This is a genomic window from Echinicola arenosa (assembly GCF_014841125.1).
Classification (GTDB): domain Bacteria; phylum Bacteroidota; class Bacteroidia; order Cytophagales; family Cyclobacteriaceae; genus Echinicola; species Echinicola arenosa.
In genome coordinates this window covers 173,015-287,557 of record NZ_JACYTQ010000007.1, presented here as the reverse complement: position 1 = coordinate 287,557, position 114,543 = coordinate 173,015, and the positions used below count along the sequence as shown (strand labels likewise).

Sequence of the window (114,543 nt, the reverse complement as noted above, 5' to 3'; positions counted from 1 at the left end):
TTAAAAGCTACATTTAAGTCTTGTTTTTTCACACCTCAAAATATCCATTTTGAGTTAAACAGGAAAGGCTAGCCGAGAAATCAGCTAGCCTTTTAAACTATCTACTTTTGAGACAGCCTCTTTCCAAACACTTAATTAATAAATTTCTGATATTAAAAAGTACCCGCCGATAAATGCTTATCATTTACCGGCAGGGTGCTGTCAGTCAGATCAAAAAATTACAAACCTACTCTTTAATGATGCTTTGGGTAGCACATCTCCAGATGAAATTATAGGCCACGCCATAATGTTCCCCAGAAGTTTCTTCCGTATCAGTAGCCTCTATAATATATTGACCTTTCCATGGAGTCTCCACTGTCACATTACCTTCCTCATCTGTCTCATAGGTCTTGGCCCAACCAGTTGGACTCACTACAGAAACAGACACCCCTTCCTGAGGTTCACCTTTAAACAAAACCTTAAATTCCAATGGAGTTTTCAAACTTTTTTCCTTTGGAGCAGTAAGGATCAAGGCCAAGTCAGTGGCTGTTTCTTCCTTTACCGTTGGCCGCCCCTTACCTACCCATACTTGAGAAGCTGTATTGAATTGGTAAATATAATCCCCACCTAAGTCCTTTGCAGAATGACCAATCTGTAAGCGGTATACCCCGTCCATTTCCGGAGTAAAGTAAGCGGTAAAATGATCCTCTCCTTCAGTGGTTTTCAAAGCTGTCTTATTTCCAGCTGGATCAATAAGCCATAATTCAAAATCCTTGACATCAGAGTACCAATCTCCCACCTTCTCAATCACGCCTTCAGCGTACTCTCCATAGAAGATCTTTACTTCTTGTTGTTGGCCTTTCTTGCCTACAACCTCAGTTTCAATCCAAAGAGCATGCCCCATGGCACAACCTAAATTCACAAACAAGGCCAAAGCCAATAACAGACTGAATTTCATTTTCATTTTTTCTACATTTAATTTTTCAACAAATCATAAATTTGAAGCTGCATTTGTGCTTCCTGAAGACAGCCCTTGAGCCGATAAAACTCTTCCTCCGGCAAAGTAAATTGAATATCCATGTGATAAGTCTCAAGCACAATTCTATCCACACCATCATAAAAAGGGCTATAATCACCTTCAAAAGACAATTCGTCTATATATAGACAAAACCCTTTAAAATCCAGCCGACTAAAACTGACCATGCACTGACCATACATCATTCCGATTCTACCACAATGCTCGCATTGGGTCAAGATGAAATCTTCTTTCATCACAATGACTTCTGGTTTACAGTAATTCATATCAATTCACTTTTGGTAAAAAATTCAATTAGTGCCTGTGATGAATAAGGTTTTAATGAGCTTTTTCAACTCCGATCGCGCAATCCTTAACCATAGCACAGGGCTTAATATTTATACAACCTTTCAATAGTTCCTTAGCGAATAAATGATGCTTCTAACTTTTAACTTAAGTCGAGGAATAAGAACAGGCACAGTCTGCAATAACTTGATAAAATGAAATCATTATTGTTATCAACCTTTGCAGACTGTGCTTTTATATTAGAATTTAAACCCTAGACTTAGACGGGCATTTCTCGGTGCTTCTGCTTGGTAATAGTAATACGTCGCGTAAGCAGACCCAGAATAAAGGTATTTATCTAGGATATTAAACACGTTTGCTCTAATGGTCAAATTATTATTTTCCCATGACAGTCCACCATCCAATTTGAAGTAATTAGGCAGTTCCATTTGCCCATCTCCAGGCCAATTCCAGGTTGATCTGTCTCCTTGGAAAGTAAAGCCAGCTGATACACCAAAGCCCTTTAAAGTGCCTTCGTTAAGTTTATAGGTCAACCAAGCATTGGCCAAGTGCTTTGAAAATCCAGGCACTAAATTACCTACCTGATCTTCCCTAGTATCTTTTGTGATTTCAGAATCTGTGTAGGCATAATTAGCCACTAAAACCAAGCCAGGAGCTAACTCCCCTCTCGCATCAAATTCAACTCCCTGAGCTCTGGTTTGTCCCAACTGTAAAGAATACTGATTGTTTGGATCTTCAGGATCTGGAACAAGCTGATTGTTTTTCAATATTCTGTACACTGAAAGACCAGTGCTCCATTTTCCATTAAAGAAATCTCGCTTCATCCCAAATTCAATATTGTTTCCAGTAATAGGCTTTGGCTTCTCTCCTCCTCTAAGTACACCTGTTTGTGGCACAAATGACTGGTCAAACAAAGCATAAACTGAAGTCTGGCTATCAAAAGAATAGCTTAAACCAACTCTTGGCGTAACTTGACTTTCATCTACCGTTTCCCCATATGAGTTTTGGGACACATATGTGTACCTTCCTGCCAAAGTCAATCTCAAATCATTATCAAAGAATCCCAACTCATCCTGTGCATAGAAGCCTGTATAAGACTGTGTAATCGCAGAAGTATTGGCTCTTTGTTTTAAACTTTTACTTCTGTCAAATTGTGGTAGACCATTGGCTGGAAATCCATAAGAAGGATTATCGGTATCAAAAGGCATTTCCTCTGAATCTAATTGATGCGACTGGCTCCAGTCAGCCATGTACTCTTTGGTTCCCATATCCAAACCTGTCAGAATACGATGGTTTACTGATCCTGTTTTCACTTCACCGTTGAGGTATACTTGTCCATAAGTACTTTCATTCAAGGCATCCCAGATGGAAACATACCTCAATAAGTTCGTTCCTTCAATACCATTCAACCACATAGAGCTACCCTCCATACTGTAATTAAAATAGGCTAACTGGCCAGTAACTTTCCAATTTTTATTGATCTGGTGTTGCAAATTGGCCATCACACTGTGATCATCTACATTGGTTGGATCCAATCCAGGCTCAGCAATGGTAAAACTCTGGTCATAAATTCCGTAGCCTTCAGTAGAAAATACATAAGCAGAACCTACATTGGCCATTTTAGCATGCTGATAGGCATACTCCAAAGTTAGTTTTGTATCCTCATCCAACTGATAACTTAAGACAGGTGCTATGCTGTAGCGATTAGTGAAATTATAATCTTGGAAGGAGTTTTGGGTTTGCCCCATCACATTCAATCTATAAAGTAACTTTCCATTTTTGCTCAATTTACCATCCAAGTCCAAAGTCCCTCTGTAAAGGTCATAGCTTCCTACGGTAAAATTAACGGCTCCTTGGGTCTGACCAGTAGGCTTTTTAGTTACTACATTGTAGATACCACTTGGTTCGCCATTGGACATCATAAACCCAGCAGGTCCCTTTACAAATTCTATATGAGACACAAAACTCATGTCTTCATTTAAAGGCCCCCAATTGGAGGTAACATTCATTCCATTTCTGAAAGCTCCTGCTCTAGAGCCTCTCATATTCACTCTTGCATACATATTACCCCAGTGTTCCAACCTAGAGGCACCACTGACGTTTCTTAGTACACCATCACTCATATCAATCACTTGTTGATCATTCAAAAGCTCTCCCGTGATCACCTGGATGTTTTGTGGTGTTTCGATCAAAGGAGTATTCAAGCGTAAACTGTTTGATGGTTTATCCACCTTATATTCACTTCTTGCTCCAGTCACCGTCACTGTATTTAGCTCTTCTTCAGTTGCTTTCAATTCCACTAATGGAACATTGATAAGTTGCCCTCCCCTTACTGTTATTTGTCTATCAATAGCAGTAAAACCAACTGCAGAAATAGTCAAAGTATAGCTTCCTGAAGGAGCGCTGAATTGGTATTTTCCCTCTTCACCCGTAGCAGCGCCAAAGGAAGTGCCATTAAGGATTACTGAAGCAAAAGGTATTGGACTACCAGTCTCATCCTGTACAAAGCCAGAAATGGTACCGTTTGTCTGAGCCATTAACAGCTGACCCAAACCGACAAAAACCACTAAAAGTAGAATCTTTTTCATTTTTCTTATTTAGATTAATTTTAATTAAGAGCAAATGTATACCTGTTTGGTATAAATTCTAAATTATTTAGAATGATTTTAAATAATTTTTTTCTATTAAAATTATATCACGATAGATTTTCTGTAACAGCAAACAATTGCTTCCAAAACTGAACTTGCTTTATTCAAGTTGCCCTTAGTTTGAATAATTCAAGTTGACTACAAATCAGGCTTGGAAATGATACAGTCATAGAAATTTGAATTGACTTAGCGATTTTTAACCAAATAAATTGAAGTGTAACTATTGTTTAAATTAAAAGTAAAATATTACTTTACGAGGCTTACAGGTTTCATAAGCAATGAATAAAACAATACGACATTCCTTCTTTTATCCACATCCCCATGAAGTAGTTTGGACCTATTTAACAGAAAGTAAATTGCTGGCTAAATGGCTTATGGAAAACAACTTCAAAGCAGAGGTAGGACATCATTTTTATTTCAAAACCAAGCCCAAATTCAAATTGAATTTTGACGGACATATTGATTGTGAAGTATTAAAAGTGGTCAAGTATCGATTATTGTCTTATTCTTGGAAAGGTGGTGGAAACACTGAAAACCCTAAGCTAGATAGTGTTGTCACATGGACACTTCAAAATAAAAACCATGGGACAGTTTTAACGCTTGAACATAGAGGTTTTGAAGGATTGAAAAATTATCCAGCCTACTTTATCATGAATATGGGCTGGATAAAAATCGGTAAACGTTTTTTAGCAAACTTGAACCAAAACGACCGTGCCAATGCTTGATGCTTTATAGGTCATTACTAGTCCTTATAGAATGGAGATTTTGTTTTTACTTTCTAAGAAAAATGTACCCATCACTTCACACGTAAAAACCTTGATATCAGTACACCCGCAATTTCTAAAATATTAAAATATATGTATATGCGCAATTTTATCAGTAAAGATTAAAAGCGAGTAGAAACTACATTAAAAGCGAGTAGAAACTACCCTCTTGATTAAACTATTATGACCATTTTTGGACAAGCAAATTGAGACAGCTTGGAAACCTTATGGATAAAGATCAAAGAGAATGATCAGTTAATACAATTTCTACCCTATTTTAGTTCTATTAGTTTTGATTTCATCAATATTGTCGTTGGCCCATTTTACCAAATTTTGGAGATTGGGCAAAAGACTTCTCCCCAAATCAGTCAACTCATATTCGACTTTGGGAGGCACATGAGGGTAAATTGTCCTGTTTACCAATCCATCTGTTTCTAATTTCTTTAGGGTAACAGTCAACATCTTTTGAGAAATTGTTTGAATGCATTTGTTCAACTCATTAAACCTCAGTTTCTCTTTTTCTCCCAATACCAACAAAACCAGTGTGGACCACTTATCTCCAAACCGATCAAGTATATTTCTTACAGGACACGTGTCCACATCTCCATATTTCTTTAAAATTTCTTCATCCATAACCCTCTGAAATTCAACTTTAATTACCAATAAGTAAGTGACTCACAACCACGTAAGTTCTTGACTATTTATGAGTATCACCTTACATTTACTTACCAAAAGTAACTAAATAAAAAATAGTAATCAACTATCGTAAAGTATGAAAAAGACACTTATCACAGGGGCAACTGGTGAACTTGGAAGTCTAATTATTAATTTCCTGAGTAAAAAAGCTTCCACATCAGATATTGCTGTATTGGTCAGAGACACACAGTCTGAAAAGGCCCGGCAATATGCAACGCAAGGCTTTGATGTAAGACAAGGAGACTACAATGATCCTGACAGTCTCATTAAGGCATTTGAAGGAATTGAACAATTGTTTCTGGTATCTGGTAATGACATTGAAGCCAGGATCAAGCAACATGAAACTGTCATCAAATCAGCTATTGAAAACCAAGTTGAGCACATCCTTTACACAAGCACCGTTAGAAAGGTAGAGGATTCATCCGCTCCTTTATTTCCTGTGGTTAATAGCCACAGGCTTACAGAAGAAAGCATAATCGCATCGGGTATGAATTATACAATACTTCGACATAACCTATACGCTGAGGTTATTCCACTTTTTATCGGAGGAAGGGAGCAAATCTTACAAACCAAAAACATATTCCTCCCTTCAGAAAATGGTAAATGCAATTTTGTAGCCAGAAAGGACTTGGCTGAAGCAGAAGCCAATATCTTAGCTGAGCCAGAGCAACATAAAAATAAGATTTACGAATTTAATGGAAACGAAGCCTTAGATTTTGAAACAATTAGCGAACTACTCTCTGAAATCCTTAAAGCCAGAGTAACTTATCATTCCCCAGATATCAACACCTTTGAATCAACCATGGAAAATGCAGGTCTACCTTCTGAAATAATTGGGATGTTGGCCATGTTTAGTATGGGCATTGCCTCTGGCGAATTTGAGCAAGATAAATCGGACCTAGAAATTATTTTAGGCAGAAAGGCTCAAAGTATCAAAACCTTTATTCAGGGAACATATGATTAAATATTAAAGAGAATAAACACCTCTTAGATTTCAACAAGCAGACAGTATCCTTTAATCTAAACAAGTCCTGTCTGCTTATTTATAAAATTTTAATACCTTTAATATCATCACTATAGCTTCATAATATATGGAAACTTTTTTTGAAGAGCTCTTTGCATATACCAATCATTACAACCAAAAGATTATAAAGATTTTGGTCAAAAATGACTCAAAAGACCTAAGTAAATCCCTTAAACTATTTTCCCATATCCTCAATGCACACAGTCTTTGGAATGCAAAAATCAACCACCTCCCTCCTCCATGTAAACCATGGGATTTCCAAGAAACAAAGAACTTTAGGGATTTAAACAGGAGTAATTTCGAGAACTCACTTTCTATAATTAAAGAAAGACCAATGGATGAGCTTATACGGTATCGCCTTGGCAAAGGGCAAGAGCTGCAAAACAACGTGCAGGACATGCTTTTTCAAATCATCAATCACAGCACTTACCATAGAGCGCAAATTGCAACAGATTTCAGGGAAAACGGGCTAGATCCGATCATGGCCGAATATATTATTTATAAAATGCCTCATCCCCTTTAAATTAATATCCTTCTTCTTTCAAACTCTCTCGTTTTTTAAACATCGCAACTTTCGGGTGGCTTCTTATCAGCTTCCTTCCTACTTTTACAATATGCAAAGTCAGGAAGCCATTACTTACCAAAGGGTAGCAGAAGCCCTGCAATACCTACAAGAAAACTACAAAAAACAACCAAGTCTGGAAGAAGTTGCAGGAAAATCCAACCTAAGTCCATTCCATTTTCAACGTATTTTTACAGAGTGGGCAGGAGTAAGTCCTAAGAAATTCCTTCAATATATCAGCTTAGGACATGCAAAAAGAGTACTCAAAAACACTTCCTCAAACCTTATCGACGCCAGCATGGCAGCAGGACTCTCTGGTCCTGGCAGGCTCCATGATCTTTTTATCAAGATAGAAGGCATGACACCGGGTGAGTACAAAAATGGAGGTGCCAATTTGCAGATCAACTATAGCTTTGCCACAAGCCCTTTTGGAAAAGTTTTGCTTGCCTCGACTGCCAAGGGCATTTGTCATATTTCCTTTTTTGAAACGGAAGGGTTTGCCTTAAAAGACTTAACTGATCGATACCCTAATGCATCATTCCAAGAATCGATGGAACCTATTCATCAGAAAGCATTGGCTATCTTCGATAAAGACTGGTCAAAAGTAGACCAAATCAAGTTGCACCTAAAAGGCACTGATTTTCAACTTAAAGTTTGGGAAAGTCTTCTGCAAATCCCTATGGGCAAGCTTTCGACCTATGGTCAAATAGCACAACATATCCAAAAACCCAAAGCTTCAAGAGCCGTAGGAACAGCCATTGGCAGCAACCCAGTTGCCTATTTAATCCCCTGCCATCGTGTGATCCAGTCCAGTGGAATCTTTGGTGGATACATGTGGGACCCTAGACGGAAAACGGCCATTATAGGCTGGGAGGCAGCAATGACAGACAAAAAAGAATTTCCAAAAAAATCAGAATAAAGCTTCTACTCAATTCTTATTCAAAATACTATCTTTCCAATTCTTCCAACTTATTTATCGCCATGGACCTTTTTAACCAAGATGTGTCAACCAATCTTCTTCCCTATGACGGAACAGTCCATTATTATGGCAAAATCCTGAACGAACAAGAGGCCAATTATTATTTTGATAGATTGATGGAAAGCATTGAGTGGCGACATGATGAGGCTGTAATCTATGGAAAGCACTATACTACTAAAAGAAAAGTGGCTTGGTATGGAGATAAGCCCTATGAATACACTTATTCTAATACCACCAAAAAAGCTTTAGCCTGGACACAAGAATTAAAGCAATTGAAAACTTGGGTTGAGGAAAAAGCACAAACACAATTCAATTCCTGCTTACTCAATCTTTATCATGATGGATCGGAAGGAATGGCTTACCACAGCGACAGTGAAAAATCTTTGGGCACCAATTCAGTTATCACCTCTCTATCCCTAGGTGCTGATCGAAAATTCACTTTCAAACATAAAAGCAATAAACAAACGGTCTCAACCATTCTAGAAAATGGCAGTCTACTCGTTATGCGCGGCACTACCCAAAATCATTGGCTGCATCGCCTCCCTCCCACTAAAAAAGTTACCAGACCCAGAATTAGTTTGACCTTTAGGACAATTGTTTCTGAACAAATCAATTAACTCTTTTCCAAAAAACTGAGCGACCAAAAACCGGCATCCCTAAATACCCTCTTACTTCTAAAACACCTTTGTCATCAAGCTTTAACTGACAGGAATACGTTTCGCCACTTTCGGGGTCATATAATTCTCCATTTACCCATTTTCCATCTTTATAATGTAAGTCCTCAATGATTTTCAACCCTAAAATAGGACGTCGGCGAAGTGATCGGTCAGCGTTTTGATGATCCAATTTCGGCGCTCCGTTTTCATTTGGATTAGCTAACCAAACCACTCGGGCAAAAAAACCATCCTCTTCCTTCTCTATCTCAAGCTTGGCTGATCCATCAGACGTCACCCATTCACCCAATATTTCTTCCCCATCTTGAGCCATCATTGGCCAAATGAAAAACATGTTGATTGAAAATAATAGAAGCTTCACTTTTATCATCCTGCTATTATTGTTTTTGCAATTGGAAATTTAGTTTTTATTTATTTTAAAAGGAACTCCAAACGATGTTTCGTAGTTTTGCAGACTAAAATTGAAAGCATATGAAAAACTCGGAGATAAATTTCACCATCAACCTTGACGAAAAGAACCTTCCCAAAACCATCAAGTGGGACGCTACAGACAAAGAAAGCCAAGGAGCAGAAGATACCAAGTCAATCAGCCTAAATATTTGGGACAACTTAAACCATAGTACGCTTCGCATTGATCTTTGGACTGAAGATATGTCAGTAGTAGAAATGAAAAGATTCTACATCGATATTCTTGGAGGAATGGCACAGACTATCTTGAACAGTACGGGTGATGAATACATGTCTGAAGAGATGAAAGAATTGTGCGACAGACTAGTTACTCATGTAAACGAAGAAAACAAAAACGTTAAGTAAGTAACGTTTAACTGATATAAAACTTCCCAAAGACAGTAAGACCCTTAACTTACTGTCTTTCTTATTTTTACCCCCTTCCAATGTTAACAATCGCTATCCAGCGATGTATTTATCCCCTTTTTACTTTAATTAGTTAAGCTTTTTAAGCTATATTATATTATAATTAAGCGGTTAATTCCGCTAAAAGCAATTAGCAAAACTAACCCAAGTTGACATGAAGAAAGTTGATCCAAGAGCATGGCGCCTATTTTTCTACGCCTGTATCTTTTTATTGTCTTTTGGTAGTAGGCCCATTCTGGCACAGGAAAAGACTACCATATCGGGCATTGTAACCGACGCAGACACAGATGAAACCCTTATCGGGGTAAATGTATTGGTAAAAGGTAAAGTAATCGGAACAGTTACTGATCTAGATGGACGCTTTTCGCTAGAAGTGAACCAAGCTCCTCCCTTAACATTGGTTTTCTCAATGGTTGGCTATGCCTCTCAGGAAGTGTTGATCAGCAATGCAAATACCACTGGCCTCAGTGTTCAGCTGGAAGAACAAACTTTCCTGGGACAGGAAGTAGTGGTTTCCGCCTCAAGGGTAGAAGAAAGTATTTTAAGTTCCCCAGTGTCTATTGAAAAAATGGATATCCTGAGCATTAAGGAAACTGCGAGTGATAGCTATTACAAGGCCATTGCCAATTTGAAGGGGGTAGATGTAACCTCCTCCTCTATCAACTTCCAAATCATCAACGCTAGAGGATTCAATAGCACTGGAAACACCCGTTTTGTCCAGCTTACAGATGGAATGGACACCCAAGCACCTGCTTTGAACTTTCCAATTAGTAACCTCAACGGTCCTTCGGAACTAGATGTAGAAAGCGTGGAGTTTATCCCGGGAGCATCATCTGCCCTTTATGGCCCGAATGCATTTAACGGCATCCTTTTGGTCAATAGCAAGAGTCCCTTTGATTATCAGGGCTTAAGTGCCTATTACAAACAAGGTTTCAACCATATCAATGGCCGAGAGGGAGAACCCCAAAGCCCACAACCTATGTTTGAAGGCTCCATCCGCTATGCCAAAGCATTTAACAATAAGTGGGCTTTTAAAATCAACGCTTCATTTATGAAAGCAGAAGACTGGTATGGAACAGATATGACTGACCTCAATGCAAGAAGTCAAGGCAACCTACCTTTTAATCCTGGAGCGAACATTGTCCATGTATTTGGGGACGAGGTAGCTAATAACATTGGTCTACTGAGAAATGTCGGTGCTATTCAGCAACAAGCCTCCAATCTAGGGCTTGGGGGTTATTTGTCAAGCATCCCCGACCAAGTCGTATCCAGAACAGGCTACGAAGAGCGTTATTTGGTGGATTATGGCGCGGCCACCAATAAGGTCAACGCTGCTCTCCATTATAGGCTTAATGATCAGTTAGAGCTCTCTTACACCTTCAACTATGGTGCGGGAACCAGTGTTTATACAGGTGCCCAACGTTATTCCCTCTCAGACTTTGAAATTTCCCAACACAAATTGGAGCTTAAAGGAGACAATTTCTTTTTAAGAGCTTATACCACTCGTGAAAACTCTGGAGGATCTTTTATAGCTGACTTAACTGGGGTGCGCATCAATGACATGTGGAAGGACAATTCTACTTGGTTTGGAGAGTACACCCTTGCCTACATGGGCGCTTTAGCGCTACAAGGAGTTGCTCCTGGTCAACCAGGAACTACCGAACAACAAGCAACAGCACACCAATCTGCTAGAAACTTAGCAGACCAAGGAAGGTATTTACCAGGAACTACCGAGTTTGACAATGCTTCCAATACAGTTAAGAATGACTTCATTCCACAAGGTTCCCTTTTCAATGACCGCTCCAGAATGTACATGGGAGAAGGTCAGTACAATTTTAAAGATGAAATAGACTTCTTAGACCTTCAGGTAGGTGCCAGTTACCGATTATATTCCCTTAATTCAAACGGGACTATTTTTGCTGATGTAGAAGGAAATGAGATTACCATTGCGGAATACGGTGCCTTTGCCCAAGGATCCAAAAAATTCTGGGATGACCACCTAAAATTAATGGCTTCTATCAGGTATGATAAAAATGAAAACTTCAAAGGCCAGTTTAATCCAAGGATTTCTGCTGTAATCACCCAAGGCAATAATAACATCAGACTTTCTTATCAAACCGGCTTCAGGATGCCTACCACCCAAGGTCAACATATTGATCTTAATGTTGTTTCCGCAAGATTATTGGGCGGTTTACCTTATTACAGGGAAAAATACGAAATCTTTGACAATGCCTTTTCCTTGGCATCAGTCAACGCCTACACAGCTGAGGTAGGCAAGGGAACTAGCCCGGTCGATCCAGCTGCTACCAGCCTTTTAGTACCTGTAAACGACCTTCCTGATTTAAGGCCTGAGCAAGTGCAATCTTTTGAAATTGGCTATAAAAGCCTTTTGGCAGACAATAGATTACTTTTGGATTTTGCTTACTACTATAATATATACAATGATTTCATCACGCAGACTGCAGTGAGAAAGGCTCCTGGGCCAGTATACCCTACCCCTGCTAATGACGAGCAAGCTGCAATAAACGCAGTCAATGCCCCTTCCTTATTGACACCAATCACCACTCCAGGTGAAGAAAACACTTTCCAAACCTATACCAATTTGGTGGGGAACAGTGTCAAGGCAAATGGTGCAGCTTTGGGTATTACCTATAACCTCCCTAGTAATTTCACCATTGGTGGCAACTATAATTACAACAAGTTGCTTTCAGACATTGAAGAAGGCTTCTTGTCAGACTTCAATACTCCAGAGCACAAATTCAACTTATCTTTCTCCAATAGGAAATTAACAGAAAAATTAGGCTTCAATGTAACCTACCGTTACCAAACGGCATTCCACTGGGAGTCTTCCTTTGCAACTGGAGAAGTTCCGGAAGTAGGAACCATGGACGCCCAGGTTAGCTATAAGGTTAAAGATTGGAAGTCCATCATTAAGTTAGGAGGATCAAACGTATTCAACAATCGTTATTTCCTTAACTTCGGAGGACCTACAATCGGAGCGATCTATTATGTAAGCATCACCTTTGACGAACTCCTCAATTAAACCCAGAAAACATGAAAACGGTGAGAAAAACAAAATATATCTTTTTGCTGGCACTGCTTTTAGGCTCTTGTCAATATGAATTCCCTGAAATACCTAATACTGAACCAGATGCGGGAGGAGCGGATTTCAGTAAGTTCATTGCAGTAGGCAATTCCCTTACAGCTGGCTACATGGATGGTGCACTTTATAATCGTAGTCAGCAAAATTCATTCGCTGTAATTCTAGGCGAACAATTTAAGTTTGTCGGAGGAGCTGACTTTAATGTTCCAAATATAAATTCTCAAAATGGCTTTTTTACCATGGGGCCTAATGGACCTTTAGGAAGATTGGTTCTGACCATGGCCCCCGGCACAGGAAGTATCGGCCCTGCCCCTATTGGACCTGGTGATTTACCTTCAGCATATTCCGGTGACAAGACTGCCTTGAATAATTTCGGTGTTCCTGGAATTACGATAGGGCAAGCACTTACTCCACTTACAGGAGGCCCAAACAGTGAGTCCAACCCAGCGTTTTCTCCAATGTATGCTCGCTTTGCCAGTAATCCAGGGACATCCACCCTGATAGGAGATGCCGCAGCTGCTTTGGCTAATGGAGGAACTTTCTTCTCGTTCTGGCTAGGAGGAAATGATGTACTGGGATATGCCATTGAAGGTGCTTCTGATCCATCCATATTAACGTCTGATAGTGATTTCCAAGCTCGGCTGACAGCTGCCTTGGGTAGCTTGTTAAATGCCAACCCTACCGCTAATGGTATTATCATGAACCTGCCTACCCTAAACATCCTTCCTTATTTTAACTTGGTCCCATACAATGCGCTTCCTTTGAGCCAATCTGATGCAGACCAAGCCAATCAAGGTTACGCATTATATAATGGAGGACTTGCTCAAGCAGCTGGTCTAGGCCTGATTAGTGAAGATGAAAAACAATATAGAACTATCAGCTTCACAGCAGGGCAAAATGCTTTTGTAATTGAAGATGAAAGCCTAACAGACCTGAGTGCTTTGGGACTCCCTTCTATCAGACAAAGTAAACCAGAAGACAAAACCACTTTGCCCCTCTCCCAAGCATTGGGGCAACCGTCTGCAGCCCATCCCAATGGACAGAGAGGTGTTTCATTCCCTGTAGAAGACAACTTCATGCTAATCCCTAATGAACAAGAGGAGATCAGTGCTAAAATCCAGAGCTTTAATGCCATGATTACCGCGGCGGCAAATAGCAATGCTGAAAGAATGCTTTTGATTGATATAGCTGCCTATTTTGAACAAATAAGGAACGGAGAAGTCAGCGAAGGAGGTGTAGGCTTAAATATTAGTATTTCCCCTCCCAATGGTGCAATTTCTGTAGATGGCATCCACCCCAATGGAAGAGCCCATGCCTTTATTTCCAATTTTATAATTGATAAGATCAACTCAAAATGGCAGGCTACCATTCCTAAAGTTAACCCCAATGCATATGTGGGCAACGACCTGCCAAGATAAAAAAAAAGCCCTGCTACAATGTAACAGGGCTTTTCCATTCACTTTAACCACTAACAACCATAAAACAAAAATTCGTCATGCCATAAGCAATCGGAAATGATGAAAACATCACTTTGTCGTAGTCCGTACGGGAATCGAACCCGTGTTTCATCCGTGAAAGGGATGCGTCCTAACCCCTAGACGAACGGACCATAATTGAAAAGACAAGGATAAAATGGTAGTCCGTACGGGAATCGAACCCGTGTTTCATCCGTGAAAGGGATGCGTCCTAACCCCTAGACGAACGGACCATTTTACTTCTATTTCCTTGCCTTTTCTTTAAGGTGATGCAAATATAGAGGGTTAAATTAACAATGCAAAACCCAACCAAAAAATATTTGGTTTTTTCTTACAACACCTTGGGAATTAGGTTAAAAAAATTGCTGTAGTGTATCTAGCACATCTTTATTAACTTTGTTTTTCATTTTAAGACCTACCCAAATTAGATTAAAAGTATGGCAAAAACCAACATCGCCATCAATGGCTTTGGCAGAATAGGCCGCTATGTTTTCAAACTTTTGGAACAAAACCCAAATGTAGATGTCGTAGCCATTAATGACCTTATGGAAATCTCCAACCTCGCCCATTTATTGAAATATGACTCGATACATGGAAGGTTTCCAGGAGTAATCACTTCAACAGAAGATACCATACTGGTCAATGGCAAAACAGTCAAAATATTTGGAAAAAAATCTCCTGAAGAACTCCCTTGGGAATTGTTGAATGTAGACGTGGTCATAGAATGTACGGGGAGATTTGTGGCGAAGGAAAAGGCCGAAGGCCACTTAACCGCTGGGGCCAAAAGGGTGATTATCTCCGCTCCTGCCCTTGGAGATGTCCCCACAGTGGTGCTGGGAGTAAATGATAACATCCTGACTGGAAAGGAAAGAATAGTTTCCAACGCTTCCTGCACTACCAACTGCCTCGCCCCTATGATCAAAGTACTCGAAGAAAATTTTGGCATTGATAGAGGTTTTGTCTCCACTGTGCACTCCTACACCGCAGACCAAAACCTTCAGGATGCCCCTCACCGGGATCTTCGCCGCGCAAGAGCAGCAGCTTGTTCCATTATCCCTACCACTACCAATGCGGCAAAGGCAGTCGAACTTGTCATGCCCGAAATCAAAGGTAAACTACACGCCATGGCTTATCGGGTTCCCGTGCCTGATGGTTCCTTAACAGAACTCAATGTCATCCTTAACAGGGAAACCAATAGAGATGAAATAAATAAAGTAATGTCAGATGCTGCAAAAAACAGCATGAAGGGCTATATTGAATACGAAGAAGCCCCTCTGGTTTCTGCAGATATCATTGGCAATCCCTATTCTTGCATCTTTGATGCTGGACTTACAGAAGTAAATGGCAACCTAGTAAAGATCATCGGGTGGTATGACAATGAGTCAGGCTACGCTAATAGAGTGGTAGATCTGATTGGAAAATTGAGCCAATTCGACTAACTAAATTATCAAATGACTTCTCTCACGGTCACTTTAGAAAAATTTGACAATAACCTCTGGCAATATCACTTCCCCATTCCGGATGATATTGCCGAGAGTTTTATTGTAAATAAAAACAGAAGGGTCATTTGTGAAATAGCCACCATCAAATTCCAAGCGGCCTTAATGAAAAGCAAGGATTACTGGTTTGTCCTGATCAATCAAGCTTTAAAGGAAAAGTTGGCCCTTAATCAGGGAGAGCCAGCAATGCTGAGCTTGGTAAAAGACAAATCTGAATTTGGCCATGAAATGCCCGAAGAACTTCAGGTTCTTTTAGATCAAGATGACACAGGGAATAAATATTTCCGATCCCTGACCATGGGCAAACAAAGGAGTTTGGTGTATATTGTTACCAAAGTCAAAAACAGCAAAAGCCGTTTAAACAAGGCCTTGGCCATTGTGGAACACCTCAAGGATGTAAAAGGAGAATTGGACTTTAAAATGCTCAATGAAAAAATCAAACACTACAACAACTTAAATATATATTGATTCCGTTTACGATAGAAAGTATCTATTGGAATGACTTTCGCTTATTTTTTTATACCAAACACTACTTTGTCCTATGGCACACGAACATCATCATGGCCAACAAAATATCAAACTGGCATTTTTCCTCAACCTTGGCTTTACCATTCTAGAATTTTTCGGAGGGCTGTATGTCAACAGTATTGCCATTATTTCGGATGCTCTCCATGATTTAGGAGACAGTCTTTCTCTTGGACTCTCTTGGTATTTAGCCCGAAAATCCAATAAGAAAGCAACCAATACTTTTACATTTGGATACAAAAGGTTCTCTCTTTTAGGAGCTTTAATCAATAGTTTGATCTTATTGGGAGGGTCTATATTTGTCATAAGAGAAGCCATACTTCGCATCATCAACCCTGAATCCTCCAATGCGCAAGGCATGTTGATCTTTGCCATTATTGGTGTTTTGGTCAATGGATATGCCGCCTTTAAACTAAGTCATGGAAAAACCCTGAATGAAAAGGTCATCTCCTGGCATTTGATCGAAGATGTTTTGGGCTGGGCGGCAGTATTAATTGCTGCCATTGTGATGCTATTTGTGGATACACCTTATATAGATCCCACCCTATCCCTGTTGATTACACTTTTCATCCTTTGGAATGTTGGTAAAAGATTAAAGGAAACTTTAATGATCTTTCTACAAGCCAGCCCAAAAGAAATCAATAAAAAAGAGATTACAGGTAAAATATTAGGTTTTGATCATGTTGCCTCCTTGCACCATGTACATATTTGGTCCTTGGATGGAGAAAAACACGTATTTACCGCACATGTAAAATTAAAAGAGATAAAAGAGTTCGGTGAATTGTTAAAGCTTAAAAAGCAAATTGGAGCCTTGCTAAAAGAATATCCCTTTTCTCATCACACCATTGAAGTCGAACTCCCTGATGAACCTTGTGCCATGGAATCATCCCCCCTTCATCCAAAACAATAATTTACCTTTTGCCGATTTACTAACAATTTGATAACTGGCCGGCATCACATTAGGATCAGTACAATAAGTCACTATTTTGGTTTTTATAGGCATCTTTTCCAACTGTTCTTGGACATAATTGGTATACCTCGCATAAGCTCCTTCGTCCACCAGAGACTCCTTATCTATTGCATTTGTCAAATCTAAATTTTCAAAGAAAGGATTGTAAAAGTAAAAAGCATCAAACTGGCCAAAGTCAACCTCAAGAATATCTTGATGTATAAAAGTCACCCTTTCATTCAAAGCCAACTCTTTGGCCAATTTCCTCGACATATGAACCAAGTCAGACCGCTTCTCTATACCGCAATACTGATGTTTTGACAGCATCGCACCAACCAAGCAAAATTTACCGGAACCCGACCCAATATCTAAAACCCTTAAACTCTCATCATCCCCAAAATAATCAATACATTGCTTCACGATTGAAACAGGGGTCCAGTGCATCGATGACAAACTCCTGATTTTTGGAGGATACAGCAAGTCAAAATCCTTATCACTTGGGGTAACTTGAAACATCTACGTAAGTTTCTGATAAATGAAAAACTGTTTATAGTTTCTTTCGCCACTGCTTTTTCTCCGCATGCTTTTTCTTACTATCCAAACGCTTCATAACAGCTGATTTTTTCGGTTTAGTAGCTTTACGGACCTTCTTTCTGACAAAAACTCCTTGTATCAAAGTATGCAACTTAACAATGGCAATCTCTTTATTCTTCAACTGAGACCTAGTTTCCTGAACCGAAATTTGTAGCATGCCATCAGCATTAATATATGGAGATAGTTTATTCAATATGACTTGCTTCTCCTCTTCATAAAGTAATTCTGAATTTTGCACTTCAAAAAGCAAAAAAACTTTGGTGTTTACCTTATTTACGTTTTGACCGCCTGGCCCACTGCTTTTCACAGCTTTAAAATTTAGCTCTGTTGTAAAATCGATTAGTCCTATTTCATGGGAGCTCCTTATCATAAACTATCGGTGCTTTTTGTGTTTTTTCAGGTATTCCGAAGGGGATATATCCATGACGTTTTTAAACTGCCTATTGAAATTCGATAAATTATTAAACCCACATTCATACCCCACTTCCGAAATGTTGAGCTTTTCTTCAATGAGCAACTTGCAGGCATAGCCCACCCTAATTTCATTGAGGAACTTCGAGTAGGTTTTTTTAGTGGATTTTTTAAAGTACCTACAAAAAGCAGTAGGGTTAAGGTGAACCAACTCTGCTACCTCTTCCAAACTTATGTTTCGTTTGAAATTATTGAAGGTAAAAGAATAGACTTTATCTACTCGATCATCTCCAGTAATATGCAAGGGAAAACTAAAACCATCAGTACTTAACTCTTCCCATTCTTCCTCGGAAGACAACAGACTTAAGAAATCCAAAAGCTTAACCAACCTATTTGCTCCTTCTGCCCAAAAAAGCTCCTCAAAATACTCCAAAGCTAGTTTCTTGCTATTACCACCAAAGCAGATCCCACGATTGGCTTTCTCCAAAAGTGTTTTGATATCCTTCATTTCAGGTAATTTCAAAAAGGACTCACCAGCAAAGTTTTTGTTAAAATGGATACTAAAGGCTTCCGCTTGTCCTTCTTCTTTTCTGTCAAAATATTCAGGGTCATTTTGCCATAAATGCGGTAAGTTTTCCCCTATCAGAATTAGGTCCCCTTCTTTGAATTTCTCAATATTATCTCCAATAAACCTGGTACCGCTGCTTTTTAAAATATACACCAACTCTAATTCACTATGGTAATGCCAGACATCCAAAAAATAAGGATATGAATGTTTTGCAACCATAAACGAACGGTCAAATGGACTTTTCCTTTCTAGTAATTTGGCTTTCATGTTCTAAAATAAGTTGGGCAATGTAAGCTTTTGCTCACCCCAATAATACAAATATTATCGAACCAAATCAACAAAAAGAATTTTATAGCAAAAATAGTATTATATATAACTAAGATTAATGTAGTAGTTTTTAAGATAAAATTCCACCTTGCATTATCAATTGGACAAGAATGTCAACTAATACTTTAAAATATAGATGAGTATCAAAATTATCGACTATCTGGTAAAGGATATTAGATTTCCTACCAGTAGAGAAAAGCATGGGTCAGATGCGATGAACCCCGATCCGGATTACTCCGCAGCATATATCATTCTAAAAACCAATCAGGATGATTTGGAAGGTCACGGACTTACTTTTACCATCGGGCGGGGCAATGAAATTTGTTGTGCAGCCCTAGAGGCCATAGCTCATCATGTTGTTGGAAAAGATTTGGCTGATATCACTGCTGATATGGGGGCATTTTGGAGAGAAGTAAACAGTGATAGCCAAATCAGATGGTTGGGCCCAGAAAAAGGAGTTGTTCATTTGGCTACTGGTGCATTGGTTAATGCTGTTTGGGACCTTTATGCCAAAGCTGAGAAAAAGCCATTGTGGAAGCTCTTAGGTGAAATGTCCCCAGAGAAACTCCTGTCTTGCGTGGACTTCACCTATATTACCGATGTTTTGACCAAAGAAGAAGCATTGGAAATCTTAAAGGAAACAGCCAAAGGAAAAGAAGAGCGTATTCAATTCTTGGAGGAAAACGGTTATCCAGGATATACCACTTCAGCAGGTTGGTTGGGCTACTCTGATGAAAAAATCAGGAGATTATGCCGGGAAGCCAAACAAGAAGGCTGGAAGCACATCAAAATGAAGGTAGGTGCAAATCTTGAAGATGACATGCGTCGTGCGGCCATTATCCGTGAAGAAATCGGAAATGACATGTACTTGATGATGGATGCTAACCAACGCTGGGAAGTGAGTGAAGCCATTGAAAACATGAAACAATTGGCTAAATTTAACCCACTGTGGATTGAGGAGCCTACCAGCCCAGATGATATCCTAGGACATAAAGCCATTAGTGATGGTGTAAAACCTATTTTGGTGGCTACTGGTGAACACTGCCAAAACAGGGTGATCTTCAAGCAGCTGATGAAAGCTGGCGCTTTACAGATTTGCCAAATTGACAGCTGCCGCGTAGGTGGAGTCAATGAAAACTTGGCAATTATGTTAATTGCGAAGAAATTTGATATCCCTGTTTGTCCTCATGCAGGAGGGGTAGGGCTTTGTGAATACGTACAGCACCTTTCCATGTTGGATTATATTTCGATAAGTGGAACCATGGAGGGCAGGGTCATTGAATATGTGGACCACCTTCATGAACATTTTATTGACCCTGTAGTAATCAAAAACGGTCGCTATCAAACTCCATTATTGCCAGGGTACAGCATTGAAATGAAAGCTGATTCATTGGAAGAATATGATTTTACAAGCGGCCCTGTATGGAATGAAGAACCAGCGAAAGCCTAAATGTTCGGTATTCAACAGGATAGCTTTAAATAAAATATAAATTAGCTTTCCAATTGGATTTTGAAGTTAGAAATATTATGAAAAATAAAACCATTTTAATTACTGGGGGTGCCAGTGGTATTGGTCTGGCCATGACATCCCGCTTTGCCCAAGAAGGAGGAAACGTTTATTTCATTGATTTTGATCAACAATCAGGGAAAAAAGTGGCTCAGGACCTAACCGAAAAAGGTTATCAGGTTACTTTTTTACAAGGTGATGTTTCTAAAACCGATGCCATGAAAAGTACCATTGCATCTATCCCTGGAAATATCGATGTATTGATCAACAACGCTGGAGTTTCTCATGTGGGAAATTTAGAAAACACCAGTGAAGCAGATTTTGACAGATTGTATCAGGTAAATGTCAAAGGCATTTATAATTGTAGCGTCGCTGCACTACCCAAGATGAAAGAAAACGGTGGATCCATTATCAACATGGCCTCTGTTGCTTCGACCATTGGGATTCCTGATCGGTTTGCCTATTCCATGACCAAAGGGGCTGTCTTTGCGATGACCCTTTCCATGGCCAGGGATTATGTATCCTACAATATTCGCGTCAACAGCATTGCTCCAGGTCGTGTCCACACTCCTTTTGTGGATGGCTTTTTGGCAAAAAACTATCCAGGACAGGAAAAGGAAATGTTTGATAAATTGGCCGCTACCCAGCCTATCGGAAGAATGGGTACGCCAGAGGAAATTGCTGCTATGGCTCTTTACCTCTGCAAGGATGAATCTTCCTTCCTAACAGGTGGCAACTACCCTATTGACGGTGGATTTGTCAATCTAAAAATGTAATAATAGAGGCTATCTCAAAATCCACGTCATTGCGATTTTAGCGATAGCGAAGAGAAGCCCGCCTCCCGGAGGGCAGGCTATCTCCACATACGAACAATGTGAATAGAGAGAGATCACTTCGCTTAGCTCGTGATGATGTGTTTCAGACTTATTAGACAACCTCTATTTTCAATAATAATTTATAACAGGTAAGTCCTTTATATTTACCTCAAAAGAATAACCAAAAAATGAAATTATTAAGATTTGGAAATGCTGGCCAAGAAAAGCCAGGGATTGAAAAAGCAGACGGTACCCGCATCGATTGTAGTGGATTCGGACAAGACTGGACAGAAGAGTTCTTGGAAAATGACGGTTTGAACAAATTGGCAGCTTGGTTGGAAAGCAATGAAGCCGATTGCCCAGTAGTGAGCAATGAAACCCGTTTGGGCCCTCCTATCAAGCGTCCTTCCAAAATCATTTGCATTGGTCTTAACTATTCACTTCATGCCAAAGAAAGCGGCATGGAAGTACCTAAGCAACCAGTCATCTTTATGAAAGCAACTTCTTCCCTTTGTGGACCAAATGACAATATCATTATCCCGAGGAACTCTGAAAAGACGGATTGGGAAGTGGAACTGGCTGTAATGATCGGTAAAAAAGCCAGTTATGTGGCCAAGGAAGATGCCATGGATTATATAGCAGGTTATTGCTTGCTAAATGACGTTTCTGAGCGTGACTTCCAATTAAGCCATGGTGGACAGTGGGTAAAAGGAAAAAGTAATGACAACTTCTCTCCTCTAGGACCCTACTTAGTCACCAAAGATGAGATCCAAGATCCTCATAACTTGAACCTATGGTTGAAAGTGAATGGGAAAATGCTGCAGAACAGTAACACTTCTGATTTGGTATTTGATATTCCTACCTTGATCAGCCACTTAAGTAACTATATGACCTTATTGCCAGGTGATATTATTTCCACAGGTACTCCTGCAGGTGTTGGTTTGGGATTGAATCCTCCTACCTACCTCAAGGAAGGTGATGTAGTGGAACTTGGCATTAACGGACTGGGAACTTCTAGCCAAACTGCAGTAAATTATAAGGGATAATTTAATCCTTTAACTATATTTCAACCTGCCGGTCTTAGGATTGGCGGGTTTTATTTGTCTTACCCAAAATTACTAATTAATGAAAATTGATGCCCACCAACATTTTTGGAAATACCATCCTGAAAAACATGCCTGGATTGATGAAAGCATGTCTGTGATCCGTAAGGATTTTCTTCCTGAGGACCTGAGGCCCTTATTGGACCAAGAAGGATTTGATGGTACCATAGCGGTTCAGGCTGATGAATCTTTAGAGGAAAATGAATTTTTATTGGGACTGAGCAAAGCAAACCCTTGGATAAAAAAAGTAGTGGGTTGGGTAGACTTGTGTTCAGCAACTGTCCTAGCTGATTTGGAGCAATATAGCGATAATCCGACAATGTGCGGTTTCAGAATGATCCTTCAAGGTCGGCCACCGGAATTAATGGCGGATGCTGCCTTTATAAAAGGTATGGCACACTTGGAAAAATTCGGATATACTTATGATATTCTGATCTTCCCACACCATCTAGAAGAAGCCATTAATCTGGTAAAAAGCTTCCCGAACCAGCCTTTTGTGATAGACCACCTGGCCAAACCGTATATCAAAGATGGCAAAATCAACGAGTGGGCTAAAAACATGAAGCACATTGCAGGCTTTGAAAATGTTAGCTGCAAGGTGTCTGGGATGGTGACCGAAGCAGATTGGAAAAACTGGAACAAAGCAGAATTGACGCCCTATATGGATGTGGTCTTTGAAGCTTTTGGTACCAAAAGATTGATGTTTGGTTCGGATTGGCCAGTGGCACTTTTGGCAGCTGATTACCCAAAAAATGTATCCATTGTAAAGGATTACATTTTATCTTTAAGTACAAACGAAAGAGCCGATGTAATGGGCTTGACCGCCGCTAAATTTTATGGCATTTCTTAATTTATCAAAATGAGCAAGATATATACCATGGCCTTGGATCTAAAAAACGATCTCCAATTGATCAAAGAGTATGAAGATTACCATCAAGAGGTGTGGCCAGAAATCAAAAAAAGTATTAAGGATGCAGGAATCAGCCGTATGGACATTTACCGATGGGAAAACCGACTATTTATGGTGATGGAGGCAGATGATGATTTTACATTCGAGAAAAAAGCTAAAATGGATGCTGCCAATCCTAAAGTAAAAGAATGGGAGGACCTGATGTGGACTTACCAGCAAGGTCTTCCAGGGGTTCCTGAAGGGGAAAAATGGCAAATAATGAAACAGGTATTTGAATTATAGTAGTTTATTAAGTTAAATGAAAAAAGTAATGGGCCTTAAGTATTGAAAAAAGGTATTTAAGGCCTCCTCCCAATTTGCTTTAGACCGATACTTTTTAGCTAATTTTCCTTATTGACTTTTGTAGAGCGTTGCTAAACAATTTTTTATAGAGTTCTAAAACTAAAATATCCGAATTTCTTAATATCAAATCTGCTTGGGCAATTCCCTTTCAGATAGCCTTATCTCAAAAGTCTATTAAATAGCTATTTGTGATAAAATTTATTCGAACTATTTTTTTAATTAAATTTTTATTCTACATTTATAGAACAACATCTAATACTGTAGAAATGAAACTTGCTCCAAGCGAAGAACAATTGATGAATTACCTATGGAAAATGGAAAAGGCTTTTATGAAGGACCTGCTGGAAGCCTATCCAGAACCCAAACCCGCAGCGACCACCGTGGCCACGCTACTCAAGAGGATGACAGACAAAAAATTCGTGGCCTTCAGGACTTTTGGTAATTCCAGGGAATACTACCCCTTGGTCCAGAAGAGCAGCTATTTTGGAAAACAGGTAAAAGGAATGATTAAAAATTTCTTTGATAATAGTCCCTCCCAGTTTGCCTCTTTCTTCACCTCAGAAACTGACTTGAGCCAGGAGGAATTGGAGGACCTCAAACAGTTGATAGATCGTCAAATCGAAAATAAAAAGCAATGATTGTCTATTTGATCAAATCCACTATAAGCCTGTTAATTTTATACTTGGCTTACCACTTTCTCCTATCCAAAGAAAAAGCCTACCAATTCAATCGGTATTTTCTTTTGGGAAGTCTCATCTTTTCATTGTGTGTTCCTTTCATACCATCTCCTCTAAAACCTTATACGAAAGTAGTTAAGGTCACTCCTACTTTCACCCATTTTGCAGTTGAAGAAATTCTTCCTTCGGAGCAGATGGAGACCAACTCGACCCCCGTCATTTTGGAAACAAAAAGCAAGGTGGCCCCCCTTCAAATCCCACCTTTGGAGACCATTTTAATGGCAATTTCCTTCTTGGTATCACTTGTTCTTATTATTCGATTGTTGATCCATCTGCGCAAACTGTACTCGAAGATTAAAATGTGTGAGATAATCGATAAAGGCTCATTTAAGATTGTACTAAGTTCAGGAAAAGATCTTCCCTTCACCTTCTTAAGGTTTATTTTTCTGGACAAGTCTCAGTTCCAAAAAGGGGTCGTTCATCACCAATTACTTCATCATGAAGCTGTCCATGCCCATCAATGGCACAGCTTGGACATTTTATTCATTGAAGTACTGAAGGTCATTTTCTGGTTCAATCCGATATTGCAACGCTATAAAAAAGCCATCCAATCTAACCATGAGTTTATTGCAGATGAGGAGGTAATCATTAAGTACCAAGACAAAAAAAGCTATCAATACCTGCTACTATCCTATGCCCAGCAACATCAGCAAAACCACTTGGTAAGCTATTCAAAATATTCATTGACCAAAAACCGAATAACCATGATGAACAAAACCAAAAACTGGCAAAAGACAGCAATCAAAGTGCTGCTGACCCTTCCCATTGCTATTGGAATTGTATCATTGCTAGCAATGAGGCCTCAGGAAAGCTCACAGGTTCAAAAAAATAACTTAAATACATCAGGCCTACAAGATGATGAATATTTGAAAGAATATGAAATGCTATATAAAGATTACAAGAGAATAATGAATGAAGCCCGGTTAGAAAAGCGAGGAGTAAGGTACGATGAAACTGAAGTAGAGAGAATGAGACAACTCTGGGCACTTATGTCAAAAAAAAGCAGGGAAAAAGCTTCAAAACTTTCAATGGTTCCTGCACCTCCTATATTGAACAAAAAACGTCCCTCAAACTATCAAATGAAAGAGTGGCAAAAAAATACTGATTATAAAATTTATTTGGATAGAAAAGAAATACCAAATAGAGAGCTAAAATCCTATAACCAAGAAGACATTGCATTTTGGTCCTATCATAGAAACTATACCTCTGAAAACAACGGGAAATTCAATTATGAAACTGAAGTTTATTTGCAAACGAATAACGACTTCTATTGGACCTATTTCATGAATAGAACTGGTTATGATCATATTTCTGCATATGAGAAAGCCATTGAAATTTATTTTGAACACCAAAAGCACCCAAAGAAATATGAAGGTCAACTGGGAGGAACACTGAATGACTTACAAAAAGTATTCGATCAGATTCCAGAATGGAAAAAGGAAATGTACAAAGTAAAAACTCCAACAGAAGCCATAAAAGGAGAAAGCAAAAATAAAGGGATCAGCTTCAGTTATATCCCCTATTTCAAACCTCAAAAAAATGATGGTTGTTAAATTAAGTTTTTAAATCCTATTTAAAAGCTGTCCCTGACCGTATCCTTTGACTTTAATTCAGGACAGGCATCAGGAACAGCTTTCTCAATTTATGGGCTCGACTCCACCTGTCTTGCGACAAAGACAAGCTCGACCTGACAGAATCATTCCGAATAAATCATCAGAAGCCTGCCCTTACAATTTTTCATCTTCTTACTCAATATTCCCAACTTCGCACTTCCCTCTTCCTACTTCCCTCTTCCTTCCTCCTACATTATACTTCGTACTTCATTCTAAATCCTCGCCTGATAAGTATACAAATCATAATATCTCCCTTGACTTTCCATCAGTTCTTCATGCCTTCCACGCTCTACAATTTGCCCCTTCTCCACCACCAAAATCTGATTGGCCTGTCTGATGGTACTTAACCGGTGGGCAATCACAAAAGTGGTTCGACCTTTCATCAGTTCTTTCAAACTGGCCTGAATCAATGTTTCACTTTCCGTATCCAAATTGGAAGTGGCCTCATCCAAGATCAAAATCCTTGGATCTGCCAAAATGGCTCTGGCTATGGCAATCCGTTGCTTTTGACCTCCGGAAAGTTTGACTCCGCGCTCTCCTATCAAAGTATCCAATCCATCTTCAAACCGATCTGTAAACTCATGAACATGGGCTGCAAATACCGCTTGTGTCAACTGTTCTTGGCTTGCATCAGGCCTTGGGAAAAGTATATTTTCGCGGATAGTCCCTTCAAAGAGAAAATCATCCTGCAGCACTACTCCCAATTGGCTCCTGAAACTGGAAAGACTTACTTGCTGTAAGTCCTGACCATCCACCTTGATGGTCCCACTGGCCGGGTTGAGAAAGGAAGCTACCAAGCCAGCGATGGTGGTCTTTCCTGAGCCAGATGTTCCCACCAAAGCCGTCATGGTTCCTGCCTTGGCTTCAAAGTTTACCTCTTTGACAACTGGTTTACCCTCTTCATAGGCAAAACTCACCCGATCAAACTCAACATCACCATTGATCCTTGGGAGCTGTATATTTCTGGTTTTCTCATCCTCCTCCAATGGTATATTCATAATTTCCTCCGTTCTGTCCAAGCCGGCAAAAGCTTCTGTCAACTGGCTACCGATATTACTCATCTGGACAATTGGAGCAATCATAAAGCCTAAATACAAGGTAAACGCCAGAAAATCCCCAAAGGTCATGTTTCCCTCCATGATCATATAACCACCAATCCCCATAATTCCAGCCGAAGCAAGCCCCAACAAAAGGGTGGCTGAACTGGTCACCATACTGGTGGTGGTCAAGCTGGACTTGATATTCAAAAACAACCTGAGAACTCCTTCTTCAAAAGTTTTTACTTCTTGGGATTCCGCATTAAAACCTTTGATCACTCGGATACCACCTAAAGTTTCTGTCAGTCTTCCAGTCACCTGAGCATTGATTTTTCCTCTTTCCCTGAAAATGGGACGGATTTTACTAAAAGCCTTTAAAGAGATCAATCCAAAAACGACCACTGGAACCAAAACATATAACGTCATCAATGGGCTAATGTAAATCAACAGCCCTAAGCAAATGATCGATGTCAGTATCCCTCCGATCATCTGTGCCAAACCTGTTCCCACCAAATTCCGCACCCCTTCCACATCGGTCATAATCCTTGACACTAGTTCTCCTGTTTTGGCATTATCGAAAAAGCGAATGGGCAAATGAATAATGTGACGCTGCACCTTCGCCCTAAGTTTGGCGATCAAATGCTGGGCTTCCACGCTCAATATTTGGGTTAAAGCAAATGAAGTTACAGCCTGGATGACCACAGCAGCACCCACTGCAATAACCAACCATTTAAGAAGCTGCATATTGGAATTGGGAATCACTTCATCCATCAGGTACTTACTTGCACCAGGCAGGACAAGTCCCGCCAACCTACTGATGATGATCAAAAACAAGCCTAAAAAGAGATGCTTTCTTCTGGGCCAGATAATTGTTTTAAAAACGTGACCCATGGTCACTTTTCTTTCTTTACTAGGAGTTGACATATTTACAAAATAAAAGAGGCAATTTTCAACGAAAACTGCCTCCAATAAGTTCTTTATCTTTTTGTTAATTCAGGTGCGCTGTCTGCTTTATTTTTGACCGACTTGAAATCACACCAAACACCAAAGCGTTAATCAAGATTCCCAGTACAATTAAAATCACTGTTTCAAATTTGGTCAAAATTGCACTACCTGCCATGATTCTTTTAGAGTCATCATTCAATTGCTTCCCAACTGTCAATTGAACCTCAGATAACTGATTAAGATTATTGGAAGCTAAAGAGATCAACTGATCTGATTTTTGTTTTGCTTGTTGAAAATCTTCCGGTAAAACAGCATACTGACCTAATCTAGCCTCTACATGATAAAGTTCATTGACATTTTTCTTTAGATCAGTAAGGTATATTTCCTCATCTTTTGTCAAGTAAGTAGCCTCAAAGTCGCTTAAAATAGAATCGATCTTTGAATTATAATGTATGTTTTTATCTGAAATATTTGCATAATCAAGCTGTGTCTGACAAGCGTCAATCATCATTTGCTTTTTATACAAATACTCCGAAAGGTGATAAATATAACTCTCCGGCAGCAGTCTATCTTCATAAATCGTAGCACATGAACTGCTTAGATCAGAAACATGTTCTTCATCCAAGATATTCTTAACAAATACAGAAACAAAGACCACCATCAACAAAATAGCAATGGTCATCCTGTTTTTAATGCTATAAGCCCATTTCATAGTACTCCTCTCTTCTTAGTTATATTTGATCAGAAACATACAGTTAGTTTCCTTTTCTATAACATAAATTAATCAGCTAACACCTGATTAACAATTTATTAACAAACATATTATGTTTTACGGAAATGACCTATTAAGTGTCTGAAATAAATTGTATTATTTAAATATTTACAGCTTTCTTAAATTCCACTAACTACTTTTTGCAATTTATTTTGATTGAAAAAAATATTAATCGTAATATTGCAATATAATAATTCAATTATGGGGATTACCAAAACAGATTTATTCAGTGCTGAGCAAAACGAATTAGCCAATGTAGCTAAGGCCCTCGCACACCCTGCAAGGATCGCCATCATCCAACACTTACTCAAAGCCAATGCTTGCGTAAACGGAGATTTGGTCAAGGAATTAGGTTTGGCCCAAGCCACCATTAGCCAGCACCTCAGGGAATTAAAAACCCTGGGAATTATCCAAGGAACCATTGAAGGCGTATCGATCAGTTATTGTATCAACCCTAGCCAATGGGCAAGAATACAATCCTTGTTCAACAAGCTATTCGATCAATTTGACTCAGAGAAATTTAAAAAAAATTGCTGTTAAAAAAATTTGACACTATTAATCGTAATATTGCAATAATATAATTATGAAAACTCAAGAATTTATCAATACCCTCAGAAGCTATCCAAACCATGGATTAGTATTTGAATATGCAGAAGGAAAATATGTTAGAAATGATTTTCATATCACGGAAATCAAAAATGTAAATTTCGACACAGTGGACTGTGGCGGCCAAAGAAACCAGTGGAGTGAAACTCACATCCAACTTTGGGAAAATGGTACCTTGGAGCCTGATCACAATTTAAATGCACAAAAGGCACTCAAAATATTTGATCTCGTCCATCAAGTAAGACCTACATTAACTGATACAGACATAAAATTTGAATATGGCAACAAAAGTTTTCATACAGCGATACTAAATATCAGCGGAATCTTAGTTGAAAAAGATCAATTGCATATTAAGCTTTTTGAATCAACAACAACCTGCAAGGCCAAAGACAGGGCTTCCACAGAAGAGGAAAAAGCAGCAGCCTGCTGTGGGCCAGAGGCACTGCCTAAACCAAAGGTAAAACTGTCTCTCAAATCTTTGAAGAAACAATCTGAAAACTGCTGCGAACCCTCATCTGACTGTTGTTAAACCGGAGATATGAAAACCAAGAAGAACCTCTTTCCAAAGTTGCAGTCTAAAATTGACGCTTTAAATTTTGATACCATTTCTCCTACACGCAAAAAGGAGCTTCAACCCTTGATCAATTATGTTGCAGAACATCATGACAAGACTGCCCAAATCAACTTTATATGTACCCACAATTCTAGACGGAGCCAATTTGGACAAGTATGGGCACAAGTCGCTGCAGATTACTATGATGTGAAAGCGGCATGCTTTTCCAGTGGAACTGAAGTAACCGCTTGCAATGAAAGGACTATTGCATCATTGATTCGTTTCGGTTTTGAAATAGAAAAAGAAGGCATAGAAAACCCATTGTACAAGTTAAAATACGGGTTTGAACCAACACTGATATCGGTATTTTCAAAGCGCTTTGACCACCCTAAAAATCCTAAAACTAATTTTGCAGCTGTAATGACCTGTGCTCACGCAGATGAAAACTGTCCCTATATCCCCGGCGCAGAATTAAGAATCCCCATTCGATATATGGATCCCAAGCTTTTTGATGACAGCCTCGAAGAAGAAGCTCGCTACGACGAGCGTTCTCTTCAAATAGCAACTGAAATGTTTTATGTCTTTTCCAACATTTGAACCAATGGCTTCTACCACTAAAAAACTAAACTTCCTAGATCAGTACCTCACCTTATGGATTTTTACTGCGATGTGCGTGGGCATATTGTTAGGTTATTTTTTTCCACAGCTTGCGGAAAGTATTAATACTTACAGTTATGGAACTACCAATTTGCCCATAGCCATTGGATTGATCCTAATGATGTACCCACCCTTGGCCAAGGCCAACTATGCTTTATTACCAAAGGTTTTCCAAAACACCAAAATACTTTCCATTTCACTGCTATTGAATTGGGTCATAGGGCCAATATTGATGTTTGTTTTAGCAATGCTCTTTTTAAATGACCATCCTGAATACATGGTTGGTTTGATTTTAATTGGGCTAGCCAGGTGCATCGCCATGGTTTTAGTTTGGAATGACTTGGGTGAAGGGAGCAAAGAGTACGGTGCCGCTTTGGTGGCCTTGAACAGTATTTTCCAAGTTTTTGTATATGGCTTTTATGCTTGGTTATTTATCACCGTTTTGCCTCCATACTTTGGGTTTGATGGTGTGAATGTAGATATTTCTATTGCTACTATTGCTGAAAGTGTTGGCATCTACTTGGGGATTCCTTTTCTTTTAGGTTTTTTCAGCAGGGTCATTCTAGTAAAACTAAAGGGAGAGTCATGGTATAATGAAAAATTCATCCCAAGTATCTCCCCAATAACCTTGGTAGCCTTATTATCCACCATTATTATCATGTTCAGCCTGAAAGGGGAATTGATAGTCCAAATCCCCGGTGACATACTTTTGATAGCTATTCCTTTAATACTCTATTTCATCATAATGTTTTTGGTGGGATTTGTTACGTGCAAACTTTCAGGAGCACCATACGATCAAAATGCTGCCGTTTCATTTACAGCTGCCGGCAACAACTTCGAGTTGGCCATTGCTGTTGCTATCGGTGTTTTTGGCATTCATAGCGGTCAAGCATTTGTTGGTGTCATAGGACCACTTATCGAAGTACCAGCTTTGATTTTATTGGTAAAAGTTAGCCTTTGGTTAAGAAAAAAATTCTATATCTGATCCAAATGGAGCCTACTCCAAAACACTTCAAGATCAAATATTTACCGCTTGGAATATTTTTTTATATTTTCTTGTGACAATCATGAAAGACTCTTATATGTATTTTTTACACGTTATTCGTTTTTTTTAGACATAAAAAACATTTTATAAAATACAAAACATCAAATCATTTCAATTCCTTATAATTTTGCTTATAAACCGTATTATTATTCCAATTTTTCGATTAAAAAAAAATCATTATTTTGATGATCTTTGTGGCTAATTAATTAAAAAATACGTATCCTAGATTAAGAATTGAAGTAATAAGATATGCGAACGATAGATTTTATTCAGCTTCTGGAGCTGACACCTAAGATGCCTATATTGGTGGAACACTTACCAGGTTTATTTATCCCCAAAGGATTTTCCATAACACAAATCACTCAAGAAGATTCAAACGCTGGCCATACTAAAATACAAATTCATCTTTCTGATGAGAAGTTAGGAATGAACAGCATATCAACTGATGAATTCCATACCTATTTGATGGATTTCCTCACCGAAATTCCAGATTTCAGAAGTTCTCAAATCACTGTTGTCTATGGTAATCAGGAGTTCCGAGAAACTGAACTTGATGTAACAGAAATAGAGGTTTACCAGAGAACTTTTACTATAAAACTCTTTTCAACCAACAACCTCAAAAAAGCCAAGGAAAGAAGGGAAAATGCTTCTCATAAAGATTTTGAACCTAAGCGTAAAAAGAATTTCACTGCTATATTTAATGGCTTTACATTTCCTGTTACTTTAGGATTGAATTGGAATATTTCCTGGCTTCAAATCTCTAAATAAATAATAAATGTCAAATACAGACCTTATCATTCCTGAAAGAAGTCGTGACATAGGCGACTTTATGTTGGGGAGGTTACTTCCCTTCCGCAACAAGAGAATGGTAGGCCCATTTGTCTTTATTGATCATATGGGGCCGTCAACAGTTGGCCCAACCAAATATATGGATATAGGCCAACATCCGCATATCGGCTTATCCACTCTAACTTTTCTCTTGGAAGGTGAAATGATCCATGAGGATAGCCTTGGTACCAAGCAGCGTATCTCACCCGGATCTGTTAATTGGATGACCGCTGGAAAAGGCGTCACCCATACAGAAAGAACTCCTCCTGAACAAAGAGATGGGAAGACCTATCCTATTCATGGGTACCAGATTTGGGTAGCCCTGCCCAAAGAAAAAGAGAACATGGCCCCTCAGTTTCATCATATTGATGCAAAGGACCTGCCCACCTGGAAAGATCAATCTGCCCAGTTTACACTTGTTGCAGGCACAGGTTATGGGAAGATATCTCCTGTTCCAGTACACTCAGACTTGTTCATGGTCGATATAAAAACCAATGGTGAATATAGCCTTGAAATTGCTGGACAGCTTGAAGGAGAAATTGGCATTTGCGTAGTAGAAGGAGAAGTCAAAGCCTGTGAAAACCTTGTAGAAAAAGGTAACCTACTGGTCTCTAAAATTGATAACCAATGTGCTTTGGAGATCAAAGCTGAAAGTCATATCATCCTATTTGGTGGCCCTGCTTTTGAAGAAGAAAGGTTTATAGAATGGAATTTTGTCTCCAGTGAAAAGTCAACCATAGCTACCGCTAAAAAAAGGTGGAAAGCAAAAGACTGGCCCATGGTCAAAGGGGATAATTCATATATTCCACTCCCTGAATTAAAATAACACCTATTTTTAGGGCTAACGCCTGTAAATTAAGCCGAAGAAACATTTTCTTAATCCATGCTTATTAAGTTTCTTTGTGAAAACTTAGAAAAACCTATAATCCGATTTTTCATGAAAATCATCGCCATTGGCCGAAATTACGTAGAGCATATTGAAGAGCTCCAAAATGAAAGACCCGAAAACCCTGTTGTTTTTTTGAAGCCTGATACTGCGCTGCTGAAAAACAACCTTCCTTTCTATTTACCAGATTTCTCCAATGACATCCATCATGAAGTAGAACTTGTCCTAAAAATAAACAGGGAAGGGAAATTTATCAAAAGGGAATTTGCTCACCGCTACTTTGATGAAATTGGTATCGGGATTGATTTTACAGCAAGGGACATTCAGAAAACCTGTAAAGAAAAAGGATTACCATGGGAAATTGCCAAGGGTTTCAATGGTTCTGCGCCTGTTGGAAGCTTTCTTTCCAAGGAAAGTTTTAAGGATCTATCCGACATCAATTTCCATCTGAATATTAACGGTGTACAAATACAAAAGGGTAATACCGCTATGATGCTTTTTGATTTTGGTGTGATTCTAGAATATATCTCAAAGTTTTTTACGTTAAAAAAAGGAGATCTCATATTTACCGGCACACCAGCTGGAGTTGGTAAAGTAAATGTAGGAGATCGTTTGGAAGCATACATAGAAGAAGAAAAATTACTTGATTTTGAGATTAAATAAATTCCTGTTCCTTTTTCTTTTCTGGGCTTTGTCATCCGTTGGTTTTTCGCAGGTAGATAAAAATTATTATCAATTCCCCATTAAGCCAGGAGAGCGAAATTACCTTTCCGGAAATATGAGTGAAATTCGCCCTAACCACTTTCACAGTGGAATCGACATCAAAACCGATGGTAGACAGGGTTTGCCGGTCTACGCTGCCGCAGATGGATATGTTTACCGGATGAAGATATCTACTTATGGTTATGGGAATGTGATTTATTTAAAACATACGAATGGGCAATACACACTTTATGGTCACCTTAGAGATTTTAACGCCAAAATCGCAAAATACATGTGGCAAAAGATGGCTGACGCTGAGGAAAATTCCTTAGAAGTTTACCCTGAAGCCTCGGCACTACCTGTAAAAAAAGGGGAAATCATCGCCTACTCTGGAAATACGGGAAGCTCAGGAGGCCCCCACCTTCATTTTGAAATCCGAGACAGCTTGGACAGGGCATTGGATCCGCTAAAGTTTGGCTTTAGTGAAATCAAGGATACTACCCCTCCTACATTCAGGACCATTGCCATTACACCCCTTACTTTAGAAAGCAGGGTAAACGGACAATTCCAAAGAACTGTGCTTCGCTTAAACTTTAGAGGAAATGAGTTTGTTATTGACAAACCGATCGAAATTACTGGAAAAGTAGGAATCGAAGTAAGGGCATATGATAAATTAGACGGTGCATATAACCAAAACGGTTTTCCACATTTTGAAATCTATGAAAGTGGAATCAAGACTTTTGACCTCAATGTTGATAAAATAGATTTCAATCTTGGTAGGTTTTTATTGAGCCATACCCACCAAAACAGTTACACGAAACTTTATACCACACCCTATAATCAATTCGATTATTATAGCCCTGACAGCCTTTTCAGTGGGGCCATTGAAGTCAGTCCTGATAGTATTAAGGATGTTGACGTGGTTTTAGAAGATGTGTTTGGCAATAGACGCAATCTATCTTTAAAATTTAAAGGCGAAAAAGAAAACCATGCAATAAGTACTTATTCTGCTTCAAGAAGCAAAGTAGATTTTGAGCATAATTGGATGATTGTCAGAGCGGATAAGCAGGAGACCAACAAAATGGCTACCTTCTATGTGAGCGGACTGATGATGGACGTAATGCTTTCCTATGAAGACCCAAGGTATAGGACCTATATATGGGATATGGAGTATGGTATTCCGGATTCAATAGACGTGTGCACTGAAATCATTTACCCTAAGGTTCAAGCAAAAATCCCTTTCAACAAAGAATATTATTACAATGATGGCCACACCATTGTCCAAACGGAAGAGAATAGTTTGTTAGAAACACTATTTCTTTACACAGAAAGTGGAAGCTACAACGGACGTCCCTCCATTAAAATCAACGATGACCGGGATGGCTACCTAAGAGAGGAAATAACCGTTAGTATGGATGTTTCCTCCTATAATAGACCCAAAGAGTATGTAGATGTTTATCAACTTTATGCCAACGGTTATAAGCGTTTTGTAGGGGGAGAATGGACCAATGACCATATTATCTTCAAAACCAAAAATTTTGGTACTTTTGTACTCGCTGAGGATGATATAGCGCCTACTATTCGCCCCATTAGGATTAATTCATCCCAACTTAGATTTTCCATTAGGGACAATCTTTCAGGGATTCATAGTTTTGAGGCCAGAATTGATGGAAAATGGGTTATTTTGCGATTTGAACATAAAAGCGGTGTCATTTGGACAGAAAAGATTGACAAAGCCCCTTTCAAAGGGCAGTTTGAATTGAAAGTAACCGATAATGCAGGAAATTCTGTTGTTTTTAGCAGGAAGCTCTAGATTTTTAGAAAATAATTATCAAATTTAAATGTCAAAAAAACACTTAACTCATAAACTAAAATAACATGTCATTAGAAGTAGGAAATAAGGCACCTGATTTCGAAGCAAAAGACCAAGATGGCAACACTATCAAATTGTCCGATTATCTCGGCAAAAAGGTAGTTTTATATTTTTATCCCAAAGACAATACGCCAGGCTGTACTGCTCAAGCATGCGATTTGAGAGACAATTATGATTCGCTTCTTAAAGCTGGGTATATTGTTTTGGGGATCAGTACTGATTCTGAAAAATCCCATAAGAAGTTCATCGAAAAATTTGAACTTCTTTTCCCACTCATTGCAGATGAAGACAAGACTGTTCATGAGCTTTACAATACTTGGAGAGAAAAGAAAAACTATGGCAGGACTTATATGGGGACTGTTAGAACTACTTTTGTTATCGATGAAAAAGGCAAAATTGCCGAAATCATCGAAAAAGTAAAAACCAAAGAACATTCAAATCAAATACTTAAATAATTCCTTTAAAATGGAAAAGCTATCAACCGAACAACTAAAAAAGACCGCCTCACAAGTGAGACGTGACATTTTGCGTATGGTTCACGAAGTACAGTCCGGACACCCAGGTGCCTCATTAGGATGTACCGAATTTTTCGTGGCACTTTACTTCAACCAATTGAACCATAACAATGACTTCAAAATCGAAGGAAAAGGCGAAGACTTATTCTTCCTATCCAACGGACACATCTCTCCGGTTTGGTACAGTGTGCTTGCCAGAAGCGGATATTTTGATACAGCTGAGCTTAAAACATTCAGAAAAATAAACAGCAGACTTCAAGGCCACCCTGCCACTGAGGAAGGTCTTCCAGGCATTAGAATCGCCTCTGGATCGTTGGGACAAGGACTATCTGTTGCTATCGGAGCGGCACAAGCCAAAAAAATAGATGGAGATGAAGGCGTTGTTTACGCCCTTATGGGAGATGGAGAACAGCAAGAAGGTCAAATCTGGGAGGCGGCCATGTATGCCCCTCACCACAAAGTAGATAATTTGATCGCTACCATTGACTTTAATGGACAGCAGATCGACGGCCCTACCAACGTTGTTATGAACTTAAATGACTTAAAAGCCAAGTGGGAAGCCTTTGGTTGGGAAGTGATTGATACCCTTAAAGGCAATGATATGGAATCTGTACTGGCTGGTTTGGAATACGCCAGAACACTCTTGGGTAAAGGTAAGCCGGTATTGAACCTGCTTCATACTGAAATGGGCTATGGTGTAGACTTTATGGTTGGTACACACAAATGGCATGGTATTGCTCCAAGTGATGAGCAATTGGAAAATGCTTTGGGCCAATTGGAAGAAACCCTTGGTGACTACTAATCAACAAAACCGTTAACCAACCACAGCCAAATGGTTATTATTAGACTGTGGCTTAACAGATCAAAAAATGGAAAAGACTTTAGATACTAAATTCACCTATACAGAAAAAAGCGACACCCGTTCCGGTTTCGGTGATGGGCTTTTGGAAGCTGGACGTAAAAACCCAAATGTTGTCGGGCTATGTGCTGACTTGATCGGTTCCCTTAAAATGGGTGCTTTCCAAAAAGAATTTCCAGAGAGGTTCTTCCAAGTAGGCATTGCTGAGGCCAATATGATGGGCCTCGCTGCTGGTATGAGCATCAATGGAAAAATTCCTTTTACAGGTACTTTCGCCAACTTCTCCACTGGTCGGGTTTATGACCAAATCCGCCAATCCATCGCCTATTCTGAAAAGAATGTTAAAATATGTGCTTCACACGCAGGTTTGACTTTGGGAGAAGATGGCGCTACCCACCAGATTTTGGAAGACTTGGGTATGATGAAAATGTTGCCTAACATGACAGTAATCAACCCTTGTGATTACAATCAAACCAAAGCAGCCACCATGGCAATTGCGGAACACCATGGCCCTGTTTACTTGAGATTTGGTCGTCCTAAATGGCCTATCTTCACTCCTTCTGATCAAAAATTTGAGATTGGCAAGGCATGGAAAATGATCGAAGGTACTGATGTAACCATCTTTGCTACAGGTCATTTGGTATGGGAAGCAGTTGTGGCCGAAGCCAAACTGAGAGAAGAAGGCATCAGTGCAGAGGTGATCAATATCCACACGATCAAGCCATTGGATACTGAAGCAATCTTGCAATCAGTAGCCAAGACTGGTTGCTGTGTAACCGCCGAAGAACACCAGTACAATGGTGGTCTTGGTGATAGTGTTGCTCAGACTTTGGTAAGGAACAATCCCGCTCCACAGGAATTCGTGGGAGTAGATGATTCTTTCGGTGAATCCGGTACTCCTACCGATCTGCTCGAGAAATATGGCTTGAATGCTGACAATATTGTCAAAGCAGCTAAAAAAGCTATTGGAAGAAAGTAATCCTTAATTCCTAAATTTATTTAAGCAGCAAATTGGGGAATCCGGTTTGCTGCTTTTATTTTTAGATATTGCATCAAATTTACACTAAACCCAACCATGAAAACCAAACTTCTCTTTATCTTCCTTTCCAGCTTTTTGGTTCATATTAATTCAGTTGCCCAGGAGTTGGCTTTTGAAAAGACTTCTGAAGGGATACTTTTGAAAGAAAACAACCAGCCAAGATATTTTTACCAAACAGCCACAAAAACACTAAATGGTAAATACCCAAGAGCCAATTATGTCCATCCCCTTTATGGACTAAACGGAGAAGTGTTAACGGAGGACTTTCCTGAGGACCATTTCCACCATAGGGGAATTTTTTGGACCTGGCATCAACTCTATGTTAACGGAAAACGCATTGCCGATCCTTGGTTCTGTGAAGGCATTTCTTGGAAAGTCACCAATACCAACATGAATATCAATGATGGTGTTGGTGAATTAGAGGCTGAAGTCGCTTGGGTTTCGGATAGTTTGGGACAAAGTGAAGTGTTAAGAGAAAATGTGAAAATCACTTATGAACGATTGGAAAAGGGTGCTTATGCTCTCACCTTTGAGATAAAACTTAATGCTTTGGTGGACAACCTGGAATTAGGAGGTTCAGAAGATCAAAAAGGTTATGGTGGCTTTTCCCCAAGAGTCAAGCTCCCTGAGGATATTCAATTTTCCTCTGAAGGTATAAAAATAGAACCGCAAACCTTACCTGTTCAAGCAGGTCCCTGGATGAACCTAATTGGAAGTTTTGACAATCACTCTACATCTGGCATTGTCATCATGGGTGAGCCCCAAATGCTTACTCATTACCAAGGTTGGATTCTAAGAAGTGCCAAAAGCATGCAAAACATGGCTTTTCCTGGTAGAAATCCTATAAGAATACCTAAAGGTGAGCCATTACAATTTAGAAACCAGATCATTATCCATCAAGGATTAAAAAGTGCTGAAATTTCACATTATTACAAAAAATTTACACAAACTGAATAGTTTTATGAGAGTTTGACAAGGTATTGAATTCAGAAAATAAAGGAGTCAAAAGCCCGAATTACCATTTATAAAAGAAAACTATCAATTTGAAAATTTGATTGTAATTTCGAAGTATAAATCGATTCTAACCTAAGCCTCATTTCCTATCCCATGGATTTCAATTTTAAGAAAAAGCTCGATGATGAACTGGTTTTGAAAATATCCAGAATGAAGCCAGTGATCAAACCTACAAAGCCTCACAAGCATGCAGGTTATCATGAGCTTATTTTTCTTTCCAAAGGTTCCGGTCAACACACCATAGGAGATGAAACGTTTGATGTGGTGCCGCCTACAGGTTTCTACTTGGGACCTGGACAGGTTCACTGCTGGGACTTTTCTAAAGTTCCTGATGGTTTTGTGGTTTTGTTCAAAGAAGAAGTACTCAGCCATTATCCCAAGGCGTTAAACTGCCTTTTCCAATTTCCAAAACATTTTAAAATTCAAGACGAAGGTGCTTTTTTCAAAATTCTCGAAGACTTCTACCATGCCTTTAAAAACAAAGGGGATGATGACTTATTGACAGCTTTTCTCAACTTAGTAGTTATCAAGAGCCATTCCCTCTCCCAGAAAAGCAAGCCCAATAATCCAAGTGTTACCAGTGACTTTGCACATTTCAAGCAACTGCTGAATGAGCATTTTATGGAAGCCAATCACGCAGAAGAATATGCCAAAATGATGAACATGTCCCTTAAGCGTTTGAATAAGGTTTGCAAAATGTCTGTAAATGCCACAGCGAGGGAAGTAATCAAAGAAAGATTACTGATAGAGGCTAAAAACCTTCTGACACATACGAGTAGCAATGTTACTGAAATAGCCTATAAGCTTAACTTTACAGATTCATCAAATTTTGTAAAATTCTTCAAATCATTAACCACGCTGACTCCTCTGGAATACAGATCTAAGGCAATTGCCCGATAATACCATAATGGGATAGTTTTTACCGTAAATTCAGTAGCTATCCCTGTTGCTTTGTAGGAAATAATTATTTCCATGAGTAAAACAATACTATCCTCATTACTATTTTTATTAAGCGGGCTTTGCATGGCCCAGACAGGCATCAAAGGCACTTTAAAAGACGCCCAAGAAGCTCTTCCTCTTGAATATGCCAACATCGCCTTATACGCCACCAAAGACAGTAGTCTCGTTGCTGGAACGGTAACCAATGCAGAAGGACAATTTGAAATCTTAGATCAGCAAAAAGGCGACTATTACTTGATTGCCCAGTTTATGGGTTATGACAAAACAGTTGTTGAAAATATAACGATTGCAAAATCTGAGATCTTGGATTTGAAAACTATCTTACTCTCTCCCAACCAACAACTATTAGAGGAAGTAGAAATCACAGGCAAGGCTTTTACCACCATGCACAAAATAGACCGACAGGTCTATGAGGCCAATAGCTTCCAATCCAGTCAGGGCGGCACAGCCAATGACGTTCTGCGAAACCTCCCTTCTTTGACTATCGATGCCAGTGGAAATATTTCTGTAAGGGGCACCACAGGCTTTGTGGTAATGATCAATGGCAAGCCTGTTCAGACTGACCCAGCTTTAATCTTAGGCCAGATTCCCGCCAACAGCATTCAAAATGTGGAATTGGTGACTGCCCCATCGGCAAAATATGATCCAGAGGGAAAAGCAGGGATTATCAACATCATCACATCCATAGGAGCAACTGACGGCACCTTTGTTCAAGCCAATACCAAAATTGGCCTGCCCAGCGTTCAGGATTATGACAATAAGCAAAATGCAGTCAGATATGGTGCTGACTTCACCATCAATCACCGGAAAAACGATTGGGACATTTCTTTTGGGGCCAGCTATCTAAGAAATGATCTTGCAGGAAGAAGAGAAGGAAATGTCTACACCATCGATGGAGATACCACTACTTATTTCCCTTCAGATGGGGAAAGAAGTTTTGATGAGAAAAGTTATTCAGGAAGATTTACGGTGGGATACACTCCCAATGAGTCTAATACTTTTAGCCTTGGTTTCTATGGCGGTAAAAGAAGCAAAGATAGAACTGCTGACATTATTTATTATGACAATCACGCAGAAGTAAATGGGGAAACCATTTACTCTATGCAATACTATAATGAGAACCTTCGAATCCGCAGAGGAGATTTTGTCTTAGGAAGTTTTGACTATAGCCACACATTTAAAAATAAGGCCAACTTAAGCTCTTCCTTTTTATATGAATATACCATGTTGGGTGGTCCAACAACCAACCTAAACCTAGGCTATCCAGATACTGACATTGTATACCAGGACGAATACAATACTAATGACAACCCCCTTCACGGAGTGAGGTTTCAAACAGATTATAAGGCAGCACCTTGGAGCATAGGTACTTTCGAAACAGGCTATCAGTTTAGAAACCTTAACCATACCGGTGATTTTGTCTATGAAAGAAAGAATAATGAAACAGGTGAATATGAATTGGTGCCGGAATTTTCAAGCAACGTGGACCTCACCAGACAAATCCATTCTGGCTATGGGCAGCTCTCTGGTGAAAAAGACAAATGGAGCTACTCCGCAGGACTTAGGCTAGAATATATGGATAGGGAATTGGATCTTAAAGACAAAGCTGGAACAGTGGACACTACGTATTACTATGACTTTGTCAAACTTTACCCTTCAGCCACTTTACAGTATGCCTTCAATGAGGACCTAACATTAAAAGCAGCCTACAGTAAAAGAGTTCAAAGGACAACCACTTTTAAAATGAACCCCTTTCCTGAAAGAGAACACTCCGAAACATTGGAGCAAGGTGACCCAACCCTCTTGCCTGAATTTGTAGACTTAACTGAATTGGGGTTGGTCAAAGACTTTGGGAAAAACTCATTCTTTGCTACCACTTACTACAGCCATATCCAAAACCTGGTAAATAGAGTCAATACAGTTTATAATGACACTATCCTCAACAGGATTTACTCCAATGTAGGCACTGGAAAATCACTGGGACTTGAAGCAGGAATAGAGCTCAACCCGACCAAATGGTGGAACATTTTTGCCAGCGGCAACATCTATCAGTATATCATCAAAGGAACATTTGATGATAGGCCTATTGACACTTCAAGCTGGGTTTACTCCATCAATGCCAACACAAGTTTTGACCTTTCCTCTTCCTTAAAATTACAGTGGACCTTAAATTATCTTTCTGATAGAAATACTGCCCAAGGTGAGGATTCAAGGTTCTTTTCCCCTAACCTTACCTTAAAAAAGACATTTTTGGATGGCAGGCTGAGTACTACCTTGCAGTGGTTAAATATGGACCTTGGCCTTTTGGATACCAATGAGCAGCGAATCACTACATGGAGGGAAAATGAATTCTACACCACTACCAATTATGTCTACGAAGTGGATATGATCATGATCAATATTAGCTTTACCTTCAATGAGTTAAAAAATAAATCACGCTTCATCAAGAGCGAATTCGGAGAAAAGGAATTTTAACAAAACATAGAGCGGTTCAAATCCGGGTTTGGATCGCTCTATTTATCTTTAAGCATTTCAACTCTAGCATTTTTAGCTATATTTTTGTAATTTAATACTTAATACACTTATTTTATTACCTAAAGGAATAACTATTAGATGATCTGATATTTTCTTTTTGATGCACCAAGGTTCTATTCAACCAAACTGAATAGAAAACAAAGCAGCCTATATTCCAAGCCCCTAAATAACTATAAACCCAAAGTCATGAAATCCTACATAGCAAACCTCGTAACAGTACTTCTGCTGTTTTCGTGCGAAGGAGGAAACCAAAGAGAGCAAAGTAATATCACTATTTCTGAAGAAACGCTCGTCAACCATGTTCCTGTTTCGGAACCAGGAACGGCCTTGAAAAATTTACCGGCCAACTTCACGCCCTTATTTATCATGGGAGACATCAATGAAGATATGAAGGTAGATACCGACGACATCAACACTATCAATAATATGCTCAATTCTGGAAGTATTGATCAAATCCCCTGTGCTATCGCTGCGGACATCAATGCCAATGGAGAAATCAATGATGAAGACCGCTCCCTGCTAGCAAGCTTCCTGGAAAAAAGTCAAGGTGATGAGTTTACTTTATATAGTCAACCTTACTTTTCCTGTTCCTTTTCCAACTTCTGGATAGCAGCCAATTATCTTGATTTACAAAATGGGCATTTTCAGTTTTTTATCCCAAACTATGAGGAATTGGACATCTCTATTTATTCAACTTATAAAGAATACCCCATTGAGGTTGGCCAAAGCGAAGCGGTATTTGACATCCATCTCCCACCTGACTTAGATATGGAATATTTTGATTTAAGACTGAAAGTCGGCTTAAAAAACAATTATCATCTCTATCTGCCCATAGGTTATTTAGATAAAGAAACTGAAGCCGTCGAAGACAGCAGTATAGTAATCACTCCTCCTACACCACCATCACCCCTGGAATGTCCACAAAGAGGGGGAGGCTGTGAAGCACTGGTCATAGATTATTCCAAAAAAGTTTGGTTTGAATTTGATGCAGATCCTATGGCAGATGAACTGCCTACCTTGGGCTGTAACCTCACGCACATTACACCCTATATGAAAGAAATCCCCACGCCTACGGTTGTAAGAGGCTTTACCATTTATTCTCCAAGTCAAGCATCCATAACTGCTGCAAGGACTCATAACAGAAACGAACATACTGCTGTAAACAATGCCATCAACACTCACAGGCTTGCCATTGGAGCTGGTAAGGAACTGGTGATGGAAATCGTAAGGGGCCATGGTAGCCCTTGTCCAGGAGTGTTTGGAGCCCAAGCTGGTCCAGGAGTTCTTCGCAATGGATTTCATACAGGAAATTACAATGCACTTAAAAGAAAAACATGTGCTTGGTTTACTACTGAAATCACCTGCTACTCTGGCTGTACGCCGAGAATTATAGACGGTCTTGAAAACTTGGGCAGAGCAGCCAGAGCAACGGTAACCACAAAAAACATAGCCTTCCATGCACCTTATGAATGCACCACAAGCTTTGCTGCTTCAGATGCAAATAGTACTATTTCAAATGGGGCCTGCGGAACGTTCGCCAGTAGCATTGGAACTATTCTCCACAATGAAGTTTTACTCAGAAATCAAGATATTCAAAACGGTACCCCTCCTGCTGATTATACCCGATTGATCAATGTACTTCGAAACCCATTAACCACTAACCCTCCTGGTCGTTATATTGATCATGGATACATGTTTTGCCAACCCAACCACAGCCATTTCAAAACAGGAATATAAACATATCCTTAAAAACCCAATCCCGGAAAATTCCGGGATTTTTCTTTGTCCCTTCGAGATAAGGTATTGGATATTAAAAGATCAAAAGCTATGTTTAAGTAACACTACGCTCTACCAAAATATCCTGCGAATGAAATTTCTTTTGGGAATAATATGCTTCTTACTAAGTTTTCATCTTGCATTTTCTCAGCATCTTTCTAAAAACGATGCCATTGCGGACCTCACTTTTTTGAGAGACAACATTGAAAAATATAACCCAGCTCTCAAGATTTACAAACCTGATTTCCATGTAGCAAGTACAAGAATCATTGATGCGATTTATCAAGATGAAATATCCTTGAATGCTTATTTCACTTATATCAGCCAGATTTGTGCATTAAGCGATGAAGGTCACTTTGCTTTGGGGAATTGGTCTGACACTGTACATAATGGGATTCCCCAAAATAAATTCAAGTATTTGCCTATAGCTATAAAGGTTATAGATAATGACCTCTATGTTTGGCGTGATTACTCCCTAAAACCTATTATGAACCAAGGAGACAAAATCATTTCGATCAATGGATTGAACGCTGAAGATATTCTTAACCGACTACGCCTTGCCACCCCTTCTGATGGAGAAATCATCACCTATGCTGACCAAATTATCAATCTTAGCTTTCCCTGGATATACTATTTTTACATTGATCAGAAGGATCACTTTCAGATCAAGTACCAAAGCAGTCCCAAAGAGCCGATCCTTGAGACAAAAATCAAAGCATTGACCAGAGAAGAGCAGGTCAGCAGTTATAAAGCGTTGAATTTGCCTTCCAAACCTCAAGAAGAAAGTATTAAAGATTTTTATGAGCTGCATTTCAAGAAAGGCCATGCCTTACTCAAGCTAAAATCATTTGATATCCAACTGATCAAAAAATATGGTATTCACTCAAGGGATTTCTACCAAGAGATTTTTACCTCTTTAGAAAATCATCATATCAACTCACTGATAATAGACCTGAGGGATAATACTGGAGGACGGAACGAATTTGCAGATGATATGGTGCCCTATATTATGAAGGGAACTACCAATGATCCTTTTTTGAAGAAAAGCATTTCTTGGAGTGGTAAAGAGCGCGTTTATAAAATCCCGAAAAAGTCCAGCCATGCTTTTACAGGAATTATTTATGTCTTGGTCAATGGCAGAACATTCTCTGCCGGATCAACCTTGGCCAGGTATCTAAAAGAATATGGAGATGCCATTGTCATTGGTACAGAAACGGGGACGAGGTACGAAGGTTTTGCCGCAGGATCCAAAGAATACATCAGCTTACCTCACTCCTCCATCAATATCGGAATACCTCGCTTTCACCTGCTTTTTCCAGTTTCGCAAAAGCAAACCACTTCCAACAGGGGACTTTTACCAGACTACCCTATTAAAGCTTCCATTCAGGATTTAATAGATGAAAAAGACCTCGATTATGAGCAGGCCTTAGAATTGATTTCGCAGGAGTAAATGAACCAATTACATTTTCTTAATCTCAAGGAAAGGGTAAGTTGAAAAAGAAAATGCCCATAAGGGATAAATAGTTAACGTCTAGCAGCTTCCGTATTCAGGTTTTAAAGTCGATGCTCTTCCGCTTAAAATGGTAGGTATCTCAGCAGTATCCTAAAGACTAGTGGTAACAGTAGAAGGATAGAATAAAGGTCAATGCGACACAGAAGTTACGCATTGACCCAGGTCTGTTACTTTATTACTTTTCAAAGCCTTTTTGAAGAACTGCCTTTATTCCTTCTAGATTTTCGCTAAAAGCCATCATTTGAGAAAGCACTTGGGCCATCTCATTTTTATTCCCAAAGCCTTTTAACTTGTTGTTTTTTGCAAAGGTAGTTTTGATGGATTTCCACCTTTCTTCTTCCTCTGAGCTAAGCATTCCTCTCAGTTCTTTGTATTTTAGTAGATTGGCTTCTGCTGCCGCTGTCAAGGTCTGAGACTCATTTTCATAGTGTGAAAGCAACAATCCATCTAGCTCTGCTTCATTCATAATCGGCACCACTTTGGCCACCAGCTTATTCATATCCCGGTAAGAGCCCTGCAACTTAAATGATGGTTCTGTACGGTACTCATCTTCCATACCTGCAGACTTGATATAAGTCTCATTTACTTTCAAAACTGTGTTCCTGATATTCAACACCTTTCTAAGTACAGCTTCATAATCCTGAACTTCTTGTGTCGTATGATTACCTTTAAGCTCTCCATTTTCCGCATTGTTCTCCACTCTATTGATTAAAGTATAGACATCTTCAAAGTTTTTGCTGCTTAGCTGATGCAAAACAGCATTGGATGTAAGTGCATTCTCAATCAAACTTAGCTTAAACAAACTGGCTGTATCCCCAATGATATCCCCCAAGTTGTAGATATCAGCCCTATTTGCCAGCATGTCAGGAATCTTGAATTTCTCACCGCTTTCCGTGTAAGGATTTCCAGCCATGATCACGCAGAACTTCTTCCCTCTAAGATCATAGGTCTTGGGCTTTCCGTTAAAAACCCCTTCAATCTTCCGAGTACCATCGGACAAGGAGATGAATTTTTGTAAAAACTCAGGATTACAGTGCTGGATATCATCCAAATAAAGCATCACATTATTGCCCATCTCAAAAGCCAGATTGAGTTTTTTCAACTCTTCCCTCGCGGCAGAATTGGTGGCTGAAGCAGGGTCTACTGAGGTAACTTCATGCCCGATTGCCGGACCATTGATTTTCATAAAAACCAATCCCAACCGATTGGATATATATTCCATTAGAGTAGTCTTGCCATAACCGGGAGGCGAGATTAAGAGCAACATCCCCATTCTATCCGTTCTTTTATTATCCCCCACACTACCTAATTGTTTGGCCAAATTTTCTCCAAACAATGGAAAGTAAACTTGATCGATAAGTTTATTTCTAACAAATGAGGTCAATACTCTAGGCTTAAACTCCTCCAATTTCAGCTGATCTTTAAGCTCCTCTGTTACTTGATGCTTGGCCTTTCGATAAGCATTAAATGCCACCACTTCCTGATTGACAAAATGATCCAAAAGTGCACTGAAATCATGGTAATTGAAATTCATCTCTCCATGATTGATAGTGTTATGCTCCCCTTTTAGGCCTTGGATTTTTGCAAACGGGCTAGCCGAAATCAGGTTTCTTTTGCCTTCCTGCAAGAGCAAAACACAAACGGCTTCATCAATATACTCTAAGTCATCCGTACCTTGACTTACCTTTACGAAAGCCTTTAACCACTGCCTGTAAAGCTTCACTTTTGACGAAAGGCTAACCAGTTTTTCCAAATTATGGTGAAATTGATCCTGGGCTTTTTCCTTAACCAGCATCTGCTTGAATCCCTCTACAATTTTCGCAGCGCTGCTACTAAGAGCAAAATGATCATCGCTTTGGAGTTCATCAAACAAATAATGCGCAATGGCATTGGCTTTAAAGCTTGTAAATAGACCTGAAGCTTCACCATATTTTGCAATGGACTCTTCTAACTCTTCGATCAAAAAGTCATATTCCTTCGATGAAGGAAAAAACTTCAGGACTAAACCAGAAGCTTTAATGGAATGATTTAAAGCCTCTTGCTCATTCTTTTCCAAGCTAAACCAGAAAAATTGGGCATAGGCCCGGACGGTGGATGGATAAGTCAATATCTTCAACTCTTCATGCTTTTGTACAAGCATCTTCAGAATTGCAGCGGCATCTTCATCATGAACCCCTTTTACATAACCTTCCGAATAGTTGCTACTGCTCTCCTCTTGAATTACTTTCAATAATTCGGCTACATCCAATCGGGCTAGTTCCAAAGGATCTTTATCCATATATACCTTATAAGCTAAATAGGAACTCCTATAAACTTCTTCATTTTCTGATACGAACTCCTGGCTCCAGTACTTTTGGCTCTTATCCAAAACTTCATGATGAAGTTCGTGGTAGAAATCAGTCCCACTGAGATGATAGCAAAGATTTTTATCTTTGGTAACTATCGTTAAATCCAGCTCTTGACGGTTCACTCCAAACTTATGCTTGCCTAACTTGATAATATTTTCCCCATCTTCATAGAGATCAAGTTTATCTTTTAACTTTCTAAGCGCATCCTCTTTACTGGTCTTCAGAGATGTTTCTATTTCCTCCGCATTTCCGCTGTCATCTAGCTCTCTAAGTTGCTCAATAATGTCCCTTAATTTGGACACCATTATATCTGCGGCAAAATACCCGTTGATTTCATCCGCAGACTTTAAGCTTTCTGCTTTTTTTCCAATGCTCTTAAGGATCCGCTCTGAGGCTGATTTAAGAGCTATGGCCTTTTTATGTCTCTTTTCGGTAATCGCTCCCTTTTTGCTTTCAAAAGCATTGTATACCTCTTCCCTCTTTTCAATAATATCCGAAACAAAATCCTCGTAATCAGCAAATTTCCCTTCGATCTCTTCCAGCTGAACGCCTACTTTTGTCAAGAATTCATCACACTTTTCAGGAGTAGCAGCAATATCCAAGTAATTGATAATGCTCTGGTCAATCAGCTTTAACTGAGCGGCAAAATCAGCCTTTGCCTCTTTGCTGCCCAGAAGCTTTCCCTTATTCTTAATCGCAGCCTTTAACTGGTTAATAGTGGCAAAAATCAGTGAAATATTATCAATGATTTTAGTAGAATGTGAAGTATCTTCAATCTCCAAGTTAGAGACAATATCAATCAACATTTCCAAGTCTTTCGCCACCTGATTGACCTCTTCTTCCAGCTGTTTCGCCTCAACAACCTTGGTGACCTGCTCAAGATGTTGTTGCTTCTCAGTGACTTTGCCATGATAAGGCAGAAGCGCTTTTTCATCCAATAAAAACGCCACACACCTTCTTGAAATTTTATTGGTATGATGGGCTATTTCTTCCTCCAAGGATCTAAGCAATGACTCATCTATATACCTTATCTCATAAAGACTTATCACCTCTCCCCTTATGGATCTCAGTTGACCAAGCAAATCCACAAATTCATCAATGCTCCTAAATGAAGTACCCTTAATTTTATTAAAAAGTGTCTGGGATTTATCTTGGATTTCTTTGGTACTGCCTGCAGCATTCTTTTTGAGTTGGACTACCTTTTGGAATTCATCGATAGCTGCATTGGCCGCTTCATTAATAGCCTTTAAAGGCTTACTCAATTGTCCCGCTTCAACTTCATGAAGCCAATAGTAAGCATCTAAAATATCCTTTGAAAGCTTGGCCACATCTGTATAAAGGCCATCATAGTTATCTTCTTTATTGAGGAGAATGATCAGCTCATGAGATTCGGCCATGGCTTTAACGATGTCCTTGTTACCGATTTTATACAAAAGAGTATCTTGATGTTCCGACGGCAAAATATCTCCTTCCAGGTAGGAAGTTTGCCATATCTGCATCATATGGTGCTTTGTCTGCTCGTCCTCTGCTTTGAAGTAACACAATTCCCCATTGGGAAGGATGGTAAAACCACCACAAACAATAGGTGTTTTTATTTCCTGTTCTATGACATTGTAATCCATAAGAACATAAGTTCCCTTTTCGGAAGCATAAAACTTATATAGATAATCCTCCCCATTTGGAGAAGCCACAGCCCCAACAAACTTAAGTTGGTCGACATCATTATTAAAAACATGATATTCCCCCGTTTGCAAATAATATCCATTGGGAAATATGATTCCCTGATCATCTGGCAATAATACGGCTGCGTCTTTTATAGAGTCAATTTTTTGGACTTCCTGCATTTTATGGTTGTACACAAAATAGCGTGCCCTTTCCTGAAATGGTTTGATCTCCAAAACAATCAAATTGCCCAAATCCGCAAACCTGATTTGTCCATCATCCAAAGTTTGATCTCTGTAGTCAACTGGCTCGGAATAAATTCCCATACCATCATCGGTATTGTCCTCGATTTTGATGGTCAAATCCCCTCCAATGGTCTCCACAAAAACCTTATCCATAATGGAAACATGAGAGTGCTTCCCATACCGCTGCATATCCCTTGTGGCTTCTTGCCAACTGAATTGATGCTGCTTGGGAAACTTATACTCATGATCACTCCGGTTATCGATATACTTTAATTTCTTATCAGCAATCAACCACTTAAAAGTTTTGATATCTGTGACGCTCTCACTAAGCTGAAAAACCATATAAAGGTAATTGCCTATTATGGTAAACTTGGAAAAAATAGTATTCCGATAGTACTTGTAGAGGTTGGAAAAGTCATTTACAAAGGCATCCTCTTCAATCAAACCGAGCGATACTTGCTCAAACCTATTCTCATCAAACTGGTAAATACTAAATACATCAGATAGCTTAATATCAGTTCGTAAGCCAAAGTGGACATTATAACCAAAAATACAAGTATTGCCCAAAGAAATAATATCTCTGGCCACACAGTTATTTTCTGTACTGACCCTATTATTAGCTATTAACTTGGTCTCCAGGGAGCCAAATACCCCTTTTCGAGATTCATTTAACTGATGTAATCTCATCTGTAAATCATCCTTATGACCTTCCAGCCTTTTACGGATAATTTCATAGGTTCCACCATCCAATGCATCTTTATTTACCGTGCTTTGATCGTCTTGCTTCATTTCTTAATCAATCTTGATTATTATTTGGGAATGTGACTTGTGTATAGCACTCCCCCTGCAAAAAAAAAATAAGGCTGCCGAAAGGTGGCAGCCTTAAGCATTACACCATTTTATTATTCAAACCAGAAATTTTCTGATCAGAAAGCCCTAAGCTCTTGGCTATATTGAATAGGTTGCCAAGCATACTTTGCTCATCCTTATCCTTTGACCGCTCCTGGAGTTCGATCAATAGATTGGCAATAGTGAAGTTTTTCAAGTCTTCGGAAGAAATACCATACTTCTTGGAGAAATTCCTTACTTTTTCCAAAAGGTTTCCTTTGGCATAATCATCCCCTAAGATAGACTCTTTGATTTCTTGGATATTACTACTGTTCTGGACAAGCCTATCAAAACCTTTTCCTCTGGTAATCTGTCCAATTATCTGGTCAAAGAACATGGTTTCTCCACCCACAATATCAATTTTGGCTGCTTTAAGGGCATCACTGATCACCTGCGCTTGGGCATCGGCGATATCTCTTTGAATATTGATATTGGCAAGGTCTACCTGCAATTCCTTATCCAGACGAAGCTTGAATTCCTCATGCTCCTTACCTACCCCATCCAGCTTCTTCATCGCTGCCGCTTTTTCTTCGATTCCAGCAGCATCAGCTAAGGCTTTCTTCTTGATCACCTCTGCTTCAGACTCCCCTTCTTTAAGGTTTGCATTTGCTTTGGCTTCTATTCCAGCCGCTTCAGCCCTGGCTTTCTTCTCTATGATCAACGCTTCTACGACACCTTGTCTTTCACTGGCATCAGCCTTCGCATGCATTACTTGGGCTTCTGACATACCAATAATTGCTTCTTCCTTCGCTTTGGCATCGGCAATGGTCTTCCTAGCTTCTGCTTCTTTTTCACTGGCTTCTTTCTTAGCTTGCGCCTCAATATTGATTTCTTCCGCTTTGGATTTTGCTGCTTCTTTTTGAGCCTCTGCTGCTTTGATCGTTTTGATCAATTCTTCTTGCGCATTGGCCTCAGCAATAGTAATTCTCACTTGCTTCTCACGCTCGGCAGTCTTGAATTCCTGAATATCTTTCATGTTCTCCTGCTCTTCAACCACTCCTTTTTCTAGCATCACGCGATCCCTGATCACATCTTGGATATTCTTTTTCTCTACTTCTACTACTTTCTCTTTCTCAATTTGTGCAAGAGTTACAATACGCTCTCTCTCTGTGGCTTCAAGCATTCTGTCTTTTTCCACTCTTTCTGTCTCCACAGCATCTGTACGCTCCTTGTTTTTGGCCGCTACAATCACCTGACGGGCCATATTCTCTTCAGCCACCCTCACTTTTTCTTCCGTAGCAATTCGTGCCGATTCAGACTTTAATCTTTCTTCTTCTGCGACTTTACTGATCTCAGCAGATTCACGGGCTTTGATATTCGCAATCTCTCGTCTTTGTTGTTCCTCTTTTTCAGCAAGTTGCTTATCCAATTCCAAAATCGCCTCTCTAGCTTCCACATCCTGCTTTCTTATGGTTTTTTGCTCATCCCGTTTAATCAGGTTGGCTTTCATATTTTGAACAGCTGTAAGCTCAGTGATTTTCTTGATCCCCTCTGCATCCAGAATGTTGTCTGGTTTTAAATGGCTAATAGGCGTTTGTTCCAAAAAGTCAATGGCACAATCCTCCAAGGTATAACCATTCAAATCTGTACCTATGATGTCCACAATTTCATCCCTAAACTCCCTTCTCGCCTCATAAAGCTCTATAAACTGGAACTTCTTACCAACAGTCTTGAGTGCTTCAGAAAACTTCGCTTCGAATAGGTCTTCCAAAGTTTCAATCCTGGAAGCCCTGTCTACCCCAATTGTTTGGGCCACTCTTTTGATAAAGGCCACATCATTGTTTACCCGAACAAAGAAAGCTACCTTGATATCTGCCCGCATATTGTCCTTACAGATCAATCCCTCATGGGCCAAACGCTCAATTTGGATCTTTTTGACTGAAATATCCATGATCTCCACCTTATGGAAAACAGGTATCACATAGAGCCCCTTGTCAGTGGCCACCTTAGTCCCGCCAAAACCAGTTCTAATAATTGCCCGGCCTTGTGGAACCTTCCGATAAAACATCGCTATAATGATGAAATATACTACGATTAGGAACAATACTCCCCCTAATCCAATCCCGATAATTGGTATTAAATGATTCATTTTGATAAAATAGTTTAGTCGTTATATGATTGAACTAAAAAATAGTTTTTGTCAGCAGATTGCTTGATAATTAGTATTCTGTCTTGATAATTCAATGCATCTCCATTCAATGATTTGACATAAATGGACATCGAATCTCCATTGATATGAACTTCTGCATTTCCCATTTTATTTCCTGATATGGAAGAAAGCAATATTCCTTGTCTTCCTATAAAGTCATTGGCCTTGTCCCCATCCTTGTTCAAGTGTTTAAAGAATCCTTTGAATGGAGTCGTAAAGATTTTGGTAAGGATCAATGAAGCAAAAAAGGTCACGATCAGAATCCCAAAACCAAATACATTCTCATAAGATACTGTGACTGCAGTAAGCAGGACGGTACTGAACCACCAGATAAACACAAAACAGGTAAGGGTAAACATAAAAGGCAAACCCACAAAATTGAAGTAAATCAAAAAGATCTGCCACCATTTTAGTGGTTGTATCCGTTTGCCTACCACCTCGTCTTTATGGATTTCTGCATTGGATATATCCTGAAACTCAGTGCCTCCTCCATCTACATCCACTCCAGTATCAACATCCACATCGATCTCTACGTCCAGTTCAAAGTCAATTCCACTGATCATGGTCAATAACCAATACACTACCAGTAAAATAAGGAAAATGGTCAAGGTTATGTTGACCTGAGAAAAGATGATGTTAATTAAACTATCCAAGATCAGGTATTTTTATCTTCGTTAAACCCCAATTGATTTTTAAGTTTGCTCAAGTCATCCTCTGCTTTGACTTCTGAAGAACTTGCGGCTTTTTCCAATTCATCATCGATCGTTTTAGAAGCTCCAGCAATTTCACCATAAGCTTCAGCCAGCGCTTCTTCTTGGGCAACCTTTTCCTTCATTCTTTCAAGCATGGAAACAGTGCTGCTGCTATCAATTTCGGCCATTTGCTTATTCAGACTTTTGGTGGCCTTACTGACCTTTACCCTTGCCTTCAAAGTACTGAGCTCATTCTCCCAATTGCCAATACTGGATTTGATAGTTTGAATGTTTTTTTCAAGTTGAGCCACATTGTCATTGAATTTGTTCGCCTCCCCTTCAGTCCTGGCAACATGCTGCTGCATCTCCTCTTTCTTCAACAACGCTTCTTTAGCAAGTCTGTCTCCCTCTGTCGCATCCATACTTCCCTGTTGAACCTTTTTCAGGATCAGCACCGCCTTATTATGATAATCCTCTTTCTTTTCTATATAGCCCTCTTGGTCATTCTTTGCTCTAATGGCCAAAGCTTTTACTTGGGCAAGGGCTTCCATATTTTTGTTGAGGTCCTCTCTAAGATCACGGATTCCTTGCTCCGTCAACTTGATAGGGTCTTCCATTTTATCAATGGCTGCATTGGCTTCAGCCTCTCCTATTTTGAATAATCGTTTAAAAATGTTCATGTCATTAATATTTAATATTTAGAAAACTCAATTATTTGTTCTGAATACTCACTCATTAATAAACTCAGGCTATTCAGTGACCCTTCAAGTTCATTTAGGTCCATATTTTCAATCTGCAATGTATCCCTGAAAATCACCTTTTTACCTGACTCATCTAAAACAAAAGCACCATGAATGATATCCCTGTTCTTTTGGAGTAGGTTCTTATATATCTTATCAGATTGATTATTGATCTTAAAAAGAAACTGCTCCATTATTAAAATTGGTGGGGCTACACCGAGGATTAAATTCTTTATACCAAAATTCTCCTTATGAACCATCAATATTCCTTCATCCTTATTTTCGAAGACAACATCAAAATTAAGTTCAAGTAAAAAGTCTTTTGTTATCTGAAAGTGATCTTTCATTTCAAAATGATTTAAGTTGATAAAATTATTCGCGTATAATAATACGAAAATCTGGCTATTTTAAGTCCTTTTCAAGTACTCTATAACTAACAAATTAAATCTAACCCCATTACGCTATCTAATTTTGTTAGCACAAATACAAAAAACTGGCTCAAAATTCATTTTACTGTTAAACACATTAGTATTTACCGATACAATTCGCTAATATTGTTAGATAAATATACGCAATAGATTTTTATATGCAAATTATTTTAGCAATAAATGTCAAATTTTGGTAAAAATATTAGGAAAATCAGAAATGTTAAAAAGCTTAGCCAACAAGCTTTCGCTGAGCTTTTCGAATTAAAAAGAGGCACTTTGGGTGCATATGAAGAAGGTAGAAGCGAACCAAAATTAGAAACAATCATCAAAATTGCTAATTACTTTAGCATATCTATTGATGATCTATTGACTACTGAGCTTACCGTCAACAAACTACTGAAATTCAAAGGGGACCTCACCTTGCACGGAATCAATCAAAAGGACAGCTTCCCAAAAATCCCTTGCATCACCTCCAACAATGAAGTAGATTATATCAAATTCCATGACAAACCGCACTTCATCGAAGATTTGCCTGTCATCCAAGTTCCCATTACTGATACCAAAAGATATCGAGGGTATATTATTTCCAATCTTGAGATGACCAACCATGATAAAGGTTTGCTACCAAAAGACATGGTCCTAGGTGAGTTCGTTGATCATGAAGATTATCATAAAATAGAAAATGGCGAATTGGTTCTGATTGTCACTAGTAGTCAATTGGTCTTAAGGAAATTTTTTCTTTCTGGCAACACAGTTACTTTAAGGGCAGCCAATAGAAATATAGATGATTTATACCTCAACTTATCTGAGATTAAAGAACTGTGGCTCATCAAATTCACCTTTGCCAAAAAAGCCCTTGAAAGTAATGTAGAAATCGAAGAAAAGTTAGCTTTTTTGGAACAGGAGTTTATGAAGTTAAAAAAGAAGTTGTAGCAACAACTCCTAACCTACTATCCCCTTTCTGATCATCCTTTTTCAAAAAAGAACAGCTTATTCGCCCCCTTTTTACTTTTTTGTGTAAGATTAACGAATTATCCATTTTGTTTTCTACCATTTTTCCACAGTTACACATTTCCTTAGTTCCCAAATTAGGATTATCTTAATAGTATTAACCTAGTACTACTAATACTATATCCATTAAACTTTTAATATTTTATGAAGCTCACCCCCAGAGAAACTGAAAAACTCATGCTCTTCCTTGCCGGTGAATTGGCTGAAAAAAGAAAAGCCAGAGGTGTAAAATTAAACTATCCTGAGTCCATTGCGCTCATAAGTGCACGATTGCACGAAATGGCTCGAGATGGAAAGTCTGTTGCAGAACTCATGCAGATTGGAGCCACCTTTCTCACGAAGGAAGATGTAATGGAAGGGGTAGCAGAAATGATCCATGATGTACAAATTGAAGCTACCTTCCCAGATGGAACTAAACTGGTGACCGTACACAATCCTATCCGCTAAAAACCACACAAATCACAACACCATGATACCAGGAGAATATATCTTAAAAGATGAACCTATAGTCTGTAATGCCCAGCATACAAGCATTTCAATAGAAGTCACCAACACTGGTGATCGCCCCATCCAGGTTGGCTCGCACTTTCATTTCTTTGAAGTCAACAAAGCCATTTCATTTGATCGTTCAAAAGCATTTGGAAAACGCATGGATATCCTGGCAGGAACAGCAAGACGGTTTGAGCCAGGTGAAAGCACTGAAGTAAGCTTAATCCCACTTAGCGGTGCTCAAAAGGCCTATGGTGCCAATAACCTTACCCAAGGAGACACCCAATCTTCCAATAGCCTTGACAAAGCCATGCAAAAAATCAAATCAAAAAATTTTAAAACTGAAAATGTATGAGCTTTAAAGTCAAGAGGATTAAATATGCCAATATCTATGGCCCAACGGCAGGTGACAAAATAAGACTAGGGGATACAGAATTATTTATTGAAATCGAAAAAGACTTCAACAGCGAACATTATGGTGAAGAAAGTATGTTTGGAGGAGGAAAAACCGTACGTGACGGAATGTCTCAAGCCTCTACCAATATTCGAAATGAAGGCGTATTGGATTTTGTCATTCTTAATGTCATCATCATTGACCATTGGGGAATAGTAAAAGGAGATGTAGGGATCAAGGATGGTAAAATAGTCGGTGTAGGAAAAGCTGGTAACCCAGACACCATGTCCGGAGTGCATTCTGACTTGATCATAGGAGCTTCAACCGAGGTTCACTCCGGAGCAGGACATATCCTGACTCCAGGAGGAATAGATGCTCATATCCATTTTATTTGTCCCCAACAAATAGAACATGCACTGTTTAGCGGCATCACTACCATGATCGGCGGAGGTACTGGCCCTGCCGATGGCACCAATGCCACCACCGTCACACCTGGAGCATGGAATATCCAAAAAATGCTGGAAGCAGCCGACCATTACCCTATGAATTTGGGATTTTTTGGAAAAGGAAATTGCAGTACCCTAGCCCCACTCAAAGAGCAGGTAGAAGCCGGAGCTCTCGGACTTAAAATCCATGAAGATTGGGGCGCGACGCCTGCTGTGATAGATGCTTCACTGAAAGTAGCAGATGAATTCGATGTGCAAATTGCTATCCATACAGACACCCTTAATGAAGCTGGTTTTCTTGAGGATACTGTAAATGCCATTAAAGGAAGAACCATCCATACCTTCCATACTGAAGGGGCCGGTGGGGGGCATGCTCCGGACATCATTAAAATATCTTCATTTCCCAATGTATTACCCAGCTCGACCAACCCTACCCGTCCGTACACCAAAAACACCATTGATGAGCATTTAGACATGTTGATGGTCTGTCATCATTTGAGCAAATCTATCCCGGAAGATGTTGCCTTTGCAGACTCAAGAATTCGAAAGGAGACCATCGCAGCGGAGGACATCCTCCATGATATGGGCGTATTCAGTATGATGAGTTCTGATTCTCAGGCCATGGGCAGAGTGGGTGAAGTCATTACCAGAACCTGGCAAACTGCACATAAAAACAAAATTCAACAAGGTTTCCTTCCTGAAGACCGAGAGCTTCAAGCGGACAACTTCAGGGTCAAAAGATACATTGCCAAATACACCATCAACCCCGCTATTTCTCATGGAATCGCTAAACATGTCGGTTCCATAGAATCGGGAAAGATAGCTGACCTGGTACTGTGGAAGCCTGCTTTCTTTGGGGCAAAACCAGAAATGGTAATTAAGGGTGGAATGATCACCGCCAGCAAAATGGGAGACCCCAACGCCTCCATCCCTACCCCTCAACCTGTAATCATGCGGAATATGTTTGGAGCCCATGGCAGCGCCCTTGAAAAAACCTCTGTCACTTTCATCTCTAAAGCAGGATTGGAAAACAACATCAAAGAAAAATATGGGTTAAAAAAAGAGGTTGTGCCCGTAGAGGGTTGTAGAAACATTGGAAAAAAAGACCTGATCCATAACGACAAGACCCCGGTTATAGAAGTCAATCCAGAAAACTATGAAGTTTCCGTTGAGGGTAAGGTAATTACTTGTGAACCTTTAGAAGTACTCCCTCTGGCACAACGTTATTTCCTATTTTGATATCATATCACCCAATCCCTAAATATGATCTGCAAACAAGTCTTAGGCAATCTTTCCTCATATCCCATTGACAACAAAAAGGTCGAAGAATTAAAATTGGAATGGTTTGAAGCCCCAAAACGTATTTTGCGCAAAACAACTGACACAGGCACTGAGGTGGCTATAAAATTCCTCAGAGAAGGCAGCCGACTTTTGGAAGGTGACATTCTTTTTGAGGATGAGACCAAATTGATCGTAGTTAGTATTTCACCTTGTGATGCCATTGAGATCACCCCGAGGTCAATGTATGAAATGGGTACCATTTGCTATGAAATAGGCAATAAGCATTTACCACTCTTTATTCAGGATGATAAAGTATTGGTTCCGTACGAAAAACCACTTGAGAGATTGCTGATTGCCACAGGATATCAAGTTACTAAAACCCATTGCAAACTATTGAACATGCTAAAAGCCAATGTGGATCATTCCCATGGCAAGCAAGGAGGATCCCTTTTCTCCAAGATTCTGGAATTGACCACTAAAGAATAACCTAATGGGCATCAAGAAAAATAAAAATTTAACTTATACCCATTCGGGTGGTCAATTGCTTCATATTCTGCATATCGCGGATCCAACGCTGCCTGTTGGTGGCTTTTCTCACTCCAATGGACTGGAGACTTACGTGCAGCAAGGTCTGGTCAAAGATGTCCAAAGCACCATAAAGTTCATCAAAGCCATGCTAGAAAACAACTACAAATACAATGATGGCTTCTTGGTAAGTCTAGCCCATGCATATACTTCTGCCAAAGACATTGAGAAACTGGTCGCTTTGGATATTGAAAGTCATGCACTGAAATCCCCTATGGAAATCAGAGAGGCAAGTGTAAAGATGGGGACAAGGCTATTAAAAATCTATATTGAATTTATTGACTCCTCCCTTCTTGAGGAGTTCCAGCACCAAGTCAAAGAAAAGTCCGCATATGGGTATTTTCCTGTGGTATATGGGCTGATCACTGCTCTGTTAGAAATTCCAATGCAAGATGCCATAGCTTCATTCCTTTACAATGCCACAGTAGCCATGATGACCAATGCGGTTAAGCTGGTTCCTTTAGGACAAATGGATGGACAAAGAATTCTTTTCGGTACCCACACCATGATCCAGGAAGTTACCAAGGATATTCTGAACCTTGATCTTGAAATGCTGGGTCTTTGTAACCCTGCTTTTGATATCAGAAGTATGCAGCATGAAAACCTATATTCAAGGCTTTACATGTCTTAATCATTTAGCTATGAAAGAAGAAAGAAAATACATTAAAATTGGTATAGCAGGCCCAGTTGGGTCTGGAAAGACTGCTTTAATCGAAAGGCTGTCCAGAAGAATGGCCAAAGGTTACAGCATAGGTGTCATCACCAATGATATTTACACCAAAGAAGACGCCCTTTATTTGACCACAAACTCCCTGTTACCAGAAGACCGAATCATTGGTGTAGAAACTGGAGGCTGTCCTCATACAGCTATACGAGAAGACGCTAGCATGAACTTGGAAGCAGTAGATGAAATGGTTAGCAGACATCCTGATGTAGAAATAATATTTATTGAAAGCGGAGGAGACAACCTATCTGCTACTTTCAGCCCAGATTTGGCTGATGTCACCATCTTTGTCATCTCAGTGGCTGAAGGGGAAAAAATCCCGAGAAAAGGAGGGCCGGGCATTACCCGATCAGACCTCTTGGTCATCAATAAAATTGATTTGGCGGCTATGGTTCATGCCAATTTGGAAGTAATGGAAAATGACTCCCGCAAAATGAGAAATGGACAGCCTTTCGTTTTTACCAACCTCATGAATGACACAGGTTTGGACAGTATTATTCAATGGATCCAGCGTTATGCTTTGATCGAGGAAAATGCTGTGGAACCAGAACTATGGCGCTAATGGAAAAATATCATCTCAAAACTGGACTTCGTCAGCATACAATACTTAAAGACGTTTACTTTACGCCTCCTTTTAACCTGGTGGAAGTAAGGGAGAATAAGAAAGATTTACTGCTTGAGGTGATGGTCATGAGTTCTTCCCCAGGCATGCTCAATGATGATCATTACGATATCAATATCGAGGTAATCGACCATTCCGCCCTTAACCTTCAAACACAGTCCTATCAAAGAATTTATGTTTCTAAAAAGGGTACTACTCAAAAAATGAATGTAAAAGTGGGAAAAGAAGCCTATTTTAGCTATGTCCCCCACCCCACTGTACCCCACAAGGGAGCCAATTACAAAACTGAAAACACCATTTATCTGAAACCTAGCAGTACCTTGGTCTGGGGAGAAATTCTTACCTGTGGCCGAAAATTCATGGATCAAAATGAAGAATTTACTTTCACCAAATATCACGCCATCACACAAGTGTATGTTGATGGAAGGTTAATATTCAAAGACAACCTTTACCTAATGCCTGAAAAAATAAACGTTCAAGATATGGGGCTATATGAAGGCTTCACCCATCAAGGTTGTCTACTCTATATAACACCAAATGCAGATGTAAACCTTAAAAAGGCCAGTTTTGCTCAAATTTTGGAAGGAGTTAAAGAAATTGAATTTGGGATCTCTGTTCTCAATCAATCCGCATTGGTCATCAGGTTATTGGGAAATAGTGGTGAATTGCTTTATCAAATCCTCAGTAAAATCCGAATTGGTGAAGACGAAATCATTAACAAATCAATAAAAGAATTATGGGAACAGAACTGAGCATTTTGTTAGGAACTGCTATCTCTATAAGCATCCTGCATACCGTTTCAGGACCGGATCATTACATCCCTTTTATAGCCATAGGTAAATCAAAAGGATGGAAACTTCCAAAAATCCTGTTTTGGACAGTCATTTGTGGCATTGCCCACGTGCTCGCTTCGGTTCTCTTGGCTTTAATTGGTGCTGGATTGGGATTTTCATTGGGTAAAATTGACGTTCTGAATGAACTGAGAGGCGGTCTTGCCAGCTGGGTACTGTTTGGCTTTGGGCTACTCTATTTTCTTTATGGAATGTATGGTGTTTATCGAGAAAAAAGACACAAGCATTTCGATGTGTACGACGATGGATCTGTTTATGTATACGAGCATGACCATAGTAATATGATATATCCGACAAATCGCCAAAAGGTCACCCCTTGGATCTTATTCATTATCTTTCTGCTAGGTCCTTGCGAATCGTTATTTCCATTGTTGACCTACCCCGCTGTCCAACAGTCCTCTTTTAATTTCATGGTTTTGATTTCTGTATTCTTAATCTTTACGGTTTTGACCATGGTCCTCATAGTCATATTAATATATTCAGGTTATCAATTTGTAAAAACATCCTGGTTAGAAAAATACATGACACCTATTGCCGGTGCTTCCATTGCCATCTGTGGAGCTGGAATGATTTTCTTGGGATGGTAAGTTTTAATCATGTTTTTTCATTGACATGAAAAGGCCACTTTAAATTTAATCAAAGTGGCCTTTTTGGGGTATAGCTATCGCTTATACCTTAGGTAATTCCCAGCCATTATGGTAATTGGCATTTACAAGTTGGTTTGCCTCAGGGTCAGTAAACAATCCCTTTTCAGCATCCCAGTATATCTTCTTACCAGTCTTATAAGCAATGTTCCCCATATGTGCATTGATAGCAGCAACACTACCTGTTTGGACTGCACAATTAAGCTTCGAAGCATCATTAGCTTTGATTGCCTCTACAAAATTGGTTGTATGCCGATCTAAGGCATTTCCCTCTGGCTTTACTCTGGCCATTCCTTCAATCAAAGGCTTTCCATTTTTTTGCTCGGCAATAATCTCCCATCCCCCTCTGTTCACCACCAATGTGGCATTATTTCCTATGAAAGCAATGCCTTCAGTGTAACCATAATTTCCTCCATCAATACCCGTCGCATGCTCCCACAGCATGTTGAATCCATCGTATTCATATACTGTCTGAAGGGTATCAGGTGTCTCTGAAGCGTCATCTGGATAAGCTAGCTTTCCTCCAGATGCCATAACGGACTTCGGTGCGCTAACTCCCATAGCATACAAGGCAATATCAATTTCATGTACCCCCCAATCAGTCATCAACCCACCGGCATAATCCCAAAACCAACGGAAATTAAAATGGAAACGGTTTTCGTTAAAGGCTCGATCTGGTGCCGGGCCCAGCCACATTTTATAATCCACTCCTGCTGGAGGTGTACTATTGGGTTTTACCGGAACAGGGTTCATCCAACCTTGATAAGCCCAACATTTTACCAAGCGGATATTTCCAAGTTGTCCAGATTTCACAAATTCAATGGCTTCGTCATATTGACTGCCACTTCGCTGCCACTGGCCGACCTGCACTAACTTGCCATAACGCTCAGCCGCCTTGACCATCAGGTTACATTCTTGGATTGAATTGGCCAATGGCTTCTCTACATAAGCATGCTTTCCGGCAGCAAGGCTATCTATTAAAGTCAAACAATGCCAATGATCAGGCGTACCGATGATGACCACATCGATATCCTTATCTTCCAGCATTTTTCTATAATCCTTATAAAGTTTTGGCTTCTTACCCCTTTGCTTTTCAACATCAGCAGCCCTCCTGTCCAATACGCTTTGGTCAATATCCGCGATGGCCACACAATTGACCTGTGGCATTTTTAAAAACGAATTCATATTGGACCAGCCCATCCCATTGGCACCGATAAGGCCGACATTCACTTGGTCATTGGCTCCAATTTTCCGTGTAAACTGCCCAAAGTCTTTAGCGGATAAAACAGTTGGAATAGAAAGTGCTGCCGTTGCCAGCAGGGAGTTTTGCAAAAATTTTCTTCTTGAAGACATCTTTGTTTTTTTGGGTTAGTGGTTAAATATTGTCCGAGATCAAAGTTTCCTGACCCAGATATTTCTAAAATTCACCGGATTGCCATGGTCCTGTAACTTGATTGGCAACTCCGCTTCATGGGGTTCATATTGGTGAACCCCGATATACGCAGTTGAGCCTTTTACTTCATAATGATTTTGTACCAAAATACCATTATGGATGACCGTTACATAAGCAGGTCTGATCAACATGCCATCCTCATTGAACCTAGGTGCTGTAAAGAACACATCATAAGTATTCCATTCTGTGTGAGGTCGCGTAGCATTTACTAAAGGTATACCTTCTTTGTATAAAGAAGCTGCTTGACCATTAGAATAAGTGCGATTATCATAGGAATCTAAAATCTGTACTTCATAGCGATCCATAAAGAATAGCCCACTATTTCCTCTTCCTTGCCCGTCTCCTTTCACCACATCTGGTGCTTTCCATTCGATATGTACCTGCACATCCCCAAAAGACTCTTTAGTGGCAATATCACCTTTGCCAGCCGCCACTGTAAAGATACCATCATGCACACTCCATTCAGCATCACCTCCGGTTTTATAACTTTTCCATGCACTCAAATCACTGCCATCAAAAAGAACAATAGCATCAGAAGGCGGTAGATGATTTTCTTCCCCAGGAGTAACTTTCCTAGGTTCTGGTTCCCATACTTCTGTTGCTTCTGGAGGTAATTGAATTTGCTTGTGCTGAGCCAGAGCTGGAATGCTCAATAGACTTCCCGCAACAATCGGGATTAATAGGTTTAATTTCATTGTAAATTGGGTTTCTAATAAATACAAGGTTGGAAGTTAATTGATTTGAGCTAAAATGAAAAGTGAAATTATTATTCTTATTCCATCATTTGACCAATGGTCTATAATTCCTAAATCGATTTATTTTGATTCCATTGAAACAATCGAGTAGGAAGCAAAGATAGGGAGCTACCCTAACTTTGCTGTCCTCTCACACCACCCAGCGTACGTTTGTCGTACTGGGCGGTTTCTTTAAATATTTAACGTAGTTCTCTTTTAGGCTGTACAAGCCTATGGAGCGGAACCATTTTAGGTTCATTCCTTCGTGGGCGGCATGGGTTATAGACAGCCTGTACCACCCCTTGGAGCTTCCTGCCGTTGTCCAGCTCCTGTTCCAAGGTACACCAAGACCGTGTAGGAACTTGGCCAATGATAACGCCCGTTTGCATTGCTTTAGCCGAAAACAACGGATCCTACGGTTGAGCCAGCCCTCTAATACCTTTAGCTTTGTGAGCATTTGGGCCTTTTTAAAGTAGTTGAGCCATCCCCGCAGAACGGGGTTGAGTTCCCTGACCAACTGTTCGAGGCTGATGCCCCGATTGCGTTGGCTCAGTTGCTTTAGCTTTGCTTTTAAGCGATTTTCACTCACTTTGCTAAGTCCAAGCCGTCCATCACTTAGGAGCCTGTGACCTAGAAAGTTCAGTTCATGTGGCCTGCTTATCTTGCTCTTTGCTCTGTTCACTTTCAGCAACATGCGCTGTTCTATGAACACTGTCAGGCTCGATAATACCCGATTGGCTGAGGCTTCGCTTTTGACCATTACAATTAAGTCGTCTGCGTAGCGTGCAAAGCGGTGGCCACGGACTTCCAGTTCCTTGTCCAGTTCATCCAGTACGATGTTCGACAGCAAGGGTGATAACGGACTGCCTTGGGGCGTGCCTTTTATCCGTTGGCCAACCAGTCCTTCTTTGAGCAGTCCTGCCCGTAAGAATTTGCCGATTAGCTTCAGTAGGCGTTTGTCTCCGACCCGTGTACCTAACAGCCACAAAAGCCTGTCGTGGTTCACTTTGTCGAAAAACTTCTCCAAGTCTATATCCACTATCCAGCCCCGGCCTTCCGATACGTCTTGGGTGGCCTGCTGCAGGGTATCATGTGCCCCACGGTCTGGCCTAAAGCCGTAGCTTCTTTCCGAAAATGTGGGATCGTAGTGTTGGCTTAGCACCTGACTGATGGCCTGTTGTACCAACCTGTCTTTTACCGTGGGAATCCCCAGGATCCGTACTCCGCCATTGGGTTTGGGAATTTGTACTTCATGTACTGCCTGTACCTGGTAGTTGCCCGTGATAATTTGGTGTTGGAGCTGTTGGTAGTGGCTCCCAAACCATTCCTGCAACTCCTTCGTTGTCATCCCGTCAACTCCCGAACTGCCCTTGTTGGAAACTACTTGCCGCAATGCGGCAACAAGGTTCGATGGCGACACTACCTTTGCCATCAAGTCCTTGGTCAAGGCTCGTTCTTCCGAACATCTTGACAACCACTCCCGCTTAACCTTGCCGCCCGACTTGTAGAATACGTCTGCGCCTCTGACCGCATGGCCACACGGCCATGCGTCCAGTCCTGCTAGACTCATCTGACCACTGTTGTGTTTTCCTGCTTTCATTGTGGTTGTTGCAATTTGTCCGGTAACTGCTCCTTGTTTAAAGATTTGGCCCTTCACTCCAGCCCCATTACAGGGCCTTCTTCACTACTATGGCCGCTGCTGACTCCCCGATCTCCTCTCGGATACGGGGCCTCCCGCGTTAAGCTAAACTTCATCCACTTTACCTTACTGCATTTACCACCTTGCTTACGTTTGGCGTTTGGAGTTCGGTGTCTATTGCCACCTCGTCCCACAAGTAGGCCTTATATGCAGTTCTTGTTCATTAAGGCAAAGTTTTGTCTTAGGCTTCTTTCAGATTTCGGGTCGCCCCGAACACCCTTGCCCTCAACTAATGGTTCGTGTCAACTCGCCCATAAGGGACTTAAACCCTCTTGGAGTTTAGCATGCACGGCAAACAAAAATCCGAGAACTTTAAAGAAGTCTCGGATTTATAAAATTTCATCAATTATAAACAGCTTTTAAACCAATTCCTTGATTTTTCGCTTTAAACTCTTCATCAAATCCCTTGGATAACTCCTGTCACCAATAAATACATCCGTCATGGCTGAGATAAAATAATCACCGTACTTCTTCATCAAGAAGTTCCTGATCATCCGCTGACTATAAAACCACTTCGAAACACTTACGCCAGTAATGACTTCCGGGAGCAAGTCTTCCTCTAATTTACTTTGGTAAAGTTCTCCTGCCTTTTGAGGATTCAGCTCTGCTTCGGCAATAGCTTCCACGACTAGCTGTCCACTCAAAATGGCATTGGAAATTCCTTCTGCGGTCACTGGATCTGCAAAACCCGCCGCATCTCCTATCAAAAACACATTGTTTCTGTAAAAGCCATCCGTCCTTGGAGCAACTGGAATTTGGAATCCATGCGCTTTTTCACTGATCACTTCTTTGATGCCCAATTTCTCCACATACTTTCTATAATGGGCTTTGAGGTCAATCCTCACCTTTCTGGCTGAAGCGACGCCTAAAGACAAATGATTCTTTTTGGGGAAGCTCCAGGCATAGCCATGTGGAATGGTATCCACGTCAAACCTTACTTCCTGCGACAAACGCTCAAAATCTTCAGGGCTTACCTCCACTTCATACTCCAATGCCGGAATCAACTTTCTGGTCTCTTTCCATCCTGCCATCTTGGCTGTTGGACTAAGTGCTCCATCTGCAGCTATGATCATCTTGGCCTGAATATCTCCTTGGCTGGTGTGTAAAGTAGGCATTTCACCAAAAGTAATCCCATTAAGCTTATGTCCTTCTTTCACATCTACACCAAGTTCCTTGGCCTTTTTGATGATAAAATGATCAAAATCATCACGCATCACCATACTAATTACAGGCACATCCCGCTTGGTGGTCAGCATCATCTCCTCATTTTCAAAATAAAGATTGATCTGATAAAATTCTCTTTCAACCACAGGTGAAATATCAAAAGGCATGTTTCTCCTACCTCGAAACACAAAACCACCACCACAAGTCTTGTACCTTGGCAAGGTTTCCTTCTCAATCAATACAGTAGATATTCCTTTTTTTGCTAAACTATAAGCTGCCGAAGCTCCCGCAGGCCCGCTGCCAATGACAGCCACATCATATTGACTCATTCTCGTGATTGGAAATTTGAATTAAAAACTATTTCAAATAAAACATATTACGCAGATAAAACCTCATAAATCGTAAATTTTGTAATGTCAAACGATTTTACTTGTAATGCTTGAAAACACTTCTCCATTAAGGACATCAATCAAACCTGTTTAATAAAAGGGCATTACAAAAAGGTGTTTGACCTATTCCAGATAAAACCCTTAATTTTGACTATCCAAAATCAAAAAGATCTATAGGGCAATTTATCATGAACAATCGACAACTCTTTTTATCCCATCTGGCACAAACAACTGACTTTCCCTTACTGATAGAAATAGAAAAGGCAGAAGGTGTCTATATGTATGGACCTAAGGGAGAAAAATACATGGACTTGATTTCAGGTATTGGAGTCAGTAATGTGGGACACCGACACCCAAAAGTCGTCAAAGCTATTCAAGATCAATTGGATAAATACATGCATCTGATGGTTTATGGAGAATATGTACAGTCTCCCCAAGCCCAACTGGCCAAGGCTTTGGTTAGCACATTGCCTGAAAGATTGGACAATGTCTATCTTGTTAATAGTGGCAGTGAGGCTGTAGAAGGTGCGTTGAAACTGGCCAAAAGATACACAGGTAGAAGAGAAATCATAAGCTGTGTCAATGCTTATCACGGATCTTCCCATGGAGCATTATCTGTTGGTGGAAATGAAATTTTCAAAAGAGGCTACAGGCCATTATTACCTGGTATTACCAATGTACCTTTCGGGGAAATGGAAGCTTTGGAGCAAATCACTGAAGAAACGGCAGCATTTATCATTGAAACTGTCCAAGGAGAAGGAGGAATTAGGGTTGCGTCCAAAGAGTTTTTTCAGGCACTCCGCCATAAATGCGACGAAACGGGTACTTTACTGATTCTGGATGAGATTCAAGCTGGATTTGGCAGGACGGGCAAATTCTGGGCTTTTGAACACTACGGTATTGAACCTGATATATTGGTCTGTGCCAAAGGAATGGGAGGTGGAATGCCCATAGGAGCCTTTATTGCGGCCCAACCGGTGATGGCTGTATTTAAAAATAATCCACTACTGGGTCATATCACTACCTTTGGAGGTCACCCGGTAAGTTCAGCTGCATCTTTGGCAACCATCCAAGTACTAAAAGAAGAAAAACTGATCGAACAAGTAGCCGCAAAAGCAGAGCTGTTTAAAAAGTTACTGAAACATGATAAAATCAAAGGCATCCGCAACAAAGGCCTGATGATGGCTGTGGAGTTCGAATCATTTGAGGTGTTAAAACCGATTATCGATAGGGCAATTGAATTGGGAATCATCACCGATTGGTTTTTATTCTGCGAGGACAGCATGCGCATTGCCCCTCCCCTGACCATTACCGAAGAAGAAATCCAAAAAGCCTGTATGGTGATTCTTCAGGCCATTGAGGAAAATAGTTAATCAGTTGATTTAAAGGAACGGCAATCGCCCTATTTGATCTGATACTTATCAAATAGGGCGTTTTTGTAATATTTCTTCATTCAAAATTTAAGCCTCAAAAGACAAATCACCAAGAGCCAAAGCAGTAAATAGTCCCCATTACTGAACATATGCTAGGAATGTATCAAAAACAACTCTTTTTCAAAACCTAGCAGAAATTATTTTCCGTAAATTTTGCGTAGCTAAATAACTACATATATATTTGTAGTTAAATGACTACATAATGAAATTAAGAAGAGATGTATTCCAAGCCATTGCAGATCCAACCAGACGGGCAATTCTGCTCCTGGTAGCTTCTCAATCGATGACAGCAGGTGCCATTGCGAACAACTTTGATACAGCAAGACCCACTGTGTCCAAGCATCTTCAGATACTTACTGCCTGTGAATTATTGGCTCAAGAACAACAGGGCCGGGAAATCATCTATCATTTTAATCCCAACAAAATGAAAGAGGTAGCTGACTTTATAGAACCTTTCAGAAAAATGTGGGATGACCGCTTTAATAAACTAGAGGAAATAATGAAAAAACACCAACCTAATCAATAGCCCCAAATGGAACTAAAAACAAAGGTAAATACCGAAGAAGGTAAACAGGAGATTTTTATTACCAGAGAATTTGACTTGCCAGTAGACCTGCTCTTTAAAGCCTACATTGAGCCCCAAATCGTGGAACAATGGATGGGAACCAAGGTACTTAAACTAGAAAGTAAAAAACATGGCAGCTTCCAATTTGAAACCACTGACCCCAAAGGAAACAAACATTGTTTCAACGGTGTAATCCACGAGTTTACTCCTAATGAGAAAATCATCAGAACTTTTGAGATGGAAGGTGCATCGTTCGGTGTACAGTTAGAAGTACTGGAATTCCTTAAGCTTACTTCCAACCAAAGTAAGCTCCAAAAGCAAGTGATTTACCAATCAGTAGCCTATAGAGATGAAAACTTAAAACTTCCCTTCAGACAAGGTATCAATTGGGCGCATAATCGTTTGGAAGAAATTGTAAAATCACTCAAATAAAAAACTATGACAAAGAGCAATAGGATCATCTATTGGGTAGCTACCATTTGGCTAGCTTTAGGCATGACCTCCACTGGCATTGTACAACTGATTAAAATGGAAGAAGAAGTGTCAAATTTTTCATCATTGGGCTATCCGCTTTACCTAATGACCATTATTGGTATTTGGAAAATCCTAGGTGTTGTTACAGTGCTCATCCCAAAATATCCATTATTGAAAGAGTGGGCTTATGCTGGCTTCTTCTTCACTATGACCGGAGCCATTATCAGCCACTTGGCCATTGGAGATCATCCAACCACTTTATTTGGCCCTTCCCTACTACTTGTACTTACCATAGTATCATGGTATTTTAGCCCTGATCTAAACCATTGTAAACCCAAAACTGAATAGCATGAACACCAAAGTTGACCTGTTTTTGGAAAAGGCCCAAAAGTGGCAGAATGAAATGAAGTTGATGAGAAAAATTGCCTTGGATTGTGGACTCACCGAAGATTTCAAGTGGATGCACCCTTGTTACACGCTAAAAGGCAATAATGTGGTTTTGATCCATGAATTCAAAGAATACTGTGCGTTCCTCTTCCATAAAGGAGCTTTGCTAAAAGACCCGGAAAACATCCTGATCCAACAAACTAAAAATGTCCAATCAGCACGTCAAATCCGATTCACTCACATCGATGACATTGTCAAGCAGCAGACCACCATCAAAGCTTATATTTATGAAGCTATTGAAATAGAAAAAGCGGGTTTGGTGGTGGAAATGAAAAAAACCACGGAATTTGATGTACCTGAGGAATTGGAAGATAAATTCAAGGAAACGCCTTCGTTCAAAACCGCTTTTGAAGCCTTGACCCCAGGAAGGCAAAGAGGCTATCTGCTCCATTTTTCTCAAGCAAAACAAGCCAAAACCCGTATCTCGAGGATTGAAAAAGCCATGCCTGATATCTTTGAGGGAAAAGGACTAAATGATAGATAGATTAAAAAAAAGATGGAGCCAAGAGCCCCATCTTTTCTGCGAAAACATATGTCAAATCAAGTTAACCTTAGAAATTCATTGTTCCATTGGACTGGAGGGTATATCTGAATGTTTGATAACCTCCAGCAAAAGGGTCTATATCCTCATGAGCAGGATTCCCTTCGTAATAGCTGATCATTTCCAACTTGGCATAATTACCTGCATTGGTTTTAACCAAAATCACTACTCCTGCTAGAGGTGTAACAATATGGGTTGGTTGATCATATAAGTACCATCCATTTCCACTTCCTGTTGGAATGGCATTTCCCTCCTCAGTATCTATCGCAAATTCCGCTGTGGTGGGGACCGATTCCAATTCATCGAAAATTACTCCGTTTAATACGGTAGCTTCTGCATTTCCGTCACCATTCACGCCATTATTTACAATAATGGTGGTTCCGAAAAATCCCAGATCCCAATCGCCATCTTCAGAATCTACAACTGCGTTGTTTTCTAAGCTGTAATAAACAAATTCAGTTCCTCCTGACTGGGCACCTGGAGCATATAAATCCTCCACCAAAACCGCTTCCAATTCCACTTCTGGTTCGGTTTCGTCGTTATCAGTGCATGCGGTAAATAAAGGCAATGCCAACATTGCCAAAATGAAATAGTTTACTTTTTTCATGTTATTGATGATCATTTAAATAATTGATTTAGTGAGGTATTGATTCCTATAAAATAGGTTCTTCCGGGATTGGTGGCATCATATTGATTCAAGGCGTCTGTGATGTTTTTCACGCCTGTCTCCACTTCAATCCCATTGTCAAATTGTTTGTTTAAAGTCAGGTGAATTTGAAATACACCATCTGCATATTCTGATTCATCGTCCAGAATTTGATTGCCATTAATATCTCCAAAGCCATACTTGCCTCTATAGATTCCTCTTAGCGCCATATTGACTCCTGTATGCTTTTCCCAAAAGTTTACCTTCACATTTCCACTGTGACGACTGCGGTTAAACAATCCACCATAGTCTGCCTTTGTTACTCTTGTCGTTTGGTTCTGTTCATTTCTCTTGAAGTATTCACCATTTTCGATTCCGTCAAGTACTTCCTGATCCCTGCTATCCAAATAAGCGTATCCCAAAGAAAAACGCCACTGAGTGCCCACTCGGTAGTTGACATCTACTTCTGCTCCTTGTGTAATCACTTCGCTAAGGTTAAGGTAGCTGTAAACGTGCTGGCTATTGGTCAGCCTCGCCACCGCAGCGGTCTCAATCAGGTTATAAATCTGGTTTCTGTAAAAGTTCGTCCTGACAAGAAGATCTTCGCTGACCCGCCATCTAAAGCCCGTATTAAACGCCCAGCTATGCTCTGCATCCAAATCTCCAAATAAGCTTGGATCCATTAATATTTGCTGTACCTGACCTTGCTCCTGCAATCGGGCAACACCATCTTCCACCAAATTGGCCCCATAGACATAATAGCCTACAGCAGCATTATTGAAGTTGAGCAATAGCTGCCTGAAATCCGGGGACTTGAAACCTGCCCCAATGGAAGCCTGCCAGCTAAATTGATCAGAGAATTTGTACATGGCAGAAATTTTAGGGCTCACACGTCCACCATATTGACTGTGATGATCTCCTCTGGCTCCTGTCACCACATTCCATTTATCGGAAGGGGCCCACTGATGCTGCAGGTAAAGGTAGCTGGCATCAAACCGGTTGACATCATCATAGCGAGTTGCCTCTACAGTCTCTATCTGATGTCCCACCCCCACTGTCAGCAATTGCTTGTCGCCCAGTGTATGATCTGTTTGAAGCTCAGTACGGTGATAGTTTTGGGAAAAATCTTCCTTATCCAGAAATGCCCCATCTTCGCGATAAACAGTAGAAGAATGTGTATCAAAAATGGTTGTGGTATGTCGCAGCGTAAAGTTCCAGTCTTTCGAAGGCTTAAAGGCTACTGAAGGGTTGATATTGATATCCCTCCGGCTGCCTTCCATGTCAGCAATCACAGATTCATTTCCTCTGGTCGTTTCCATGATATCCTGGTATTTTTCATCATAGAACCTGCTGCTAAGATTGATTTTCCATTTCTCTCCCAAGTCTTTTCCCAATTTCAATTGGGCAGTTTGGGCATCATAAGGGGATTTGGTATTGCCCAAACTTTCTGGGCTCAAATCATAGCCATCTGTACTGTAATGATTGTAGTAGCCATAAAGCTGCCAACCATTTTCCTGCCAGCCTACCTCCCCTCCCAAGTCTAGGGATTTAAAAGAACCATACCTGCCCATTACCTTAGCGGTCAATTTTTCTTCTTGTTTTTTAGTAATGATATTCACTACACCGGCCATTGCCTCACTGCCATAAATCGCACTGGAAGGCCCTCTAAGAATTTCTATTCGCTCGATATTGCTGACACTGATCCTATCCAGATCAAAAGTTCCTCCTGTCCTACCAATCAAAGGTTCTCCATCCAACAAAATCAGGATGTAATCTGAATCCAAGCCCTGCATTTGTAAACCTGTTCCATGATCGGCCACAAGCTGTAAACCTGTCTGTTCACTCAACACATCTGATAACCTGAATGCTCCGGTTTCCTGTATTTTCTCAGTTGTCAATACCTTTACAGGCATGGGTAAATCCTCTACACTTCTGTTGGTCCGCGTAGCAGAAAGAACGTATTCATCCATCTGGCCAAGCGATTCTTTGAGGATTACTTTGGGGTTTTGTTGTAATTCCCCTACTGTGATTTCAACTTTCTCATACCCCATGGCATAGATTTGCAAAACCGTGGATGCTTCATATGCGGCCAGGTTGATTTGCACCATACCGTCCTCATCGACTGTGAGCAACTGCTGCTCACCCATGCGGACAATGCCATGCCGAATAGGGCTTCCTTTGGCATCCTGAACTTGAACCTGCAAGGCTTGCCCATAAGCAAAAACCAACTCACAGATTAAGTTGAGTAATAGGGTATAAATAATCTTTTTCATCATATTTAAATACTACTGACTTCAAGAGTTAAATGAACCCCGGACCGAAGCCCGAGGATTCAAAACAACTCAAAAAGTAAAGAGACAATTATAAAAAATTGAGTTCGTCTTAAATGCGCGGTAAGTTGTCTATCAAATTTTTCCAACTTACATTTTGAGGAATTCCAGGCTTCCTCAATCCGAAATATTGTGCGATCAGTTCACCAGCTTGATCATAAAGTTCCACAGAAGACACCAATCCATCCGTAGTGTTTTTATGCACCACCCAAGCACTGTCTATGGTGTCCTCATTGAGGTGCATCACAAAATCCGGGTCCATGACATTGAACCAATTGTCCAGCTGTCTGGTAGTTCTCACTTTCCCTTGATGGATTTGGATGTTTCCTCTATTTCCAGCAAAGATCATGATGGGTAATTTCTTTGCAGAAGCCGTTTCCAGTATATTTCTAACTACTAGTTTTTCAACAGGGTAGGCCCATTTTTCGCCTATCAATTTTAAAGCCTCCAAACGATGTATTTTGTATTTCTTGAGCATCCCAAAAAAGTCATGGGTATCCTTCATATTTTCCCAATCCTCTCTAAATGCAGCCGCGTTTACCTCTTTGGCATATTCAGGGCCAGGAATGGTCTCCATGTCCAAAACAGCGGATTGATCCAAAGCTTTATACGCTTGCGTCAGTTGCTCAAAGACCTCCAGGTTGCTTTCTTTTTGCATATAAATCTTCAAAATGGCATCTCCAGCTTTGTCAAAAAACTGAAAGCTTTTCATTGGCCCTCTTGCTCCCTGAATTTCAGCGGAGAAACCAAACTTCCAATTGCTAAAAAATATCCTTTGCTCAATGGGGCCAATCACCGTGGCTATTTGATTTGGAGAGGTACCATGAATACTGATTTTCTGAAAAGTACCTTTATGTTCCAAAACACATCCCTCGGAACGTGTCAAAGCCAAAACCCTCCCTAAATCTCTGCATTGTAAGATGAAATCCGCCCAATTCCCTTTCAATAGCACTACACCTTCTCCTATAGATGTCGCTAAAAGCTCAGCTTCCGAAACACCCAATTGCTTGGCCGCTTCCCTGATTCTGATACCTGGATTTTTTGCTTTGAAGTTTTTATATTTTTCTTTTAACTCGTTGTCTTTAACAATTGTATTCATATTCAAGCTGTTTTAAATGAGATGTATTGTTTGTTGTTGACCAGTGCTTCAGAACTGATCAATAAAGCATTTTCTATAGAAGGGTGAGGCAAAACTGAAATGGGATGCCCATAAATTTCAGTCAGTTTTTCTTCCTGCATTGTTTCCTGAACACTACCGGAATAACGAATATTGCCTTCCTTCATCAACAGGATCTTATCGGCATATTGAGCAGCCAAATTGAGATCATGTAAAATGGCAAAAACACCAATGTTTCGCTTTTTTAGCTGTTGCACAATACTTAGCACCAAATGCTGTTGGGCGATATCCATACTCGAGGTAGGTTCATCCAAAAACAAGTACCTAGGAAAGGGCTTGTCTTCCCAAATTTGGAGAAGAACACGGGCCAAGTGCACCCTTTGTCTTTCACCGCCTGAGAGTTCATTGATCATTCTATGCCTAAAAGCTTCAACCTGCGTGAGCTTCATCACTTCTTCCAAAAGTTGGGAAGAACGCGTCTGCTTATCATGGGATAAAGCGCCTAGTCCCACTATTTCCTCTACAGAGAAAGGAAAATTAACAACCGAATGCTGTGGCATCACTGCCCGATATTTTGCCAGCTCGTTGGTTTTGAGGCTTTCGATCGCTTCACCGTTAATAGTTATTTTGCCATTCGAACAAACTTGTTCTCCAGTCAGTAACTTAAGCAAAGTGGATTTCCCTGCTCCATTAGGGCCCAGTACCACAGCCAGCTCACCCGAAGAAATTGAAACATCAATTTCTTCCAAAATCGGTCTATTTTTTAAACAAAAATGAATTCCATTGGCTGTGATCATACGGTTATTCTTTTTTGCTTAAAATTCATCAGTATATAGATAAAGAACGGTGCACCTAAAATGGCCGTAATGATTCCTATGGAGAGTTCTGCGGGGGCCACTATTATCCTCGAAAGGACATCAGAAACCAACAACAAAATCCCTCCTGTCAGAAATGAAACTGGCAAAAGCGTATGATGGTCAGATCCCAAAACCATTCGGACCAAATGAGGCACTACCAGTCCTACAAAACCAATGGCTCCTGTCACAGACACCCCTGCACCTACGGCCAAGGCACTAAAGAACAGTACCACATACTTTACTTTTTGTACATTTACACCCATATGGAAAGCTTCTGATTCTCCGATTGCAAGGGCATTCAATGACCTTGGAAATGACATGATGATTACAGAACTAAGCAAGACCAATGTTCCAGCTATATAAAGCTTTGTCCAACTGGCGCCTCCCAAACTTCCCAAACTCCAAAATGTAAAGTTTCGAATGGCATTATCATCTCCATAATAAATTACCAAACTTATCAAAGCTGCTGAGAGTGCATTGATGGCCACTCCAGCCAATATCAAAATGGAAATATCAGTTTTGCCTCCTTTACTGGCCAATCTGTAAGCCAGGAAAGTATTCAGCAAGCCTCCTATAAAGGCAGCAAATGGCAAAGCAAAGACTCCCATGATGGATTGCAATTGCCAACCAATCGTTCCTGAAAAAACGATCATGATTACCGCAAACAAAGCACTTCCCGAACTGACACCTATGATGGCAGGCTCTACCAATGGATTTCTAAAAAGCCCCTGTAAAGAGGCCCCTGCAACAGCCAAGGCACCCCCAACCAAAATCGCCAACAATACTCTTGGTAACCTTATGGTCCACAATACAGCCATTTTTTCATCAGGAACTTCGATTAAATTTAAGCCAAACTTGCTCAGAATGATATTCACTACTTCTGACAGCGATATGGGGTAAGCTCCTGTCAGCAAGGCTAATAGTGCCGAAGCTAAAAGCAACACAAAGCATATCCCCAGAATTAATGGGCGTTTGGATCGGACAGTATGATAATTTAAAGACAGTAACATGGCTTTAAACTTAAGGGTGGGTCTTTTCGAATAACTCAATGGCTGCCTTACCCAGTCTGGGCCCAAATCCAGAGAGATAATGACCATCCATTGCTATCAGTTGATCTTTTTTCCAAGCTTCAGTTTCAGTGATTCCTTGAATGGCCTTCAAACCATCTTTTCCTCCTGATGCTTTCCAACCCGATTCAAACAGTAAGATGTATTCAGGATTGATAGCAGCCAAAGCTTCTGGAGTAAGTGGTTTCATTCCTTCAAAGTCCACTGGGGATTTCTTGCCTCCTGCCAATTGGATGATGGCATCTGCAAAAGTTTCCTTTCCAGCCAAAAAGACTGTTTCAGGGCCTCTAGACATGATAAAAATCACTTCAGGGTTTCGCTTATCCTTAGTCTTCAATGTCTCCAACCTACTAAAATCTTGTTCGAGATTACCCACTAATTTTTTGGAATTTTCTTCTTCTTTAAAAAGCTGTCCAACAGACTCTATCAAACTTATTGAGCTGGATTTATCAAGTGGTTTTTCAAAAACATGAACCTCCTTGCCGCTATTTTGAAGTTGGAAAAGGACGTCATCATTAAGGTAACCTTCTTCCACCAAAATCATATCCGGACCAAGCGAAAGTATCCCTTCCGCTTGAATCTGATTTCTATATCCAATAGAAGGCAATGATTGCATGCTGGCAGGGTAAGTACTTGTTCTGTCCGTTGCAATGATCTCATCTCCATGCCCCAATGCAAAGACTATTTCAGTAATAGTCCCCCCTGCTGTGATGATTTTTTTGGACGAATATATTTCTTCTTGCTGAGTACTTTTAGAAGACTTTGAGCCACATGAAAGCATCAAAGCAGATATTAAAAACAGCGTTATAAACCTTTTCATTATTTAGATTAATTATAGATAATTTCACAAAAGTATATCTATTTAGATTTAATCCAAATTAATTATAATTGATAATAACTATCACTTTAGAAATGCAATCAACCTTAAATGATTTTTGAAAAATGATTAAAAAAATTTATCAAGAAACTGATTTTGAATGGTGTATTACTAGCAGAGAATCTAACAATGCAGAAAGGAATGAGTCTGACTTATTTTGATTATTCGAATTCAAAATCCAACATTCCTCCTATTAATCTTTACTATCAAAATGAACATATAAATCCAAGGAAAAACTATTGGTTACTGGGAATAAAACTTAGTCACCCAATTCTTCACAAAAAAAACCAGATGCGGAGATTGCTGTTGCAATTTCTTCTACTTGATCTACTTCGGTAACAACCCTTAAAATCCTATCACAATCTTCCAAGTCAAAATTCCACGCCCCGTTTCCCAAAATCCTGTTTAAAACTGGAGCTACATGATTGACTTCAGTTTCATTATCAATAGATGTTTTAAATACCAAAATCATAACAAAATAGATTTATTTTATCTTAAGGTCATCTCTATATCATTCGACCACTTTTCCGTCTCAAGAAGTGACACAAATATAATCATCTGAAAACCGAACTCTAGAATCATAAAGTTTACTTTCCTAAAATTCAAATCACTCTGTTTTGAATTTTGGGAATTGTGTAATTCATATTTTACTTTCTAGACATAGATAAAGAAAGTACGCGGAAGCAACTCTTTATGTTTTGTTGGTTTTCTTTAGGACAAATTAAAGCTTTAGTAGTGACAACCCTATGTCAGTAGGCTAGTGCATTTCTTTAACCGTTCCCACTTTTTGTGCATTTTTTGAATGATCTTATCCTTCAAATGATCTGGAGACTGAATGTCAGCATATTCTGCAAACATAAAGTACCACCTAATAAAGTCATCCTCATAAGGCAACATAAATGTCATCTCCACTTTATCCGCTACATCTGTTTCGTACACCAAACCGTATTCATATTTAGATTGGTTTAGATACGGTGCCACCGATTTATCCACTTCAACCACAATCTTGGTCAATTCCTTTTTGTTCTCCAACTCCTTTAAATAGGCCTGTAAACTTGGATGTTTGTTTTCAAATTTCTCATCCAATTCCTTCATTGAAATTATTCTATCTATTCGGAAAGTTCTGTAGGCTTTTCTGAGGCGACAATAAGCAATCATATACCATTGATCATAAAAATAATAAATACCCACTGGCTCTATTTCTCTCTCTGACGCAGCATCTTTGCCGATTGCTTTATACTCCATAATCAAAACCACTTTGTTAACTACACCTGAAAGAATCATAGGGATGGTCTTAGGTCTATCGGCTTGTTGAAGAGTATTGGCTTTCTTTCTAATTTCAATATGGGTTTCTGCCTGTTCATATATTTCCTTCTCCCCACTGCGAAGTACAGACCGGATTTTATACATGGCCGATTTAAAATGGGCTGCACTTTCTTTATCCGTTAGTTTCTCAACCATTTTTTCTGCAACTACAAAAGCCATTGCCTCATCTTCTGTGAACATAACAGGGGGTAACCTGTATCCCTCAACCAACGAGTACCCTGAACCTGCTTCGCCGATGATGGGTACACCAGCTTCTTCAAGTGCTTTTACATCTCGATAAACCGTCCGCAAACTAATATCAAAACGATCAGCAATCTGCTGTGCTTTGACCAATCTTTTGGATTGTAAATGGGTCAATATTGCGGTTAAACGGTCTATTCGATTCATATTGTCACCTAGAATTCAAGCTTTAATAATGTAATAAATGTAACATTTTTTCAACTATATGACATTATTGACTTTAGGCAGAATCAAAAGACAGACACATGTTGTCACATTTTAAAATTCATACCCTTTAGATTATATCCTCCATTTATCCTAAAGGGCAGAACTCGTAAACCAAATCCCTTGCGAATGGATAGATAACTATTTATATTGAACAGCTTTTGAAAATATTGTATTTCTCAAAATAACCTTAATAATCACTGCAATTAACAACAATATTAAAATGAAAAACCACATCAACCCTAGAAGGAATTTTTTAAAAAATGCTGCCCTAGGAAGTGCTTTGGCTACATTCACCAGCGGAGTATCACTGGCAAGCACTTCAGAAAAAGCCAAAGCAAGAAGGGAATTCAATATGAACTACGCTCCGCACTTTGGCATGTTTAAAAACCACGCCGGAGATGATTATATAGATCAAATCAATTTCATGGCCGAACAAGGTTTTACTGCTTTTGAGGACAATGGGCTAATGAATCGCTCTCTGGAAGATCAAAAACGCATCGGTGCAGCACTGGAGAAGAACAACATGACCATGGGGGTTTTTGTGATTGACCCAGGCTTCAATTGGAAAACCGGACTAACTACAGGCAAACAGGAATTCAAAGAAGCTTTTATAAAGGAATGTGAAAAAGCAGTAGAAGTAGCCAAAATAGTCAATGCCAAATGGATGACAGTGGTACCAGGATATTTTGAGCGGAGATTACCTTTGGACCAACAAACAGCCAACGTAATCGAAGCCTATAAATTGGCATCCGATGTTTTTGAACCCCACAATTTAACCATGGTCATGGAGCCTTTAAGTGATAACCCTGACCTATTTTTGAGGCATTCCAATCAGGGGTACCTGATCTGCAAATCAGTGGACAGCCCTGCTTGCAAGATTCTTTACGACATTTATCACATGCAAAGAAATGAAGGAGACCTGATCAAAAACATGCAGCTTTGCTGGGAGGAAATCGACTATATTCAAATTGGAGATAACCCTGGCCGAAAAGAACCTGGAACAGGTGAGATCAACTATCAAAATGTATTCAAATGGATTGATAACCAAGGATTCAAAGGAGTATGTGGCATGGAACATGGAAATGCCATGCCAGGTAAAGAAGGTGAGCAAGCCCTGATTGACGCCTATCACAAAGCCGATGCCTTCAAGTAAAAAATCATCACTAAGCCTAAGAATCCCGATACTCTCGGGATTTTTTGTTTCATCTTTTCTTTGACCAATATCGGTCACTAAGAAATAAGTTGTATCTATCTACTTTCTTGTAGAAGAAGCCCTAATATGTAAGGTGGAGGGAAGAACAATTACTTCATCGGCAAAGTCAGGCGTATTCTTTTTGTTCAGCTTTTTCATCAGCAAACTGGCAGCTTGTCTTCCAAATTCATGGGTGGGCTGGGCAATTGTGGTCAAACTTGGATTTAGCAAATCAGCAATTTTCATATTGGAAAAACTGACCACTTTCAAATCATCAGGAATAGAAATTTCAAGTTCCTTGGCTACATAATAAGTGCTGATGGCTAATTTTTCTACCGCTGCCAAAACAGCATCTGGTTTGTTTGATTGATTTAAAAAATTTTTGATTATGTCATGATATTCTCCTTCTTGGTTATCACATCTAAGGATCAGCTTTTCGTCCAATTCCAAGCCATGATGATCAAGAGCATCCACATAGCCCTTTAATCGCTGTTGGCTAATGGAAATCTCTCTGGACAACAACAAGAATGCAATCCTTTTGCAACCCTGCTCCACCAAATGAGAAGTTGCTTCAAAACCACTTTGATAACCATTGGTAACAAACTTGGTTGTTGGAATGGATTCACAAATCCTATCGAAGAAAATTATCGGAATCCCCTTTTGGTGTATTCGATTTAAATGGTCAATTTCCTTGGTTTGGTGGGATACCGACATCATGATCCCATCTACCCGCCCATTAAGCAAATGGGATACGATTTCCTTCTCCTTTTCGAGGTTCTCATGGGTATGGTAAACCAGCAAGTGATAACCAAACTGCTGGGTAATCTCCTCAACTCCTTCAATGACTTGTGAAAAAAAGTTATTGACCAGATCAGGAATAATCATGGCAATGGTCTTGCTTCTGTGCTCTCGGAGGCTCCTTGCAAATGGATTAGGCTGATAATTCATCTTATCAGCCATCTGTAAGACCCTTTTTTTGGTCTTCTCACTGATCTCATGGCTGTCATTGAGTGCCCGCGAAACTGTAGAAGGGGCCAAACCAAGTGCTTCGGCTAATTTCTTGATGTTAATTCCACTCATAAACTATTCTCAGCAACTATTATGGACATCAAATTTAAAACTATTTTACCTATTGATACTGGATAATTCAGAATAATACTTGTGTCCTTGAAGGTACGAAAACGATTCCGTTATTAAAGTGTTCTTTTTACTTAAAAAAACAACAAACATTCCCTAATATTACTTATTGTAAACTATAGATACATTCGTTCTTTTTTTGCAGTTTAAGTATTCTCTCAACTTCAAAAGGCAAAAACAACACACACATTTGTATGTATGTATTGGTACTTAAACCTCGCAAAAAATCAAAAATTAAGTATAATTTTCATAGTAATGGCTCTCAGCCTTTTTATGTGAAAATCAGATTAAATGACTTATGAGTAATCCCACAACTGACATTAAATCCACTTTCATCCAAGATGATTTTTTGCTTCAATCTAAGATGGCCAATGTCCTTTACCATGATTATGCAAAGGAAATGCCCATCATTGATTACCACTGCCACTTATCATCCAAAGATCTTGCAGAAAACAGAAAATTCGATAACATCTCTCAAATATGGCTTGCTGGAGATCACTATAAGTGGCGGGCCATGCGTACTTTGGGAGTAAATGAAAAATATATAACGGGTAATGCAAGTGATGAAGAAAAGTTTGCCAAATGGGCTTATACTGTTCCTTATACCATGCGAAACCCTCTTTATCATTGGACTCATTTAGAGCTTTTGAGGTACTTTGGAATTGAAAGCCTACTCTCTCAGGATAATGCCCATGAGGTGTATCAAGATGCCACGGCACAGCTTCAGCAAGATTCTCACAGTACTCAGGCACTGCTTACAGGCATGAAGGTAGAAACTGTTTGTACTACAGACGATCCCATCGACAGCCTTGAACACCATCAAAAAGCCCATATGAATGGAATACCCATAGGCCTTTTCCCTACTTTCAGGCCTGACAAATCTTTTGCTGTGGAAGACCCTAAGGCTTATCAAGCTTATTTGGAAAAACTTTCTGCTACCAGTAATATTCAGATTAACAGCCATGAGAAATTAATGGCAGCGCTGGAAAACCGTATCTCCTTCTTCCATGAAAATGGTGGCAGACTAGCTGATCATGGCTTGGAACAACTTTACTTTTTTCCTTTAGGCACCTATGATATTGAAGATTTATTTAATAAGGTGATTTCAGGTGGTAAACTGAACACGCAGGAAACAGCCTATTTCAAGTTTGTAACCTTGATTGAACTTTGTAAACTTTATCATGCCAAAGGATGGACCCAGCAATTTCACTTGGGAGCCTTGAGAAACACCAATGAAAGGATGTTGGCTACTTTAGGTCCTGACACCGGATTTGACTCTATTGGGGACTTTAGTCAAGCCAAGGCCCTTTCTCTGTTTTTAAATGAGCTTGACAAAAATGATCAGCTTTGTAAAACCATACTATACAACCTTAACCCTAGAGACAATGAAGTCATGGCCACCATGGCAGGCAACTTCAATGATGGATCAGTTCGGGGAAAGGTACAATTTGGTTCAGGCTGGTGGTTCATGGATCAAAAAGATGGGATGGAAAAACAGATGAATGCACTTTCTAATATGGGGTTGCTCAGCTGTTTTGTAGGGATGCTTACTGATTCAAGAAGCTTCCTGTCCTTTCCTCGCCACGAGTACTTTAGAAGAACGCTTTGTAACCTCATAGGAAATGATGTAGCCAATGGCGAATTACCTCCTGATGAAAAATGGCTGGGGAAATTGGTACAGGATATTTGCTATAACAATGCTAAAGGATTCTTTAACTTCCAGTAATTTATTTTCGCTAATCGCTAATCATTAATAAGTCTATCATACATTATGTCTGATCTATTTTCTGTAAAAGACAAAATTATATTAATCAGTGGCTCCACAGGAGTTCTTGGCAGTCAAATCACCACTTACCTAGCAGAAGAAGGTGCCAAAGTCATTGTTTTGGGAAGAAATCCAAATAAGGTAAAAGACCTGGTTACCCATATCAATGAAAATGGAGGACAAGCTTCTCCTTTGGTGTCAGATGTAACCAATGAGGAAGCGCTTATGAAAGCCAGGGAACAGGTGGAGAGAGATTTTGGAAAAATTGATGTGCTCATCAACGCCGCTGGGGGAAATATGCCCGGAGCTATTGTCGCCCCGGATCAAAAAATCACAGACTTGCACATTGATGAGGTCAAAAAAGTAATGGAGCTCAACTATATGGGTACTCTAATGCCCATACAGGTGTTTACTCCACTCCTACTCAAAAATCCTGAAGCAAGTATCATCAATATTTCTTCTATGGCTGCCTCTCGGCCTCTTACACGAGTAATAGGCTATGCTTCTGCCAAAGCTGCCATTGACAATCTTACCAAATGGCTATCAGTAGAATTTTGTCAAAAATATGGCACCTCTTACCGCGTCAATGCTATCGCTCCAGGCTTCTTTTTGACGGAGCAAAACAGGGCCCTTTTGACCAATGAGGACGGTAGCATGACCGCGAGAGGAAGCCAAATTCTCAACAACACCCCAATGGATCGTTTTGGAGATCCCAAAGACCTTTTTGGTGCTGTCGGATTCCTCTGTAGCGATGCTTCCAAATTCGTAACAGGAACCATCATTCCGGTAGATGGAGGATTCAGTGCGTTTGGAGGTGTGTAATTGAGATTCTAATTGAAAAGTCAAACCCAAGCATGAAAGCATTAAAGAAAATGGAGCAAACCATGAGATGGTATGGCCCCAATGACCCGGTAACCTTAGCCGACATCGCACAAGCTGGTGCTACAGGCATAGTATCTGCACTACACCATCTTCCCAATGGCGTAGTTTGGAGCAGGGAAGAAATCAAGAAAAGAAAAGACACCATCGAGGCCGCTGGATTGACATGGTCCGTAGTAGAGAGCATTCCGGTACATGAAAACATCAAAACAAGAAGTGGAAATTTTGAAGAGTACATCTCCAATTACAAAACCTCCATTGAAAACCTTGCAGCAGAAGGGATACATACGGTATGTTATAACTTTATGCCTGTCCTCGACTGGACACGTACAGACTTGGCCTATGAGCTTCCAAATGGTTCCAAAGCCCTTCGTTTTGAACTAAAGGCCTTGGCTGCCTTTGACCTGTTTATCCTCAAGCGCCCTAATGCAATGGCATCTTATTCCAAAGAAGTCATTCAAAAAGCAGAAGGACACTTTCAAAGCATGAGTGATGATGCCAAACAGTTGCTCACAAAAAATATTATTGCTGGCTTACCAGGAGCTGAGGAAGGCTACACGGTAGAAGATTTCCAAAAAGTACTGGACACCTATCAGGATATCGATGAAAAGGTATTGGCAGAAAACTTGAGGCTTTTCTTGGATGAGATCATTCCTGTTGCGGAAAAGAACAGGGTATTTATGGCCATCCATCCAGATGACCCTCCTTTCCCTATGTTTGGTCTACCAAGAGTGGTCAGCACCATAGATGATGTAGAAAGGCTACTTACAGACAATTCCAGTGAATACAACGGCATCACTTTCTGCACTGGATCCTTTGGAGTTAGAGCGGACAATAACCTTCCCCAAATCATCAGGGATTGGGGAAATCATATTCACTTTATCCACCTCAGAAGTACCCAGAGAAATGAAGAAGGCAATTTTCATGAAGCCAATCACCTTGAGGGTGATGTCCCGATGATCGAAGTGATCAAGGAGCTCATCTTGATTCAGTCAAAAAGAGAGAAGTCACTTCCTATGCGTCCGGACCATGGGCACCAAATGCTCGATGATTTAAGAAAAACCACTAACCCTGGCTATACTGGGATCGGCAGGCTAAAAGGCCTGGCCGAGCTCAGAGGCCTTGAAATGGGTTTGTTATATAGCATGAAAAATCATTAAAAAAGAGGGCCTTGAGCCCTTTTTTGGTTTATGAAAGTAATTATTTTCAAACCTTAACTTTAATTCCTTTTTTCGAACTTTCATAAATCCCTCTAATCACCGCCAAGGATTTACAGGCTTTTTCTCCAGAAACCAATGGTTCCTTATTTTCTAATATAGCTGAAATCATATCTTCAATTTGTAACAAATGTAAACGATGCCCAATAGCCATAGGGTCTGCGGCTCCACTCGATTCTTTGCTTTCCTCTTTAACAGCTTTTTGCTCTTGCCCTTTAACATTCCAAGCTACTACCTTCCCTGCTTCCAAAATCACACTACCCTCCGTTCCATATACCTCCAATCGTTCAGGATAACCTGGGTATAATGAAGTTCCCGCTGTAATATTCCCCATGGCTCCATTTTTGAAATTGATCAAAGCATTTCCTAAATCCTCTCCTTCAATGTCATAGAGGGCTGTCTTTACCTGGCCATATACATCCTTAACCTCTCCCATAATGTCCAATAAAAGATCGATTGTATGGATGCCCTGATTGATAAAAGCTCCGCCTCCATCACCTTTCAAAGTCCCCTTCCAATGACTACTTTGGTAATAAGCCTCATCCCTAAACCATTTTATATAAGCATTGCCCATTAGCAGTTTTCCCATTTCACCCTTTTCTACTGCAGCTTTGAGTTTCAAATACCCCTCGTTAAAACGATTTTGGAAAACAACCCCTAGTTTAACCTTATTTTCATGGCAAGCCTTAATCATCTCTTCTGCTCTGGAAAGGTTGATTTCAATGGGCTTTTCGACCAATACATGCTTGCCGGCCTGAGCAGCTTTTATAACCACTTCCATATGATGTCCACTGGCTGTACAAATACAAACCACATCCAATTCAGGATAAGCTAAAAATTGATCTACATCAAAATACGTACTTACTCCAAATTTATGTTTGGCTTGCTCAGCCCTAACGGGAGTAGAACTACATACAGCCACCAATTCACTATTTTTTGATTCCCTAATCGCTGCTGCATGTTGTCCAGCAATTGCCCCCGTGCCAATTATTCCAAATTTTAAAGTATGAGCCATTTTTAATTTTAAGCTTAATTGAACTTAACCTTCCAATCAAAAAGAAAGATAAGAAAGCTTTTAAAAAGTACCTGAGTCAATATGCTTGAAAATAATTTGTTTGTCCAGAAATAATATTAATGATCATATAAAAACTAATTTAAGAGTACTTATCCCATAAACCATATATCGCAAAGGCCCTGTGATTTTCACTCACAGGGCCCTACATATTTTATTAGATAAATCAATTTAAGCCTTTTCAGGAGACAGGTATTTGTAAACCCAACCTGCCAAAACAGCCCCTACAATCGGTGCTACCCAAAAGAGCCATAATTGACCCAAGGCCCAATCCCCGACAAAAATAGCTTGACTGGTACTTCTTGCCGGATTAACGGAAGTATTGGTCACTGGTATACTGATCAAATGAATCAGGGTAAGACAAAGACCAATCGCTACCCCTGCCAGAGCCTGTGGAGCTTTGGAGTGAGTGGCACCCAAGATCACAATCAAGAATGTAAAAGTCATGACAATTTCCGTAATCAATGCGGCAAGCATTCCAAACCCTCCAGGTGAGTGCTCCCCAAAGCCATTTGCTGCAAAACCTCCCAACTCAAATGCGGAATTGTCAGAAGCAATCAAATAAAGTATAGTCGCTCCAGCTAATCCACCCAAAACCTGGGCAATGATATATGGCAACAGCTCTTTTGAATCAAATCTACCTCCAGCCCAAAGTCCAATAGACACTGCTGGGTTCAAATGACAACCTGAAATATGGCCAATAGCATAGGCCATTGTCAGCACTGTAAGACCAAAAGCAAGTGCAACACCTGCAAAGCCAATCCCCAGCTCAGGAAATCCGGCAGCTAAAACAGCACTACCACAGCCGCCAAGCACCAACCAAAAAGTTCCGATAAATTCAGCAATTAGTTTTTTCATCTTATTTTGTAGTTTATGGTTTTTGTTAATTGCAACGATAGACACTTAAATCGCCAAAATCACTCAACCACAACCACAAAATAAAGTGAGCGCTATCTCCCCTATTGGCTAAAAAAATTATGTTAATTAAGTTTGAGAACTAATCCTCCCCCAAGGCTAAACTGATAAATAGAAGAATAGCTGTTCACGCCTGCTCCTGCTCCTCCAGTTCCAAAATAAAACCCTCCCCCCATGGATTGAACGGCTGACAGCAATTGGGCCTGTAGCTTAATTCCAACTTTCTCAGCTCCCCAATAAATCATTCCTCCCTTTACCCCAACTCCTAATTTGGTAGCAGTATCTTCCCTGTTATTATCTGGATTTGTCAAGCTGGCAACCATCACACCCACCATCAAACTTCCAAACCCTTCTATGGGACTACCAGTTGCCCTAAAATACCTTGTGGGCGCTACCATGATATAGTTTATACCCAAGTCAAAATTAGTAAACTGGTCTGGTCCAGCCACTCTTCTGTACCAAGTTGGGCTATTGGTATCCTGTCTTAAATAAAGCAATTCCACTCCTAACAATTCATTTACCTTATACTCCAAGCCACCACCCCATTGTAACCCATCTTCAATTTTCCCACTGTAATAATAGTTGTTTCCTACATCCCAGTAGGAATCAAACTTATCAGCGAAAGTATAAAGGGCATAGGCATTCAATCTTACGTCCTGAGAAAAGCCTTCTAGAGAACAGAAAATCATTAGAGCAAGGAAGAAAATTAACTTTTTCATATTCTGAAGTTTAATACTGATTAAAAATAATCTTTTCTCTAGTTAATAAAATCAAAGTTCAAGGCTGTCAACAAACCACTTATTTGCTCCAAAAATTATAATTTTTTGCAGATAAACTCTCTAAAATGCGACATGGCAACCCTTAGGGTTACCATTACCAAACCAATTGGTTTTTAGAAAAACCTTAGGTAAGGCCTAGCTGCAAAAGGTGAAAACGGCCAAGGTATATTGATCAAAATAAGTAAAATGCCCACCGTGTAGCAGATTCCCAATATTTTAAACTTCTTTTGGTCTTCATCTTTTTTCTTGGCCAATGACACTCCCATACTGATAACAAAAACAGCCAGAAACATCATAGAGCTATGTTCCATTCCGAAAAACCTAATTTGTCTTTCATGGACAGCCTCATTATAATGCTGATAAAAATACCTGATAATTGGACTTAAAAAATAAAGAAGTGCTCCTATCGTAAATTGGAGATGCAACATGGAAACTGCGATCCTATTCGATTTTTCATCAAAATTATCAAATGGCCTATTAGTGAACCAACCTCTATAAATTCGAAAAACAGCCACCAAAACGCTCGCCAAAACCAACCACCTAACAATAGAATGAAGAGAAAGCAAAGTGGTATAAAGCATAAAGGCATGGGGGATAATTGAGCGACTATTCTACGTCAAATGTAACCACAAATCCACTTTTATCAATTGGAATTTTTGGTATTTCTTCCAGTTCCACGAATGAAAATTTATTGATTTTGCTACTATCCTTTGTACTGATGTAGTGAATAATATTCTCTCTTCTTGCAGTTTCAAGAAGTTTGGCTTGAGGCAGGACATTCTCCATACCAATCAATTCCAAAGCCAAAGAATCTGGAGATTGAACCAATTGGGCACTGTCCAACTCTGGGTTATTCAACAACAACCTGCCCTTCATAAAATTTATAAAATGAATATCATTATCTGCTATCCTTTCATCCGCTTTTACATTTCCTTCCATATTTATCCCCAGTTGTTCGGAAAGATATTTATTCTTAGCCTCATATATGGCCAAATTCATGGATTCAATTTGGTCGGGTTCATAATAGGAAAGTTCAACCAATAATCCTGGTTTTTTATCCATCAGTACCATTAGATTATCCAAGGATTTTTGTTGCTCTTCCATTACCAAACTGTCTAAAGGCTCAAACTCAACATAATTGATATCTTCCTCTTTCATCCCAAATACATTGGCCAACAACTTTCCTGGAGCAGATACCACCTTATCCAGGTTTTGCTTGATGATTTGCCAAACGATGGGCCACACTTTGAACTGTGGATCATAAAGGTTTCCCTCCATAGGAAGGTCAAGGTTAACCACACCGTTTTTATCCTTCAACAAAAACACACCAAATTTGAGTGGCAGCACATAGAGGACATTTTTTGAGACCCTCTTACCGACCTCAAGATCATAGACCGTTATCTTATTTTCACTGTCCATGATTCCATCCTTGACCGTAGTCTTTCCACTATAAACCAAATTGCCTTCAAAAATAGGATGGCCTGCATAGGTCATACTGAATGGACTAAGGTCTTCCATTTGGAACCCCTTTACCACAAAATCCAAAGAAAAATCAAGCGGCTTATTAGGGTCAAATATCAAATTGGCATTATAATTCCCCTGCACGTTCAGTACACCAGTACTGCTTAACTTTGCTTCTTGGCTATCTGAACGGATATTATCAGCTAATGCCGCTATTTCGGTAATATTATATTCAAAATATTCGTCCAAGGCATAATCCCTGTATTTCATGCTACTATTTACCACCAAAAAAGTGTCTATAGAGTAATAGTATTCCGTCTCATTGACTTGTGTAGGGACTGTGTCATTGCTTGCACTTTCTGTTTCTCCTTCTTCTAGCATCGGAGCAAACATCACCATCATATTATTAGTACTGTCCAACATATCAAAGCGCATTTTAAAGTTTTCCGCATAAACGCGCCCCACTTCATATCGCTCTTTGAAAACATCAATATTCTTTAAAGAAACCATTATTGAATCAGCCTCAATAACCGGACTTTGAGCGGTGTCTTTGACTGTTAGTTGAGTTACCCAAGCTTTCCCATCAATATTCACATTGGTTTCCTGCCCAAAGATGCCAACAATACGCACATCCCCTCCTGAAACTCCTTCGAAATCCTCCGAAATCACGTAATCACTCAAATAAGGTTTGATAATATCCAGTTTTAACCCCCGTAGGGACAACCGCGCATCCAACTTGTTTTGCGAGGGATAGTAATCATTTTTCACTGTTAAATGTCCTGTCTTATTGATCACCAATTTAATATCCATATTGGCCGATTCACTGTTGTAAGCAAAACGTGGCAATTCCAAGGATAAGTCATCCATGACCACTTCATGATCGATTTCGGTTTCATAGTAAGTGACGATCCCTTTGTCCATCCTAAAATTCAGGATTTCAAAGGCAATGGTACTCTCCTCTACACCTTCCTCCTCTGGATTTTCTGAAACCAACAAATCATCAAAATTAAAATTCCCCGTGCGATTGACCACATGAACATAGGGACTGTCCAATGCTACTTCTTCAAACTGAAAATTACCGGTAACCATTTTCAGAAAATTGATATTGATATCCAAGCTGGCAAAGCCTGAAAACTGTGTAGAGTCTTCCTGTTCATAAACGGTGAAATTTTCAGAATGTACCTTGCCATTAAAAGGATTAAAACTCAATTTTTCTAAAAATGCTTTTCTCCCTATAAGTTCTTCTGAATGCTTATTAAAGTAGTTTTTAACAAAATATGGAGAAATATAAAGCATCAAGTAGACACTAAAAATGACCACACTTATTATTAGGAGTATCTTCTTCATAATTGGGTATAAAGACTAAAAATGTACTCTTGTTTTCGTAAACCAATATACCACATTTAGGTATAAACCTACTTAAATAATTGAGCTTTTATTTATCCCTACCTTTATCACTTGTAGGTATGTTTTCTCAATCCAATTCAATCGAAATCCGAAGCATAGGTTTTCTAATGATACTTATCTAAAAGACAAAACCCCAATTGATCACGCTCAATAGGGGTTTTGTTCAAAATTGTCACTAAGAATTACAGCTGCGGAATAACTACTTCATCTTTATATTCCTTCATCAATTCCTTTAGCTTTTGATGCATATTCTCCTGTACTTCAGCATAAGCAGGGTCACCATACAAATTGTTCATCTCTTTGGGATCTTCCTGAAGGTCATAAAGCTCCCATTCATCAATATCATAATAAAAATGAATAAGCTTATAACGATCAGTCCTTACACCATTATGTCTTTTTACAGCATGAATGCCCGGGTATTCATAGTAGTGATAATAAAGTGCATCTCTCCACTCCACCTTCTCACCTTTTAACAAAGGCAACATGCTTTTGCCTTGCATATCTTCTGGAATATCCACTCCAGCTGCATCCAACATGGTTTCTGCAAAATCAAGGTTTTGTACCAAATCAGTGTTTTTGCTTCCCGCCGTGATGACACCTGGCCATTTGATCATCAAAGGAGTTCTAAACGACTCTTCGTACATAAAACGCTTGTCAAACCAGCCATGCTCTCCAAGGTAAAAACCTTGGTCTGAAGTATAGATAATGATGGTATTTTCAGCCAAACCATTCTCTTCCAAATAATCCAAAAGTCTTCCCACATTTTCATCCACGGATTCAATACTGGCCAAATAGTCCTGCATGTACCTTTGGTATTTCCATTTGGTCAGCTCATCACCATGAAGGCCAGCTTTTTCAAATGCCTCATTAATTGGCCCATAAACCTCTTCCCATGCTGCTCTCTCCTCTGGACTCATCCTGTCCAAATTGCCATGGTAAGCACTGGCATACCAGTTGATAAACTCTTTGTACCCCAACTTCTCAACAATATCCGGGTGGATTTTACTGTCGTTCGTTAACCCCATATGGGTGGATATTCTCATTTCGGCTTCTTTGGCAGCCCTGCCTCTCCCCTCATAGTCATCGAACAAGCTTTCAGGTTCTGGGAATTCCTTTTGGGTATAGTTTCTGAAGTTTTCCTCAGTAGGCAACCACTCTCTATGGGGAGCTTTGTGCTGATACATCAACATAAAAGGCTTATCTTTATCTTTAGCCTCTTCCAACCAGTTTATCGCAAAATCCGTAATCAAATCCGTAACATAGCCAGAGTCCAACACAATCCCTTCAGGTGTTCTAAATTCAGGGTTATAGTAGTGCCCTTGTCCCGGAAGCACCTTCCAGTAATCAAAACCAGTGGGTTGGGTTTTCAAGTGCCATTTACCGATCATGGCAGTTTGATAGCCATTTTCCCTCAGGATCTTTGGATAAGTAACCTGAGTACTGTCAAACCGGACAGCATTGTCCACCAAGCCATTGATGTGACTGTGTTTCCCGGTCAGGATCACAGCCCTACTTGGAGCACAAATGGAGTTACTAACAAAGGCGTTCTCAAATAACATCCCTTCATTGGCAATTCGATCTATATTTGGTGTATTGATCAGGGTAGACCCATAGGCGCTGATCGCCTGATAAGCATGGTCATCAGACATGATAAAAATGATATTGGGCCGCTTGGTTTCAGCAGTTTCTTCTTTTTGTTCTGTTTCGCAAGAAGTCAAGCTTCCAACCAAAGCCATTAGGAACGCTAAACCTCCCATCATTCTTCCTGAAACAAAGTATTTAAAGGTCATTATTAATGTAATTTTTGGGTTAATAAAGCATAAATTTAGGTAAACCGCCCCATAAAGCAAGTTGATTGGGGCTCAACTGTTCAAGAAGTTTGAAAATCCATCCACCTTTCATTAAAAAAAAGCAACTTAGGGGTTTTAATACTTCATCATCAACTGACATATTGCTAAAACCATTGAGTTTTTTTTCATAAGCTTATTCCAAAATGGCCACTATCCTCAATGGTCCTCCACTTCCCCCTTCTATTTTAATAGGCAAAGCAATCACCTTAAACCCCTTTGCTGGTAGTTTATCCATATTGGCAACGTTTTCAAAAGCCGGAATATCATGGGTCATCAATGCCACATGGGTTTTAAAATACTCCGATTGCCCGTGATCTATACTTGGAGTATCAATTCCCACTGATTTAATTTTTCGGTTTTCCATCAACCAATTCGCTGCTTCAGGAGAAAGGCCCGGGAAATGTAGGTCCTTAACCGCCTCTGCTCCTCTTTCTGTAGTACCTAAGTATTTACCTTTATCTGGGTAATACTGGCTATGCCCAGAGTACAAAAGAACTATGCTTCCTTCTGGAATTTCTCCATTTGTTTTCTCCCATTCTTGGATATCCTCTACCTTGATCTGATAGTCTGGATTGGCCAATCCTTTTTCAGATACATCTATTTTTACCGCCGACCCAATCAATTGCTCCAAAGGAATTTTATCTACCGACACCCCATTTTCAGCAAAATGGACTGGAGCATCTATATGTGTCCCACCGTGCTCAGACGTCTCAAAGTTATTGGCTGCATAAAAATAGCCTTTATCGGTCTGCCCTTTTGCTACTTCTTCTAACTCAAACTCTTTTGATGTTACCCAATAGACAGTCTTATCAGAAAAGGCATAGGTGAGGTCAATGATTTCACCGGACATTTTAGTCAAATCCGATCCGATAGACTCCTTTTTAACTTGCTGCACATTCATACCACAAGAAACTAAAATAAAGACTAAACAGATAATCAGGAGTTTCATAGGGGATATAATTTTGGAGTTTATAAATACATGCATATCAATTTACTAAAACACTATTAAATAATTGTGATTGACTGTATTGAAAACTTTTATCTCAATACTTCTAACATTCAGCATGTTATTTAACATGTAAGCTTTCTCAAACAAAACCAATCAATAGCCCCAGTAAAACAGCTATGCCAAAACTTAACATCGTGCCGATCAATACATATTCTGTTTTGATGGTATCATCGTTTTTGTAGCGAAGGATTGACTTTGCGGCTATTAAAAACCCCACAGCTTCGAATTGTTTCAATAAAATAAAAGTCAAGACCAAAACCCTTTCTAAAACACCAATCAGTTTACCGGCATTGGGAAGGTCATCCGTTCCCGGCACACTGATTTGATAAGCTCTGAACATCTCTTTGATAAATATATTGGCCGGTTTTAGACAAAGTAAATACGCAAAAACCCCAATCAATCCCTTTATCCCGATGGGAATATTCACCCACGCATCCAACTCAGCATAATAGGCATAAGCTACTGTCACACTGACCAACATTAAAACATGCAAAGCTTGATCAATAAAAAAAGAATATCGACCTATTATCCTATTTTTGCTGATCCAGGGCTTACTGCCATCAATCATAAAATGAGTCAGAGCAATGATCAAAGCACCATACACAAACCTGGTCTGGAATGACAATCCCCAAGAAAATAAAAACACGATCAATATGTGCCACTTCAAAAATGGACTTCTGAAACCCAGTTCATTTTTTTGAATCGCCAACCTGTCTGTTTGGAAAAAAAAATCTGCCAGAACATGAGCGATAAATTGCAAAACTAAAAATTGACCTAAGTTCATTGAATATCTTTTTTAAGGGTTTTAGCAAAATATTCCACCGTCTTCTCTATGCTATTCCAGCCTACACTTGTGCTATGCTGATTGACCACTGATTGGCTAATCCCCAACTTTTCTGCAATCTCGTCTTCGTTCTTGCCCATTAATTTCCAATACAATACTTCACTTTGCCGGGAAGTGGCTTTACTCAACAAAATATCCAGCAAAGCCATTATAGGCTCAAACTGTTCATTAAGGTTTTCCTCATGAGAAGTGAAAAACAAAGTGTTTTTGATCACCACCCTTTCCTTATCGTGAGTGGAAGCCGATTGATTGATCAACCTTCCTGCTAAGTATACCGCCTCTCCATCCATGATTCCTTTTTCGGGATCATACCTTGGTAAGTCGCCATAACCAATAGCTAATCGAATTCCATGCGTTTTGAACAACTTGATCCGAATATTATCTTTTCTCGAATCAGCTTGCTGCACTTCAATTGATTTGACAAAACTCTTGATCGCTAATGCTACCTGAAGAGCATCTTGAGGGGCTTTGCAAACACACTCGAGATAATCACCTTTGATAAGTCTACCGAATGTTTCAAATTTATCAGCCAATGCTCCCAACAATTCCCTTAAACGCATTTCTAGCATCGCCCGATCCTCCAACACCAAACTGGTAGAGGACACAATATCTCCCGATATAACTGTCGCTTTTCGCATAACTTAAAACTTGATGCAACTCAAATATATACTTAAAAGCATATAAAACCAATTTATATGCTTAAAAACATATAAATAATAAATATAGGTTTAAAAACCTATAAAATACAAATACATTAATTTAGGCATATAAAGTAAAAGTCAATGGCCAATTTGATCCATCACCCAATTTGTTCTAGCTGCCGACATTCCAGTAGATGGACTTGAAGCTATTCCTAGCATATCCCCCACAATATCCTGAATTAAAATATTTTGAATATGTTTAGGTAAATCAAATTCGAATAGCTTTCCCCCCTCGATTTCACTATCCAATATCAATTTACCATCACCAAATGTCTCATAACTGATTTGACCTTTACTCCCATAAATAGTAGTGCTGTCTTTTTCTGAAACCTTACTTGATGTAAAACACCAGCTTCCGGATCCCATAACTCCCGATTCAAATTCAAAAGTAGCCACAACCAAATCTTCTGCCTCATAGATTCCTGCTTGGTTTGTCTTAAAACCTTTGACCTTCATAATTGGCCCCAGAGCAAAATCAAGGAAATCCAACTGATGTGATGCCAAGTCATAAAAATAGCCACCACCAGCCACCTCAGGGTTTATTCTCCAATTATTGGTCAGGTTCCTGACAATGTCCGGCCTCAAAACTTGATTCATCTGTATATTTACATACCGCACTTCACCTATTGCTCCAGCAGCGATCAGCTCCTTGATCTTTACAAAATGGGGTAATGTTCTGCGATAATAAGCCACATATAAAGGCACACCTGCAGCTTCACATGCTGCCATCATTTCTTTGCACTCCTCATAAGTTCTGGCCATGGGCTTTTCTACATAGACAGGCTTTCCAGCAGCTGCTGCTTTTAGGGTAAGCTCCTTATGCACATGGGGAGGAGTAGCAATGTAGATAGCATTTACTTCAGGGTCATTGATCAGCTCATCTGCATCAGTATACCACTTGGGGACGTGGTGCCTTCTGGCATAGTCTTTAACTTTCTCTTCATTTCTTCTCATCACCGCTACAAGACGACTGTTTTCCACTAAATTCATAGCGGGAGCACTTTTCAACTCACATACATCACCAACACCCAAAATCCCCCAACGCACTTCATTATCTTCTATTTTTTTCATTCTATTAAACTTAAAATGCCGTTCCAAATATCAATATCTACAGGAACTCCTTTTTCCATATTTTCCTCCCTGATCTTCAGCGTGTTTTCTCCCGGGTAACGTACTTTCCCCTTTCCATCAAAAGTAGCTGACCGACTTAAATCACCTATTATACCGTCTGATTTCTCCTCCATCCACTCTTTCATGCCAAATTTGTTTGGATCCAAAGCCACAAAAACCTGTGAAAGGCCATATTCCTCACCACTTTTGCCCACCTCATGCGTAGCTTCTCCACCTGATAACAAAACGGCCAGCATATCTATCATCAAACTCAACCCCGCTCCTTTCCATAAACCAATCGGCAAAGCTAACTCATGTTCTATAATTTCCTTAGGAGATTTGGTAAGTTTGCCCGACTGATCAAATCCTGCTTCATAAGGCAATTCCTTACCTTCTTTTTCATAAATAGCCATTTTTCCATACGCAAATTGCGACATGGCCATATCTAATACTACCGGTCCTTTTTGACGAGGAATAGCAACTACCAAAGGGTTATTACCCAGTTTAGGCTCACTGCCACCCCAAGCAGGCATATTGGGTTTGGTATTGGTAAAGCAAATCCCAATGCATCCAGCTTCCACAGCTTGCCATCCAAAATTCCCCGCTCTCATCCAATGATTTGTATTCTGGAGTGCCACACAGCCAATACCACTTGATTTAGCTAATTCCAAACACCTATCCATAGCCAAGTGGGCATTGATATTACCGGGACCTAATAATCCATCCCAACGCTCAAAAGCACCAAAACTCGCAATGGTCTCTGGATGGGCATGTACGTCGATCAAACCTTTTTTAATAAAATTCAAATAACTTAAAAACCTGTTCAGCCCATGTGAAGGAACTCCATCTAAACTTGATTGAGCAAATAAGTGAGCACTGAGCTCAGCATTTTCAGCTGAAAATTGGTATTGTACAAGTACTTTGGCCAGTACTTCCTGTAAAGTTAAAAAAGGGATACGTTGGTCTTCCATGGGATATAAGTCAAACCAATTTATTGATTATCTTTTCCATGACCAAGCCAAAAACTATAATAAATCAAAGAAGAAAACACCCACCGTGACAACTTCCGTCAAAGCGGGTATTTTCAACTCCCAATCAATTCATTTAAGTAAATTTCAATGTTGGTATACTGCTTATCCAAGTCAAAACCGGCTGAATCATCAGCTGAATTGGGATTTAGACGGTGCTTTTTCTCCCAAACATCTGGCATGCCATCCTGATCTGAATCTTTTGGTGCTTTTTTGGACTTTAGCAAAGGCCATCCTCCCACATCCGATTGGCTATCAATGATACCATTTCCATGTTTTCCCAGAGTACTAATGCCTGATCGTACTTCATTAACCACCCTCCTATCCACTTGGTCCCGATACAAACTAGCACCTACTTTTGTCAAAACCTTTTCATAAGCCACCTCTGCTTTTTCCTGATCATTTGCCATAACAAAAGGAAAAGGTTCATTCACCAATACCTCTGACAAATCTTCGACTCCATCTACTCCCTGGCTATTGTCCTCGCTGACTTCTTCAGAGGCTGTCATTACATTTCCTTTCAAATAAAATTGGCCAAAAGGAGCATAAGGTTCCACTATTCTACGCTGGTTTGATTTTGTGGCTGGACCAGCTTTATAGTAATTTCCAATGATATTATGATGTCCTTCCTCTCCTGCATATGAGCTATTGCTCTTCCAATTATAGATCACATTGTTTCGGAAATCAACCATTTCCTTTTCCGGCATTTTGTGATACCTAGCTCCATTAAACCTTGGCAACCTGCTATTATGGCTGGCCAATAAATTATGGTGAAAGGTGGCCTTCATACCACCCCATATCCCGCCATAACCATGATCTCCCTTGGCATGAACTGATTCATTAAGACTTTCAGAAATAATGCTCCATTGCAGTGTGAAGTTTTCATTGTCGTAGAATGAGCCACACTCATCTGTGGCCCAGCTCAAGGAACAATGGTCAATTATGACATCCTTGTTTCTAATACAACTCATGGCGTCATCCTGCACCTTTTCCAGGTCGCCCAAACGGCTTCTTATATAGCGAATAATGACATTGTCTCCTTTTATTTTGATGGGATAGTTTTGGAGCGTGATTCCACCTCCAGGAGCAGATTGACCCGCTATGGTCAAGTCCCCATAATTGATATCCAAGCTTGACTCCAATTTGATATTTCCAGAAACAGCAAAAACGATAATTCTAGGGTATTTCTTTCTAATTGCCTCTCGAAGACTTCCAGGACCGTCGTCATTTAAATTATGAACCACCAACACCTTTCCTCCTCTTCCCCCAGTGGTATATTTTCCAAAACCATCCGCTCCGGGAAAAGCGGGTACTCTAATTCCTTCATCAACTTGAGCAAAATTTGAAATTATTGGAAATACCACCATTAACAAACAAATGATCCCTTTCATTTTTTACCCTCCAATTCTATTTCCTTTCCATTGATAGTAACATTATTAAACGAAACACCTTTCACATTGGAAAATTCGTAATCTTTCTCTACATGTTTAATGTTGATGTTTTTCAATTTAACATTCTCAACGGGTGAACTTTCGTAACCTTCCAGGAGTACTCCTACTTTACCACCATCCATCACCTCCATATTCTCGACCCTGATATTCCTTACGATGGGCACATAAGCCCCTGAGTCTTCATAAAACATATTCACCCTGATTACCTGTTGCGAAATCTGCCCTACTGTGATATTTCTTAAATAAATATCCTCAATGACTCCTCCTCTCATTGAACTGGTTTTGATTCGCAAAGCCCGCTCCAAATGCGGGCTGTTCATTTCACAATTTTCCGCAAAAACGTTTTTTACTCCTCCTGATATTTCACTTCCTATCACCACCCCTCCATGGCCATCAGCCATTTTGCAGTTTTGTATGATAATATTTTCACTGGGTATATTGATCCTTCTTCCATCTGCATTCCTTCCCGACTTGATGGCAATGCAATCATCGCCAGTATTAAAAAAGCAATCCTTAATCAAGACATTTTTACTGGACTCAGGATCACACCCGTCTGAATTTGGCCCATGACTTTCCACAGTCACCCCTTCTATGGTTACATTTTGACATAAAACTGGATTTAAAATCCACATAGGGGAATTGACAATCTTCACACCTTGGATTAATACATTCTTACATAAGTACGGTTGAACAAATTGTGGTCTCAAGTAATATCCTTCACCGAAAACTCTGTTTTCCACTGGAATATCATCTTCCGCCATTTGGAATAACTTGTGCCTTTTATCAGCATCTTCCTGTTGGGGCATTCCTTCTTTCCAGCCATACTCCTTTTTACCTTTCCAAGGCCACCAATTGGTTTCATTGGCCTGACCATCCAACACTCCTTTCCCCGTTACAGCAATATTTACCTCTTCAAAAGCGTAGATCAAAGGGGAGTAATTCATTAATTCCACTCCTTCCCACCTAGTGTAAACCAAAGGCAAATAATCCTTTGGGTCGGTAGAAAATAAGAGTCTGGCTCCTTCTTCCAAGTGAAGGTTCACATTGCTTTGCAAGTATATTGGGCCTGTGGCATAACTTCCTGCCGGTACTAGAACTTTCCCTCCACCATCCTCCGAACAAGCTACAATAGCAGAACGAATGGCATCGCTGGCATCAGTCTGCCCATCTGCCACAGCCCCGTAATCCAAAATATTGTAAACCTCATCTCTGAATTCGGGAGTTTTGATGTTTTCCAGAATTTCAGGAACCAGATCCCAAACATCCGGCTCTGATACACCTTGCTTCTCCGCTCCACAAGAAGACAAAAAGACAAGACTAATTATCAAAATCAAATGGGGTTGAGTTCGTTTTAAAATATTCATGGGTTAATTGCTTTCATTGAAACTTAAAACATGCGTTTGGGTAGCAAAACGCACAACTCTTAATTAGCCTTACTTTTACTGCTCAGGCTGGTTTGATCTTTTGTTTAAACCCCTATGATTTAAGCATTGGTTTGGCTCTTTTACATAACTGTAAAGCCAATCCCCAAGGGTCTTTTAGCATGACCAAATGTGAACCATCCTCTAAGATATCATCACTCAATAATTCTGCACCTGCTGCCATAAGTCGATCACGGTCCACCGCAGGATCTTCTGATACCAAAGCCAAGTGAACAACCAGTGGATGCTGGTTTTCAAAGTCCAATATTGGGGCTTTTGGATTGCTATATATTTCAATCATGATGGTACCGCTATCGTCAGCCAAAAAAGTCATAAAGGGACTTTGGTCTTTTTTCATGACTACTTTTAAACCAATATGCTTTTCATACCAGTCTGACATCGCTTTTGGTTGTGCGACATTAATTGCAAAATGCTCAAATTTCATAATTATCTAATTTTTCCCTTGATTCTGACTTTATTACAAAGGCTAAAACACCTCCCTGATACTCTAACAATGTTTGTGTGACAAGTTACGAGATGATCAGTGAATCGCATCACTGCCAAAGTACATAAATTACATCAATAGACCTTTCACTTTACTTAATCTTACTTAGCAGGAAATTCCTTGATTAAGCTATTCATATAAATTTCCAGATAAGTATAAGGTGTGCCAGACTTCACTTTCTTTCCATCTTCGGGATCATTGGAATCCAAATCATTGGAGTTCTCCCATATATCTGGAATACCATCTGCATCAGTATCTATCACAGGGTTTCCTTCCTCAAGCACTGGCCAGCCACCTACATCACTTTGCGTGTCTATAATACCATTTGTACTTCCAAGTGAACCTTCAGCACTATAGGTTCCATTCTTAACATTGGCTAAAACCCTTGCATCAACGGCATCTCTCTTTATGCTGGCTCCAGCATTGGCCAAAACCAATTCATAAGCATCTTCCGCTGAATGGGTCGTTACAGAATATCCTTCCTCTTCATGAGGAATATTCATTTTTATACTGGCTTTGTCTGCTTCAGTGACTGTCCCATAACTACTATGAAACTGGTTAAAAACCCCATAAGCCCAATTATCATTGGAGGTTTGACTGCTTCCCTCAACTACATTTCCATCTATAAAAAACTTACCCCAAATGTCATATACTTCTGTACCTGTGACTTTATTTTTATCGATGGACATAATTCGGTTTCTCTTACTTCCAGAGGGTGTAGCTGGCCCCGGCTTATAGTAGCAGTTAACAATATTGACATTCATTGCCTCGCCTCCATATGCGGCATTGCTGCCCCAATTATATAACACATTGTTTCTTAAGTCCACCAAATCAGTGAGTGCGAAAGCTTTCCCTGCTTCTTCTCCGAGCCGAGGATTCCTACTGTCATGATGCGCCAATAAATTATGATGAAAGGATGCATATTTACCTCCCCAAATACCTCCATAGCCATGAGAACCTTTTTCATGGACTGAGTTTTTTAAGCTTTCCGAAATAATACACCATTGTAAGGTGAAATTTTCATTGGCATAAAAAGACACGCACTCATCAGTTGACCAGCTCATGGAGCAATGATCAATAATAATATCTTTATGAAACCTACCTCCTAAAGCATCTCCCTCCTGCTGGGCACTATCTCCCATCCTAAACCTCAAATACCTGATTATAACATTGTCAGCATCTATCGTTACCGGGTAATTTCTTAAAGTAATCCCATCCCCTGGAGCAGTCTGTCCAGCAATTGTCACATTGCCTCGAGAGATACTTAGTCTTGAGGTCAGTTCAATGGTACCACCAATATTAAAAACAATGGTTCTGGAGCCTGATTGATTTAGTGCATACCTTAAAGTTCCTTGACTCCCATCATCTGACAACTTTGTAACATAAAACACTTTACCTCCACGCCCTCCTGTGGCATATTGTCCATATCCTTCTGCACCCGGAAAAGCGTAAATAGGTCCATCATATGGCTCCCCTTCCTCTTCATTTGGAACATCTGGTTTCTCCTCTGAGCTACTACATGCAAAGCTCATTGTAGATATGCATAATGCTAGGCAAGCATTAAAAAAAAGATGGTTTATTTTCATGGTCTGTTTTAGAGTTCATTGAAAAGGTGTGACCAATTAGCCACACCTTTTTGATTTATTTTCAAAAGAAGAGCCCATTAAAGCACAACTCTCCATCTTGGATCTCCCGAGTCAAACCTTCCCGAGAAGCCACTATCTTTGAAGTTAAAGTTGTTCTGAGCAGGGTTCACCCACAAATCACTTTGACCTCCAGCATAGTTTCCTACTGGGAATCCTGGGATTTCACCACTAGAAAAACTGAAATCGTTAGTAGAGTAGACATTCACTATATCGAAATTGGTACCCTCTAATCCATCATTAATTCCACTGATACCATAACTGTCAGATTGGCTTTCATCCCAACTGTGACCGAAGATGCTGTTGTGAATCACAATTCCATTGGTCACATTATCTTGGCCGTCCCCTCCTCTGTATCTAAAGAATCCACCGCCAGTACCCACAAAATTGGCAAAAGTGCAACTCTCTATAACAAAAGATTCGGATTGGCTCCTTGAAGTAACTCCCCACTGAACCTTATTGAAAGTAGAATTCTCAAGCTTGATATTCTTGATCATCGCATCTGCTTCAGTATCCACTGTAAATAGACCATAACCTCCAATACTATCCACCACAGAATTGCTAATGGTATAGTTATCAATTACGGTCGTACCTCTTACCCGAAGGATACCTCTAAAAGTGCCTATTTTACAGTTTTCGAACATTAGTTCACCCACGTGAACATTGGATCGATTTGGGTTGAAAACATAATCCCCACTATAGTCTGCACCTCTCAACTCAAGGTCTATAAACCTGATATGGTCAATATCCGAATCATTGTCAATGTCCCAATTACCAGTCGTATAAAGTTTGGCTTTTTGTTCTCCGAAACCATAAGCAGCTCTGATGGTAATGGACTTATTAAGGTTACTACTTGGAAAATCATAAGTAACCCCTCGCTTCACTAAAATAGTGGCACCATCAGGAGCCATGTCCACAGCATCTGAAACAGCAGAAAGGCTTGAGTTTTCCCTAACATCAATTACTCCTGGCGCTGTCGGGTCAATATCAGCTGGCAGTGTGGTATAGTTTACCCATCCTCTCAAAGTTTCCCCACTGTAAATAGCAATCTGGTATTCCATTTCAGGCTCCAGCCCTGTTACGATTACTTCACCAGCCTCTTCCTCATCTGAAGTTACGGGTTGTTCATCCATCAGTGGAGTGGTCAGTTTAAGGTCATCACCTGCATATACCTTTACACCAGTTACAGCAGCTCCTGCCCTGGTCCAAGTAACACGTGCGGCAATATCAATCACATCATAGCTGGCAGGTTCATTGAGAATAGTTGGAAACCTTTGGGTCCTTACATTTCCAAGGTCAGCTATTTTACTATCATAGACTGGATCATCAGCATGAGCGGTAGCCCTTACCTGGTACAAAGTATTCCAGAACAGCTCTTCTCCAACCAAAGCAGCATCGATTACCACATAGTTGGTATCCGTTTCAAACAGGTAATCTGTTGTTTTAAAAGTATCTCTACTTACCTCAATTGTGTAAGAGATCGCCTCTTTCATTTTGCCCATATTGACAATGATCGTGTTTTCTTCAGAAAACAGATCCTCATTCAGCACTGGTCTGAAAAGCCTGGTTCTATCAAAAACCTCATCATCTTCCTTACAGCTGCTCAAGGCTACTACCCCAAGCGTAAGAACAAACAAGGCCATGTATATTCTATTTATATTTTTATTCATTGCTTCGTGTTTTTGAATTACAGATCAATTCTTAAAATCCGTAGCCATCATTGGACAAAGTTCCTTGACTATTGGCTATGGCTGATGCTGGAATAGGGAAAATATACCTTACTACACCTGGCTGAGGGCCATTGATGTAATTTTCCCAATCCTTGGTGATCCACTCTTGATAAGTGAACTGGTCGCTATGAAGGGCCAACAAGAATGACTGTTGGTTCCAAGTATCATCCGGCGGAGCCACAACTCTTCTGTTGGGGTTGAGGATGGTAAAGTCTCCACTTTCATCAGTTTTCCAATACATATAATCCGGAAACTGAGTAGTTCCATTAAATGCAGCATCAGCCAACTGTTTCAATCCTTCCACAGTTTCAGCCATTTTCTCAGAATAAATCCCCCAACGAATCAATTCATATTTCCTGATCATTTCACCACCAAACTCCCAAGCTCTTTCATCCACAATCGCATCAAAGAAAGTGTCCTTCCCACCTGAAACCTGCCCTACATAGGCATCTACTTTAGTTCCCCAGTAAGTGGCATCAAAAGCCCTTCTTCTCACTCTTTTTAAAGCCTCTTGGGCTTCCGCTGTAGGTCCGTTCAGCTCATTCTCTGCCTCAGCAAACATCAGCAAAACATCAGGATATCTCATCATTGGCCAGTTGATGCCAGTTCCTTTGGCAGAAGAAGCACCAGGAGGTGTATCCAAAAAGTGGCGGCTCCATTTACCTTGTCCTATATCCAAACCACCATTTACAAACTCTTGTTCGAAGCTAGGATTGATCTTATACAATGAACAAGTCACATCTCTTCTGATATCCGTTGTATCAAATGAAAGGTAGTAGGTAGGCGGAATAGCCATGTAGTTATTTCCGGAACCATAGCTATGGGCAGCTGTAGGGCCACCTTCTACCCTTACACCAATATTCCATGCCACATCTCCATTTCCTACTGCAAAAGGTACTTCAAATAATACATCTGAATTGACCGGAGTCAAGAATTTACATTCATTCATAAATACTTGACGGTAATCCTCTGGTAATTCACGGTCTTTTAGCGAAATCAATTTTGCAGTATAGTCTTTGGCGATCTGATAGTAATCCAAATAATCAGATTCTCTGGCCATGGTCAAATCAGGAGTCAAGTAATAGCCTCCTCGCTGTAAAGACAGTCTGGCAATCATCCCCAAAGTATATTCTCTGTTGACTTGTTCTATTCCATAAGGTACTTGGTCTGCCCAAAGCATATTGGCTTCAACATTTATAAGATTCTGAATCTCACCTGCCAAAATCACATTTCTGTTTTCCTTTGGTAGATTAAAGTCGTTGCCCGCTTTGGGAGCCTCCACAATATAAGGTACATCACCAAAGTAATAGATCAGCATACTGTACCAATAGGCTCTTAAGGTATAAGCTTCTCCTAATAGGTGATTCATGGTATTGGCCTCTGTTACATCAGAGGATTCCAATTTACCACTAGCCTCCAAACCTTCAATCGCAATATTGGCATCACGAATAGCTTGATAAGCATAAGTCCACACTATCTCCAAGTCCCTATTGCTTTCTAAAGCTTCCAAGTTCCAAATCTGGTAACGGTCTCCATTGCTGTTCCAACCACTTTGACGTTCTATATCTGTATTGCCAGTCATATTATTCGACAACCTTGACCGGAAAGCATCTTGGCCAAAGTGCGAATAGATTGCATTTACACCTTTTCTTGCATCATCTACATTCGAGAAAACATAATTGGTATCGAAAGTAGATAGCGATTCCGGCTCCAAGAAGTCACTACAAGAGCTCATCAAGGTCACCGCTGCTGTTATGATTATATATTTGATTTTCATAATACTGCTAATCTCTTTTTAGAATGTAATATTTAAGCCTACGGTATAAGACCTGCTGCGTGGGAAAGATGAATAATCCACACCAGGTGTCAGGGCAGCATAACTACTGCTTCTTGTAGTACTCACTTCTGGGTCATATCCTGAATAATCTGTCCAAAGTTTCAGATTACTACCTGTAGCATATACACGGAATTGAGACAGTCCTATTCTTGAAATCAATTCACGAGGCAAAGAATAACCTAGAGTCAGGTTGTTCAATCGAATAAAAGAACCATCTTCTACCGCCCAACTGTGAATAACCGCACCAGCGATTCCATAACTGTTATGTGACCAGATATTCTTATTCTCATTCAACTCTGCCAATTGACCCAAGTCTGTCACAATCTCACCCGGGGTGCCTGTATAAGCTCCATCTACATCTAAGTAAGTAAACCTATTATCGGAGGACATGGTGGTTAGCATGTTACCATAAGTAACCCTTCTGAATTGGTTATATTGGATTTTACCCGTGTTGTAGACATCATTGCCATATTGGTAATTGAAGAAGACTGCCGCATCAAACCCTTTCCATCTGGCATTGATTCCAAATCCACCTTGGTTTTTAGGAAGGGTGTTTCCTATCACTTGTCGGTCATCTGCATTGATCTCACCATCACCGTTTAGGTCCTTTAGTTTCAAGAAACCAGGTCTTAAGTTGGTGTTACCCACTACAGAAGTGGAATTGGGTACACCATCTTTTAGAATATATTCATCTGCGACCGCATCATATCCTTCAAAGTCATCTGTAGAATACATTCCATCAGTCACGTAACCGTAGATATCACCAATTCTTCCTCCTACCCTTAGGTAGAAATCATTGATATTGTTCAGATCCGTACTGGCCCAATTGGACTGGAAGAAGCGCTCATTAGTACCGTCCAATTCTTCAACTTTGGCCCTATTAAAGCCTGTATTAAAATTAACAGATAAGGAGAAGTCAGGCCGATCAATCAAGAAAGCATTGATCCCCAATTCCACTCCCTTGTTGGAGGTACTACCGATATTGTCCCATTGAGTATTAAAACCTGTATTAGGCGGAATGGCAGATTGAAGCAATAAGTCTTTGGTCGTGTTCTTATAAAAATCCAAACTACCTTCAACTTTAGCCTTGAAAAGGGTAAAGTCCAAACCAATGTTTTTGGTTACAGTTGTTTCCCATACTAGGTCAGGATTATAAAGCGTACTGCTACTTGGCGTGTAATAAACATTATCTATATTGCCAAATCCAGGACCTCTGTTGGTAGAGCCTTGGAACAAGAACTGAGTTGCAGTTGCTTCAATTCTGTCATTTCCAGTTTCACCAATACTCAATCTCAATTTCAATTCATCTACCCAAGAAGATGCTTTCAAAAAGTCCTCTTCAGAAATTTTCCAACCAACAGCTAAGGCAGGGAAAATCCCAACTCTATTTTCTTTAGCAAACTTGCTGGATGCATCAGACCTAATAGTTGCTGTAAACAAATATTTACCTAAGTATTGGTAATTGGCTCGACCAAATAAGGAAAATCTATTTACATCTGTAAACTCATTGGTCTCATGCCGGTCAACTCTACCAAAAGTCATATTCGCAAAAAGCTCTTCTGGAGTAATAGAAAGTCTAAAGTCCTCCACACGAACCATATCACTGTTCCCACCACTGGAGTAAACTTCCTGTCCAACCAACAAGTCTAAATCATGATCTCCTAGGTTGTCAAACTTATAAGAAACACTATTCAACCAACGGTAAGAGAAGGTGCTTCTTTCGCTTTTTACTCCCAAAGGTAAGCTACCTCCATTATTGAAGGATTCTCCGGTCAAAGGACCATAGAACCTTAAGTCATTTCTAAAGTCTCTGGAACCATTAAAAGTAGATTTGAAGTCCAAATTATCAATGATGGACCAAGTCAATCCTGCATTGAATACATAGTCATACTCTGTTCTTTTTCTCCAATCTTGCTTGGCCAGTTCCACTGGACTTACCAGACTCAGAAGAAAAGATTGGAAATCATCCTCGGAATTCACTTGATTCACATCAATATCCAATTCATCAGCAATACCATTTACTGGTCTTGTCTGTACTGCATCTTTGATATTGATTTGGGCACTTCCCGAGGTACCAGCCCCATCCACGATAGTATGTGTAATTCTGGTACCTATGTCCATTTTAAGCCTATCCGCCAAATCATGGCTTAACTTAAAGTTGATCACATTTCTTTTATAACCAGAATTTAACATGAGGCCTTCATCTGTATTATTGGTCAAGCTAAGCATCATTTTTGTTTTCTCGGTCCCACCAGAAATGCTCAAATTGTGGTATTGGCTTAATTTGGGATCGCCAAAAAGTTCTTCTTGCCAATCAGTTCCTGGCTTTTGTTGATAAAGCTCCAAGTCATCGTACACTCCATAATATCTCTCAAAATTCCTTACTGCTGCATCAGACTGAAGTTTAGCATATTCATAATTGGCCAAAACATACTCATAAGGGTCTAGCACTTCATATCTTCTGTCCTTTGGAAGCTGTTTCCATTGGAAAAAATTATTATAAGAAATAGAAGTTTTTCCAGCTTGAGGAGTTTTGGTGGTGATAACAATTACACCGTTTGCGGCTTGCGCACCATAAATAGCTGTTGCTGCAGCATCTTTCAAAACCGTGATGGTCTCTATATCTGTGGGAGGAATATCACGTATGCTTCCTACGATAAACCCATCCACTACATACAGTGGTGAGTTATCCTGAGTGACAGATCCTCCACCACGAACACGAATAACCACTTCTGCATCTGGAGAACCGTCAGTAGTCAATACATTTACACCGGGAAGACGTCCTGTAATGGCTTGTGCAGCACTGGCTACAGGAATTTTTGCCAGTTCCTTGCCCGACATTGATGCCACGGAACCTGTCATATCTGTTCGCTTGACAGTTCCATAACCGTAATCCACCACCTCTACCATATCCAATTGTGCTACATCCATTTCCATGGTCACATCAATGGTACTCCTACCTTCAATGGCGATTTCTTGCTTTATCATCCCAATAGATGAAAAGATCAAGGTTCCATTAGGATCGTCGACGGCAAGCGTATAAGCACCATCCATATCAGTACTTGTACCAGTGCCAGTTCCTTTTAACAATACGGTGACACCAGGAACGGTTTCACCATCCGAGCCCTTCACTACTCCTGTTATCGTCAATGATTGAGCGTAAAGTTCAACCATGGAAAATACCGTAAGCAGCAAAAACAGCGAGAGATATCGGGTAATACCCGATAAGTTTTTGGTAAACTTCATTTCGATATTGATTGGGTTTTGTTAATAAATATTTGTGATCAGAAAGTCGATAACTCTCTTTTTTAAATCCACACAATAAAAGTAGGTTTCAGCTATGTCCGCGGAGGGGACGTAATGCGGGGGAATTTCATGTTATTCTAATTAAGGGTTTACTAATCAAGTGACTAAATGATCGTGCAATTTGATATTGATTGCGCAATCGATTGCATATTAACGAATATATTTTTTATATACAAGTAAATTTCACACTTATTCATAATTTCAATATTAATATCTATTATGTAGACATTTTACACAACAATCAATCTTATCACTCAAAAATATTAGAGTATCAAATACTAAATCGATTCAATACTGTGCAATCGATTACCTTTTACGCAATCGATTCCGAAATCTTGAAGTAAAAAAGCGTTTTACTCACCAAATTTTTCTTAAAAACTTATCCGTTAAATTTACTGTTGGTGTGAACCAAGGTTCAAAAAGCCAATAAGGATGCGGGGAATTTGGAAAGGAATGTACTTCTGAATAAATCCCTAACTGATCCAACTTTTGAATCATATCATCCTGGCCTGCATGAAACCTAGGATATTGACTGTTTAGAAATAATACAGGAACCGCTCTGTCACTTACCTGATACAATGCCGAGGCTTCATCCCAAACCTCAGGTACTTCCTCCGAAGTGCCTCCAAGCCATTCTGCCGCCACAGTACCTTCAGAAGACTCTGGATGATGAAAAGCCAAAACACCATCCATATCTATGATGGCTTGCACATCAGCGCTAGAATGGTAGTCTCCGTGATCTGATTCATATTTCTTCATACCATTTGTCGTCCCCACTAAAGCGGCTAGCTGTCCACCAGCTGAACCACCGGATATGGCTATTCTCGTAGTGTCCACATTGAATTCATTGGCATGATCTTTTATCCATTTAATCGCATCTTTTACATCATGGACTCCCGCAGGATAGGGGGCCTCTAAAGATAGCCGATAGTCCATTACAGCAGTGATATAGCCTTTTGCCGCCAAAGCTTTGGCCAAAGGAATTTGCAAAGAACGATCCCCAGATTTCCATCCTCCTCCATGCACAAACAATATTCCGGGAATGGTTTTTGTCCCTTGATTTTCTGGGCAAAACACATCCAGTTTAAGCTCTCGATAGCCTAGCTTTTTATATGGAATATTCATTTCCTCCTGCACTCCACCTATACTCGCTGCATAAACCGGTTGGATATCAGGAAGGTTTTTACTGTACTTCTTATATGAACTATTCAAAGTAAAAGAAGTGTCTTTTTCATAACCATACCATGCAAAACCATAAGCATTTATGGACTTACCACTCCCCTTAAAAATATTTTCTTTGGTAAAAGCAAGGGCCTCTTCATCAGTAAGCTCATGTGCCCAACCTACCCTTGACTTCATATTGGCTCCTGGTCCAATAGAATTATATTCGGCATAGTATGTAGTCTTTTCTTTTTCCAAACTACCCCAATTATGCCAGCCCTCAGGTACAATATGATCTCCCATTTCACAATCAATAAACACGGTTTGGGCATAATCTCTCCATGGCCGACCTAAAAAAACCCTATTAACACCTTCTGCGGCAGTAAGTTTACAGCCGTTAAATACATAGCCGTAATCCACCCAATTAGGAGTAGAAGCTGCTGTGATATACGAATTGGTTTTAGAATAAATTTCACATTTCTCAAATAAAGCCGTAGCAGATCCAAAAATAAAATCAGTCGTACCTTCTATATAGCAATCCTTATAATATTGTCTGCTATTCTCACCAGAAGCAAACATGGTATCTTGGTCTCCCTTTATATGACAATTTTCAAAAACCAATCTATCTCCCTCAGCATGCAATGCCACCGCTTGCCCAACACTTCCTGCTGTATTTTGAATGGTCAGGTCCCTAAATATTAAACTGTTGCCCCATACCAAAAGTGTATAGGAATCAAAAGTATCCATGTAATTTTTGCCGGTATGATCATCGAAAGTAATGATGGTTTTATCAGGACCATCTCCTTTGAAAGTAACATTGGTAATGGTTCCAGGTATTTCTAGCTTTTCTTTGTAAACCCCCTCCTTGATGTAGACAGTTATTGGTTTGGGTAGATACACCCTGATGGCCTCCAATGCATCAGCGATATATAAAAAATCTCCTGAACCGTCTTTAGCCACTACTATATCTTCCTGAACTTTTCCTTTTAGATCCTTAATTTTGCCATCTTTTGGATAGGAATTGACTTGTTGGGAAAAGCTGAGATGACTTAAAGTACTTATCAGAAAGATGACCAATACAAGACTTTTTCTGCATAGAAGTGAAATCGCCAAATTCATATCTCAAAATAAAATTGTTAATTAACTTTCAATTGAGTCATAGCTTGATAAACCAGTCCGGCTACCGCTTTGGCCCCTTCAGGTTGAAAATGGGTATTATCATTACTTCCTTCTGGATATGCCTCATAAATCCCCGGACCAAAATTCATAAAATAGTGATCCGTGACATATTCTTTACCTTTTTGGTTAAAATGATCCATGGACAATTGTGTAAGATCAATTAAAAAAGCATCCAGTTCCGTTGCTACTTCTATTGCGGCTTGATAGTATTCTCCATGTACATTTTGAAGCTTTCCTTCTTTCCAAGGGTAATTTCTATTGACCGGGGTCAAAACAACTGGAGTTGCCTTTTTTTGCCTGGTTTGGTTCACGAAAAGCCTGATGTATTCCTTATAGCCCTCAATATTCACATATCGCTCTGGTTTATTTTCCGCAGCATCATTGTGCCCAAATTGCATTAAGACCACGTCTCCCTCATTTAGCGCTTCATAAACATTTCTCCATCGACCCTCTTCAAAAAAAGTTCTGGTGCTTCTTCCTCCCCTCGCTCGATCATCTACTATCACCGAATCCCCTTGAATGATTCCTTTTAGACTGGCCAAGTTTTCCTTACTCATAAAAGGTTGGAAAACTTGGCCCCAACCTGTCACTGGATATCTTGTTTTCATATAATCTTTCCCAGGATCATAGTTATCGCTGTAATCAGCCATGGTGGAATCACCTATCAAATAGACTTTGGTAATCTTATCTTTTGGCCGGAAGGCTACAAGAATGCAAAACAGAAGAACAAGTTGGGTATATTTCATAGTATCTATTCTCTATTTATTCTTTTAAGAAAATGACCAGCTCTGGAAGTTCTCTTTTTAATTCTTCCACAGCCAAGTCGCAAAATTTAAATGCCCCTGTCGGAGAAAGGTGGGTATCATCCTCTCTACCTTCGGGAAACCTTTCATAATCACCTGGTCTATAATGAAGAAACAACTCTTTGGACTTCTCCACTCCAAATTGCTCCAATACTTCTATGGTCTTTTTGTGCATATCAAAAAGTGGCAAATCATATTCTTCCGCTACTTCCCTCACCACTTCCGAATACCGCCCATGAGTGTCCACTAGCACACCATTTTCATCAAAACTTCTTCTTGAAATAGGGGTGGCCAAAATAGGCTTGCCTCCTTTCTCATAAGTCTCTTTGATATACCTGATTAAGTTGTTTCGATAATCTGTATCTGGAGCAGCATATCGTTCTGGGGACTTATCTTTTTGATCATTATGACCAAATTCAATCAAGACATAATCACCCGGCTGAATATTCTCATGTACTTTGTCCCAATGCCCCTCATCCCTGAAACTCTTAGTACTACGTCCATTGAGGGCATGATTCTCTACTCGAACTCCATCCTTAAAATAAAGCCCAAATACTTGCCCCCAACCTTTTTCTGGATTGCTCCCGGAATATGGCTTGTTGGCCAATGTAGAGTCACCTATCAAAAAAATGGTGATCTCGTGATCTTTTATCACAAATGAAGTCAGCCCTACGGCTATGACTAAACAAGAACATATTATAAGTAATCTATTCTTCATAATTATTGAACTTTTACGGCGTCTTTGGGAAGGTCCTTCCCTAAGCTTACTTGATCCTGATGAGCCTCAAAATCATTCAGGTCTAAATGAATATTACGACTCAACTTACCTAAAACCCGAACAGGCTTTTTGCCATTTTCGCTAAAGGCGAAACCTTTTACTTCCACGTTTTGGCTGTTATAGATTGTCAGAGCTGAAGTTTCTTCGGACATTACTTTTACATTGGTCAAAGTCAAACCATCGGTATCAATTACTGTAATTCCCTCCTTTGCTTCAAGTATTGCATTCTCTAGATGAACATTCTCCAAGCTTTTTTCTGGCAACCCCATAAAAAAGCCTGCCTTTCCTGAGCCTGTTGCTGTTATATTCTTCATAAATATATTCCTGAAAGCAGGCGTCTCTTCTGTTACGGGCACTATGTTTTCGTCCCGAGCTTCATCAGAGGCATCTTGATCTTCTTCAAGAATCGGACTATTCCCGCCATAAAACATGTTAAATCGAATAGCTTCAGTAGGAATATTGATCATATCAATGTTTGAAATAAA

Annotated in this window: 102 protein-coding genes and 2 tRNA genes (1 of these 104 running past the window's edge); 52 read left to right on the top strand and 52 right to left on the bottom strand. The window is 39.9% G+C overall.

Annotated features, from left to right (window positions below):
• Positions 1 to 226 precede the first annotated feature (226 nt).
• The 3 genes from IFO69_RS18185 to IFO69_RS18175 all read right to left on the bottom strand — a co-directional run bounded on the left by IFO69_RS18185 (position 227) and on the right by IFO69_RS18175 (position 3,888).
• Positions 227 to 943 (bottom strand): DUF4198 domain-containing protein, encoded by a 717-nt coding sequence (locus IFO69_RS18185; RefSeq protein ID WP_192011553.1) that lies wholly within the window; start codon positions 941 to 943, stop codon positions 227 to 229.
• 11 nt (positions 944 to 954) lie between these two features.
• The gene (locus IFO69_RS18180; RefSeq protein ID WP_192011552.1) at positions 955 to 1,281 is read right to left on the bottom strand and encodes a DUF6686 family protein; all 327 of its coding nucleotides are present in this window, start codon (positions 1,279 to 1,281) and stop codon (positions 955 to 957) included.
• A 258-nt stretch (positions 1,282 to 1,539) separates the two neighbouring features.
• Positions 1,540 to 3,888 carry a TonB-dependent receptor gene (locus tag IFO69_RS18175; protein WP_192011551.1) on the bottom strand — a complete coding sequence of 783 codons (2,349 nt, stop codon included), beginning with the start codon at positions 3,886 to 3,888 and terminating at the stop codon, positions 1,540 to 1,542.
• A 338-nt stretch (positions 3,889 to 4,226) separates the two neighbouring features.
• On the opposite strand from IFO69_RS18175, the gene IFO69_RS18170 reads away from it, so the two are divergent.
• A complete protein-coding gene (locus IFO69_RS18170; protein ID WP_192011550.1) occupies positions 4,227 to 4,673 on the top strand; it encodes an SRPBCC family protein in 447 nt (148 codons plus the stop codon).
• 306 nt (positions 4,674 to 4,979) lie between these two features.
• Here IFO69_RS18170 and IFO69_RS18165 read toward each other — a convergent pair whose 3' ends face one another.
• Positions 4,980 to 5,345: a winged helix-turn-helix transcriptional regulator gene (locus IFO69_RS18165; RefSeq protein ID WP_192011549.1), complete on the bottom strand. Its 366-nt coding sequence runs from the start codon at positions 5,343 to 5,345 to the stop codon at positions 4,980 to 4,982.
• 139 nt (positions 5,346 to 5,484) lie between these two features.
• Here IFO69_RS18165 and IFO69_RS18160 point away from each other — a divergent pair, with 139 nt between their 5' ends.
• From IFO69_RS18160 to IFO69_RS18145, 4 genes are all read left to right on the top strand, one after another.
• Positions 5,485 to 6,372 carry an SDR family oxidoreductase gene (locus IFO69_RS18160; RefSeq protein ID WP_192011548.1) on the top strand — a complete coding sequence of 296 codons (888 nt, stop codon included), beginning with the start codon at positions 5,485 to 5,487 and terminating at the stop codon, positions 6,370 to 6,372.
• A gap of 127 nt (positions 6,373 to 6,499) precedes the next feature.
• A complete protein-coding gene (locus IFO69_RS18155; RefSeq protein WP_192011547.1) occupies positions 6,500 to 6,955 on the top strand; it encodes a DinB family protein in 456 nt (151 codons plus the stop codon).
• 55 nt (positions 6,956 to 7,010) lie between these two features.
• Positions 7,011 to 7,913, top strand: coding sequence for a methylated-DNA--[protein]-cysteine S-methyltransferase (locus IFO69_RS18150; protein ID WP_317173487.1), 903 nt, complete (start codon positions 7,011 to 7,013; stop codon positions 7,911 to 7,913).
• 62 nt (positions 7,914 to 7,975) lie between these two features.
• Entirely contained in the window at positions 7,976 to 8,590 is a 615-nt protein-coding gene (locus tag IFO69_RS18145; RefSeq protein ID WP_192011546.1) for an alpha-ketoglutarate-dependent dioxygenase AlkB family protein, read from the top strand.
• Here the strand turns inward: IFO69_RS18145 and IFO69_RS18140 are convergent.
• Positions 8,583 to 8,981: a DUF2147 domain-containing protein gene (locus tag IFO69_RS18140; RefSeq protein ID WP_192011545.1), complete on the bottom strand. Its 399-nt coding sequence runs from the start codon at positions 8,979 to 8,981 to the stop codon at positions 8,583 to 8,585. The genes IFO69_RS18145 and IFO69_RS18140 overlap by 8 nt on opposite strands.
• A gap of 137 nt (positions 8,982 to 9,118) precedes the next feature.
• On the opposite strand from IFO69_RS18140, the gene gldC reads away from it, so the two are divergent.
• From gldC to IFO69_RS18125, 3 genes are all read left to right on the top strand, one after another.
• The gene (gene gldC / locus IFO69_RS18135; RefSeq protein WP_192011544.1) at positions 9,119 to 9,460 is read left to right on the top strand and encodes a gliding motility protein GldC; all 342 of its coding nucleotides are present in this window, start codon (positions 9,119 to 9,121) and stop codon (positions 9,458 to 9,460) included.
• 214 nt (positions 9,461 to 9,674) lie between these two features.
• Positions 9,675 to 12,563: a TonB-dependent receptor gene (locus IFO69_RS18130; protein ID WP_192011543.1), complete on the top strand. Its 2,889-nt coding sequence runs from the start codon at positions 9,675 to 9,677 to the stop codon at positions 12,561 to 12,563.
• An 11-nt stretch (positions 12,564 to 12,574) separates the two neighbouring features.
• Positions 12,575 to 14,041, top strand: a complete 1,467-nt coding sequence (locus tag IFO69_RS18125; RefSeq protein WP_192011542.1) for an SGNH/GDSL hydrolase family protein — start codon at positions 12,575 to 12,577, stop codon at positions 14,039 to 14,041.
• A 119-nt stretch (positions 14,042 to 14,160) separates the two neighbouring features.
• On the opposite strand, the gene IFO69_RS18120 is transcribed toward IFO69_RS18125, so the two are convergent.
• Both IFO69_RS18120 and IFO69_RS18115 read right to left on the bottom strand, forming a co-directional pair.
• Positions 14,161 to 14,232: transfer RNA gene (locus tag IFO69_RS18120), tRNA-Glu, on the bottom strand.
• A 24-nt stretch (positions 14,233 to 14,256) separates the two neighbouring features.
• Positions 14,257 to 14,331 (bottom strand) — tRNA-Glu (locus IFO69_RS18115).
• A 204-nt stretch (positions 14,332 to 14,535) separates the two neighbouring features.
• Between IFO69_RS18115 and gap the strand changes: the two genes are divergently transcribed.
• The 3 genes from gap to IFO69_RS18100 all read left to right on the top strand — a co-directional run bounded on the left by gap (position 14,536) and on the right by IFO69_RS18100 (position 17,032).
• Entirely contained in the window at positions 14,536 to 15,537 is a 1,002-nt protein-coding gene (gap, locus tag IFO69_RS18110; RefSeq protein WP_192011541.1) for a type I glyceraldehyde-3-phosphate dehydrogenase, read from the top strand.
• A gap of 12 nt (positions 15,538 to 15,549) precedes the next feature.
• Entirely contained in the window at positions 15,550 to 16,065 is a 516-nt protein-coding gene (locus IFO69_RS18105; protein WP_192011540.1) for a YdeI/OmpD-associated family protein, read from the top strand.
• Between the two features lie 73 nt (positions 16,066 to 16,138).
• The gene (locus IFO69_RS18100; protein ID WP_192011539.1) at positions 16,139 to 17,032 is read left to right on the top strand and encodes a cation diffusion facilitator family transporter; all 894 of its coding nucleotides are present in this window, start codon (positions 16,139 to 16,141) and stop codon (positions 17,030 to 17,032) included.
• Here the strand turns inward: IFO69_RS18100 and IFO69_RS18095 are convergent.
• Genes IFO69_RS18095 through IFO69_RS18085 form a run of 3 tightly spaced genes read right to left on the bottom strand, consistent with a single transcriptional unit; the run spans position 17,006 to position 18,911 of the window.
• Positions 17,006 to 17,587 carry a class I SAM-dependent methyltransferase gene (locus IFO69_RS18095; RefSeq protein WP_192011538.1) on the bottom strand — a complete coding sequence of 194 codons (582 nt, stop codon included), beginning with the start codon at positions 17,585 to 17,587 and terminating at the stop codon, positions 17,006 to 17,008. The genes IFO69_RS18100 and IFO69_RS18095 overlap by 27 nt on opposite strands.
• A gap of 31 nt (positions 17,588 to 17,618) precedes the next feature.
• A complete protein-coding gene (gene arfB, locus IFO69_RS18090) occupies positions 17,619 to 18,035 on the bottom strand; it encodes an alternative ribosome rescue aminoacyl-tRNA hydrolase ArfB (protein WP_192011537.1) in 417 nt (138 codons plus the stop codon).
• A 3-nt stretch (positions 18,036 to 18,038) separates the two neighbouring features.
• Entirely contained in the window at positions 18,039 to 18,911 is an 873-nt protein-coding gene (locus IFO69_RS18085; RefSeq protein WP_192011536.1) for an AraC family transcriptional regulator, read from the bottom strand.
• Between the two features lie 196 nt (positions 18,912 to 19,107).
• Here IFO69_RS18085 and IFO69_RS18080 point away from each other — a divergent pair, with 196 nt between their 5' ends.
• The 7 genes from IFO69_RS18080 to IFO69_RS18050 all read left to right on the top strand — a co-directional run bounded on the left by IFO69_RS18080 (position 19,108) and on the right by IFO69_RS18050 (position 25,938).
• A complete protein-coding gene (locus tag IFO69_RS18080) occupies positions 19,108 to 20,421 on the top strand; it encodes an L-fuconate dehydratase (protein ID WP_192011535.1) in 1,314 nt (437 codons plus the stop codon).
• A 77-nt stretch (positions 20,422 to 20,498) separates the two neighbouring features.
• Entirely contained in the window at positions 20,499 to 21,254 is a 756-nt protein-coding gene (locus IFO69_RS18075; RefSeq protein WP_192011534.1) for an SDR family NAD(P)-dependent oxidoreductase, read from the top strand.
• Between the two features lie 227 nt (positions 21,255 to 21,481).
• Positions 21,482 to 22,339, top strand: a complete 858-nt coding sequence (locus IFO69_RS18070) for a fumarylacetoacetate hydrolase family protein (RefSeq protein WP_192011533.1) — start codon at positions 21,482 to 21,484, stop codon at positions 22,337 to 22,339.
• Between the two features lie 79 nt (positions 22,340 to 22,418).
• Entirely contained in the window at positions 22,419 to 23,246 is an 828-nt protein-coding gene (locus tag IFO69_RS18065; protein ID WP_192011532.1) for an amidohydrolase family protein, read from the top strand.
• Between the two features lie 9 nt (positions 23,247 to 23,255).
• On the top strand, positions 23,256 to 23,588 hold the full coding sequence (locus tag IFO69_RS18060) for an L-rhamnose mutarotase (protein WP_192011531.1): 333 nt from the start codon (positions 23,256 to 23,258) through the stop codon (positions 23,586 to 23,588).
• Positions 23,589 to 23,914: 326 nt separating this feature from the next.
• Positions 23,915 to 24,286, top strand: coding sequence for a BlaI/MecI/CopY family transcriptional regulator (locus IFO69_RS18055; protein ID WP_192011530.1), 372 nt, complete (start codon positions 23,915 to 23,917; stop codon positions 24,284 to 24,286).
• A complete protein-coding gene (locus tag IFO69_RS18050) occupies positions 24,283 to 25,938 on the top strand; it encodes a M56 family metallopeptidase (protein ID WP_192011529.1) in 1,656 nt (551 codons plus the stop codon). Before IFO69_RS18055 ends, IFO69_RS18050 begins: the two co-directional genes overlap by 4 nt.
• Before the next feature lie 272 nt (positions 25,939 to 26,210).
• On the opposite strand, the gene IFO69_RS18045 is transcribed toward IFO69_RS18050, so the two are convergent.
• Both IFO69_RS18045 and IFO69_RS18040 read right to left on the bottom strand, forming a co-directional pair.
• Positions 26,211 to 27,959 carry an ABC transporter ATP-binding protein gene (locus IFO69_RS18045; protein ID WP_192011528.1) on the bottom strand — a complete coding sequence of 583 codons (1,749 nt, stop codon included), beginning with the start codon at positions 27,957 to 27,959 and terminating at the stop codon, positions 26,211 to 26,213.
• Positions 27,960 to 28,023: 64 nt separating this feature from the next.
• Positions 28,024 to 28,692, bottom strand: coding sequence for an MCP four helix bundle domain-containing protein (locus IFO69_RS18040; protein ID WP_192011527.1), 669 nt, complete (start codon positions 28,690 to 28,692; stop codon positions 28,024 to 28,026).
• Between the two features lie 261 nt (positions 28,693 to 28,953).
• Here IFO69_RS18040 and IFO69_RS18035 point away from each other — a divergent pair, with 261 nt between their 5' ends.
• The 16 genes from IFO69_RS18035 (at position 28,954) to IFO69_RS17960 (ending at position 46,050) form a co-directional block, all read left to right on the top strand.
• Positions 28,954 to 29,292, top strand: coding sequence for an ArsR/SmtB family transcription factor (locus tag IFO69_RS18035; RefSeq protein ID WP_192011526.1), 339 nt, complete (start codon positions 28,954 to 28,956; stop codon positions 29,290 to 29,292).
• A 43-nt stretch (positions 29,293 to 29,335) separates the two neighbouring features.
• Complete coding sequence (locus tag IFO69_RS18030; protein ID WP_192011525.1) at positions 29,336 to 29,887, top strand: DUF6428 family protein; 552 nt, start codon at positions 29,336 to 29,338, stop codon at positions 29,885 to 29,887.
• Between the two features lie 9 nt (positions 29,888 to 29,896).
• Positions 29,897 to 30,508 carry a low molecular weight phosphatase family protein gene (locus IFO69_RS18025; protein ID WP_192011524.1) on the top strand — a complete coding sequence of 204 codons (612 nt, stop codon included), beginning with the start codon at positions 29,897 to 29,899 and terminating at the stop codon, positions 30,506 to 30,508.
• Positions 30,489 to 31,553, top strand: a complete 1,065-nt coding sequence (gene arsB, locus IFO69_RS18020; protein ID WP_317173486.1) for an ACR3 family arsenite efflux transporter — start codon at positions 30,489 to 30,491, stop codon at positions 31,551 to 31,553. The genes IFO69_RS18025 and arsB overlap by 20 nt, the downstream gene beginning before the upstream one ends.
• A 309-nt stretch (positions 31,554 to 31,862) precedes the next feature.
• Positions 31,863 to 32,381, top strand: a complete 519-nt coding sequence (locus tag IFO69_RS18015) for a hypothetical protein (protein ID WP_192011523.1) — start codon at positions 31,863 to 31,865, stop codon at positions 32,379 to 32,381.
• Between the two features lie 7 nt (positions 32,382 to 32,388).
• A complete protein-coding gene (locus tag IFO69_RS18010; RefSeq protein WP_192011522.1) occupies positions 32,389 to 33,267 on the top strand; it encodes a pirin family protein in 879 nt (292 codons plus the stop codon).
• Between the two features lie 111 nt (positions 33,268 to 33,378).
• A complete protein-coding gene (locus IFO69_RS18005) occupies positions 33,379 to 33,990 on the top strand; it encodes a fumarylacetoacetate hydrolase family protein (RefSeq protein ID WP_192011521.1) in 612 nt (203 codons plus the stop codon).
• Positions 33,977 to 35,842, top strand: a complete 1,866-nt coding sequence (locus IFO69_RS18000) for a M23 family metallopeptidase (protein WP_225444195.1) — start codon at positions 33,977 to 33,979, stop codon at positions 35,840 to 35,842. Before IFO69_RS18005 ends, IFO69_RS18000 begins: the two co-directional genes overlap by 14 nt.
• Positions 35,843 to 35,907: 65 nt before the next feature.
• Positions 35,908 to 36,357 (top strand): thioredoxin-dependent thiol peroxidase, encoded by a 450-nt coding sequence (gene bcp / locus IFO69_RS17995; RefSeq protein WP_192011520.1) that lies wholly within the window; start codon positions 35,908 to 35,910, stop codon positions 36,355 to 36,357.
• A 10-nt stretch (positions 36,358 to 36,367) separates the two neighbouring features.
• Positions 36,368 to 37,219, top strand: a complete 852-nt coding sequence (locus IFO69_RS17990) for a transketolase (RefSeq protein ID WP_192011519.1) — start codon at positions 36,368 to 36,370, stop codon at positions 37,217 to 37,219.
• Between the two features lie 67 nt (positions 37,220 to 37,286).
• Positions 37,287 to 38,255: a transketolase family protein gene (locus tag IFO69_RS17985; protein ID WP_192011518.1), complete on the top strand. Its 969-nt coding sequence runs from the start codon at positions 37,287 to 37,289 to the stop codon at positions 38,253 to 38,255.
• A 96-nt stretch (positions 38,256 to 38,351) separates the two neighbouring features.
• A complete protein-coding gene (locus IFO69_RS17980; RefSeq protein WP_192011517.1) occupies positions 38,352 to 39,272 on the top strand; it encodes a DUF6807 family protein in 921 nt (306 codons plus the stop codon).
• Between the two features lie 150 nt (positions 39,273 to 39,422).
• Positions 39,423 to 40,229 carry a helix-turn-helix domain-containing protein gene (locus IFO69_RS17975; RefSeq protein ID WP_192011516.1) on the top strand — a complete coding sequence of 269 codons (807 nt, stop codon included), beginning with the start codon at positions 39,423 to 39,425 and terminating at the stop codon, positions 40,227 to 40,229.
• 123 nt (positions 40,230 to 40,352) lie between these two features.
• Entirely contained in the window at positions 40,353 to 42,764 is a 2,412-nt protein-coding gene (locus tag IFO69_RS17970; RefSeq protein WP_225444194.1) for an outer membrane beta-barrel family protein, read from the top strand.
• A 246-nt stretch (positions 42,765 to 43,010) separates the two neighbouring features.
• Positions 43,011 to 44,561, top strand: a complete 1,551-nt coding sequence (locus tag IFO69_RS17965; protein WP_192011514.1) for a dockerin type I domain-containing protein — start codon at positions 43,011 to 43,013, stop codon at positions 44,559 to 44,561.
• 130 nt (positions 44,562 to 44,691) lie between these two features.
• On the top strand, positions 44,692 to 46,050 hold the full coding sequence (locus tag IFO69_RS17960) for a S41 family peptidase (RefSeq protein WP_192011513.1): 1,359 nt from the start codon (positions 44,692 to 44,694) through the stop codon (positions 46,048 to 46,050).
• A gap of 238 nt (positions 46,051 to 46,288) precedes the next feature.
• Here IFO69_RS17960 and IFO69_RS17955 read toward each other — a convergent pair whose 3' ends face one another.
• The 5 genes from IFO69_RS17955 to IFO69_RS17935 all read right to left on the bottom strand — a co-directional run bounded on the left by IFO69_RS17955 (position 46,289) and on the right by IFO69_RS17935 (position 55,184).
• Positions 46,289 to 51,157: a DNA repair ATPase gene (locus IFO69_RS17955; protein WP_192011512.1), complete on the bottom strand. Its 4,869-nt coding sequence runs from the start codon at positions 51,155 to 51,157 to the stop codon at positions 46,289 to 46,291.
• 100 nt (positions 51,158 to 51,257) lie between these two features.
• Positions 51,258 to 53,345 (bottom strand): flotillin family protein, encoded by a 2,088-nt coding sequence (locus IFO69_RS17950; RefSeq protein ID WP_192011511.1) that lies wholly within the window; start codon positions 53,343 to 53,345, stop codon positions 51,258 to 51,260.
• 14 nt (positions 53,346 to 53,359) lie between these two features.
• Positions 53,360 to 54,058 (bottom strand): hypothetical protein, encoded by a 699-nt coding sequence (locus IFO69_RS17945; RefSeq protein WP_192011510.1) that lies wholly within the window; start codon positions 54,056 to 54,058, stop codon positions 53,360 to 53,362.
• Between the two features lie 2 nt (positions 54,059 to 54,060).
• Positions 54,061 to 54,777, bottom strand: coding sequence for a PspA/IM30 family protein (locus IFO69_RS17940; protein WP_192011509.1), 717 nt, complete (start codon positions 54,775 to 54,777; stop codon positions 54,061 to 54,063).
• An 11-nt stretch (positions 54,778 to 54,788) separates the two neighbouring features.
• Positions 54,789 to 55,184 (bottom strand): type III secretion system chaperone family protein, encoded by a 396-nt coding sequence (locus tag IFO69_RS17935; RefSeq protein ID WP_192011508.1) that lies wholly within the window; start codon positions 55,182 to 55,184, stop codon positions 54,789 to 54,791.
• 261 nt (positions 55,185 to 55,445) lie between these two features.
• Here IFO69_RS17935 and IFO69_RS17930 point away from each other — a divergent pair, with 261 nt between their 5' ends.
• From IFO69_RS17930 to IFO69_RS17890, 9 genes are all read left to right on the top strand, one after another.
• Positions 55,446 to 56,198, top strand: a complete 753-nt coding sequence (locus IFO69_RS17930) for a helix-turn-helix domain-containing protein (protein ID WP_192011507.1) — start codon at positions 55,446 to 55,448, stop codon at positions 56,196 to 56,198.
• A gap of 222 nt (positions 56,199 to 56,420) precedes the next feature.
• Positions 56,421 to 56,723: an urease subunit gamma gene (gene ureA / locus IFO69_RS17925; protein ID WP_192011506.1), complete on the top strand. Its 303-nt coding sequence runs from the start codon at positions 56,421 to 56,423 to the stop codon at positions 56,721 to 56,723.
• A gap of 22 nt (positions 56,724 to 56,745) precedes the next feature.
• Complete coding sequence (locus IFO69_RS17920; protein ID WP_192011505.1) at positions 56,746 to 57,120, top strand: urease subunit beta; 375 nt, start codon at positions 56,746 to 56,748, stop codon at positions 57,118 to 57,120.
• Positions 57,117 to 58,844, top strand: a complete 1,728-nt coding sequence (gene ureC / locus IFO69_RS17915) for an urease subunit alpha (RefSeq protein WP_192011504.1) — start codon at positions 57,117 to 57,119, stop codon at positions 58,842 to 58,844. The genes IFO69_RS17920 and ureC overlap by 4 nt, the downstream gene beginning before the upstream one ends.
• A gap of 24 nt (positions 58,845 to 58,868) precedes the next feature.
• The gene (ureE, locus tag IFO69_RS17910) at positions 58,869 to 59,372 is read left to right on the top strand and encodes an urease accessory protein UreE (RefSeq protein ID WP_192011503.1); all 504 of its coding nucleotides are present in this window, start codon (positions 58,869 to 58,871) and stop codon (positions 59,370 to 59,372) included.
• A 4-nt stretch (positions 59,373 to 59,376) separates the two neighbouring features.
• Positions 59,377 to 60,102, top strand: coding sequence for an urease accessory protein UreF (locus IFO69_RS17905; protein ID WP_192011502.1), 726 nt, complete (start codon positions 59,377 to 59,379; stop codon positions 60,100 to 60,102).
• A gap of 10 nt (positions 60,103 to 60,112) precedes the next feature.
• Positions 60,113 to 60,757 carry an urease accessory protein UreG gene (ureG, locus tag IFO69_RS17900; RefSeq protein ID WP_192011501.1) on the top strand — a complete coding sequence of 215 codons (645 nt, stop codon included), beginning with the start codon at positions 60,113 to 60,115 and terminating at the stop codon, positions 60,755 to 60,757.
• Positions 60,757 to 61,569, top strand: coding sequence for an urease accessory protein UreD (locus IFO69_RS17895; protein ID WP_192011500.1), 813 nt, complete (start codon positions 60,757 to 60,759; stop codon positions 61,567 to 61,569). The genes ureG and IFO69_RS17895 overlap by 1 nt, the downstream gene beginning before the upstream one ends.
• On the top strand, positions 61,554 to 62,255 hold the full coding sequence (locus IFO69_RS17890; protein ID WP_192011499.1) for a hypothetical protein: 702 nt from the start codon (positions 61,554 to 61,556) through the stop codon (positions 62,253 to 62,255). The genes IFO69_RS17895 and IFO69_RS17890 overlap by 16 nt, the downstream gene beginning before the upstream one ends.
• Before the next feature lie 81 nt (positions 62,256 to 62,336).
• Here IFO69_RS17890 and IFO69_RS17885 read toward each other — a convergent pair whose 3' ends face one another.
• The 4 genes from IFO69_RS17885 to IFO69_RS17870 all read right to left on the bottom strand — a co-directional run bounded on the left by IFO69_RS17885 (position 62,337) and on the right by IFO69_RS17870 (position 67,691).
• Positions 62,337 to 63,665, bottom strand: a complete 1,329-nt coding sequence (locus IFO69_RS17885) for a Gfo/Idh/MocA family protein (RefSeq protein WP_192011498.1) — start codon at positions 63,663 to 63,665, stop codon at positions 62,337 to 62,339.
• Between the two features lie 39 nt (positions 63,666 to 63,704).
• Entirely contained in the window at positions 63,705 to 64,460 is a 756-nt protein-coding gene (locus IFO69_RS17880) for a 3-keto-disaccharide hydrolase (RefSeq protein WP_192011497.1), read from the bottom strand.
• A gap of 190 nt (positions 64,461 to 64,650) precedes the next feature.
• Positions 64,651 to 66,099, bottom strand: coding sequence for a group II intron reverse transcriptase/maturase (gene ltrA / locus IFO69_RS17875; protein ID WP_192011496.1), 1,449 nt, complete (start codon positions 66,097 to 66,099; stop codon positions 64,651 to 64,653).
• Between the two features lie 458 nt (positions 66,100 to 66,557).
• A complete protein-coding gene (locus IFO69_RS17870) occupies positions 66,558 to 67,691 on the bottom strand; it encodes an NAD(P)/FAD-dependent oxidoreductase (RefSeq protein WP_192011495.1) in 1,134 nt (377 codons plus the stop codon).
• Between the two features lie 248 nt (positions 67,692 to 67,939).
• On the opposite strand from IFO69_RS17870, the gene IFO69_RS17865 reads away from it, so the two are divergent.
• The 5 genes from IFO69_RS17865 to IFO69_RS17845 all read left to right on the top strand — a co-directional run bounded on the left by IFO69_RS17865 (position 67,940) and on the right by IFO69_RS17845 (position 71,154).
• Positions 67,940 to 69,124, top strand: a complete 1,185-nt coding sequence (locus IFO69_RS17865) for an aspartate aminotransferase family protein (protein ID WP_192011494.1) — start codon at positions 67,940 to 67,942, stop codon at positions 69,122 to 69,124.
• Positions 69,125 to 69,386: 262 nt separating this feature from the next.
• Positions 69,387 to 69,710, top strand: a complete 324-nt coding sequence (locus IFO69_RS17860; RefSeq protein WP_192011493.1) for an ArsR/SmtB family transcription factor — start codon at positions 69,387 to 69,389, stop codon at positions 69,708 to 69,710.
• Positions 69,711 to 69,716: 6 nt separating this feature from the next.
• A complete protein-coding gene (locus IFO69_RS17855; RefSeq protein WP_192011492.1) occupies positions 69,717 to 70,181 on the top strand; it encodes an SRPBCC domain-containing protein in 465 nt (154 codons plus the stop codon).
• A 6-nt stretch (positions 70,182 to 70,187) separates the two neighbouring features.
• On the top strand, positions 70,188 to 70,571 hold the full coding sequence (locus IFO69_RS17850; RefSeq protein ID WP_192011491.1) for a DoxX family protein: 384 nt from the start codon (positions 70,188 to 70,190) through the stop codon (positions 70,569 to 70,571).
• A 1-nt stretch (position 70,572) separates the two neighbouring features.
• Positions 70,573 to 71,154, top strand: a complete 582-nt coding sequence (locus tag IFO69_RS17845; RefSeq protein ID WP_192011490.1) for a YdeI/OmpD-associated family protein — start codon at positions 70,573 to 70,575, stop codon at positions 71,152 to 71,154.
• A gap of 67 nt (positions 71,155 to 71,221) precedes the next feature.
• On the opposite strand, the gene IFO69_RS17840 is transcribed toward IFO69_RS17845, so the two are convergent.
• The 8 genes from IFO69_RS17840 to IFO69_RS17805 all read right to left on the bottom strand — a co-directional run bounded on the left by IFO69_RS17840 (position 71,222) and on the right by IFO69_RS17805 (position 79,818).
• Complete coding sequence (locus IFO69_RS17840; RefSeq protein ID WP_225444193.1) at positions 71,222 to 71,833, bottom strand: HmuY family protein; 612 nt, start codon at positions 71,831 to 71,833, stop codon at positions 71,222 to 71,224.
• Positions 71,830 to 74,133, bottom strand: a complete 2,304-nt coding sequence (locus IFO69_RS17835; RefSeq protein ID WP_192011489.1) for a TonB-dependent receptor domain-containing protein — start codon at positions 74,131 to 74,133, stop codon at positions 71,830 to 71,832. The genes IFO69_RS17840 and IFO69_RS17835 overlap by 4 nt, the downstream gene beginning before the upstream one ends.
• A gap of 106 nt (positions 74,134 to 74,239) precedes the next feature.
• On the bottom strand, positions 74,240 to 75,286 hold the full coding sequence (locus tag IFO69_RS17830; RefSeq protein ID WP_192011488.1) for a hemin-degrading factor: 1,047 nt from the start codon (positions 75,284 to 75,286) through the stop codon (positions 74,240 to 74,242).
• Between the two features lie 2 nt (positions 75,287 to 75,288).
• The gene (locus IFO69_RS17825; protein WP_192011487.1) at positions 75,289 to 76,101 is read right to left on the bottom strand and encodes a heme ABC transporter ATP-binding protein; all 813 of its coding nucleotides are present in this window, start codon (positions 76,099 to 76,101) and stop codon (positions 75,289 to 75,291) included.
• Positions 76,098 to 77,171 carry a FecCD family ABC transporter permease gene (locus tag IFO69_RS17820; RefSeq protein WP_192011486.1) on the bottom strand — a complete coding sequence of 358 codons (1,074 nt, stop codon included), beginning with the start codon at positions 77,169 to 77,171 and terminating at the stop codon, positions 76,098 to 76,100. Before IFO69_RS17820 ends, IFO69_RS17825 begins: the two co-directional genes overlap by 4 nt.
• A gap of 10 nt (positions 77,172 to 77,181) precedes the next feature.
• Positions 77,182 to 78,048, bottom strand: coding sequence for a heme/hemin ABC transporter substrate-binding protein (locus tag IFO69_RS17815; protein WP_192011485.1), 867 nt, complete (start codon positions 78,046 to 78,048; stop codon positions 77,182 to 77,184).
• A gap of 316 nt (positions 78,049 to 78,364) precedes the next feature.
• Positions 78,365 to 78,577, bottom strand: a complete 213-nt coding sequence (locus IFO69_RS17810) for a hypothetical protein (protein ID WP_192011484.1) — start codon at positions 78,575 to 78,577, stop codon at positions 78,365 to 78,367.
• 272 nt (positions 78,578 to 78,849) lie between these two features.
• Complete coding sequence (locus IFO69_RS17805; RefSeq protein ID WP_192011483.1) at positions 78,850 to 79,818, bottom strand: helix-turn-helix transcriptional regulator; 969 nt, start codon at positions 79,816 to 79,818, stop codon at positions 78,850 to 78,852.
• A gap of 280 nt (positions 79,819 to 80,098) precedes the next feature.
• Here IFO69_RS17805 and IFO69_RS17800 point away from each other — a divergent pair, with 280 nt between their 5' ends.
• Positions 80,099 to 81,031: a hydroxypyruvate isomerase family protein gene (locus IFO69_RS17800; protein WP_192011482.1), complete on the top strand. Its 933-nt coding sequence runs from the start codon at positions 80,099 to 80,101 to the stop codon at positions 81,029 to 81,031.
• A 99-nt stretch (positions 81,032 to 81,130) separates the two neighbouring features.
• Here the strand turns inward: IFO69_RS17800 and IFO69_RS17795 are convergent, their stop codons facing one another.
• Positions 81,131 to 82,150 (bottom strand): LacI family DNA-binding transcriptional regulator, encoded by a 1,020-nt coding sequence (locus IFO69_RS17795; RefSeq protein WP_192011481.1) that lies wholly within the window; start codon positions 82,148 to 82,150, stop codon positions 81,131 to 81,133.
• A gap of 355 nt (positions 82,151 to 82,505) precedes the next feature.
• Between IFO69_RS17795 and uxaC the strand changes: the two genes are divergently transcribed.
• The 3 genes from uxaC to uxuA are packed head-to-tail and all read left to right on the top strand — an operon-like array spanning position 82,506 to position 86,011.
• Positions 82,506 to 83,933: a glucuronate isomerase gene (gene uxaC / locus IFO69_RS17790; protein WP_192011480.1), complete on the top strand. Its 1,428-nt coding sequence runs from the start codon at positions 82,506 to 82,508 to the stop codon at positions 83,931 to 83,933.
• A gap of 45 nt (positions 83,934 to 83,978) precedes the next feature.
• Complete coding sequence (locus IFO69_RS17785) at positions 83,979 to 84,794, top strand: SDR family oxidoreductase (RefSeq protein WP_192011479.1); 816 nt, start codon at positions 83,979 to 83,981, stop codon at positions 84,792 to 84,794.
• 32 nt (positions 84,795 to 84,826) lie between these two features.
• Positions 84,827 to 86,011: a mannonate dehydratase gene (gene uxuA, locus IFO69_RS17780; RefSeq protein ID WP_225444192.1), complete on the top strand. Its 1,185-nt coding sequence runs from the start codon at positions 84,827 to 84,829 to the stop codon at positions 86,009 to 86,011.
• A 46-nt stretch (positions 86,012 to 86,057) separates the two neighbouring features.
• Here uxuA and IFO69_RS17775 read toward each other — a convergent pair whose 3' ends face one another.
• The 22 genes from IFO69_RS17775 to IFO69_RS17670 all read right to left on the bottom strand — a co-directional run.
• A complete protein-coding gene (locus IFO69_RS17775; protein ID WP_192011478.1) occupies positions 86,058 to 87,083 on the bottom strand; it encodes a Gfo/Idh/MocA family protein in 1,026 nt (341 codons plus the stop codon).
• 228 nt (positions 87,084 to 87,311) lie between these two features.
• Entirely contained in the window at positions 87,312 to 87,998 is a 687-nt protein-coding gene (gene aqpZ, locus IFO69_RS17770; protein WP_192011477.1) for an aquaporin Z, read from the bottom strand.
• Between the two features lie 122 nt (positions 87,999 to 88,120).
• Positions 88,121 to 88,774, bottom strand: a complete 654-nt coding sequence (locus IFO69_RS17765) for a hypothetical protein (RefSeq protein WP_192011476.1) — start codon at positions 88,772 to 88,774, stop codon at positions 88,121 to 88,123.
• A gap of 173 nt (positions 88,775 to 88,947) precedes the next feature.
• A complete protein-coding gene (locus tag IFO69_RS17760; RefSeq protein ID WP_192011475.1) occupies positions 88,948 to 89,415 on the bottom strand; it encodes a hypothetical protein in 468 nt (155 codons plus the stop codon).
• 25 nt (positions 89,416 to 89,440) lie between these two features.
• A complete protein-coding gene (locus tag IFO69_RS17755) occupies positions 89,441 to 91,642 on the bottom strand; it encodes a DUF748 domain-containing protein (protein WP_192011474.1) in 2,202 nt (733 codons plus the stop codon).
• Positions 91,643 to 91,884: 242 nt separating this feature from the next.
• On the bottom strand, positions 91,885 to 93,459 hold the full coding sequence (locus IFO69_RS17750) for a sulfatase family protein (protein ID WP_394354478.1): 1,575 nt from the start codon (positions 93,457 to 93,459) through the stop codon (positions 91,885 to 91,887).
• A 226-nt stretch (positions 93,460 to 93,685) separates the two neighbouring features.
• A complete protein-coding gene (locus tag IFO69_RS17745; RefSeq protein WP_192011473.1) occupies positions 93,686 to 94,501 on the bottom strand; it encodes a cyclase family protein in 816 nt (271 codons plus the stop codon).
• Positions 94,502 to 94,640: 139 nt separating this feature from the next.
• The gene (locus tag IFO69_RS17740) at positions 94,641 to 95,345 is read right to left on the bottom strand and encodes a DUF3307 domain-containing protein (protein WP_192011472.1); all 705 of its coding nucleotides are present in this window, start codon (positions 95,343 to 95,345) and stop codon (positions 94,641 to 94,643) included.
• A complete protein-coding gene (locus IFO69_RS17735; RefSeq protein ID WP_192011471.1) occupies positions 95,342 to 96,043 on the bottom strand; it encodes a LuxR C-terminal-related transcriptional regulator in 702 nt (233 codons plus the stop codon). The genes IFO69_RS17740 and IFO69_RS17735 overlap by 4 nt, the downstream gene beginning before the upstream one ends.
• Positions 96,044 to 96,184: 141 nt before the next feature.
• On the bottom strand, positions 96,185 to 97,177 hold the full coding sequence (locus IFO69_RS17730) for a Gfo/Idh/MocA family protein (RefSeq protein WP_192011470.1): 993 nt from the start codon (positions 97,175 to 97,177) through the stop codon (positions 96,185 to 96,187).
• Entirely contained in the window at positions 97,174 to 98,187 is a 1,014-nt protein-coding gene (gene yiaK, locus IFO69_RS17725) for a 3-dehydro-L-gulonate 2-dehydrogenase (protein WP_192011469.1), read from the bottom strand. Before yiaK ends, IFO69_RS17730 begins: the two co-directional genes overlap by 4 nt.
• Before the next feature lie 113 nt (positions 98,188 to 98,300).
• Positions 98,301 to 99,611: a pectate lyase family protein gene (locus IFO69_RS17720; RefSeq protein WP_225444199.1), complete on the bottom strand. Its 1,311-nt coding sequence runs from the start codon at positions 99,609 to 99,611 to the stop codon at positions 98,301 to 98,303.
• Between the two features lie 20 nt (positions 99,612 to 99,631).
• Complete coding sequence (locus IFO69_RS17715; RefSeq protein ID WP_192011467.1) at positions 99,632 to 101,059, bottom strand: glycoside hydrolase family 28 protein; 1,428 nt, start codon at positions 101,057 to 101,059, stop codon at positions 99,632 to 99,634.
• A gap of 112 nt (positions 101,060 to 101,171) precedes the next feature.
• Positions 101,172 to 101,561 (bottom strand): VOC family protein, encoded by a 390-nt coding sequence (locus IFO69_RS17710; protein WP_192011466.1) that lies wholly within the window; start codon positions 101,559 to 101,561, stop codon positions 101,172 to 101,174.
• Between the two features lie 161 nt (positions 101,562 to 101,722).
• The gene (locus tag IFO69_RS17705; RefSeq protein WP_225444189.1) at positions 101,723 to 103,153 is read right to left on the bottom strand and encodes a pectate lyase family protein; all 1,431 of its coding nucleotides are present in this window, start codon (positions 103,151 to 103,153) and stop codon (positions 101,723 to 101,725) included.
• Positions 103,154 to 103,284: 131 nt separating this feature from the next.
• Positions 103,285 to 104,934: a DUF4957 domain-containing protein gene (locus tag IFO69_RS17700; protein WP_192011464.1), complete on the bottom strand. Its 1,650-nt coding sequence runs from the start codon at positions 104,932 to 104,934 to the stop codon at positions 103,285 to 103,287.
• A 31-nt stretch (positions 104,935 to 104,965) separates the two neighbouring features.
• Entirely contained in the window at positions 104,966 to 106,771 is a 1,806-nt protein-coding gene (locus IFO69_RS17695; RefSeq protein ID WP_192011463.1) for a RagB/SusD family nutrient uptake outer membrane protein, read from the bottom strand.
• Between the two features lie 18 nt (positions 106,772 to 106,789).
• A complete protein-coding gene (locus IFO69_RS17690) occupies positions 106,790 to 110,077 on the bottom strand; it encodes a SusC/RagA family TonB-linked outer membrane protein (RefSeq protein WP_192011462.1) in 3,288 nt (1,095 codons plus the stop codon).
• A 417-nt stretch (positions 110,078 to 110,494) separates the two neighbouring features.
• A complete protein-coding gene (locus IFO69_RS17685; RefSeq protein WP_192011461.1) occupies positions 110,495 to 112,417 on the bottom strand; it encodes a pectinesterase family protein in 1,923 nt (640 codons plus the stop codon).
• Between the two features lie 17 nt (positions 112,418 to 112,434).
• Positions 112,435 to 113,223 (bottom strand): rhamnogalacturonan acetylesterase, encoded by a 789-nt coding sequence (locus IFO69_RS17680; protein ID WP_192011460.1) that lies wholly within the window; start codon positions 113,221 to 113,223, stop codon positions 112,435 to 112,437.
• A gap of 16 nt (positions 113,224 to 113,239) precedes the next feature.
• Positions 113,240 to 113,998, bottom strand: coding sequence for a rhamnogalacturonan acetylesterase (locus IFO69_RS17675; protein ID WP_192011459.1), 759 nt, complete (start codon positions 113,996 to 113,998; stop codon positions 113,240 to 113,242).
• 2 nt (positions 113,999 to 114,000) lie between these two features.
• Positions 114,001 to 114,543: the 3' portion of a glycoside hydrolase family 28 protein gene (locus IFO69_RS17670; RefSeq protein ID WP_192011458.1), read on the bottom strand. It continues 1,152 nt past the right edge of the window; the window shows 543 of its 1,695 coding nt (coding positions 1,153–1,695); its start codon lies off the right edge, out of view; it ends in the stop codon at positions 114,001 to 114,003.

What these genes read in the sequence shown, in the direction of transcription:
- IFO69_RS18185 (WP_192011553.1), bottom strand. Translation starts at nt 943, where the DNA reads ATGAAAATGAAATTCAGTCTGTTATTGGCTTTGGCCTTGTTTGTGAAT.
- IFO69_RS18180 (WP_192011552.1), bottom strand. Translation starts at nt 1,281, where the DNA reads ATGAATTACTGTAAACCAGAAGTCATTGTGATGAAAGAAGATTTCATC.
- IFO69_RS18175 (WP_192011551.1), bottom strand. Translation starts at nt 3,888, where the DNA reads ATGAAAAAGATTCTACTTTTAGTGGTTTTTGTCGGTTTGGGTCAGCTG.
- IFO69_RS18170 (WP_192011550.1), top strand. Translation starts at nt 4,227, where the DNA reads ATGAATAAAACAATACGACATTCCTTCTTTTATCCACATCCCCATGAA.
- IFO69_RS18165 (WP_192011549.1), bottom strand. Translation starts at nt 5,345, where the DNA reads ATGGATGAAGAAATTTTAAAGAAATATGGAGATGTGGACACGTGTCCT.
- IFO69_RS18160 (WP_192011548.1), top strand. Translation starts at nt 5,485, where the DNA reads ATGAAAAAGACACTTATCACAGGGGCAACTGGTGAACTTGGAAGTCTA.
- IFO69_RS18155 (WP_192011547.1), top strand. Translation starts at nt 6,500, where the DNA reads ATGGAAACTTTTTTTGAAGAGCTCTTTGCATATACCAATCATTACAAC.
- IFO69_RS18145 (WP_192011546.1), top strand. Translation starts at nt 7,976, where the DNA reads ATGGACCTTTTTAACCAAGATGTGTCAACCAATCTTCTTCCCTATGAC.
- IFO69_RS18140 (WP_192011545.1), bottom strand. Translation starts at nt 8,981, where the DNA reads ATGTTTTTCATTTGGCCAATGATGGCTCAAGATGGGGAAGAAATATTG.
- gldC (WP_192011544.1), top strand. Translation starts at nt 9,119, where the DNA reads ATGAAAAACTCGGAGATAAATTTCACCATCAACCTTGACGAAAAGAAC.
- IFO69_RS18130 (WP_192011543.1), top strand. Translation starts at nt 9,675, where the DNA reads ATGAAGAAAGTTGATCCAAGAGCATGGCGCCTATTTTTCTACGCCTGT.
- IFO69_RS18125 (WP_192011542.1), top strand. Translation starts at nt 12,575, where the DNA reads ATGAAAACGGTGAGAAAAACAAAATATATCTTTTTGCTGGCACTGCTT.
- gap (WP_192011541.1), top strand. Translation starts at nt 14,536, where the DNA reads ATGGCAAAAACCAACATCGCCATCAATGGCTTTGGCAGAATAGGCCGC.
- IFO69_RS18105 (WP_192011540.1), top strand. Translation starts at nt 15,550, where the DNA reads ATGACTTCTCTCACGGTCACTTTAGAAAAATTTGACAATAACCTCTGG.
- IFO69_RS18100 (WP_192011539.1), top strand. Translation starts at nt 16,139, where the DNA reads ATGGCACACGAACATCATCATGGCCAACAAAATATCAAACTGGCATTT.
- IFO69_RS18095 (WP_192011538.1), bottom strand. Translation starts at nt 17,587, where the DNA reads ATGTTTCAAGTTACCCCAAGTGATAAGGATTTTGACTTGCTGTATCCT.
- arfB (WP_192011537.1), bottom strand. Translation starts at nt 18,035, where the DNA reads ATGATAAGGAGCTCCCATGAAATAGGACTAATCGATTTTACAACAGAG.
- IFO69_RS18085 (WP_192011536.1), bottom strand. Translation starts at nt 18,911, where the DNA reads ATGAAAGCCAAATTACTAGAAAGGAAAAGTCCATTTGACCGTTCGTTT.
- IFO69_RS18080 (WP_192011535.1), top strand. Translation starts at nt 19,108, where the DNA reads ATGAGTATCAAAATTATCGACTATCTGGTAAAGGATATTAGATTTCCT.
- IFO69_RS18075 (WP_192011534.1), top strand. Translation starts at nt 20,499, where the DNA reads ATGAAAAATAAAACCATTTTAATTACTGGGGGTGCCAGTGGTATTGGT.
- IFO69_RS18070 (WP_192011533.1), top strand. Translation starts at nt 21,482, where the DNA reads ATGAAATTATTAAGATTTGGAAATGCTGGCCAAGAAAAGCCAGGGATT.
- IFO69_RS18065 (WP_192011532.1), top strand. Translation starts at nt 22,419, where the DNA reads ATGAAAATTGATGCCCACCAACATTTTTGGAAATACCATCCTGAAAAA.
- IFO69_RS18060 (WP_192011531.1), top strand. Translation starts at nt 23,256, where the DNA reads ATGAGCAAGATATATACCATGGCCTTGGATCTAAAAAACGATCTCCAA.
- IFO69_RS18055 (WP_192011530.1), top strand. Translation starts at nt 23,915, where the DNA reads ATGAAACTTGCTCCAAGCGAAGAACAATTGATGAATTACCTATGGAAA.
- IFO69_RS18050 (WP_192011529.1), top strand. Translation starts at nt 24,283, where the DNA reads ATGATTGTCTATTTGATCAAATCCACTATAAGCCTGTTAATTTTATAC.
- IFO69_RS18045 (WP_192011528.1), bottom strand. Translation starts at nt 27,959, where the DNA reads ATGTCAACTCCTAGTAAAGAAAGAAAAGTGACCATGGGTCACGTTTTT.
- IFO69_RS18040 (WP_192011527.1), bottom strand. Translation starts at nt 28,692, where the DNA reads ATGAAATGGGCTTATAGCATTAAAAACAGGATGACCATTGCTATTTTG.
- IFO69_RS18035 (WP_192011526.1), top strand. Translation starts at nt 28,954, where the DNA reads ATGGGGATTACCAAAACAGATTTATTCAGTGCTGAGCAAAACGAATTA.
- IFO69_RS18030 (WP_192011525.1), top strand. Translation starts at nt 29,336, where the DNA reads ATGAAAACTCAAGAATTTATCAATACCCTCAGAAGCTATCCAAACCAT.
- IFO69_RS18025 (WP_192011524.1), top strand. Translation starts at nt 29,897, where the DNA reads ATGAAAACCAAGAAGAACCTCTTTCCAAAGTTGCAGTCTAAAATTGAC.
- arsB (WP_317173486.1), top strand. Translation starts at nt 30,489, where the DNA reads ATGTCTTTTCCAACATTTGAACCAATGGCTTCTACCACTAAAAAACTA.
- IFO69_RS18015 (WP_192011523.1), top strand. Translation starts at nt 31,863, where the DNA reads ATGCGAACGATAGATTTTATTCAGCTTCTGGAGCTGACACCTAAGATG.
- IFO69_RS18010 (WP_192011522.1), top strand. Translation starts at nt 32,389, where the DNA reads ATGTCAAATACAGACCTTATCATTCCTGAAAGAAGTCGTGACATAGGC.
- IFO69_RS18005 (WP_192011521.1), top strand. Translation starts at nt 33,379, where the DNA reads ATGAAAATCATCGCCATTGGCCGAAATTACGTAGAGCATATTGAAGAG.
- bcp (WP_192011520.1), top strand. Translation starts at nt 35,908, where the DNA reads ATGTCATTAGAAGTAGGAAATAAGGCACCTGATTTCGAAGCAAAAGAC.
- IFO69_RS17990 (WP_192011519.1), top strand. Translation starts at nt 36,368, where the DNA reads ATGGAAAAGCTATCAACCGAACAACTAAAAAAGACCGCCTCACAAGTG.
- IFO69_RS17985 (WP_192011518.1), top strand. Translation starts at nt 37,287, where the DNA reads ATGGAAAAGACTTTAGATACTAAATTCACCTATACAGAAAAAAGCGAC.
- IFO69_RS17980 (WP_192011517.1), top strand. Translation starts at nt 38,352, where the DNA reads ATGAAAACCAAACTTCTCTTTATCTTCCTTTCCAGCTTTTTGGTTCAT.
- IFO69_RS17975 (WP_192011516.1), top strand. Translation starts at nt 39,423, where the DNA reads ATGGATTTCAATTTTAAGAAAAAGCTCGATGATGAACTGGTTTTGAAA.
- IFO69_RS17970 (WP_225444194.1), top strand. Translation starts at nt 40,353, where the DNA reads ATGGCCCAGACAGGCATCAAAGGCACTTTAAAAGACGCCCAAGAAGCT.
- IFO69_RS17965 (WP_192011514.1), top strand. Translation starts at nt 43,011, where the DNA reads ATGAAATCCTACATAGCAAACCTCGTAACAGTACTTCTGCTGTTTTCG.
- IFO69_RS17960 (WP_192011513.1), top strand. Translation starts at nt 44,692, where the DNA reads ATGAAATTTCTTTTGGGAATAATATGCTTCTTACTAAGTTTTCATCTT.
- IFO69_RS17955 (WP_192011512.1), bottom strand. Translation starts at nt 51,157, where the DNA reads ATGAAGCAAGACGATCAAAGCACGGTAAATAAAGATGCATTGGATGGT.
- IFO69_RS17950 (WP_192011511.1), bottom strand. Translation starts at nt 53,345, where the DNA reads ATGAATCATTTAATACCAATTATCGGGATTGGATTAGGGGGAGTATTG.
- IFO69_RS17940 (WP_192011509.1), bottom strand. Translation starts at nt 54,777, where the DNA reads ATGAACATTTTTAAACGATTATTCAAAATAGGAGAGGCTGAAGCCAAT.
- IFO69_RS17935 (WP_192011508.1), bottom strand. Translation starts at nt 55,184, where the DNA reads ATGAAAGATCACTTTCAGATAACAAAAGACTTTTTACTTGAACTTAAT.
- IFO69_RS17930 (WP_192011507.1), top strand. Translation starts at nt 55,446, where the DNA reads ATGTCAAATTTTGGTAAAAATATTAGGAAAATCAGAAATGTTAAAAAG.
- ureA (WP_192011506.1), top strand. Translation starts at nt 56,421, where the DNA reads ATGAAGCTCACCCCCAGAGAAACTGAAAAACTCATGCTCTTCCTTGCC.
- IFO69_RS17920 (WP_192011505.1), top strand. Translation starts at nt 56,746, where the DNA reads ATGATACCAGGAGAATATATCTTAAAAGATGAACCTATAGTCTGTAAT.
- ureC (WP_192011504.1), top strand. Translation starts at nt 57,117, where the DNA reads ATGAGCTTTAAAGTCAAGAGGATTAAATATGCCAATATCTATGGCCCA.
- ureE (WP_192011503.1), top strand. Translation starts at nt 58,869, where the DNA reads ATGATCTGCAAACAAGTCTTAGGCAATCTTTCCTCATATCCCATTGAC.
- IFO69_RS17905 (WP_192011502.1), top strand. Translation starts at nt 59,377, where the DNA reads ATGGGCATCAAGAAAAATAAAAATTTAACTTATACCCATTCGGGTGGT.
- ureG (WP_192011501.1), top strand. Translation starts at nt 60,113, where the DNA reads ATGAAAGAAGAAAGAAAATACATTAAAATTGGTATAGCAGGCCCAGTT.
- IFO69_RS17895 (WP_192011500.1), top strand. Translation starts at nt 60,757, where the DNA reads ATGGAAAAATATCATCTCAAAACTGGACTTCGTCAGCATACAATACTT.
- IFO69_RS17890 (WP_192011499.1), top strand. Translation starts at nt 61,554, where the DNA reads ATGGGAACAGAACTGAGCATTTTGTTAGGAACTGCTATCTCTATAAGC.
- IFO69_RS17885 (WP_192011498.1), bottom strand. Translation starts at nt 63,665, where the DNA reads ATGTCTTCAAGAAGAAAATTTTTGCAAAACTCCCTGCTGGCAACGGCA.
- IFO69_RS17880 (WP_192011497.1), bottom strand. Translation starts at nt 64,460, where the DNA reads ATGAAATTAAACCTATTAATCCCGATTGTTGCGGGAAGTCTATTGAGC.
- ltrA (WP_192011496.1), bottom strand. Translation starts at nt 66,099, where the DNA reads ATGAAAGCAGGAAAACACAACAGTGGTCAGATGAGTCTAGCAGGACTG.
- IFO69_RS17870 (WP_192011495.1), bottom strand. Translation starts at nt 67,691, where the DNA reads ATGAGTCAATATGATGTGGCTGTCATTGGCAGCGGGCCTGCGGGAGCT.
- IFO69_RS17865 (WP_192011494.1), top strand. Translation starts at nt 67,940, where the DNA reads ATGAACAATCGACAACTCTTTTTATCCCATCTGGCACAAACAACTGAC.
- IFO69_RS17860 (WP_192011493.1), top strand. Translation starts at nt 69,387, where the DNA reads ATGAAATTAAGAAGAGATGTATTCCAAGCCATTGCAGATCCAACCAGA.
- IFO69_RS17855 (WP_192011492.1), top strand. Translation starts at nt 69,717, where the DNA reads ATGGAACTAAAAACAAAGGTAAATACCGAAGAAGGTAAACAGGAGATT.
- IFO69_RS17850 (WP_192011491.1), top strand. Translation starts at nt 70,188, where the DNA reads ATGACAAAGAGCAATAGGATCATCTATTGGGTAGCTACCATTTGGCTA.
- IFO69_RS17845 (WP_192011490.1), top strand. Translation starts at nt 70,573, where the DNA reads ATGAACACCAAAGTTGACCTGTTTTTGGAAAAGGCCCAAAAGTGGCAG.
- IFO69_RS17840 (WP_225444193.1), bottom strand. Translation starts at nt 71,833, where the DNA reads ATGATCATCAATAACATGAAAAAAGTAAACTATTTCATTTTGGCAATG.
- IFO69_RS17835 (WP_192011489.1), bottom strand. Translation starts at nt 74,133, where the DNA reads ATGATGAAAAAGATTATTTATACCCTATTACTCAACTTAATCTGTGAG.
- IFO69_RS17830 (WP_192011488.1), bottom strand. Translation starts at nt 75,286, where the DNA reads ATGAATACAATTGTTAAAGACAACGAGTTAAAAGAAAAATATAAAAAC.
- IFO69_RS17825 (WP_192011487.1), bottom strand. Translation starts at nt 76,101, where the DNA reads ATGATCACAGCCAATGGAATTCATTTTTGTTTAAAAAATAGACCGATT.
- IFO69_RS17820 (WP_192011486.1), bottom strand. Translation starts at nt 77,171, where the DNA reads ATGTTACTGTCTTTAAATTATCATACTGTCCGATCCAAACGCCCATTA.
- IFO69_RS17815 (WP_192011485.1), bottom strand. Translation starts at nt 78,048, where the DNA reads ATGAAAAGGTTTATAACGCTGTTTTTAATATCTGCTTTGATGCTTTCA.
- IFO69_RS17810 (WP_192011484.1), bottom strand. Translation starts at nt 78,577, where the DNA reads ATGATTTTGGTATTTAAAACATCTATTGATAATGAAACTGAAGTCAAT.
- IFO69_RS17805 (WP_192011483.1), bottom strand. Translation starts at nt 79,818, where the DNA reads ATGAATCGAATAGACCGTTTAACCGCAATATTGACCCATTTACAATCC.
- IFO69_RS17800 (WP_192011482.1), top strand. Translation starts at nt 80,099, where the DNA reads ATGAAAAACCACATCAACCCTAGAAGGAATTTTTTAAAAAATGCTGCC.
- IFO69_RS17795 (WP_192011481.1), bottom strand. Translation starts at nt 82,150, where the DNA reads ATGAGTGGAATTAACATCAAGAAATTAGCCGAAGCACTTGGTTTGGCC.
- uxaC (WP_192011480.1), top strand. Translation starts at nt 82,506, where the DNA reads ATGAGTAATCCCACAACTGACATTAAATCCACTTTCATCCAAGATGAT.
- IFO69_RS17785 (WP_192011479.1), top strand. Translation starts at nt 83,979, where the DNA reads ATGTCTGATCTATTTTCTGTAAAAGACAAAATTATATTAATCAGTGGC.
- uxuA (WP_225444192.1), top strand. Translation starts at nt 84,827, where the DNA reads ATGAAAGCATTAAAGAAAATGGAGCAAACCATGAGATGGTATGGCCCC.
- IFO69_RS17775 (WP_192011478.1), bottom strand. Translation starts at nt 87,083, where the DNA reads ATGGCTCATACTTTAAAATTTGGAATAATTGGCACGGGGGCAATTGCT.
- aqpZ (WP_192011477.1), bottom strand. Translation starts at nt 87,998, where the DNA reads ATGAAAAAACTAATTGCTGAATTTATCGGAACTTTTTGGTTGGTGCTT.
- IFO69_RS17765 (WP_192011476.1), bottom strand. Translation starts at nt 88,774, where the DNA reads ATGAAAAAGTTAATTTTCTTCCTTGCTCTAATGATTTTCTGTTCTCTA.
- IFO69_RS17760 (WP_192011475.1), bottom strand. Translation starts at nt 89,415, where the DNA reads ATGCTTTATACCACTTTGCTTTCTCTTCATTCTATTGTTAGGTGGTTG.
- IFO69_RS17755 (WP_192011474.1), bottom strand. Translation starts at nt 91,642, where the DNA reads ATGAAGAAGATACTCCTAATAATAAGTGTGGTCATTTTTAGTGTCTAC.
- IFO69_RS17750 (WP_394354478.1), bottom strand. Translation starts at nt 93,459, where the DNA reads ATGGGAGGTTTAGCGTTCCTAATGGCTTTGGTTGGAAGCTTGACTTCT.
- IFO69_RS17745 (WP_192011473.1), bottom strand. Translation starts at nt 94,501, where the DNA reads ATGAAACTCCTGATTATCTGTTTAGTCTTTATTTTAGTTTCTTGTGGT.
- IFO69_RS17740 (WP_192011472.1), bottom strand. Translation starts at nt 95,345, where the DNA reads ATGAACTTAGGTCAATTTTTAGTTTTGCAATTTATCGCTCATGTTCTG.
- IFO69_RS17735 (WP_192011471.1), bottom strand. Translation starts at nt 96,043, where the DNA reads ATGCGAAAAGCGACAGTTATATCGGGAGATATTGTGTCCTCTACCAGT.
- IFO69_RS17730 (WP_192011470.1), bottom strand. Translation starts at nt 97,177, where the DNA reads ATGAAAAAAATAGAAGATAATGAAGTGCGTTGGGGGATTTTGGGTGTT.
- yiaK (WP_192011469.1), bottom strand. Translation starts at nt 98,187, where the DNA reads ATGGAAGACCAACGTATCCCTTTTTTAACTTTACAGGAAGTACTGGCC.
- IFO69_RS17720 (WP_225444199.1), bottom strand. Translation starts at nt 99,611, where the DNA reads ATGGTGGTATTTCCAATAATTTCAAATTTTGCTCAAGTTGATGAAGGA.
- IFO69_RS17715 (WP_192011467.1), bottom strand. Translation starts at nt 101,059, where the DNA reads ATGAATATTTTAAAACGAACTCAACCCCATTTGATTTTGATAATTAGT.
- IFO69_RS17710 (WP_192011466.1), bottom strand. Translation starts at nt 101,561, where the DNA reads ATGAAATTTGAGCATTTTGCAATTAATGTCGCACAACCAAAAGCGATG.
- IFO69_RS17705 (WP_225444189.1), bottom strand. Translation starts at nt 103,153, where the DNA reads ATGAGCTTTGCATGTAGTAGCTCAGAGGAGAAACCAGATGTTCCAAAT.
- IFO69_RS17700 (WP_192011464.1), bottom strand. Translation starts at nt 104,934, where the DNA reads ATGAATAAAAATATAAATAGAATATACATGGCCTTGTTTGTTCTTACG.
- IFO69_RS17695 (WP_192011463.1), bottom strand. Translation starts at nt 106,771, where the DNA reads ATGAAAATCAAATATATAATCATAACAGCAGCGGTGACCTTGATGAGC.
- IFO69_RS17690 (WP_192011462.1), bottom strand. Translation starts at nt 110,077, where the DNA reads ATGAAGTTTACCAAAAACTTATCGGGTATTACCCGATATCTCTCGCTG.
- IFO69_RS17685 (WP_192011461.1), bottom strand. Translation starts at nt 112,417, where the DNA reads ATGAATTTGGCGATTTCACTTCTATGCAGAAAAAGTCTTGTATTGGTC.
- IFO69_RS17680 (WP_192011460.1), bottom strand. Translation starts at nt 113,223, where the DNA reads ATGAAATATACCCAACTTGTTCTTCTGTTTTGCATTCTTGTAGCCTTC.
- IFO69_RS17675 (WP_192011459.1), bottom strand. Translation starts at nt 113,998, where the DNA reads ATGAAGAATAGATTACTTATAATATGTTCTTGTTTAGTCATAGCCGTA.